Raw genomic sequence first — 115,343 nt, forward strand, 5'->3', positions numbered from 1 at the left:
CCGACGACACCCCCAACCCAACGCCCAATCCCCAGCGCCTGACCCTAGGTGGCACGCAGCGTCTGGTGCGAGGCGATGTGTTTCGCGGGCGCTTCCGCAATAGCTTTGAGAAGCCCGAGGCCTTCCAGCCCAACGTACCCACGGAGGTAAGATATGAGCTAAACGACGTGCTGCACACCTTTAAGAAAGGCCACCGCCTGCTGGTGCAGGTGCAAAGCACCTGGTTCCCGCTCGTCGACCGCAACCCCCAGCAGTTCGTCAACATCTCCACAGCCGGTGAGGGCGACTTCAAGCAGGCGACTATCCGGATTTACCACGAGCCGGGGCATGCTTCGTCGGTGCAGCTGCCAGTGCTGAAGTAAGCTAGTTTTAAAGTCAAAGTACCGCTCATTGTTGCGCGGACTTTGTAGTTCGCGTCTGGCTGCCCGCTTACGCACGCGGACTACAAAGTCCGCGCAACCGCGTATAAGGCACCCTATGAAACGGCGTGCTTTTCTTCCACTACTCGGGGTGGCGCCCTGGGGCCTAGCCGCCGCAGTCCGCTCTCCCTTCCGCCTCATGCAGCCCGAGCAGCTTCACTTTCAAGACGACGGTATCATTCCGAATAATGTCTACCCTCTGCTGGTATACCGGCAGGCTTTCACGACCCGCGATGCAGCTGGGGCCGCGTGGCTAGAGCAGCACTTCGCCGCCAATAACTGGACCAACTCCTGGCGCAATGGCGTCTACAATTTTCACCACTACCACAGCACTTCGCACGAAGTACTGGGCGTGTACGCTGGCACAGCACTACTGCACCTAGGCGGTGAAAAAGGCCAAAAAGTAACTGTACAAGCCGGTGATATCCTCGTAATTCCGGCCGGCGTTGGCCACAAGGACCTCGGCAGCACCGACCTAGGTATTGTGGGGGCCTACCCCGATGGCCGCTCCTGGGACGTGAACCGTGGCCTGCCCGGCGAGCGCCCCAAAACAGATAAGAACATTGCTGCCCTACCCCGCCCCACCACCGACCCCTACCTAGGGAAGGCCGGCGGCCTGCTCACTACTTGGCGGTAGATAGCTACTAATACTACACCCCACAAACGACTGTCATGCTGAGCTTACGAAGCATCTTATCAGGTCAGAACCTTGTGTGATAAGATGCTTCGCAAGCTCAGCATGACAGTCGTTTGTGGGGTGTGTTGGGTAATTATCCTTTCTCCTAGGTGGCCTGTTTCTGCGCGTGCCACAGCACTAGCTGCCAGCCGGTTGTATCGGTTTTGATATATACCACCACGTACTTGATGCGGGTGTGGGCAGGCTGGCCGTCGGCGCCGGGCCCTAGGTCAATTTGGATGAGGCCATTGACCACGGCCGTGCGGTCGTCGTTGTAGGCGCGCACGGTCAGGTCTTCGATGTCTACTCGGTCGTAGCGGCTCTGGCCGGTGCGAATAGACTCGAGGTAGCTCGTTTTGCTGTCCTGGTGGCCGTTGGAATGGGTGTAGATGAGGTCGTCGGCAAAAATCTTTTCCAGGGTCGGGAAGTCTTTGCTCACTTGCGCGTCGAAGCGCTGGCGTTCGAGCTGCTCAATGGTTTGGGCAGTGGTCATAAAGAGGCGTGCTAACTAGGATGAGAGAAAACAGCCCGGCAGTGGGCTGGCCACAAAGGTGGGCCTAGTGCGGGAAGTACACCGTGAAGGTCGAGCCCACCCCCAGCTCACTGCTTACTTCAATACGCCCGCCGATATTCTCCACCATGCGCTTCACCATGTAAAGCCCGATGCCCGAACCCTCCACGTGGTCGTGCAGCCGCTGAAACATGCCAAACAGCTTGCGTTGTCCAGCCTCGCTGATACCTAGGCCGTTATCCTGCACCTCTAGCAGCACGTAGTGTTCGGTGCAGTGGGCGCGCACTTTCACTAGCGGCGGCCGCTCGGGGGCGCGGTACTTCACGGCGTTGCTGAGCAGGTTATACACCACCGAGCGCAGGTTTTTTTCCGAAAAGGCAATGGGCGGGCAGTCCGCCACCTCTACTTCGAGCTGCGCCCCCACCGAGTTGGTCAGCGGCTCTAGGTCGAGTAGCACGTCTTGAACTACCGTGGCCAGGTGCACTTGCTCGGTGATGGGGCTATGCTCGCGCTGTAGCTTGCTCACGTCGGTGAGGTGGTCGATGGTGCGCTTAAAGCGTTCCACCGAGTCTTGCATCAGGTTCAGGATGAACGCAATTTGGCTCGCTGGCTCGGGCTCGCTGGGGGCAGCGGAGTCGGGCAATTCACTGCGCAAGGCCTGCACCAAGCCCTCAATGTTGGTGATGGGCGCCCGCAAATCGTGCGAAGCGGTATAAATAAAGTTGTCGAGGTCCACGTTGACCCGGGTCAGCGCCTCGTTGTTGTCGCGCAGCATCTGCTGCGCCTGGTCTACACGCTCGAGCGCCAGTCGGTGCTCGTTGATGTCGGTGAAGGTACCAATCCATTGGCTGATAGCACCTTCTTTTGTGTGCAGCGCACGGCCCCGGCCTAGCATCCAGCGGTATTCGCCGGCCTCGTTGCGCAGGCGGCATTCTATATCAAGTGGGAGGCCAGTAGTCAGGCTTTGCCGCCAGCGCTGCATACTCGCTTCGTAGTCGTCGGGGTGCACACGCGAGGTAATGGGCGTTTCCGGGTTGGGCTCCACATCACCCACATAGTCGAACCAACGCTGGTTGAGGTACGAATTTCTACCTTCTGGTGTAGCCGTCCAGGCTATTTGCGGAATGCCTTCCAGCAAGCGCTGAGCCTGCGCCGCTGCTTGCTCCACGGCTAGGCGCGCCGCCTGCTGGCGCACCAATTCCTCGTTTTTGAGGTCGATAAGGGTGTTTTGCTTGGCCACCACGGCCCGGATATTCTCAATCTGCTGTTGCGCCGATACATCCGTCACTAGCACAGCTAGGGCCGGCGCTCCGTTAAAGGGCAGCACATTCATCGAGACCGAGCAGGGCTTCAAAGCTCCTTCCCTCGTTTGCAGGGGCAGCTCGCCCCGCACCCGGCCCGCCCAGCCCTTGGCTACCACGTCCGCCCAATATTCTTGAAAGGCCGCGGGCACAAAGCTACTGACCGTAGTGCCCAGCATCTCCTCCAGTGGGCAGTGCAGCAGCTCGGCCAGCGCCTCGTTGCAGTACAGCACCATGCCATCGGAGCTGAGTAGCAGGGCGCCCTCGTTCATTTGCTCTACCAGCATGCGGTAGCTCTGGTCGGCGCCCTCTAGCGTGAAGATGCGCGGCCCGTCGGCGCCCTGAATAGCCAGGGCATCGACGGCCCCGGTGCGCACGGCCACAATGAGCTCTTCGGCCTCGTGCAGCTGCTGGCGCAGCTCTTCGTTTTCGCGCGCCAGCGCGGTAGCATCCAAAGAACCGGGCTCAGCCATGACAGATTAGGTTGCGCTTCCCGGCTGGGGCACGCCGAGCGAAATTAGTACCGCCGCCCGGTTAGACAAGTCGCCTACCAGCTGCCGCCTAGGTAGCGGGCGCTGCCGCACCAGGGTAGGTGCGGCCACTATCTGCTCTTGCCGGGCTAGCAGTGGCTGCTGGTAAATGTCGATGATGAGCAGTTCGTAGCGCCCAGCCAAGTATGTTTCGCAGATTTCTTTGATGTTGCGCACGGCGCGCAGCGAGTTGGGCGTGGCCCCCGTGATATACAAGTGCAATACGTAGTCGGCCTCGGGCGGAGACGAGGCGGGTAGCTCAGAAGTAGAGTCGGTCATTTACGGGCGGCTTAGCGGTCGCCGCGCGAGCGGATATCCAACCCCACCAGCACCTTTTCTTCATTCGACAGGTCGCCGATGATTTTGCGGATGGGCTCGGGCACTTTGCGCACCAGCGTCGGGATGGCCAAAATTTGGTCGCCCTCGGCTAACTGCGGATTTTGCAGCAAATCAATTACTTCTATCGTATAACAATCCACTAAATGCTGCTCGCAGTAGCGCTTCAGGTTGGCCAAGGCCATTACCGATTTGCTGGTCTGGCCGGCCACGTACAAGCGTAGCTCCCAAGACTTGGGGCTAGCGGGGGTGGCAGCAGAAGCTTCCCTCATATCCATCATAATTTCTCTTGTACGGGCTACCTAGGCCGGGCGTTGAGGTTCAGCGGCTGGGCGCCTGTTGTTGAGGTCGTGCGTGGCGGCACTACGCGCTTGACTTATAGCATTTTGAAGCGAAGATTCTTCGTCATTTACTTGTCGCAACTCTTCTTCGACCGACTCAAACTCGGTGCGCAAGTTGGCAATGGTAGCTTCGAGCACCCGGCGCTTGCGCTCGAGCTCGCGGTCTTTGCGAGCTATTTCTTGCTCTTGGGCCGTGAGCTGGGCCTGCTCCTGAATGCGCTGGGTGAGGCGGCTGGCCCCAGTAATGATGCCCAGCGGCCCGATAACGACATCGAGCAGCTGAATGCCCGTGTCGGTGACCAAAAACTCGCGCACTTGGTTGGAGTGCGACATTCCGCGCGCTTTCAGGATACTCAGCCCCCGGTTGCGCTCGCCAATGCCCTCTAGGTCGCGCACCGAAATCCAGGTATCGACCAAAGACGATACGCCTTCTTCGGTCATTTCCATGCGTCCGTCGCGGCCGCTTACCAAGGCAGTAAAAAGGGCGGTGATATTGCTAACCTTCAAGAAGTCAATGAGCCGCGTGAGCATACTCCGCACTTCGCTTAGGCTACCTACCGATATTAGATTGCTGATAGGGTCGATAACGACACACTGGGGCTGGTACTCTTTGATGAGCTTGTGCACCGTCACGAGGTGGCGCTCCAAGCCATTGAGCGTAGGGCGCGACGCTTCAATGTGAAGTAGCCCTTTATCGAGATGGGGCTGTAGGTCGAGACCAACTGCTCGCATGTTGCGAATGAGCTGGGCCGGCGATTCTTCGAAGGCAAAGTACAGGCAGCGCTCGCCGCGGCGGCAGGCTTCGAGGGCGAAGGACGCAGCCAGCGTGGTTTTGGCGGTGCCCGCCGTGCCCGTAATCAAGATGCTGCTGCCCTTGTACCAGCCCCGGCGCGTGAACATCTCATCGAGGCCCGGTACGCCCGACGAAATTATTTCGTTCGACACCGTGTGCTCGAGCTTGAGCGAGGTAATGGGCAGCACCGAAAAGCCGTCTTCGGTGATGAGGTAAGGATACTCGTTGGTGCCGTGGGTAGTGCCGCGGTACTTCACGATGCGCAGGCGGCGGGTCGTGATTTGGTCAATCACCCGGTTGTCGAGCAAAATCACGCAGTCCGACACGTACTCCTCTAGGCCCTGGCGCGTGAGCGAGCCTTCGCCGCGCTCGGCGGTGATAACGGTCGTCACGCCCTTGTCCTTGAGCCAACGGAACAAGCGGCGAATTTCGGAGCGCAGCACGGCCTCGTTGGGGAAGCCCGAGAACAGCGCCTCGATGGTATCGAGCATCACGCGCTTGGCCCCGATGGTGTCGATGGCGTACCCTAGGCGGATAAATAGACCTTCTAGGTCATACTCGCCGGTTTCTTCGATTTCGGAGCGGTCGATGTGCACATGGTCGACGCGCAGCTTCTTATCGTCCTGCATGGCCTTGAGGTCGAAGCCCAGCGAGGTTACGTTGGCGGCTAGCTCGTCGGCCGTTTCCTCAAAGGTCATGAGCACGCCCGGCTCGTCGTAGTCTAGGATGCCGCGCACCAGAAACTCGATGCCAAACAGGGTTTTGCCGCAGCCGGCGCTGCCGCACACCAGCGTGGGGCGGCCCAGCGGCAGGCCGCCTTCCGTAATCTCGTCCAGCCCTTCAATGCCGGTGGGGGCCTTGGGCAGCTGGGGTAGCGCGGTGGGCGCTAGCTTGTACTCGTGCATGCTATAGGTAGGAATAGCTAGTTTTTTCCGAAAGTTACGCCACTATCCACGCCCCAGGTGCTGCTCAGCTTAGCGCTGCTTGGCTCGCGCAGCCCGCCGCTGCCGAATACCGGCCAGGCGCTCGCGCTCGGCCTTGCGCACTTCGCGCAGCGCCAGCCGCTCGGGCAGCCGCGCCATCAGGCGCTCGCGCACGTACTGCGCCAGGCTCGACAGCGAGATGGTGTGCGTAGTGCGCAGGTAGTGGGCAATTTCGCGCTGGCGCAGGGTGCTGGCCCCAGCCAAGCCCCTCGCTAACAGGAACTGTTTGATTTCCTCGACCCACAGCAGCGCTGCCAGCGGGGCGCGCTGCACGGTGGCATTGTAGCCGGCTGGGCGGTGCTGGCGCAGCCCTAGGTCGTCGGCCGGGGCCACCAGCACGCCCACCCACTCGGGCAGGCGCGGCAGCAGCTTGGGCAGGTGCTTTTCGGTGACGACGAAGGTGACAAAATCATAGACCTCGGCGTAGCAGCGCAGCTGGTTTTCGACGCGCTGCAAGGTGTCACCGTCGCCCTTCACCTCGTAGCCGTGCATGAAAGCCTCGGTGATGTGCACCACATCGGCGCGGGTGGTGCCGGTGGGCAGCTCGTCGATAACCACGCCCCCTACTAATGAGGGGTAGAGCCGGGCGCGGATTTCGGGGTCATTCATGGGGCAATGGCGCAACTTGCAAAGAGCGTAGCCAACTTTATGGGCTGTGTTTGTTTGAATACACTCAGCTAAACGCGAACTACAAAGTTGGCCACGCCCTTTGCAAGTCGCGCTATCATGCTATAACCTATGCCCGATATCACCACCGAAGACGATATTAAAACGCTGGTCGACGGCTTCTACGCCCGCGCCTTGGCCGACCCGCTGCTCAAGCCGGTGTTTGTCGATTTTGCGCACATCGACCTCAGCCACCACCTGCCGCAGCTCTACGATTTCTGGAGCGGCATCTTGCTAGGCACCAGCCGCTACCGGGGCTTTCCGATGCGCAAGCATTTCCCACTGCCCCTCACCATCGACCACTTCGGGCGCTGGCTCGAGTTGTTTCACGAAACCGTGGACGCGCACTTCGAGGGGCCCACGGCCGACACCGCCAAGCGCCACTCGCTGCACGTGGGCCGCGTGTTTGCGGGCCGCCTAGGTCTGCTAGAATAAATGAGGCGTACCATAGACCCTGGGGGTCTACACGTGCGTAGAATGCACATAATCACCATCCACTCGCGGACCCGTAGGGCCCACGGTACCCCTGTCTGATATGGACCAGCCAACCCGCGTCGCGCTCGTTGCCGAGCTTACCGCCCTGCTTACCGCCGGCAATGCCCACGCCACCTTTGAGCAAGCCATTGCCGAGTTGCCGCCATCCCTGCGCAACCAAGCTGTGCCCGAGGTGCCTTACACCATCTGGCACTTGGTCGAGCACCTGCGCATTGCGCAAGCCGATATCCTAGCGTTTTGCCTCAACCCCAACTACGTGGCCCCCGAGTGGCCCGCCAGCTACTGGCCCGATAAAACGAAACCCGTTGACGAAGCCGGCTGGCAAGCTGCCCTAGCGGCCATTCGGCAAGACCAGCAGCAGTTTATAGAGCTGCTCGAAAACCCTGCTACTGACCTCTTCAAGCCCCTAGCGCACGGTGATGGGCAGAATATTTTCCGCGAAGCGCTGCTTATCGGCGACCACAATGCCTACCACACAGGGGAAATTATTTTGCTTAGAAGAATTTTGGGAGTTTGGCACTAGGTGCCTGTTTTAGCAGAAAACGCCTGTCATGCTTCGGCAAACCAAGCATGACAGGCGTTTTCTGCTAGCACTCAACTAAGCGCTGGGCTATTTCAAGAAGTCTAGCACAGCCGCTACTACCAGCTCGGGCTTTTCCTCAAACATATAGTGGCCACTATCGAGTAGGCCGATGACCTGCGCGCCGGGCGCCATTGCGGGCATACTCTGCCGCATGTTTTCGTAGGATACGTAGCTGCCAATGCCCAGCACGGGCATGGTGAGCGGTGTGTAGGCGTTGGCGTCGGCCATATCCTGCCCTAGGGCCTGGTACCAGCCATTGGCCGCCCGAATGCTCTCGGGCTCATTGTAAGCGGCGGCGTACACGGCCCGGTCGAAGGCCGACATTTTGCTCTCATCGAGCATCACGTAGGCAAAGAGGTAGTCGAGCAGATACTGGAAGCGGCCGGCCAATAGCTTTTCGGGCAGACCTTTTACTTGGTTGAAAGCCATCCACCACACGTAGGGCTGGTGGGCGTCCATTTTGGCCTCGAAGGCGCCGGGTGCGGGCAGCAGCGACATATAGCGCATGCCGTCGCTAGGGTGCGCACCATCGGCCAAGATGAGCTTTTCGGTCGCTTCGGGGTAGTTGAAGGCGAAGCTGGCCGCCACCATGCCGCCAATGTCGTGCCCTAGTAGCGACACCTTAGGCAGCCCTAGGTGCTGCATCAGGGCGTAAATGTCCTGCGCCATCGTCTTCTTGTCGTAGCCGGTGGCGGGCTTATCGGAGCTACCCATACCCCGGATATCGACAATGATAACGCGGTAACGCTCAGCCAGCGCCGGGGCTACGGGGTAGAAGGAATACCACGTTTGGGGCCAGCCGGGCAGGCACACCAGCGGCTGGCCGCTGCCGCCCTCCACGTAGTGCAGGCGCACGCCATTTACGGTGGCGTAGTGGTTGGTGAAGCCGGGCAGCTTCTTAATTAGCTCGGCATCGGTGTACGCTGCCTCAGAATTGGGCGTCGCGGCGGCTTCGCTGGGCGCGGCCAGCACTGCCTGGGCGTTGGTCCACGTCAGGCCAGTGTAGCGGCTGTTATCCAAGGGATTGTTCTGCACGCTGAACATACTGAGCAGGTATTGCATCTGCTGCCAGCTGGCGTAGAGTTCGTGCTCGCCGGCTGGGTTAGCAGTACGGGCCTGCTGGATGTGCGTGGCAAAGTCGGCCCGAGAGCCTAGGCGCACTACCTCGAAGTGCCCACGGCCCGCCGCTTCGGCCGCGGCAGCCAGCTCGCGGGGGCTCAGCTGAAAGCTAGCGATGCGCAGCCACCTAGGCGAGTCTGCATCTAGCGCCGCGGCAGCCGTGAAGGCGGCCGTATCGTCGATGGTGGTAAAGTCGATTTTCCAATCGGCATCTTCCCAGTAGCCCACCTGCTGCCGCTTGAAGTCGAGCAGCGGGATATTGTAAGTCAGCACCTCGGCAAAGGCTCCGTTGAGGATAGATGTAGCCGCGATGGCCGCCTGGTCGAGGTGTGCCTGAAACTCACGTCGCAAGTCAAAATTGCGGTTCAGGCCTGCGGCTTGCTGGGTATAGTCGCTGCAAAAGTCAGACGGGACGAAACGGGGTACCCCGGCTGCCACGGCCGCCGCGAGCAGCACCGATTGGGTATCTACAATGACCTCGCGCAGGCCGGCCAGGGCCGACACCACGCACCCAGCCCCGATGCAGGCCTGTGTGAGGGCTGCCACATCGGCTAGGTCTACAGGCCTGACATCTACGCCGAGCTGAGTTAGGTCGGCGATTTTAGTCGGGTCGGTTTGAGGCCGCACTAGAGCGCGCACGGTAGCTCCGCGCTGGAGCAGGGCTTCGATAATGAGGCGGCCTAGGTTGCCGGTGCCGCCTGCCACTACGATAGGGAGGTTCATAAGAAGTTGATTTAGGGAGGATGTAGCAGCTAACTGCTGCTGATTTGCGTGCTGCAAAATTCCTCCCCGACATCCCCCTAGGTCCGCCCAATTCTTGCTCGTTTCTTACGAATCCTTGCTCTTTTGCCCGGCCCCCTACCCGCGCTGAAACTCACGCGGGCTCTGGCCCACTACTCGCTTGAAAGCTGCCGCGAAGTGCGCCGGCGAGGCAAAGCCCAGCGCATCGCTGATGGCCGCCACTGGCAGCTCGCCGGCCCGTAGCAGCTGGCGGGCGCGGGTTATTTTCCAGTCGAGCACGTACTGGTAGGGCGTGCGGCCGGTAGTGTGCTTGAAGCGGCGGGCAAAGTGGAACACGCTCAGATTAGCCAAATCGGCTAGCGCCGCCAGCGTGATGGGCTGCTCGGCCGTGGCCTCTATATAAGCATCTATGCGCGCCAGCACCGCATTGGGCAGCCGGGCGCTGTCATTGGCAATGCGCCGCTCGAAAGTGGCGTAGTGCGTGATAAGGTGCAGGCTCAGGGCCGTGGTTAGCGACTCGGCGTAGAGCTGCCCTAGGGCGTGCCCAGCCCCGGTGGCAGTCAGCAGCTGCCGCCCTAGGTGGGTCAGCAGGCCATCTTCTAGCCGAAACTGGTCGCGCAGGGCGAAGTAGCTAAGGTCGAGCCCTTGGCGGGCGCGGTTTTCCAACAGTTGAGGGTTCAGGTGCAGGTGGATGACATCAGCGGGCCCGTCCCAAGCCAGCGGGCCGTACTCACCAGCTGGGTACAGGCCACCATCACCAAAATGAAAAAGGTCCTCTTCCACCCTACTCCCGCTGCGGCGGCGCGAGCGCAAGGGCTGCTGGCCCTGATGCAGCAGCAGCAGGTGCTCGGCGTGCGCGTGGGCGGGCACCTGCATAGCATCAAGCTGGTAGCGCTCTACCCGCAGTTCGGGCTGCGGCGGATTGATTTCCACGGCCGGGCGGCCGTAGAGCGCGGCGGTGTTGGGGTGCAGAGCAATCATAACTAGGTAGTGTAACGCCAACTACAGCGACTTGTTTATGGCGCCGTTGGGCCTATTGCGGCTGGCCTCCTATCTATTACAAAGGTTGTCCATCCCTCTAGCAAATGGCTGACTGCTCAATTTTTATTAATCTGATACTGCAACGCTTAATCGTCAAAATGGCACTTACTTGCAGTACGCTTTCTTTCCCATAGCTATGTTCCTCTTTCGCCTTACTTTAGGTACACTATTATTAGGCTCCTCCTTCGCGGGCTACGCCCAAACTACTGACCCGGCAGCCGCGCTACGTTTCTATGGTGGCCTAGGGGTATATAGTAGCTCTCATCAGGATTTAGGCAGTTGGGGCAATGGCGCCCGCATACCAGTACAGGCCTTAGTAGGTTACCAACTGCGGCCACGGCTGGCGGTGCAACTAGGAGTGGTCTACAGCGGCAATCGCTCTACTTACGATGGCCAAAATGGTTACTACAATAATGGAATCCCTGTCGCCTATTCAGTTGGCAGCTACTCAGAACGCAGCACTACTACTTCGCTGCTGGCCCGCTATACTCTCACGCGAAAGCTCGAGCATCGCTTTCAAGCAGACCTGCTTGGTGGGGCAAAGTTCGAATACAGCGCTTATAACGATAAAGGCACTTACTTCGATAATCGCCCAGCTACTCCCAGCGCTACACCTTTTGACTACACCTCTACTTATAAAAGTGCGCTCCTGAGCCTAGGCCCTAGCCTACGCTACCGCGTAGTTTCACGCCTAGATGTAGTGTACGACCTCACTTTTGACCTACCTATACTTGGCGGCAACTACAGCAATAGTATTTATAGTCCCAGACCTCGCCTACAAGCCACAATGGCCCTAGGTCTGCGCTACCGCTTCGGCCGAGGCTAAATCACCCCACCGGTTTTTCATTTCAGCAAAAACCGGCTTTCCATTTTGAAAAAATAACGTCCCGTTCGGCCCCGTGCCGGACGGGATTTTTTATTTAGCAATTTGATATAAAGCACATTACATAGAATATCTAAGCCATTCCTCCGAGTCGGCATCAGTCTTGGCATTAGGTACACATCAATCACCTACATGCTCCTACCGACAATGGCTATTCTGGATAATCTGGCTAAGGGCGTCAAGGACTTCTTCGTCGAAGAAGGCCACGCCGCTCCCGCCGCAACGGCTGCCGCCCGGCCGCTGCCTGCTGCCCCCGCTCCGGCGCTGGCCAACCTGGCACCCGGCCAGGCACAGCCCGAGCAGCGCCACCTCGACCACATTGCCCAGCTTTTGGCCGGCGACGGGCACGACTTCCACGCCTTTACCAAAATGGTAAAGAGCCTTGCGGCCAGCGGCCTCAGCGGCCCGCTGCTCTACCAAACGGCCTTCAACGCCTTTTCGGCCGTGACCGGGCTCGACCTCCCTACCCTGCTCACCTCGGCCGACGCACTCACCCAAAAGCTGGTCGACGACCGCGCCAAAGTGCAGGCGCACCACCGCGAAAAAACCGGCGAAACTGTGCCGCTCAAAGGCGCCCCTAGCGTCCTGGCCCAGCTCCGCAACCAAGAGGCCCAGCTGCAAGCCGATGTGGCCGCCCTCAGCAAGCAGCTCACCGACAAGAGCCAGCAGCTGCAAGACACCCAGCAGCAGCTTCAACAGGAAAGCACCAAAGCCCAGGCCGCCCTCGCCAGCTACGAGCTGGCCAATGCTGCGGCCATGGCCGAATTGCAAGTGCATCAACAAGCCACTAAGTCATTTCTCATCAAGTAACTAAACCGTCTTTCTGAATTATGAAAACTCTTCTTTCCACCGACCTCAACCCGAGCCTGCCCAAGTGGCAGCGGCCTGAGAAAGTAGCCGGCGCCTTCGTGATGGTCGGCGCGGCCGGCGCGGGCGTGTACTACTGGGGCCAAATTGTGCCCTACCTCGTTGACATCGTGTTTGATAGCGTGAAGCTCGGCATCGGCCTAGGGGCGCTGTTCCTGCTGTTTTTGCTGGGCACCAACAAGCGGATTCAAACCGGGCTCTGGTACGCCGGGCAGCGGGTGCTGCGGACGCTGGCGGGCATTTTCGTGAACACCGACCCCATCGGCATCATGGAGGACTACATCTCGAACACCGAGAAGGAGGCCCGCCAGATGGAAGGCGAAATCGGCCACATCGAGGGTGCCCACGAGCTGGTGAAGCGCAAGCTCGCCGCCAACGAGCAGCAAATGAAAGAGTACCTGGCCCTGGCCGACTCGGCCACCCGTCAAAACGAAAAGGACGCCGCCGAAGCCTACGCCAGTCGCGCCGCCCAAATTCTGGATTACAACCAGCGCCTCCAGCCGATGGCTACCACCACCGCCAACGTGACCGTGGTAATGCGCCAAATCCTGAAAGCCGCCCTGCGCCAGATTGACGGCAGCAAGTTCAAAGTCGGCCTCTTGAAAGACGAATACGAGCTCGTGAAACGCACCAGCTCGGGCATGCGCGCCGCCATGAACATCCTGCGCGGCGACCCCGATAAGAAGTACTTCTTCGACCTCGCCACCGACCGCGTGGCCCAAGACATGGCCCAGCAATTAGGCCAAATCAAGCAGGCCATGCGCTACTCGCAGGAGTTCGTGAAGGAGATGGACATCCAGAACGGCGTGATGAGCGAGAAAGGCCAGCGCCTGCTCGACCGCTACCAGAAAGGCGATTTCAACGCCCTCATGGACAGCACCAAAACCCCCGTTTCCACTTCTGTAGCCGCCACTAAACAACGCTCCGATGATGCCTATTCTAGCCTGCTTGATTAGTGGCCTGCTGGCCCTGCTACTCTGCGCCGTGCTACTGTAGCACCTGCTGTACCGTGGACCCTGCGGGTCCGCGAGTTAAATGGCCTAAAGGCTCAACATCTTTCTTTTTAAACTATTCACTCGCGGACCCGCAGGGTCCACGGTACACTACCCTCCCCCATGACAACGCGCGGTAAAATCGTATTGGGCGTCATCTTTTTCGCCCTCGCCTACTTTGGCATTAATAAGCTGGTCGCCAGCAACCGATTCTTCAAAAAAGCCGATACCCAATCGGTTCTTCTCAGCTCCATCGAGCTACCCGCCTCTGCCAGCGGCAACCGCGCTACCCTAGTGGTGCCGCTGGCCCCGCTGCCCGGTACGGCCCCCGCCGAAAACGGCACCGCCGTGGTGTGGGAAGTGATGGCCTGGAACAGCCAGATGGCCGGCATGCTCGCCAACGGTGGCCCCCGCACCACCCAGGGCTCGGCCCTGGCTGCCAATGGTGTGGACATGCAGATAGTGCGCCAGGACGACGTATCAAAAATGCAGGCCGACCTCGTGAAAAACGCCCTCGACCTGCAAAGCAACCCCAACACGCCGGGCCTGATTGTGAGCATCATGGGCGACGGGCTGCCCGCTTTCTCGGCCGTGCAGAGCCAGCTCGAAAAGGCTGGTACGCAGCTCCAAATCATCCCCTACTCGGTGGGCAAAAGCTTTGGCGAAGACAAGCTGATGGGCCCGAAAGAGTGGCTCGACAACCCCAAAGCGGCCCTAGGTAAGACCATTGCCTGCTACCTGCGCGATGGCGACCAGAACATCGCCCTGAAATGGTGCGCCGACAACGGCCTAAAGGTCAATCCCGACGAAACCACCTACGACCCCGAAGCCGTGAACTTCATGGCCGCCAGCGACTTTCTGGTGGCCGCCGAGAAGTACATCACCGGCAAGCCCGAAAGCCGCCAAAAAGTGGTAAGCGGCCACAGCACCGGCGTGAGCGTGGACGTAGCCGCCGACGCCGTAGCCACCTGGACGCCCGGCGACGTGAACATCGCCAAGCAAAAAGGCGGCCTCGTCAACATCGTGAGCACCAAGGACTATAGCAACCAGATGCCCAATATCATGGTGACCACCAAGCGCTGGTACGACGCCCACCAAAAAGCCGTTAAAGGCCTAATAACCGCCTTTGCCGTGGCCGGCGACCAGGTGAAAAGCCACCCCGAAGCCTTGCAGCGCGCCGCCGACGTATCGGCCCAGGTGTACGCCGACCAAGATAAGCCCGCCGCCTACTGGCTGAAGTACTACAAAGGCACCAGCGAGGCCGACCGCACCGGCAACGTAGTGGAGCTAGGTGGCAGCAAAGCCTTCAACTTCAGCGACAACCTGACGCTATTCGGCCTCGATAACGGCGGCACCAACATCTACGCCGCCGTGTACAAAACCTTCGGCGACGTGCAAAGCCGCCTCTACCCCAAAGAGCTACCCACCTACGTGCCCCTAGCCAACATGCTCGACCTGACGCTGCTGAAGCAGCTGCAAGCCCAGTATAAAGGCAAAACCCTGGCCCCGGCCGAAACCCAGCACTTCACCGCCGATGATGAAATCCGCCGCAGCGTGAGCAAGCGCGCCTGGAACATCGAGTTTAACACCGGCCAGAGCACCTTCACCCCTGCCGCCCAGCGCGAGCTCAGCCAGCTCTTCGACGACCTCGTAGTAGCCGGCCGCCTCAAAGTGGCCGTGCACGGCTACACCGACAACACCGGCCTGCCCGCCGCCAACCAACAACTTTCTGAGGCTCGCGCCGAAGCCGTAGCCCATTGGCTCGAAGCCAAAAGCGCCAGTGCCTTCCCCGCCGGCCGCGTGCAAGTGTACGCCCACGGTGCCGCCGAGCCAGTAGCCTCCAATGCTACCGAGGCCGGCAAAGCCCAAAACCGCCGCGTGGAAGTGGTGCTGGGCAACTAGTTGCGCGGACTTTGTAGTCCGCGAACGAGCGCCAGCGAGTATAGGCGGTCACTTTTTCCAGAACCCTTTTCCCCAACCTACGAGCGCAGCCGACATTCACTCGCTGCGCTCGTACGCGGACTACAAAGTCCGCGCAACAGGCTATGAACTCGCTTTTCATCCCCAATGCCCACCCGCATCGCGCCACGTTCGCGGCGCTGGTAGCGGCCCAGGTTTTCCTGCTGCTGGCTATCTGGCTGTTCTACCCGCTCCAGATTTTTCCGCGCCTTGGCGAGGTCCTAGGTGCGCTGGGCAGCCTCATCAGCAGCCAAGGGCTGCTGCAAGAGTTGTGGGCCAGCCTCACCACGGCGTGGCAGGCGCTGGGCATCGCCACGGTGCTGGCGCTGCTGATTTCGTACCTCACGGCGCTGCCGTTTTTCCGGCCGCTGGCGTTTGCGGCCTCCAAGCTGCGGTATCTCACTCTCACGGGGCTCACGTTTTTTATGGCGCTGATGCTCAGCTCAGGGCACCAGGTGAAGCTGACGGTGTTGGTGTTTGGGGCCACGGTGTACCTCGTCACGGGCATGACGCAGGTTATCCTGGGTACCACGCAGGAGGAACTGGACCACGCCCGCACCCTAGGGCTAGGCGAGTGGGGCAGCTTTTGGGAAGTAGTGGTGCGCGGCAAGCTCCCCGACATGCTCGAAGTCGTCCGCCAGAATTTCGCCATTATCTGGACCTTGATAACGCTGGTCGAAACGCTCTATCAATCGGAAGGCGGCATCGGGCTGCTGCTGTACAAACAGAACCGCTACCTGCATTTGGATGGAGTTTTGGCGATTCAACTCGTGATTTTGGCCCTAGGGGTGGCGCAGGACTATGCGTTTGAGGGGATTAGAAGAGTGTTTTTTCCTTACGCGGGCTTAGGTGCGGCGTAAGAATGTACCGTGGACCCTGCGGGTCCGCGCGTGGTAGCACCCGACTGTACACAGGTGGACTTTGATAAGCAGGGTAATTACCATCCGGGTGCTACCACGCGCGGACCCGCAGGGTCCACGGTACAGTTACTTCATGTAAGAATAGGGCCACTGCTCCCAGTTATCAACTAGCCCAGCCTTTACCGGATTTTCTAATACATAAGATATTATCCGCTCCAGCTCTCCATTGCGCACCACGTGGTCGTAGCTCTCGGCTTGCCAAAAAGCCCCTGTACGGCCTAATAGCTTATTGGCCTGAGTAGCCGTGTAGCTTTTTAGGCGCTGCAACGTTTTAATGAGCGGCGGTGCCTCGGGTAGCAGCAATACGACCATATGCAGATGATTCGGCATCAGGCAATAGCTCAGCAAGTCGTAGCCCCGGCCGCCATCGAAGTAGTGGAGCGACTGCACGACCAAAGCAGCAATGTCGGGCTGCCGGAGCCAAGTAGGGCCAAAGTCGGCGCTGTCCAGTGTGCGGTCGAAACGCCCAAAATACCTTTTCCGCTCGGCATACAATTGCTCCGGCGTGATATCAGCTCTATTGGTGAGTAGCGCAGCTTCTTCGTGTAGCTGCGCTACTACCTGCCGGGGCAAGGTATCGGCTAGCCGGAAGGTGAGAAAAATAGCCTCGCCGGGTGGCAAGCGGTGCGGCAGCCGCCGCTCATACTGAATCAAATTGCTCACTCCGCAAGATAAAGCCACACCGAGGTGTACCGTGGACCCTGCGGGTCCGCGCGTATCAATTTTCGTTAAAGCGCGTGGGTTTGGCATCATTGACTTCTCTTTTTCAATCTTTTCACGCGCGGACCCGCAGGGTCCACGGTACACCCCAGCACACCTCCCCATGACCGCCCTTCCTTATCAATACAAATCACCGCTGCTCACCCTCGACCACGTGTCGATGCGCTACGGCAATGACCTTATTCTGCGCGACCTCAATGCCCAGGTGCTCGACGTGATTCGGCCCGGCATGAGCCAGGGGCAGGTGGTGGGCATTTATGGGCGCTCGGGCATCGGCAAGTCGGTGCTGTGCCGACTGCTGGCGGGGCTCGCGGCCCCGAGCACCGGCACCGTGCTAGTGGGCGAGGCGCAGGAGCCCGTGCAGGCCGGCATGGTGGGCTACGTGCAGCAGCGCTACCCGCTGTTCAACCACTACTCCTTGCGCGACAACCTCTTGCTGGCCGCTCGCCGCCACCACGACGCGGCTGAGGCCAAGGTGCGGGTCGAGAATTACCTAGGGCGCTTTGGGCTGGGGGCGCACGCGGGCAAGTACCCGGCACACCTCTCGGGCGGGCAGCGGCAGCGGGCGGCCATTGCGCAACAGCTGCTGTGCTCCGAGCATTTGATATTGCTCGATGAGCCGTTTTCGGGCCTCGATGTGGCGATGATTGATGAGGTCAAGAAAATCATTGTGGAGGTCACCACGATGGACGAGCTGAATACCGTACTCATCGTGAGCCACGACATTGCCACCACCACTGCCCTCGCCGACCGCCTTTGGCTGCTGGCCCCCGAGCGCAGCCCCGACACCGGCCAGCTGTTGCCCGGCGCCACCCTCAGCCCCCGCCACCAATACAACCTGGCCCAACTCGGCTTGGCCTGGCACCCCGATGTGGAGAGCGAGCCCGAATTTGCCCAGTTCGTAGCCGAACTGAAGGACGAGATACGGGGGAGCTAAGAAGTGTACCGTGGACCCTGCGGGTCCGCGCGTGGGTAGTTACTCTGTGAGCTACTCACGCGCAGACAAATAGGGCGCGAATCGTTGTTGGGCCGTGTAGCTGACTACTCGATGAACTACTCACGCGCGGACCCGCAGGGTCCACGGTACAACAAAAAACGGCCTCATCGCACTGCGATGAAGCCGTTTTTTATACCTAGTAGCAACCCTTACAGGTCGTTGTCGAGCACGATGCGGTAGTGGGCTTTGCCGGCGCGCAGGTGGTCCATGGCGGCGTTGGCCTGGCTCATGGGGAAATGCTCGGTGAGGGGCTTGATGTCGTGCAGGGCGCAGAAGCGCAGCATCTTATCAATCTGGGCGCGGTTGCCGGTGGGCGAGGCGCCGAGCGACTGGTTGTTGAGCAGCAGCGGGAACACCGAGACCGGAATCGGCTCCAGCACGGCGCCCACGAGGTGCAGGCGGCCATTGGGCTTGAGCATGGCGATGATGTCGTTCCAGTCGAGCGACACGTTGGCCGTGATGAGCAGCAGGTCGAAGGTGCGGGCCAGCTTTTTCAGCTCGGCCTTGTCGGTGCTCGACGCCGTGCGGGTGGCCCCTAGCTGGTGGGCTTCCTCGATTTTGCGCGGGCTGGAGGTGAAGGCCGTGACATCGCACCCCATCTTGCTGAGGAACATGACGGCCATGTGGCCCAGGCCACCGATGCCGAACACACCCACGCGGTCGGTGGGCTGCACGTGGTCCATGATGGGGGCAAATACCGTGACGCCGCCGCACAGCAGCGGGCCGGCCTCGGCGGGGTCTACGCCCTCCGGAATGGGCACCGCCCACACCCAGTGGCTGCGCACCTGCTGCGCAAAGGCCCCGTGCCGCCCCACGATGGTGGGCTGCAAGGTGGTGCACATCTGCTGGTCGCCGTGGAGGCAGGGCTCGCAGTGCAGGCAGCTGCTGGCGCTCCAGCCCACGCCCACGCGCTGGCCGATTTCGAGGCCTTTTTGGGCCGCTACGTCGCCGAGGCCCACAATGCGGCCGATGGCTTCGTGGCCGGGCACGAACGGATAGGCCGAGATGCCCCACTCGTTGTCGAGCATCGAGAGGTCGGAGTGGCAGATGCCGCAGTACTCCACGGCAATGTCTACTTCTTCGGCACCTAGGGGGCCGGGGTCGTAGCTAAACGGTTCGAGCTGGCCGTGGGCGGCACTGGCAGCTAGGGCTTTTACTTCAGCCATTGGGCAGGTAGTGGTTTGGTTTGGAGAAGGGTAAAACAGCTGTTTCACTCAGAAACGAGCCGTTGCTTCCTCCAACCACTAGCGGCCGGCTAGGTTTGGCGGGATGGTGTAAGAGTAGCGATTAGCAATGCGCGCAATGGTTTCCAGGGCTGTGGTATTGGCTACGCGCCTGCCTTTTTTGGATGGCTTTTGTGAGCTTCACGGCTTCCTTTACCCACTACGGACTTGGAAATGGTATTAGCAGTGAATTTCACGGCAGTAAGGTATTGTCTGACTTACTAATGCAGCGGCAATCTATTGCTACCACAAAAGCAGCTTGTCTATCTGTTTTTCAGCGTTTTACAAAACCGAAAATTCAACCAGCATGTCTTGCTCATTCAAGCTTTTCAGCAACGCAAGGTTTTCCGAATTTATGATAGGCATTTTAGCTAATTCTTCCAATAGCACCGCCTGCCTTTTATTCTCTCGTATCATAAATGGGCTTGCTTGAATAAACGCTTCTAATTCCGCCCTAGCAGCAGGGGCTTCGTCCTCCCCTACTTCCTGTATGTACATATCAACAGTATCTAACGGAGCAGCGCTGCAATTAGCAGCATGAATTGTCTCGCCACTTAATACGAAATTCAGTGCCTCCACCATCGCCCCGAAAGCATCAAAAGCATATGAGGCGAAGCTGTTTGTGGTCTCATCCAAATCAGGCCACAATGATTCGACTTCTTCCTTTAAAGCTATGTACTCCTCCAGCGAATGAGACGGGCTTACTGAGAAAATATAAATGGCGGCAATAGACCTTTCAAACACGTCACGGGCTGGCCTTTTTTCTTCCTCGTCAAACCTTGCTATTGAAGGCAGCATCTTTTCGCAATTGAGCGCGCAAAAAGCTGCTTGGTGACTATTTGGCAACGATGCAATAAGCTGAGTAATTTCCATTCTGATTAAGCTAGCTGGACATTCTTGGTTCAGCTTTTTCATTTCGAAAAAGCAGGTATCGCAGACCAATCTAATTTTTGCGAAAGCCTCCGATTTGTCGTTCCATTCGCCAGCTTCTGTCAGCACTTCATCGCAAGCGTCGCACCATGCATTGAGTTCATCATTTGCATAAGTCACGCCGGGGTCTGATGTGAACGGCTCATTGAAGCCGACGGGCATCTGCAAGTTCAAGTGCTGGCAAACATAAGCAGGATACCTAGTCCCATGCGTACAGCACTCTACGACGTTTTTTTCTTCCATTAGTCAAAAATAGATAGCCCTACCCTACTCCCGCCCCAGCGCCTGGGTAAGGACCTGGAGCAGCTGGCCGCCGCTGTTGGTGCGCAGGTTGCGGGCGAACGTGGGGTTGCTATCGGCCCAGCGGGTGGCTTCGGCGGGAGTGAGCCAGCCGAGTAGCTCGCGGAGCTTGAGCAGGTTGGCTTCGGTGCCGCTGGTCAGGGTCTGGGCTTCGCTGGTGTAGGGGGTGGCGAGCAGGGCCGGGGTTTCGGCGTCGCGCCGGCTACTAGGGCCGCACCATGTGCACGTGCGGAATACCATCTTCTAGATACCCCTCGTCGTCTGCCACGAAGCCGAAGCTTTCGTAGAATGCCCGCAGGTACTGCTGCGCCCCAATCTTGATGGGCTGCACCCCAAACAGCGCCTCGCACTGCCCGATGGCTTGGCGCAGCAGCTCGCGACCCAGGCCGGCGCCCCGGTGGCGCGGCGACGTCACGACCCGCCCAATGCTGGCTTGGTCGTAGCTGCGGCCGGCCTCAAACAGGCGCGCATAGGCCGCCAGCTCGCCCGCGGCGGTGTAGCCCAGCAGGTGGTAGGCGGATTGGTCGTGCCCATCAATATCCTGAAACGCGCAGGTTTGCTCCACTACGAAGACTTCGCTGCGCAGCTGTAACAGGGCATAGAGTTCGGCCAGGGTAAGGGCCTCGAAGGGTTTGGTAGTCCAGTGCAGGGTCATAGGGCCGCGAAAGTAGCACCGGGCGCGGGGTGACACCCGCCACTTGTTACCCGCCGCCACCCTCCTCCTGCCCCAGCGCCTCCAGTATCCCTCAAGCCTGCTAGGAATACGCTTTACACTTGTTCCCGAATTAAGAAAAACGTAAAGACGGGTCATGCTGAACGCAGTGAAGCATCTCTATCGCTTCATCCGAACCGTTCAACGAAGCGGTAGAGATGCTTCACTGCGTTCAGCATGACAAACGTCTATAAGGATTTTGGCTAAGTGAGGGAACCTAGGGCCGCCCGCTACTGGTGCGTAAGTGGCGGACGAACGTAGAGGTGCTACCAGCCCAGCGGCTAGCCTCGGCAGCGATGCCCTAAGAACTTGCGGAGCTTGAGCAACTTGCACTTAAAGCTGTTGGTGAGGCATTTGCATTCATCTATTCTTCATTGAAATAAAGTGAAAAAAGCCCCCCCTTTTTTGCTTGAACTCCCGTAGTACGGCCCATCTTGCCTGGGTTGGGGCCGCCTGCGCCACTGGCCTGGCTGGTCGTTGCGTGTGCCGGGCGGCAGGCGGCGGCCATTCGTGCTGCGCCCCGCTAGTATGCCAGAAACCCGTGACAGTATTACCGACATTTGGGGGCCCCGCACCGGCTTTGAGGGCCAGGAGCAGTGGCCCGCCCGCATAGACGAGCACACCACCGAGGCGCCCGACCACTGGGTGCAGAGCGCCTGCGTGCTGTGCTCCAATGGCTGCGGCGTTGATATTGGGGTGAAAGACGGCCGCATTGTGGGCGTGCGCGGCCGGGCCGTGGACAGCGTCAACCACGGCCGCCTAGGGCCCAAGGGCCTGCACGGCTGGGTGGCCAACAACAGCCCCGACCGCCTCACCAAGCCGCTCATCCGGCGCAACGGGCAGCTCGAAGAAGCCACCTGGGAAGAGGCCATGAGCCTGATTGTGCAGAAGTCGAAAGACCTGATAGCCAAGCACACCAGCAGCTCCATTGGGTTTTATACCTCGGGCCAGCTCTTTCTGGAAGAATACTACGCCCTGGCCATTGTGGGCAAAGCCGGCCTAGGCACGCCGCACATGGACGGCAACACCCGCCTGTGCACGGCCACGGCCGCAGCGGCCCTCAAAGCGTCGTTTGGCTCCGATGGGCAGCCCGGCTCCTACGCCGACCTCGATAGCACGGAGGCCATTTTGCACGTGGGCCACAACATCGCCTCGCAGCAAACGGTGCTTTGGATGCGGATACTCGACCGGCTGGCCGGCCCCAACCCGCCCAAGCTGGTCGTGATAGACCCGCGCCGCACCTACACCGCCGAGAAAGCCACCGTGCACCTAGCGCCCCGCGTGGGCACCAACATCCCGGTGATGAACGGCCTGCTGCACCTTATCATCGAGGCCGGCCACCTCAACCACGCCTACATCGAGGCGCACACCCTAGGCTTTGAGGAGCTGAAGAAAACCGTGGCCAAGTGGACGCCCGACCGTGTGGAGCGCCTCACCGGCGTGCCGGCCGACAAGCTGCGCGCCGCCGCCGACATCCTAGGAACTTGCAAAACACTGGTCTCGACCGTATTGCAGGGCGTGTACCAGTCGATGCAAGCCACCGCGTCGGCCGTGCAGGTCAACAACTTGCACCTGCTGCGCGGCCTGCTGGGGCACGATGGCAGCGGCATCTACCAGATGAATGGCCAGCCTACGGCCCAAAATACCCGCGAATGCGGCGCCGACGGCGACCTGCCCGGCTTCCGCAACTGGGGCAACGAAACTCACATCCAGGAGCTAGCCGACCTCTGGAACGTGCACCCCGACCAGATTCCGCACTGGGCGCCGCCTACCCACGCCATGCAAATCTGGCGCTACTGCGAAACGGGCTCCATCAAAATGCTCTGGATTAGCGGCACCAACCCGCTGGTATCGATGCCCGACCTGGCACGGGCGCGCAAGATTCTGGCCAAGGAAGACCTGTTTGTCATCGTGCAAGACGCCTTCCTCACCGAAACCACGAAGTATGCCGACGTGGTGCTGCCCGCCGCCATTTGGGGCGAGAAAACTGGCTGCTTTACCAACGTGGGCCGCACGGTGCACATCTCGCACAGGGCCGTGAACCCGCCCGGCGAGGCCCGCTCCGACTTCGATATTTTTGTGGACTACTCGCGGCGCATGGACTTCCGCGACCAGCACGGCGCCCCGCTGCTCACCAGCACCTGGCAAACCACCGAAGACGCCTTCAACGCCTGGCGCGAGTGCACCCGCGGCCGCCCCTGCGACTACACCGGCATGAGCTACGCCAAGCTCAGCGAGGGCTCGGGCATTCAGTGGCCTTGCAACGAGGAGTTTCCCGATGGCAAGAAGCACCTCTACGAAGACGGCGTTTTTGCCACCGCCACCGAGTACTGCGAAACCTACGGCGAAGACCTCGAAACCGGCGCACCCCGCTCCAAAGAAGAGTACCAAGCCATCAACCCCAATGGCCGGGCCTTCTTGCACGGCGTAGACTACGAGCCGCCCCACGAGGAGCCCGACGAGCAGTACCCGCTGTGGCTCACCACGGGCCGCGTGGTGTTTCACTTCCACACCCGCACCAAAACCGGCCGCTCGAAGGCCCTGCAAGACGCCGCGCCCGACAGCTTTGTGCAGCTAGCCACCGAAGACGCCGCCCGCTACGGCATCAGCGAAGGCGATATGGTGGAGGTGACCTCGCGCCGCGGCCGCGTGCTAGAGCCCGCCCGCGTGGGCGGCATCGAGCCGGGCCTGGTGTTCATCCCGTTTCACTACGGATATTGGGATAAGGCCGACCGCCCCCGCGCCGCCAACGAGCTGACCCTGACTGAGTGGGACCCGGTCAGCAAGCAGCCGCATTTCAAGTACGCCGCCGTCAAGCTGCGCAAAGTTCACGCCTAAGCCCGCCCCGCCATGCACCTCGCCACCTACCTAGGCCTGCTCGAAGACAGCGAAAAGCAGCTCACCGACGCCTTCGAGCACGTAGCCGAAAAACACCGCGACGAGCCCGACATCGAGCAGATATGCCAGAAATTCTCGGCCTGGTCGCGCAACCACCACGGCCAAATCCTGGGCTTCGTCGAGAAATACTTGGAAGAGCAAGAAGACGAGCCCGATAAGTTAAAGCGCGACCTGTTTGCCCGAAACCGCAGCGGCGCGCTCGCCCTACTGCGCGACCTGCACGACCTCTGGCTGCTCACCCAGCAAGTGCAGCTCTGCTGGACGGTCATCCGCCAAGCCGCCCTAGGCCTCCGCGACGAAGAACTAAAAGCCTGCGCCACCGAGTGCGCCGCCCGCACCAAGCGCCAAACCGACTGGCTGCTGGGCCGCGTGAAGCAAGCCGCCCCCCAAACGCTGCTGGTAGCGGAGTAAGACATATATATAACTGTAATAGGTTGTCATTGCGAGCAACGCGAAGCAATCGCCCCAAGACGAACTCACCTAGGTTCTATTCTGGTGCGATTGCTTCGCGTTGCTCGCAATGACAACCGTGTGTTAGGTTGCAACAAGACAGCTTAGCTAGGCTTCACCCCTGCGCCGGCGCCTGAGCAGCCTTAGCCGATGTAAGCAAGTGGTAGAGCATACCTAGGAAGGTCAGCCCCCAAGCGAGCAGCGCGACATAAATAGAATACGCCGGAATGCTCTTCAGCAACGGCAGCGGCAGCACTTCGGCCAAGCGGCCGGTAGCCGCCGTGTACATGCCCAGCGGGAAAACCATGCTCCAGGTAGTAGGCTGATACGAAAATGCCGGCCGGGCCCGCAGGTGGTACCACGCGCGCAGCACCGTCACAAACGGTATCCACCAGGTGCTGACCACCCAGAACAAAATTATCCAGCCCTTCACAAACCCGGCGACCGGAGCCAACGCCGGCACCTGCGGCAGGAGCGGCAGCAGCCCGGTTCCCGCCAGCACCGTGATGGCGCTCCCACCTACGCTAATCCAATACGGCGCCCCAACCTCGTCTTCCTCGACCCGCACAAACGTGAGCCGGTAAAAGAGGAGCGTGCTGATGACTACATAAAACAGACTACCCAGCATAAACAAGCACAGCACCCCAAACACCGCCAGCTCGGCGGGCAGCGGCAGGTGCGGCACCAGGCCACCGCCCAATACAGCCAGCGCCTCCGTGGCCACCACTAGCAGCAGCCAGTTGCCGCCCAGCCCGGTTTCCAGCGGCGGCTTCTCGCGCCGCAGCGTCACGCTGAGCAGGAAGCAGTAGAGCAACACCACCCAGCAAACGGCCCCGAATACCCACAGCCCCTGCCCGAGCTGCTGGGCGCCGCGCAGCTGCACCGCTTGGTTGCCCACTAGGCAAGCCGCCGCTACCACCGCTAGGTACGTAGCGCCTTGCTCGTGCGAAGTCAGCTCGGCTTTCACGCCGGCAAAGAACCCCAGCACCCGCACCAGCAGCCCCACAAATAGTGGAAACAGCCCTAGGTTGAAATAGAACAACGCATGGGCCAGCCCCTCAAAGTGCTGCGCATGGGCCGCCAGCGACAGAATGCCCGTTGCCATCACCATCGTGAAATAAGCGGGCGGAAACTTTTCAATCACGGACTTCCACATAGCTACTAGCGGCTGTTAAAAGCTGGAACTACGCACAGGTGGCAGCTTCGTTTCCACTCAATCAGGCCTAGCAAGCAGCTAGCCAGTCTTAAACCAGAACTGGCAGTCGAAGGGGGAGGCTGAGTCTAAGTTTATCTAGCATATAATCGAAATCGGAGAGAGAATATGGGGAGCTAGCCTATTCGTTTTATTTATAGCTACCCCTCCCGCCCCAGCGCCTCGCGGATGCCGCCGATGCCGCCAGAGATATTTTCTAGCTGGGTGAGGACCTGGAGCAGCTGGCCGCCGCTGCTGGTGCGCAGATTGCGGGCGAAGGTGGCTTTGATGTCGGCCCAGCGGGCGGCTTCGGCGGGGGTGAGCCAGCCGAGCAGCTCGCGGAGCTTGAGCAGGTTGGCTTCGGTGCCGCTGGTCAGGGTCTGGGCTTCGCTGGTGTAGTGGGTGGCGAGCAGGGCCTGGATTTCGGCGTCGTTCTGGATTGGGCTGACTTTTTCGGCCAGCTTGCTCATGTTGCGGTACGAGCCCTGGAGCTCGAAGGGCGGCTCGGTGCGGTAGTCATTGGCCTGGGCCGCCGAGCGGATGTACTCCTCGTTGACGCGGGCTACCACGTCGCGCAACGTCAGTAGCTTTTGCAGCACGGCCACGTACTCCGCGATTTCGGCGGGCGAGTGGGTGGCCTCGAAGGCGAGGCCGGTGCTGTCGCCAGTTTCGGCCAGGCGCAGCAGCGGGTACACGTCGGCCTGGCTTTTGGCCACGAGGCGGGCCAGGGTGGGGTTGGCCACCAGCGCATTTTCGATATAGCTAAGCAGGAAGGCGGGCCGGGTGTCGCCGATGATGTCGCCTAGGTTGTAGATGTCGGCGCGGTTGGCGAGCATGTCGGGGATGCGGAACTGCTCGCCCGACTCGGTGTAGGGGTTGCCGGCCATCACCACGGCCACCTTGCGGCCCCGGAAATCGTAGGTTTTGGCGCGGCCCTGGTACACGCCCTCGATTTTGCGCTGGGCATCGCAGAGCGAGATAAATTTCTGCAAAAACTCGGGGTTGCAGTGCTGAATATCATCGAGATATATCATCACGTTGTCGCCCATCTCGAAGGCCAGGTTGAGCTTCAGCAGCTCTTCGCGGGCGCCGGAATTGGGGGCCTGGGCGGGGTCTACGCTCGTGACGGCGTGGCCGATAGCCGGGCCGTTGATTTTCATAAAAATCAGCCCTAGGCGGTTGGCCACGTATTCGAGCAGGGTGGTTTTGCCGTAGCCGGGCGGCGACACCAGCAGCAACAGGCCCATGAGGTCGGTGCGCTTGTCGGCCCCCGCCGTGCCGATTTGCTTGGCCAGGTTGGCCCCAATGAGCGGCAAATACACCTCGTCAATCAGCTTGTTGCGCACAAACGACGCCAGCACCCGCGGCCGAAACTCGCTGAGGCGCAGCTCGTCGGCGGCGCGGGCCAGCAGGTCTTTTTTCAGGTGCTGAAACGCCTCAAACTGCGGCACCACCGTGCGGGCGTAGTGCCCTAGGCGGTGGCGGAACTCGGGGAAATCGAGCTGATACTTACGGTCCTCAATGCGCGGGTGCGTGCCTTGGAGGCCCGTCAGGGTTTCGCGCAGGGGCGTGCGGATGACGCGGGCGGGGTCGCAGGAGGTGGTGAGGAGGGCGGCTTCTACTGAACCGGACGTGGGGACCCCACCCCCCGGCCCCCTCCCCTCCGGGAGAGGGGGAGCCTGACGACTATCATTGTTGATAATTGTGCTACTGCTACTTACGCCAGCAGACGTTAGGCTCCCCTCTCCCGGAGGGGAGGGGCTGGGGGTGGGGTACCCCGCGCCAGGATTCGCCCGCACAAACGCCCCTACCCACTGCCGCACCAGCTGAAACTGCGCGGCTGGCTGGTCGGCTAGCGCGGCTACCGAGGCCTCGTATTGCTCGGTAGCGCGGCGCTCCTTTAGCGACTGCTGAAATTGCTCGTACAGCGCGGCCGCCTCGGCCGACACCACGAAGGTTTCGCCCCGCGTCAATTCGTAGAATAAGTACTCGCCGGCCTCGGCTACTTCTGCTAAGGAGAAGAGGCCGGTGCTGGCGGCAAACTCGTCTACCGCGTGCTGCAAGTCCTGCATCAGGCCTTTGAACTCCCGCGCATCGGGAAAAACCTGGAGCAGCACCCCGATGCCGTGCAGCTGGCGCTGCCAGCTGGCCCGCTGGGTTTCGGGCGCAAAGCGCTGCCAGTAGAGCGCCGCCGCGGCCCGCACCGTGGCAGGGTAGCGCAGCAGGTCGGCGGTGCGGGTGAGGCGCACCAACGCTCCGAGCAGCAGAGCGGCATCGGCATCGTGCACACCTTTGAGGTAGCCCTCGGCATAGCGCGGGGCCATGAAGTGCTGCACGTAGGTAATTAGCTCTTCGGGGGTTAGCTTGGCTAGCTCCTCGATGCCTAGCACGGCGGGCGCGTCGGCCTGGGCGGCCCTAGGGTGCTCGGCGGCTTGCAGCACCAGCCAAGCCAGGTACTCGGCGCGATACACATCGGGGTTTTCGGAAGCCACCGCCTGGTCCCACACTGGGCGGGCGCCGAGCACGGCGGGGTCGGTAAGCTTCTGGAAGAAATTGGTGCCCGTGAGGTGGTAGTGCAGCTCGCCATCGCGCAGCACGATGGTGAGGTCGAGCGGCTGGGTGTTGACGGTGAAGGCGTAGGAGCCGAATTTCAGCGCCTGCCCGCCGTCCGTGAATAGCTCGGCGCGGTCCTTGAGCTGGCGCACAGCGTCTTCCTTCACCGTTTTGAGGCGGCTTTGCAGCTCATCGGCCTTCACGGTATCGCCTAGGTCGAGCAGGTCTTGCACGGTCTGGCGCACCTTCTCCACCAGCATGTCGGCGGCAAAATAGCCGTTGATATCGGCCAGCGTTTCGAGGCGACCTAGGCGGTTTTGCACCGCCTTGATGATGCGCTCGGCCGACTGCGCCAGGGCCGAAGCCCGCTGGTTGCGCGCCGCCACCAGGCTCACCTTGCGCGACTCAAACGCCTCGTACACCGTTTCGCGGCGCTCCGCTAGTTGAGTTAAAAACTGGTCAAAATCGGGGAATTTGCCTTCCAGCTCTTCTAGCTGCACGAGCAGCTTGGTGCTGTATTCGTCGCACTTGGCGGGCGTGTCGCTTAGGTCGAGGTAGTTTACCAAAGCTTGCTCCAGCAGCTTGAGCTGGGCCGTGAATTCGGCCTGCGCCTCGGTGCCCGCCAGCGCCTGCCGCCGCCGCTTCAGGGCCGCCCGTATCTGGTTGAAGCCCGCGTAAATGGTGGAAATACTGTCGATGATGCGCGTGGTTTGCGTGGGGTCGTCCATCGGCAAATTGCCCACCACTTCTATTAGCAATTCCAACTCGCTTGATACGGCGTTGACTTCCTTTTCGCGCTCGTTGGCCTCGCTTACTTTTTGCACTTTCTCCACGCTATCGGCAATGGCTTGCACGCGGGCGGCGTAGGGTTTCAGGGCGTCGGGCCGCAGCAAAAATTCCACGGTTTGGCCGGCCACTTGCTTGCTCACGTCGGTGAGGTCGGCGGCGGCTTTTTCCACGGCTGGCACGTCCACGTAGCGCAGCTCTTTCAGCGAAATCACCTCGCCCCGGGCGGCCCGCAGCTCGGCCAGCAAGCGCACGTAGTCGTTGACTTCGGTCACGTCGGGCATCCGGGCAACGCGGGCGCGCAGCTCGTCGGCCTGGCCCAGCACGCGCTGCACGGTTTCGGCCGTGCTCTTGCGGATAGCGCGCACTTTATCAAACTCATCCACGGCGGCCGTGGCGGTTTGCTGAATGGCGGCGAGCGGCTCGGCCAGCGCCTGGGTGGCGGGGTCGCGCAGCCAGTGGTAGGCATCGGCCAGGGTTGTCGTGCGCTTGATGAGGTCGAGGTAGAGGCCGGCGTAGCTGTCCTCCTTACCCACCAGCGTCAGCACCTCCTGCACCTCGGCCATCGCCCGCACTATCTCCTTGTTGCCGAGCTTGTAGAGGGCCGAATCTTGGGTGACGGGCAGCTCAAAATCGGGGGCCACGTAGGGCGTCTGCCAGATTTGCACCGCGTGGTGCTTTTTGGGCTCTTCATCGGCCCGGGAATAGCACAATTCCCCGTCCTCAAACAGTGCGTAGCCGTGGCAAATAATGGGGTTATCGACGCGCTGGGCAATGAGGTTGTACGAGAGCAGCAGGTAGGCGCCATTCTCGCGGTTGTAGAAGACGTACAGAAAATCCTCCCCATTGGGCGAAGCCAAGCGCTTCTCGAACTGCATGTTGCGCAGGCCGTTGTCGAAGAGCTTGCTGGCGCCGGTTTGCAGGTAAAAGCCATGCGGAAAAATCAGGCCCTGGCTGTCGGGCAGCAGCACGCAGGCTTCGGCTAGGGCGTCGAGGCGCTGGGCGGTGCGCAGCTTGGTATTGAAGAGGAAGTAGCGGTAGTCGGGCTCCTGGTAGGGCTTGATTTTCAGTAGTATCAGGTTATCCAGCACCGCGTAGTGGATTTCCGAGTCGTCGAGCGTCTGGTCTTTATCGGCCACCGGCTCGGCCAAAATGCCGCGGCCGGTTTCGGTGTTGTTCTCGACCTTGATGGTGAGGTCGCCGCCGATGGTTTCGACAAACACCTTGTCCTCGATGCTGATGTGCGGGTATTTGCCCGGCACCTGCATGTCGCGGGTGGCCCGCTTCCACGCAAACTCCTGCTGCGGCGGGTAGGTGTACTCGTGGTCGCTGCGGTTGTCGAGGTAGCTCAGCGAGTCGTTTTCCTCGTCCAGCAGCCACTTAAAGGTCTTGATGTCGCTGGCGCTTTTACCCACCCGAAACACCATAAACAAGTGTGGCCCCCGCACCGCAAACTTCACAAACTGCGTGTTCTTGTAGTACTTATACAGATTGCGAAACTCCTCCAGAAACTGCGGATTGGTCAGCATTTCTAGCCGTAGGGGCTGGAACTCGCGGTTTTCGTACTGGTACACCCCAAACACGTCGGCCAGCTCCGTCTCGGTCTTGAGGCCAATAACGACGTTGAAGCCAAAGATGAATCGGCGGCCCACTGCCACCATGTCCCACGGCACGCAGTTGTTGACGGTAGTAAGGCGGCCAGTGCCGAGCAAGTGCGTATCGATAGCCCCGAACACGGCTTTGCGCTCCGTATTCAGCTTATCGAGGCGGGCTTGGAGGTCGGTGGCGCTGGCTTGCAGGCGCGCGCGCAGGATTTCGTAGGTGCCGCCTTCGAGTTGGGGAGTTGGTTCCATGACGTAGTCGCCTCACCCCTAGCCCCTCTCCGAAAAGGAGAGGGGGACTAGCTGCTAGTACTAGAGAGCTAGTGGGTGTAAAATAGAATAGATAATGCGGACTAAAACTAGGGCTAGTTCCCCTCTCCTTCTCGGATAGGGGCTAGGGGTGAGGCGCCACGCATGGGGGCGTCCTCTAGCGTAAACCTCACCCGGCGAGCCTTACTTTAAATCAATCGTCTTCACCAGTTTATCCCCTATCCCGAGCGCCGCGGCCGTGCTCGACAGCTGCGAAATGGTGCTCCGCGTCTTCTCGTCGCCCGCCTTGTTCATCAGTTGCAGCAGCAGCGCCGATACGCTTAGGTTGCGCATTTCCTCGCTGCTCACGCCAAACTGATTGACGAACTTGCGCAGGTTGGCTTTGAAATCGCCGCCCCCGTCGTGGCCAAAGAAGGTGTCCTTCACTGTGCTCAGCACCTCGCTATTGTGCACGGTGCGGTCGAGGGCTTTGCCTTTTGTGATGGAACCGATAATCTGGTCGAAGAACATGGTTTCGCCGCCCACGATGTCGATTTTGGCCGCTTTCAGGGCCGAGCCGATAACGTCGGCCTGCGAGGCTGCGATGTCTTTCTGAATGCTGATTTGAGCCAGCTCCACCGACTTTTCTTTGTCCAAGCGCAGCTTGAATTCTTCGTGGTCTTTGCCCACGCCATCGAGCTTCTTCATGGCGTCGGCCTTGGCCTCAATGCCCTTGGCTTCAACCGCGAATTTCTGCTCGTTCACAGCGGCTTCGGCTAGACCGCGCTTCTGGTCGGCAGCGGCGCGAGCTTCTACGATGCCAGCTTCGGCCAGGCCTTTTTCGCGGTTGACCTTCGCGGCCACAATGCCAATTTTCTCGTCGGCTTCGGCCTGCGCGGCAGCTTTTACCTGGATGGCCTGGGCCTCGGCCGACGACGTGAGCTGCATAACAGCGGCGCGTGTTTCGCCTTCTTTCTGGTGCGCAGTGGCTTTGGCCTGCATTACCTGGGCTTCGGCGAGGCCCACGGCGGCTGCTTTGCTGGCCTCGGCTTCGGCCAAGACGCGCATGGCCTGGGCGCGGTGGTCGGCGGCAGCGCGCTCGCCCTCGGCATCAATGAGCACCTGTTTGGCGCGGAACTCGGCGGCCTGGCGTTCCATGTCGGCGGTACCGACGAGGGCGATGGTTGCGGTCTCGTTTTTCTGCTGGGCGGCGGTGAGGGCCACCAGTTTTTCGCGGTCGGCCTGCGCCTGAGCTCGGGTATCCTTGATACGCTCTTCCTCCTGCACGGTGGCTTTTTCCACTGTGATGCGCTCGCGGATAATCACCTGAATATTCTTGCGCTCTTCTTCCAGGGCTTTTTCTTTCTCAATCTGCGCCAGGGCCACAATGCGCTCGCGCTCGTTGGCTTCCAAAGCCTTGGCTTGGGCCACGCGCTCGGTTTCGATGGCGTCGGTGCGCTCTTTGCTGCGCTCGGCCACCAAGATTTGGCGGTCGCGGTTTTGCTCGGCCACCTTCACTTCTTCCTCCGTGATGATGCGGGCCTTCTCCCCTTTCAGGCGCTCTTCCTGGCGCACTTTCTCGGTTTCGGCGGCCTCACGCGCCCGGATGCTGGCGATTTCGCGCAACTGCTTTTCCTGGTTTTCGGTAAGCTGCTTTTCGAGCTGCAAGATAGTTTCCTGCGCCTCCACGTCCTGCTTTTTAATCGTCTTCTGCTGGTCGCGCTGAATCTGGTTGGCCTGGATTTTCTGCTGCGAGGTCAGGGCAATAATTTTCTTGATACCCTCGGCGTCCAGAATATTATCCTGGTTAAGGGCCGCTAGTGGCGTTTGCTCTAGGTAGTCGATGGCGCAGTCGTCGAGCACGTAGCCGTTGAGGTCGGTGCCGATAATGCGCAGAATCTCCTGCTTGAACTGTTCGCGCGAGTTGTATAATTCTATGAAATCAAAGTGCTTTCCCACGGTTTTCAACGCTTCCGAAAACTTGGCATCGAACAGCGCTTCGAGGGCGGCTGGGTCGGAGGCGCGGTGCGCACCGATACTTTGGGCCACGTTCACCACGTCATCGTGCGTTTTATTAACCCGCACGAAGAAGTTCACTTTCACATCGGCCCGCAGGTTGTCTTTGCACACCAGGCCTTCGGCGCCCGAACGAGCAATAATGATGGTTTTCAGCTTAATATCCATCACTTCCAGCTTGTGCAGCACCGGCACGATGAGGATGCCGGAGAAGGACACTTTGGTGTCGCCCATGCCGGTGCGCACCAGGGCCTCGCCCTGCACCGCCTTCTGGTACATGCGCGCCACGATGGCAATGAACCCAATAAGTAAGAAGCCGAGCACGATTAAAACGGCCCAGGAAAGTTGCGCAAGCATACTAAGAAAGTAAAAATTACGAATAGGATTATGTTTTACTGAGCAGTAAAGCTACGACGCAGCGTAGGCTTCGATGAGGTAGCAGCGGCGTTGGGCATCGTAATCGATTACCAAGGCCGTTTCGCCTTTGCCGATAGGGCCGCTCAGGGCGCGCACGTTTAGCATGAGTGGTGCGCCGTCGATGCGCACAGAGGCTTGCCCTAGGTGGTCGGGAGAGGTAGGCAGCAGCACAGTGCACACTTTGCCTAGGACCACTGCTCCGCCGTCGTGGTCTTTTTCGAGAGCCGTAAAGAGCTTGACGAAGGGCAAGGTGAGAAACTTCGCCAAAAAGATGCTGCCAACAAACAGTGGCAACAGGTACAGCAGCCCCGGCAGCAGGGTGGTATTGCCGGTGTAGTAGTTGGCCAGGATGCTGCCAACCCACAGCGGCAGCGCCACGAAGCTGAGAAACACCATCACCGGGATGCGGCCCAGGTTGAAAAACGCCAGTGCTCCGTTGAGCCACTCCGAGTCGGGGCTGTGCAGGTGGGCACCATCGTGGGCATCTACGTGCAGGTCAACGGTCTTAAAATCAAGCAGCCCAACAATAACCGTGAGCCAATACAGCAGCACGAACACCAGTAGCCCCGTGGCGGGCAGGTTGGGCGGCAGCACGGCGGCGCGGAGCAGGTCGGTCATATGCGGGTGTTTATCGGGGGAGGTGATAGAGCATTACAGATTTCTCTTGTCATGCAGCGCGCAGCGAAGCATTTCGCTCGCTTCGTTGTTGGCGTAAGGAGTTACTGCACCACATGAGATGCTTCGCTGCGCTCCGCATGACCGAATAGATAGTTTGTTCGGTCCTTAACCGAACCACTATTCCGCCAGCCCGAGCTTCGCCTTCAGCGCAGCTAGCTCCTCCCCCGCTTTGCCCACCCCGGCCCGGCCGATGGCTTTGTCAATCTCGGCGTCAATGCTTTTGCTTTCCTGCGCTATTTCGCCGTAAGCTTCCCCTAGGGCCTCCTGCGCGGCTACTTTTTCTTTCATGCGCTCTAGCAGCGCTACCGTACCCGACGAGTCGAGCTGCGCCAACTGCTTGTTGATGGTAGCGGTGGCAGTGCTCACCGTCACGCGGGCTTTCAGGGTTTTCAGCTCGTTTTCCCACTGGCTGATGGTGCTTTTGAGCGCCTGCACATTTTGGTCGAGCTGGGAGGCCGATTGCTCAAACTTGGTCTGGTCTTGGGCCGAGCGAGTAGCGTGAGCTTCGTTTTCGGCTTTTTTGAGTAGGGCCTCGGTGGCGAGGCGGTCGGCCTCGGCGGCGCCTAGGTCACCTTTGTGGGCGCGCTGCAGCAGAAGCACAGCCTTGGTTTCGTAGTCGGCGGCTTTGGTACGGAAGCCTTCGGCTTCATTGCGGGCGCGGATGGCCATGGCTTTTACTTCGGCCAGGCCATGCAGGGCTTTGTCGAGGTCCTGGCGCAGGTCGCGCAGGCCTTGCTCTGTGAGCTTGATGGGGTCTTCGAGCTGATTAACAGCGGCGTGGGCTTCCGACTGCCCAATTTTGAAAAGACGATTCAGAATGTTCATGACGCGGAAGGGGCTGAAGGTGAAGGTTTAGAAAACTGAATCAACTCGTCGGCAAACTCGCTGAGCAGTAGCCCCAGTGAATTCACGCAGGCTTCGAGCTCGGGCAGGTCGAGGGTGTCGATTTGGAGCGTATCGCGGAAGATGAGACGCCGGCCAGTGTCATCCAAGGCGAATGCGCCGTGGATGATGTCGCGATTCTTTTGTAGCAATTGCCGGTAGATGTCGAGCGAAGGCGCGGGCAGTTCCAGTAGATACTGCTCTAGTATTAGGAGCGGGTCGCCGCAGCCGATGACCAGATTGCGGATACCCAGTTCGGGCTTGTCGACTACCAGCAGGTTTTCCGCCTCCTCGGCGTGGCAGACGTCAAAGCCTAGCTCTAATAAGTAAGCTTTGATTTTATGGAAGTAGGATTGATTCATAGGCTCGGTGGTAAGGATATGGGGAGGCCGCAATGCCACCCTAGGTGCACCTGCTCAAAAAAATAGCCACTGCACAGCTAGCGTTCTGGTGCTGATAGTAAATTTACGCTACAATCTTACGCAAGGTTCTTCAGATGCTCGTTCTTTGAGCATAAAATATTTTCCTAACATGTCCAACGTCGGCAAGAATATTCGCAAGCTGCGCACTGTTAAAAAGCTGAGTCAGGCTGCTTTTGCTGAATTATTTGGTCTGGCTCGGCCTAGTGTGGGCGCTTATGAGGAAGGTCGCTCGGAGCCGAAAATGGAAACGCTCATTCAAATTGCTCAGCATTTTGGCTTATCTGTAGACTTGCTACTTACAAAAGAGCTGACAGTAAATGAGCTGTACCACTTTGATATTTTCAAGGAAAATGGCGCACCTGTGGCAGCGCCGAGCCCCGCTCCAGCAGCTAGTCTTCCAGCCGATGTAACGCCCCTGGTGCTGGGCAGCCGTGCCCCCGAATACATTGTGCGGCACCACGACCCCGGTTACCTCGCTACCCTACCCTGGCTCAAACTACCGCACCAGCTTAGTGGCCCCACGCGGGCCTTCGAAATACGCGGGGCCGAAATGCAGCTGCCCAAGCGCCAGGGCCTGCGCCACAAAGACACCGTGCTGTGCAGTCGCGTAGCCCCTACCCAGCCCAGCGTGCAAGTCGGCCGCATTTACGTGTTCGTGACGCCCGGCAAAATCTTGGTGCGCCGCGTGGCCGGCCTACTAAACGAAGGCCAGCGCCTCCAGCTCCGCGCTGACAACGCCGACTACAGCCCCCAGGAGCTAGAGCTAACCCAGGCGCTGGAGATATGGGAGGTGCAAGGTGTCTTCACCACACACCTACACACGCCCGCCCGCCTCGATGAGCGCGTGGCCACCCTAGAGCAGCAGGTAGCCGAACTGCTGGCGCGGGTGGGAAAAGCTTAATGGGAGCGCTTCGTACCCACGCCACCCCACACAGGTCTGAGAGAGCTTCTATCAAGTACGCTAGCTTCTGCCACGAAGCCGAAGTGCTGCTTCTGCCTGCGCCTATGGATGCTTGCACGCCAAACAGCGCCCGAGCTCGACCTAGGGGCTTAGTAGAGTAAACCAAAACGCTGGGCTCTACTTACGCCCAGCGTGATCAGGATGTCCTAGGTATGCTTTTTACTTAGGCTTTGAAATACATTGATGCCGTTTCTGCAAGAGCAAACAACTGCGACGAAGTGAATTTTTCGAATTGTTATTTCGAATATTCTACTACCTTTGACGTATGCTGCTGAGGTTTCCACAGCAAGTACAGAAAGCCATCATAACGGGACCCCTTGTCAACTGCCCGCGCGAGCAGGGAGGCCACTGCCCTCCGACAACCTCAACTGTCCTCGTTTCTCCTATATAATCAGGTCTCGGCCCGCAGCTTGCTGGCTAGCCGCTACTCGTAGCCCTGAGGCCAGGCAAGTACTAATACATCCACCTAGCGCTGTAACACATAGTGGAAGGCCACCTAACGGACTGTTTGCTCCCCCAAAACCGGCAGAAGCTGCCCTTGCTTCTCATGAGCTGTCTCTGGCTGGCGAAGCCGCTAGCCAGCGCGGCCCAACTCTACGCCCCCGGCAGCTACGCCGCCATCCCGGCCGGCAGCTCGCCAGCTACCGTCATCCAGAAAGCGGCCCACGTAGTGCCCTCGCCGCGGCAACTGCGCTGGCAGCAGTTGGAGCTAACCGGCTTCCTGCACTTCGGGATGAATACGTTTACTAATAAGGAGTGGGGCGATGGCACAGAGAGCCCTTCTTTGTTTAATCCTACTTCGCTCGATGCTGGGCAGTGGGTAAAAACGTGCAAAGACGGCGGCATCAAGCAAGTCATTATTACGGCCAAGCACCACGATGGCTTTTGCCTGTGGCCTAGCAAGTACACCGAGCACTCAGTAAAGAACAGCCCCTGGAAAGGTGGCAAGGGCGACGTAGTGCGCGAGGTAGCCGATGCCTGCCACGCCCAAGGCATGGGCTTCGGCGTGTACCTCTCGCCCTGGGACCGCAACTCGCCTTACTTCGGTGATTCGGCCAAGTACAACAACTATTTCGTTAACCAATTGACCGAGCTGCTGACCAACTACGGTCGGGTCGATGAAGTATGGTTTGATGGAGCCAATGGCGAAGGGCCCACTGGCAAAAAGCAGGTGTACGATTTCAACCGCTGGTATGCCCTCATTCGCAAGCTGCAGCCCACGGCCGTGATTGCCGTGATGGGCCCCGACGTGCGCTGGGTAGGCACCGAATCGGGCTATGGCCGCGAAACCGAATGGAGCGTGGTGCCCACCGAGGCCCAGCGCCAAGCCAACGTGGCGGCCAACTCGCAGAAGGAGGCGGCGTTTGCCCCTAAAAACATGATGGAGGACGACCTAGGCAGCCGCGCCAAAATAAAAGATGCGCCGGCACTGGTCTGGTACCCGGCCGAAATTGACGTATCTATCCGGCCGGGTTGGTTTTATCACCCCACCGAAGACGATAAAGTAAAGACGCCGGCCAAACTGCTGGATATCTATAATAGCTCGGTGGGCCGCAACGGCGTGCTGCTGCTTAATATTCCGCCAGATAAGCGTGGCCTACTAGCCCAGGCTGATATTAACAGCCTCAAGGGATTTAGCAAGCTATTGACCGATACTTATGCTAATAACCTGCTCAAAGGCAGCAAAGTGAGCGGCCTAGGTGCCAGCCAAGCGACTGCGCTACTCGATACCAACTACCGCACCTACTGGACCACCACTGGCCGCGACACCACGGCCATACTCAGCTTCGCGCTACCTAAGTCGCAGATATTTAACGTACTGCAATTGCAGGAGAATATTACCCTAGGGCAGCGCATTGAAAGCTTTGTGCTCGAATACAAGAGCGGCGCGGAGTGGAAAACGGCTACTACTGGCACCACCGTTGGCTACAAGCGCATCCTCACGTTTGCGCCCGTGCAGGCCCAGCAAGTGCGGCTCCGCATCACCTCCTCACGCCTCAACCCTATCCTCTCAGCCATCGGCCTCTACCAGCAGCCGGCCGAGGCGGCAGCCCCTAAGCAATAAGCCCCTTTTTGGGATAATTAGTTAGCAGACATGAAGAAAGCTACCCTTGCCCTCGCCTTGCTGGCAGCGGCCAGTGCCCTCCCCACCTACGCCCAGCAGCAGGGCGTGCACCAGCAATCGACCGAGTACGAAGCGCCCACCGACCCGCTGGTGGTACAGAAGCTAGACAAGTGGCGCGACCAAAAATTCGGCCTCATCCTGCACTGGGGCCTGTATGCCATCCCGGGCATCATCGAGTCGTGGACTATCTGCTCGGAGGACTGGATTGAGCGCGACAGCACCATCGCCTACGAGGACTACAAGAAGCGCTATTGGGACTACAGCAAGCAGTTCAACCCAACCAAGTTCAACCCCGAGCAGTGGGCCAGCGTGGCCAAGAAGGCGGGCATGCGCTACCTGGTGTTTACGACCAAGCACCACGACGGCTACAACATGTTCGACACCAAGCAGTCGGACTTTAAGATTAGCAGCGGGCCGTTCAAAAACGACCCTAGGGCCGACGTGGCCAAGTACGTGTTTGATGCGTTCCGCAAGCAGGACTTCATGATTGGGGCCTACTTCTCGAAGCCCGACTGGCACACGCAGGATTTCTGGTGGTCGAAGTACGCCACGCCCAACCGCAACGTCAACTACGACATCAAAAAGTACCCGTGGCGCTGGAAAAAGTATCAGGACTTCACTTACAACCAGATAAGTGAGCTGATGCACAACTACGGGCGCATGGATATTCTGTGGCTCGACGGCGGCTGGGTGCGGCCTAAGGAGACCGTGAACGCCGAGGTGCGCTCGTGGGGCGCGCCCATCCCCGAGTTTAGCCAGGATGTGAACATGCCGCGCATTGCTACCATGGCCCGCCAGGCACAGCCCGGCCTGCTAATGGTAGACCGCACCGTGCACGGCCCCTACGAAAACTACCAAACGCCCGAGCAAAAAGTACCTGACCACCAGCTGGCTAACCCCTGGGAAAGCTGCCTGACGCTGGCCAATAACTGGGGCTACGTGCCGAACGACGTATACAAGTCGCCCACCAAAATCATCCACTCGTTGGTAGAAGTGGTGGCCAAAGGCGGCAGCCTGCTCCTAGGGGTAGGCCCCCGGCCCGACGGCACCCTCGACCAAGAAGCCGTGACACGCCTCGAAGCCATTGGTAAGTGGCTGGATGTGAACGGCGCTGCCATCTATAGCACCCGCTCGACGCCCCTCTACCAGGACGGCAGCACCTACTTCACGCAGGGCAAAAAGGGCACCCGCTACGCCATCGCCTGCCTGCCTGAAAACCAGGCTGCGCCAACTACTTTAACCTGGACCGGCAACGTGCCCAAGAAAGGCTCTAAGCTCACGCTGCTGCAAACCGGCAAGTCCGTGAAGTGGAGCGCCAGCGGTGATAAAGTGACGCTTACTATGCCGGCTGGTATGTCTACGCAAGCGGGCGCCTACCCAGCGCTGGCGTTTGCCTTCGTACCAGAGAAATAGAACGTCACGCTGACGTGCGCGCCTCCCCCGACCCGCTCTCCTTTCTCGGGAAGGGGCCAGGGAGGCGCCTACGCTTTGCTACAACTTGACTTGCTTCATGCCTCCGTTTTCCTTCAAAAGCGCTGCCCTAGGCTTGCTGCTCACCACTAGCCTCACCGCCCAGGCGCAGCAGAAACACACGTTTGAAATTAAAGACGGGCAGTTTCGCTACGACGGCCAACCGACCCAGATTCACTCGGGTGAAATGCACTACGCCCGCGTGCCGAAGGAATACTGGCGGCACCGGCTAAAGATGCTGAAGGCGATGGGTCTTAATACGGTAGCCACCTACGTATTCTGGAATTACCACCACCCCACGCCGGGCACCTGGGACTTCAAAACAGGCAGCCACAACCTGCCTGAGTTTCTGAAAACGGCACAGGAGGAAGGGCTGTTCGTCATTTTGCGGCCGGGCCCCTACGCCTGCGCGGAGTGGGAGTTTGGGGGCTACCCGTGGTGGCTGCAGCAGAATAAGAACCTAGTAATCCGGGCTAACAACCAGCCGTTTCTGGATTCGTGCCGCGTGTACTTGCGCCACCTGGCCCAGCAGGTGAAGGGCTACCAGGTGAGCCACGGCGGGCCGGTTATCATGACCCAGGTTGAGAACGAGTTCGGGTCCTACGTATCGCAGCGCCCCGATGTGCCGCTGGCTGAGCACCGCCAATACAACGCCGCCATCCGGCAGCAGCTGGCCGAGGTGGGCTTCGAGGGGCCGTTTTTCACGTCCGATGCCTCCTCACTATTTGAGGGCGGCGCCACGCCGGGCGCCCTGCCCACCGCCAATGGCGAGGACAACGTGGAGCGATTGAAGAAGGCTGTAAATCAGTATCATAATAACCTAGGGCCCTATATGGTGGCCGAGTACTACCCTGGCTGGCTCGACCACTGGGGTGAGCCCTTCGTGCGCGTAGGCACCGAGCAGGTGGCCAAGCAGGTCGAAACCTACCTTAAAAACGACGTCAGCTTTAACTTCTACATGGTGCACGGAGGCACCAACTTTGGGTTTACAGCGGGCGCCAACTACGACGGGAAGCATGATATTCAGCCCGATATCACGAGCTACGACTACGACGCGCCCATCAGCGAGGCGGGCTGGGTGACGCCCAAGTACACTGCCATCCGCGAGCTGATGCAGCGCTACGTGAAGTACCCGGTGCCCGCCGTGCCGGCCCCCATTCTGGTTATTACCCTCCCCCCCATTGCGCTTAGCAAGGCGGTAAGCTTATTTGACTTCAAGCGCGACCTCAAGCCCGTAGTCAGCAGCACTCCGCTAACATTCGAGGACCTAGGGCAAGGCCACGGCTACGTGCTATATAGCAAGCGGTTTGTGCAGCCAGTGCAGGGTAAGCTACAAGTCAAGGGCCTGCGCGACTACGCCACGGTGTACGTGAACGGCAAGCTAGTAGGCGAGCTAAACCGCCAGCAGAACAAGTACGAGCTCGACGTGCAAATCCCCGCCAACGGCACCCTAGAGCTGCTGGTCGAGAACATGGGTCGCATCAACTACGGCGCTGACATTGTGCATAATACAAAGGGCATCATCTCGCCAGTCGTCCTCAGCGGCGCCGACGTTACGGGCGATTGGCAGATGGTGAAGCTGCCCTTTGACCGCGTGCCCGACCTAGGGAAATACCCAGCTAAAAGCCAGGCCGGCCAGCCCACGCTCTACACGGGCACGTTCGAGGTGAAGCAAATTGGCGACACGTTCCTGGATATGCGCGACTGGGGCAAGGGCATTGTGTTCGTGAACGGGCACCCCCTAGGGCGCTACTGGAAGGTGGGCCCGCAGCAGACGCTGTACCTGCCCGGCTGCTGGCTTACCAAAGGCAAAAACACCGTAGTGGTGCTAGAGCAGCAAAACGACGTATTGCATAAAGACTTAAAAACTACCGACAAGCCAATTTTAGACGCCCTGCGCTAGCGAATAATTACATCCCCTTATGCCGAAGTATTTAGCCCTAGGGCTGTGCCTGCTGGGTGCCACCGCCACCTACGCCCAGTCGAAAAAGCCGTTGTACCAGGACCGCACTGCGCCCACTGACGCCCGCGTGCAAGACCTACTGGCTCGCATGACGACCGAGGAAAAAGTGGGCCAGCTCTCGACCCTCCTAGGGTGGGAAATGTATCAGAAGGACGGCCAGAAGGTTAGCGCGAGCGCAGCGTACAAAAAGGCGGTAGATGAGCGCCACATCGGCGCGCTGTGGGCCACGCTGCGCGCTGACCCATGGACTAAGAAAACCCTGCTCACCGGCCTCAACCCCAAGCTAGCTGCTGAAGCCACCAACGCCCTGCAGAAATACGCTGTGGAGCACACGCGGCTGCATATTCCGCTGCTGTTGGCCGAGGAGTGCCCGCACGGCCACATGGCCATTGGCACCACGGTGTTTCCGACGTCCATCGGCCAAAGCAGCACTTGGGACCCGGCCCTGATTAAGCGCATGGCCACGGCCATTGCCCAGGAAGCGCGGGTGCAGGGCGCGCACATCGGCTACGGACCGGTGCTGGATTTAGCCCGTGAGCCGCGCTGGTCTAGGGTCGAGGAAACCTACGGCGAAGACCCTGTGCTCAACGGCCAGATGGGCGTGGCGATGGTGCAGGGCTTTCAGGGCAGCAGCCTGAAGAGCGGCGCTAATATCGTGTCTACGCTCAAGCACTTCACGGCCTACGGCGTGCCCGAAGGTGGCCACAACGGCGGCAGCATCAGCACCGGCCAGCGCGAACTGTTCCAGAGCTACTTACCCCCATTTCGGGCAGCGGTAAAGGCCGGGGCGCAGTCCATTATGACGGCATATAACTCCATCGATGGGGTGCCGTGCTCGGCCAATCCATACTTGCTCACCGATGTGCTACGCCAGCAGTGGGGTTTCCTGGGCTTCACGGTGTCGGACCTAGGGAGCATTTCGGGCCTGGTGGGCAACCACCACGTGGCTGCCACGGCGCCCGAAGCCGCCGCCCTAGCCATCAACGCCGGCCTTGACGACGACCTCAGCGGCTACGGCTACGACAAGGATTTGCTGGCCGCTGTGCAGCAGAAGCTAGTTGCGCCCGAGGTGCTCGACCGCGCCGTGGGCCGCGTGCTACGGGTGAAGTTTGAAATGGGTCTTTTCGAAAATCCCTACGTAGACCCCGCCAAGGCGGTCAAGCAGGTACACACGCCCGCCAACGTGCAGCTGGCTAGGCAAGTAGCTCGCGAGTCGGTAGTGCTGCTGAAGAACGACAACAACGCGCTGCCACTGGCCAAAACCTTGCAGCGCATCGCCGTTATCGGCCCTAACGCCGACAACATGTACAACCAGCTCGGCGACTACACCGCGCCCCAGCCCGAAAGCAACGTGGTAACGGTGCTCGAAGGCATCCGGGCCAAGCTGCCGGCCGCCCAGGTGACCTACGCCAAGGGCTGCGCCATACGCGACACTACCAGCGCCAACATCGCCGAGGCCGTGGCCGCCGCCAAGCAGGCTCAGGTGGCGGTGGTGGTCCTAGGTGGCTCCAGCGCCCGCGACTTCAAAACCGAGTACCAAAGCACTGGCGCGGCCACCGTTACGGCCGCCGCTAAAAATGAGGCTATCAGCGATATGGAGAGTGGCGAAGGCTACGACCGAGCTTCACTCGATTTACTAGGCAAGCAGCAGCAATTGCTACAAGCCGTGGTGGCCACGGGCACACCGGTAGTGGTGGTGCTCATCAAAGGCCGGCCACTGAACCTCAACTGGATGGCTTCCCACGTGCCCGCCCTACTCGATGCCTGGTACCCCGGTCAGGAGGGCGGCCATGCCGTAGCCGACGTGCTTTTTGGCGACTATAACCCGGCTGGCCGCCTGCCTATCTCGGTAGCCAAAAGCGTGGGCCAGTTGCCGGTGTACTACAACGCTAAGCGTCCTGTCACCCACGGCTACGTCGAGATGGATAACAAACCACTCTACAGCTTCGGTCATGGCTTGAGCTATAGTAAGTTCGAATACTCCGACCTGCAAGTAACTCCCACTGAAACCCAGGGCGCAGTGCAAGTAAAAGTGCAGTTTAAGGTCAAAAATACCAGCTCCCGAGCCGGCGACGAGGTAGCTCAGGTCTACCTAACCGACGATGTTAGCTCGGTGGTGACGCCGGTGAAGCAACTCAAGAAATTTCAGCGCCTCACGCTTAAAGCTGGTGAGCAACAGGAAGTCGTATTCGAGCTAACAGCTGAAGACCTGATGCTGCTCAACGGCAGCCTGAAATGGGTAGTGGAGCCGGGTACCTTCACGGCGCAAGTCGGCGCCTCTTCGGAGGACCTTCGGCTCAAGACGCAGTTCAACGTGGCGAAGGCGGTAGAGAAAGTGCAGTAGACCAGTAATCGGTAGGCCAGAATCGGCGAGATTATCTGTGCCGCCATACTGACTGAGTTTACTAGATGACACGATAGTGAATGAGAGAACGAGCAGCTGTTCGTTCTCTCATTTTTTTATGGTATAAGATAGACTTCTATAAAATTTTTATAAAAGTGTTTGCACTTCTCGAAAAAGATAACTTTATTTACCGAAAATATAACCCCGCCATATGAGTTCATTATTAGCTCTAGAGGAAACTCACCTTGCGCGGCTCAATAATATTGAACGGCGCAAGCACATACAGAAGCTCAAGATTGTGAAGCATTTGTATGTAAAAGGGGCTAAGACGAACGCCGATATTTGCAGCCGCTTTAACATCAGTTCGCCTACTTCCATCGCCATACTGAATGAGCTGGTAGCAGAAGGCTTGGTGGAGAAACAAGGTCGGGGTAAGTCGCTGGGAGGCCGCAAGCCAGAGCTTTACGGGCTGCGCGACGGGTCGCTGTTTGTGCTGAGTGTGCACATGGAGCAATTCAAGACCCGAATGGCCATCTTTGATAATAATAATCAGATTATCAATGGCGTGCACACCTTCAATATTGAGCTCACGCCCGACTTAGGGGCACTGCCGCAACTGCACGCCCACGCTCAGGCGCTAATTGAAGCGTCGGGCATTGAGCTGAAAAAACTGGTTGGCGTGGGCATCAGCATGCCAGGCCTAGTCGACTCGAAGGAGGGCAATAACCACACCTACCTGCTCACGACCGGCGAGCCGGAATCGCTGCAGCAACTGCTGGAGCAACAGTTTGGCAAGCCAGTTTTCTTGCAAAACGATGCCAAGAGCGCGGCCCTAGCCGAGTACCGCTTTGGCCTGGCGCACGGGCAGCGCGATGTGCTGGTACTGTCCATGGACTGGGGCATCGGCATGGGCGTGATACTGGATGGCAAGCTCCGTAGCGGCGCCTCGGGCTTTGCCGGCGAGTTTGGCCACATTCCGCTTGTGGATGGCGGCGCGCTGTGCCACTGCGGCAAGCGCGGCTGCCTCGAAACGGTGGCCTCGGGCAGCGCCATTGTGCGCATTGCCAAGGCTGGCATTCAGGCGGGGCAGCACACCATGCTAAGCCAGTTGCCAGCGCAGCAAGTAGCTAATCTACAGCCCGAACACGTGTACGAGGCTGCCCAGCAAGGCGACCAGTTTGCGATTAACACGCTGGCCGAAGTGGGCACTAACCTTGGCAAGGGCATCGCCATTCTCACGCAGCTTTTCAACCCCGAGCTTATCATCTTGGGGGGCGAGGTGGCGCCGGCCAAGCAATTTATTCTGCCCAATATCCAGCAAGCCATCAATACCTACTGCATGGCGCAGCTCCGCGAGAGAACCAGCCTCGTGGTGTCGGAGCTGGGCAATAACGCCGTGATTCTGGGCTCGGTAGCGACCGTGATGGAAAACATTTTTGAAAGCTACCTAGAGCTTGCCTGAGCTTACCCGCCCCATCGCTAGCCGCTTCATCTACTTCATCTTACCTCTTTCACTTTAGCATTTTCGCAGCCTTACAAGCTTTGCCGCCATGCAGAACGTTACCTTACCCATCACAACCCGCCTGAACCTCCTGGAGGAGACGCGCTTTGAAAAGCTGCCGGTGACCGTGTACCGCAACAAGCAGGTGGCTTCCGTGCAGGTAGCCGAGCGCATTGCCAACCTCATCAAAAGCAAGCAGCAGCAGGGCGAAAAAGCTGTCCTTGGGCTGGCTACCGGGGCCACGCCGGTAGGCGTGTACGAGGAGCTAGTGCGCATGCACCGCGAAGAAGGGTTGAGCTTTCGCAACGTGGTGACGTTCAACCTAGACGAGTACTACCCCATGCAGCCCACGTCGCCGCAGAGCTACGTGACGTTCATGAATGAAAACCTGTTCGACCACATTGATATCGAGCGGCAGAACGTGCACATCCCGGATGGTACGCTGGCCCCCGATGAAGTGGCGGCCTTCTGCGTCAACTACGAGCGCCAGATTGAGGAGCACGGCGGGCTGGACTTGCAAATTCTAGGTATCGGCCGCACCGGCCACGTGGGCTTCAACGAGCCGGGCTCGGCGCCCAACTCAGGCACGCGCCTCGTGACGCTAGATGACCTCACGCGCCGCGACGCCTCGCGCGATTTTGGCGGCAAGGAAAACGTGCCGACCAAGGCTATCACGATGGGCATCGGCACCATCTTCAAAGCACACGAAATTGTATTGATGGCTTGGAGCGGCAATAAGGCGCCCATCATCAAAAAGGCCGTGGAGGGCGAGGTATCGAGCGAGGTGCCAGCCACTTACTTGCAGCTGGCCGACAATGTGGATTTTGTGCTGGATGAGGCCGCGGCGGCCGAACTCACACGCTTCGACACCCCTTGGCTGGTGAAGGACTGCGAGTGGGACGAGCAGCTGATTAAGAAGGCCGTTATCTGGCTGTCGAACACCCTAGGCAAGCCCATTCTGAAGCTGACCGAGGACGACTACAACAGCAACGGCATGGCCCAGCTGGCCACCGAGCGCGGCCCGGTATACAACATCAACATTCACATCTTCAACAAGCTACAGCATACCATTACGGGTTGGCCGGGCGGCAAGCCCGGTGCCGATGACTCGCAGCGCCCCGAGCGCGCCCTACCCGAAAAGAAGAACGTAATCATCTTCTCGCCTCACCCCGACGACGATGTAATCTCGATGGGCGGCACGTTTATCCGCCTCATCGACCAGGGCCACAACGTGCACGTGGCTTATCAAACCTCGGGGAACACGGCCGTGTGGGACGACGACGTGCTGCGCTACGTGGAGTTTGCTATTGACTTCGACCGGAGCCTAGGTAAGGATACCAGCCAGCTGCAGGGCGTGTACGATGGCATGCGCCAGTTCATCCAGCACAAGCAGCCCAACCAGCCTGACAGCCAAGAAATTCGCAATGTAAAGAGCTTCATTCGCAAGAGCGAGGCCATTGCGGGGGCGCGCTACGCCGGGCTGAGCGATGACCACATTCACTTCCAGGCGCTGCCCTTCTACGAGTCGGGCCGGACGGCAAAGCTCTCGGTGACGGACAAGGACATCGAGCTGACGATGGACCTGCTCCAGCAGGTGAAGCCGCAGCAAGTGTTCGTGGCCGGCGACTTTGCCGACCCCAATGGCACGCACATCGTGTGCTTCAACATCGTGATTGAGGCGCTGCGCCGCTTGCGCCAGACCGAGGCCTGGGTAGAGGAATGCTGGGTGTGGATGTACCGCGGCGCATGGCACGAGTTCAAGCCCTACGAGATTGAGATGGCCGTGCCGCTGTCGCCGCAGGAAGTGCTGCGCAAGCGCAACGCCATCTTCAAGCACCAGAGCCAGAAGGATACGCCGGTGTTCCCCGGCGACGATGCCCGCGAGTTCTGGGTGCGCGCCGAGCACCGCAACCACGAAACGGCCCAGCAATACGACCGCCTGGGCATGGCCAATTACGAGGCCATGGAAGCCTTTGTGCGCTACAAGTTTTAAGCTACCCGAGTGCCCTACCCCACCCCGACTCCTGGGTGGGGTAATTCCCTTTAGCATATTCTAACTACATGACCAGCAACAAGTACCTAGGCGTCGATATTGGCGGAACGAAAATTCAGGTGGGCATCGTGCAAGAAGGCGAGCTTATCCAGGAGGTTCGTTTTGAAACCTCGGCCACCGCTTCCAAAGAGCAGATTCTGGCCGAGCTGGCGCACAATCTAGCGCCGCTAGTCACGGCCGATGTGGTGGGCATTGGCATCGGCGTGCCCGGGCTGGTAGATGAGGAAGAAGGCATTGTGCACAACGTGCAGAACATTCCGTCGTGGCGCGAGGTGCACTTGAAGCAGCACTTAGCCATTTACTTCGACAAGCCAGTGTACCTCACCAACGACGCCAACGCGTTTGCTATCGGCGAGAAAATGTACGGCCAGGGCCGGCCCTATGCCAACCTAGTGGGCCTAGCCCTAGGTACCGGTTTGGGAGCAGGCATTGTGATTAACCACCAGGTGTACTCGGGCACGCTATCGAGCGCTGGCGAGTTTGGCATGATTCCGTATCTCGACAAGACCATCGAGGACTACTGCAGCGGCAAGTTTTTCAGCCAGCGCACGGGCCGGGTGGGCGCCGAGTGGCACGCCCTCGCCCAGCAGGGCGATGCAGAAGCCCTAGCCCTCTATGATGAGCTAGGGCGGCACCTAGGGCGGGCGCTGCACATTATCCTGTATGCCATTGCCCCTGAGGCTATTTTCCTGGGTGGCTCAGTAAGCCAGGGCTACGAGTTTTTCCGCGATGGCTTGTACGAAACCTTGGGCGCTTTCCCATTCCGTCAAGTCACTGACCGCTTAGTGGTAGCCCCTTCGCTCTTAGGCAACGCGGCGGTACTTGGGGCAGCGGCCCTCTGCCACATGAAGCAAGCCACCCCTCACGCGCAACCTGCCCTGGCTCTATGAAAAGGAAACTATGGGCCGTTGCGGCCGCCATCTTAAGCTTAGGCTGGAGCGCACCGGCCGCTGCCCAGCAGGCTCCTACTAGCCCACGTGCTATCGCGGTTATTCCACAGCCCGTGCGGCTGGTGCCCGGCACCGGTAGCTTCGCTATCACGGCGTCCACTAAGATTTACGTCGGCCCCAAAAACGACGAACTGCGCCGCATTGGGCAGTCGCTGAGCCAGGAGATAGCGCGTGCCACCGGCGTGCAGCCCGCTGTGGTGCCCACTGCGCCGGGCAAGCAGCAGGCAGGCTCTATCTACCTGAAGCTAACGGCCTCTGCCGATACCCTAGGCGCCGAGGGCTACACGCTCAGCGTGCAGCCGACGCAGGTGGTACTGGCTGCCAACCAGCCACAGGGTCTGTTCCTAGGTACCCAAACCATCCGGCAATTGCTGCCTGCCCAGCGCACGGTGGGCGCCAGCCTACCAGTCATGGAGGTGGCTGATAAGCCGCGCTACCAGTGGCGCGGCATGCACCTCGACGTGAGCCGCCACTTCTTCCCGACCGAGTTCGTGAAGCAGTATATCGACTATCTGGCGCTGCACAAAATGAACACCTTCCACTGGCATCTGACCGATGACCAGGGCTGGCGCATCGAAATCAAGAAATACCCTAAGCTGACCACGCTGGGCGGCTTCCGCGAGGGCACCCTCATTGGGCACTACGGCGCCAAGGTGCCGGAGTACGACAACGTGCGCTACGGCGGCTTCTACACCCAGGAGCAGATAAAGGAGGTCGTGAAGTACGCGCAAGACCGCTACATCACGGTGGTGCCCGAAATCGAGATGCCCGGCCACGCGCTGGCGGCTCTCACGGCCTATCCCGAGCTTTCGTGCACCGGCGGGCCGTTTAAAGTAGGCCAGACCTGGGGCGTGTACGACGACATTTTTTGTGCCGGCAACGAGCAGACGTTCGCTTTTCTGCAGGACGTGCTGACGGAGGTAATGCCGCTGTTTCCGAGCAAGACCGTGCACATTGGGGGCGACGAAGCACCTAAGACCCGCTGGAAAGTCTGCCCCAAGTGCCAGGCCCGCATCAAGGCCGAGCACCTCAAAGACGAGCACGAGTTACAGAGCTACTTCGTGCAGCGCATGGAGAAATTCGTGAATAGCAGGGGCAAAACCATCATGGGCTGGGATGAAATCCTGGAGGGTGGCCTGGCTCCTAATGCCGCCGTGATGTCGTGGCGCGGCATGGAAGGCGGCATGGCCGCCGCCAAGCAAAAGCACCAGGTGGTCATGACGCCCGGCGAGTTTGTGTACTTCGACCACGCTCAGGGTGAAGCCAGCTTGGAGCCGCTCAACATTGGCGGCTACCTGCCCTTGGAAAAAGTCTATTCCTTCGAGCCTACTCCTTCGGAGCTAAGCGCTGACGAAAAGAAATACATCCTAGGTGCCCAGGCCAACCTCTGGACCGAATATATCCCCACCACGCAGCAAGTCGAGTACATGGTGCTGCCCCGCATGTCGGCTCTGGCCGAAGTGCTCTGGACGCCCGCCCGCCAGAAAGACTGGGAGAGCTTCAAAGTGCGCATGCAGCCGCAATACCAGCGCTTCGCGGCCCTAGATGCCAACTACGCCAAAAGCGCCTTCAACGTGCGCCAGCAGTTCGCACCCGACACCACCAAAGGCGGCGACATGGTAAGCCTGCTACTCGACGCCACCGGTCCGCAGATTACATACACGCTCGACGGCACAGCGCCTACGCCAGCCTCTACTGCCTACACAGGGCCATTTGCTCTTACCACCTCGGCTACTGTGAAAGCGGCCTCGTTTGAGAAGGGGCAGCCAGCAGGCAAAATGACTAGCACCGACGTGCTCGCGCACAAAGCGTTTGCCATCCCTACCAAGCTGGCCGCCGCGCCCCACAAAAACTATCGGGGCACCGGCGCACTTACGCTGGTCGATGGCCTGAAAGGCTCGCGCAGCCACACCGATGGGCACTGGCTCGGGTTCCTAGGCGATAACTTAGCGGCGACGCTCGACTTGAAGAAAGCCACCGAAATCAGCTCCGTACGCAGCACTTTTTTGCAAAAGCCTGAAGACAAAATCCTCTTGCCGACCACTTTGGAAGTAGCCGTGTCGACCGATGGGCGCACCTACAAAACGGTGTACTCGGCACCCGTAGCAGCGGCCCAGCCCGGCACAGGCATCAGCGAGGTGAAGGCTGAATGGAAAAAAACCAAAGCCCGCTTCGTGCGAGTTACCGCTAAAAATGCCCAGCCGGCAGCAGCCAATCAGCAGGCACCCGACACCTGGCTGTTTGCCGATGAGTTGGTGGTGCAGTAAGCTGTGCCGTGCAGTTCCTTAGTCTTATTCCCATCCTAGTTCTATTCCCCGTAGTATGCCGAAAGTAGCTCCTCCAACCAGCGCAAACACGCTGCCTCCCCCGGCCAGCAGTCAGCAAAACCGCTCGATTGTCATTATCGGGGCGCTGTTTTTCATCTTCGGGTTCGTTACCTGGCTCAACTCGGTACTGATTCCGTACCTGAAAATTTCCTGCGAGCTGACCAACTTCGAAGCGTACCTGGTTACGTTCGCTTTCTACATCTCGTACCTAGTGATGGCCATTCCATCGGCCTGGGTGCTCAAAGTCACGGGCTTTAAGAAAGGGATGTCGGCCGGGTTGCTGGTAATGGGCGTCGGGGCACTGTTGTTTGTGCCAGCAGCCCTCACGCGCACCTACGGGCTGTTCTTGCTGGGTTTGTTTGTGCAAGGCACTGGCTTGGCCGTGCTGCAAACGGCCGCTAATCCTTACATCACCATCCTAGGTCCCCGCGAAAGCGCCGCCAAGCGCATCAGCATCATGGGCATCTGCAATAAGGTAGCCGGAGCACTAGCGCCAGTAGCCCTAGGTGCCGTGGCCCTTAAAGACGCCGATGCCCTCGTGAAGCGCCTAGGCAGCATGGACCCTGCCGCTAAAGCCACCGAGCTCGACGCCCTAGCCGCCCGCGTGGTTACGCCCTACCTGCTCATGCTGGGCGTGCTGGTGCTACTAGCCGTGCTCATCTACTTCTCGTCGCTGCCCGAAATCGACACCGACCACGAAGACGAAGCCGTAGCCGCTGCCAACACCAACAAGTCGAGCGTCTTTCATTTTCCGCACCTGATACTAGGCGCGCTGGCCATGTTCTTTTACGTGGGTGTAGAAGTAATTGCGGGCGACACCATCATTAGCTACGGCGCCTCGCAGGGCATTGCGCTCAGCACTGCCAAGTTCTTCACCACGTGCACGCTAATAGCCATGATTGTGGGCTACGGCGTGGGTATTGTGGCCATTCCGCGGCTCATTTCGCAGGAGAAAGCATTGCAGGTTTCGGCCGTTACGGGGGTGCTGTTTGCCCTAGGTGCCCTTTTCACTCACGGCTACACGTCGGTGTTATTCATCTCGCTGCTGGGCTTGGCCAATTCGCTCATCTTCCCGGCCATCTGGCCGCTGGCCATTGAGGGGCTGGGGCGCTTTACCAAGCTGGGCTCGTCGCTGCTGATTATGGCCATTGCTGGGGGTGCGGTGCTGCCGCCCTTGTATGGGCTATTGGCCGACCATTCTTCGCCCCAACACGCTTACTGGCTGGTAGTTCCGTGTTACTTATTTCTGCTGTTCTACGGCGTGGCTGGGCATAAAGTCCGGCGCGCCTAAGTGCTTGCTCCAAAGATTAAATCTTTGGAGCAAGCTCGTTTACTCTCCTTCCGAATGACAAGATTTCGCTACCTGCTTTTTCTTCTTGCGCTAGCCAGCATCTCTCCGCTGGCTGCCCAGCAACGCTACGAGCTGAACTCCGGCTGGGTGGCCCAGCCCATCAGCAAAGTCACGGTTACGGGCGCGCAGCTTTCGCAGCCCGGCTATGCCCTAGGGGGCTGGCAGCCGGCCGTGGTGCCGGGCACCGTGCTCACTACCCAACTGACTAACAAGCAGGTGCCCGACCCATTCTTTGGGATGAACAACGAGCGCATCCCGGATATCTACAAAACTGGGCGCGACTATTATACCTACTGGTTTGTCAAGGACTTCCAGGAGGCACCAGCCACTGGCGACGGCCAGGTGTGGCTGCACCTGCGCGGTGTGAACTACAGCTGCGAGGTGTATTTGAACGGGCAGAAGCTCAACAAAAAGACGCACCACGGCATGTTCTTGCGGCAGGCCTACAACATCACGCCTTACCTAGCCAAGAGCGGCCGCAACCGCCTGGCCGTGGTGGTGTACCCGCCCGACCCCGTAGGCAACCCTAACGGCGGCCAAGGCGGCGACGGCACCATTGCCCGCAACGTGAGCACGCAGTACACGGCCGGCTGGGACTGGATTCGGCCCATCCGCGACCGCAACACGGGCATCTGGGACAAGGTAACGATTGAGAAAACGCGGGCTATCAATGTCAAAAACCCGCACGTAATAACCCGCGTGCCCGGCGTGCGTCTGCCTAAAGGCCCGCAGGCACCGGCCACCATCCAGGTAACGACCGAGCTAGAAAACCCGACCGCCAAGCCGGTGGCCGGCGTGGTGCAGTACACCCTAGGGGGCCAAGTGGTGAAGCAGGCCGTGACAGTGCCCGCCCGCAGCACCAAGCAGGTGAGCTTGCCTGCCCTTACGCTCCAGAATCCTAAGCTGTGGTGGCCCAGCGGCTACGGTCCGCAAAATCTGTACCCCTCCAAGGTACAATTCCTGACGGGCGGTAAAACCGTGTCGGATGAGGAAACTATGCAAGTGGGCGTACGAGAAATCCAGCACCACTGGAACAGCAAAACCGAGAGCATGCAGGTGCTGGTGAACGGTCAGAAGCTGTTTATCAAGGGCGGCAACTGGATTATCTCCGACGCCATGCTGCGCTTCACGAAGGCGCGCTACGATGCCGAAATCCGGTTTCACCGCGACATGAACCTCAACCTGATTCGGGTGTGGGGTGGGGCGCTGGTCGAGCGCCCCGAGTTTTACGAGGCCTGCGACAAGTACGGGATGCTCGTGATGCAGGACTTCTGGATGAGCGGCGATGCTAACGGCCGTTGGGTAGACCCCATGAAGCTGGAGGACCAGTACACTCGTCGCAAGTACCCCAACGACCACCGCCTGTTCGTGAACTCGGTGGCCGACCAACTCAAGCTGGTGCGTAACTACCCCTCACTGGCCATTTGGTGCGGTGGCAACGAGATTACGCCACCTAAGGACATTCTGGCGGCTATGCAGGACACGCTGCTGCCCCGCCTCGACGGTACGCGTTGGTTTATCCCGTTCTCCAACTCCGACAGCATGTCGTACAACAACCTAGGTGGCAACGGCGATGGCCCCTATGGTATTCAGCCGATTAGTACCTTCTGGGGGCACCGCACTTTTCCCTTTAACTCGGAAGTGGGCTCGGTAGGCGTGGGCGATGCAGAGTCGCTGGAGCGCTTCCTGCTGCCCGCCAATATGGTGCCGCCGCGCTACCTAGGGCCGCGCACCGCCAGCAGCAAGGGCGATACCCCCACCGAGCAGGTAGACTCGGTGTGGACCTACCACACCTACATCGGCTACGAGCAGTACCTGCTGCCCTACGGCGCGCCCAAAGACATTCGCGACTTCGGCCTGAAGGCTCAACTCGTGAACTACGACCAGTACCGCGCCCTCATGGAAGGCTTTAGCTCGCACATGTGGGACTGGTACACGGGCAGCATCATCTGGAAAACGCAGAACCCCTGGACCGCCCTACGCGGCCAGATGTACGACTACTACCTCGACCCCAACGCCTGCCTCTACGGCCTGCGCACCGGCAGCGAACCGCTGCACGTGATGTACAACCCCGTGGACAGCATGGTGACGCTCGTCAACAACGGCTTCGAGGTGAAGCGCGACATGATGCTGGTGGTAGACGCCTACGACATGGCCGGCAAGAAAACGCCCGTGACGCAGGTAATCGTCGAAATCAACCCCTCGTCCTCTAAACGCTACCTACCCATCAACGGGTTGGTACGGAAGCTAGGCCAGCAGCAAGGCATGTTCTTGTCGCTGCAATTGCAGGACTTCGATAAAAAGGTCATCAGCAATAATTTCTACTGGCTGCCCGATGCTAAAGGCGAGTACTCAGGGCTAAAAGGCATGGGTAAAGCGAGCCCTAGGGTAACTACCCGGCAAGTAGCCGCCGGCAAGCTGGAAGTCACGCTCAGCAACCCGGCCGGCGCGCCAGTGGCCTTCTTCAACCGCGTGGCCCTGGTAAACCCTACCACGCAGAAGCGCATCCTACCGGTGTTTTACAGCGACAACTACGTGTCGGTGCTGCCGGGTGGTAGCCAGACCGTGACGCTCGACTATACGCCCTCGCCTAACGTGCCCACCCCCGTGGTGTCGGTAGAGGGCTGGAATGTGACCAAGCAGCTTGTGCCCGTAGCCGGTAAGTAACCCCTCCCCTAGCCCCCAGCCGCCGTGTCAATCAAACCACTCCTTTGTTTAGTTGGATGCCTGCTGGTGGGGCGGGTGGCAGGCGCGCAGTCGGCGGGCGCAGCCTACCCCCTGATTCCGTACCCGACTTCGCTGGTGCCGGCCAGCGGTAGTTTCGCCGTCACGGGGGCTACCCGCTTGGCGCTACCAGTTGGGGACAAGTTCGCGCAGGAGGGCCAGCAGCTACAGCACCTGCTGGCCAACGGCCTGGGCAAGCCGCTGCCGACCGCTAAGCTGGCCACTGCCAACAGCATCGCGCTAGTGTACGACCCGGCCATTACGGCGCCCGAGGGCTACCGCCTCACCATCACGCCCCAACGCGTGACGCTGGCGGCCAAGGAACCAGCTGGCATGTTCCGGGCGGTGCAAACGGTGCGGCAGTTGCTGCCTCCCACCATCGAGAAGCTAGGTAAGGCCACTACTTTGCGCCTGCCCGCCGTGCAGATTCAAGACCAGCCGGCCTATAGCTGGCGCGGCATGCACCTCGACGTATCGCGCCATTTTTTCTCGGTCGAGTACCTCAAAAAGTACCTCGACCTACTGGCGCTCTACAAGTTCAACAAGCTGCACCTGCACCTGACCGACGACCAGGGCTGGCGCATCGAGATTAAGAAATACCCCGAGCTAACCACCCTAGGAGGCTGGCGCACGCTCAATAACCAGGATTCGGCCTGCATCAAGAAATCGAAGGATAACCCCGATTTCGCTCTCGACCTCAAGCACCTGCGCCAGCGCAACGGCCGCACCGAGTACGGCGGCTTTTACACCCAGCAGCAGCTCAAAGACATCATTGCCTTCGCGGCGGCGCGGCACATCGAAATCATCCCCGAAATCGACATGCCCGGCCACATGATGGCCGCCCTGCGCGCCTACCCCGCTCTGAGCTGCACCGGCACCGCTACCTGGGGCAAGGAGTTTTCGGTGCCGCTGTGCCCTTGCAACGAGGGCACCTACGAGTTTGCCCAAAACGTGCTGAGCGAGGTGGCCGCCCTCTTCCCGAGCCGCTACGTGCATATCGGCGCCGACGAGGTGGAAAAAACCACCTGGGCCCAGGCCGGCGCCTGTACTGAGTTGATGCAAAAAGAAGGCCTCAAGAACGTGAATGAGCTGCAGAGCTACTTCGTGCGCCGCATCGAGCGCTTTTTGCAGAGTAAGGGCAAAAAGATGATAGGCTGGGATGAGGTGCTCGACGGCGGCGTAGATGCCTCGGCTACCGTGATGTATTGGCGCACCTGGGTGCCCGACGCGCCGCTGCGCGCTGCCCGCAACGGCAACCAGGTCGTAATGACCCCCAACAATCCGCTGTACTTCGACTACCTACCCGATAAAAACTCGCTGGCCCAGGTTTACCAGCTCCAGCCTACCCCCCCAGCGCTGCTGGGCACCGACGCCGCGAAAGCCATCCTAGGTGCCCAGGCCAACCTCTGGACCGAGCAAGTGCCCACCGAAAACCGCGCCGATTATATGGTGCTGCCCCGCATGACGGCCCTAGCCGAAGTGGTGTGGACCAACAAGCCCGACTTCGCGGCCTACCAGCGGCGCCTGAAAGCGCACTACCCTCGCCTAGGCAAGTTGGGAGTGCACTATCGCGTGCCCGACCTAGGTGGTTTCGTCGAGGAAAGCGTCTTCACGACCAGCACCCAGCTAGCGGTGCAAAAGCCGCTCGACAACCTGACGCTGCGCTACACCACCGACGGCAGCGTGCCCACCGCCGCTTCTCCGGTGCTGGCCAAGCCCCTAGCCATTAGCCAGCCCACGACCATCAAGCTGGCCGCCTACACCCCCGAGGGTCTGAAAGGCGACACCTACACCATTAATTACAAACAGCAGAACTACGCTGAACCGGCGCGCACCCAAGCAGCTAATGCTGGCCTCATGGCCACCTATTTCGACGGCTATTTCCCAAAGTCGGCCGCGATGCAGCAGGCCACGGCCAAGGGCAGCACTGTAGTAAACGCCGTAGCCGTGCCCATGCAGGCCGAGACTGATAAATTCGGGGTGCAGTTCCGCGGCTACCTCGACGTACCGACTACTGGCATCTACACCTTCTACCTGACCTGTGACGACGGTGGCGTACTACGCATTGCTGACCGCATGGTGGTGGATAACGGCGGCCTGCACTCAGCCATTGAGAAGAGCGGCCAAGTGGCCTTGGCCCAAGGTTTGCAGCCCTTCGCGCTCGACTTCGTGGAGGGCGGCGGCGGGTATTCGCTCCTTCTGAAATACAGCCTTAACGGCAGCGCACCACAGCCCTTGCCAGCCGGCTGGCTCCGACATTAAGTTGCTTACTACTTGTTCATTATCCCCTAGGCCCTCCTAACTAGGCTTTGCTCTCCCCCTCTCCGCTTCAGTTGATTTTGTGCGTTTTATGAAGTTCTACCCCACCCAATTTCATTTTTCAGCAGCCGCGTTGGCTTGCAGCATTGCGGCCTTAACCGCCGCGGCTGGCACCCCGCCGCGCAAGGCACCGCGCCCAGCCCCGGCGGCCGGTCTCACGCAGTATGTGGACCCCTATATCGGCACTGGGTTTCACGGCCACGTGTTTCTAGGGGCCAATGTGCCATTTGGGGGGGTGCAGCTCGGTCCGGTTAACCGCTCGGAGGGCTGGGATTGGTGCTCGGGCTATCATTACTCGGATTCTACCATCGTGGGCTTTTCGCACACGCACCTTAGCGGCACCGGTATCGGCGACCTAGGCGATGTAGCCGTGATGCCCACCACCGGCGAAGTACGAGTAGTAAAAGGCACTCCTAAAAATCCGCAGAAGGGTTTCATTTCGCTGTTTTCGCATAAAGAGGAGCAGGTGCGCCCCGGCTACTACAGCGTGCGCCTCAAGCGCTACAACATTAAGGCCGAGCTGACGGCCACAGAGCGGGTGGGTTTCCACCAGTACACTTTCCCTAAGTCTGACGCGGCGCACTTCGTGTTCGACTTGCAGCAGGGCATCGGCTGGGACCTAGCTACCGATACCCACATCGAAAAGCTCAACGACAGCACCCTGGTAGGCTACCGCTTCTCCAAGGGCTGGGCCAAGGACCAACGCCTGTACTTCGCGGCCGTCTTGTCGAAGCCCATCCGCGAGTTCACCAGCTTGCAGGTAACGGATAGTCTAGGCAATACCACGCCTGCTGCTAGCGGCAACCGGCTAAAAGGCGTCGTCACGTTCACTACCAAAGAAGGCGAAGTAGTGAAGCTAAAAGTCGGCATCTCGCCCGTGAGCACTACGGGCGCGCTAGCCAACATCCGGGCCGAACTACCGGGCTGGAACTTCACCAAAACCGTAGCCCAGGCCGACGCAGCCTGGAACCAGGAGCTGCAAAAGGTGCGCATTCAGGCCGACCCAGCCCGCATGAAGACCTTCTACACGGCGCTCTACCACACGATGGTAGCTCCGTCTATCTTCAACGACCACAACGGTGATTACTGGGGCACTGATAAGAAGGTGCACACCAATCCCGGCTTCACCAACCTCACTACCTTCTCGCTCTGGGATACCTACCGGGCAGCACACCCGCTGTTAACCCTGCTCCAGCCCAAGCGCGTCAACGACATGGTGCAGAGTATGCTGGCTATCTACCAGCAGCAGGGCAAGCTGCCCGTGTGGCACCTTATGGCCAACGAAACCAACTGCATGGTCGGCTACAGCGCCGTGCCGGTAGTGGTCGATGCCTACATGAAAGGCTTTAAAGGCTTCGACGCTAACCTAGCCTACGAGGCCGTGAAAGCCACTGCCATGGGCGACGAGTTCGGCTTGAAGTCGGTAAAGGCCCTAGGGTTCATTCCGGCCGACAGCGAGGTCGAGAACGTGTCGAAAGGTCTCGAATATGCCATCGACGACTGGTGCATCGCACAGATGGCCAAGAAGATGGGCAAGGCCGACGACTACGCCTACTTCAGCAAGCGCGCCAAAAACTACCAGAACTACTTCGACAAGCGCGTGGGCTTCATGCGCGGCCGCGTGTCCCAGACCGAGTGGCGCACGCCGTTTAGCCCGTTCTCGTCGGTGCACATGAAAAGCGACTTCACCGAGGGCAACGCCTGGCAGTACACTTGGCTAGTGCCGCAAGACGTGGAAGGCCTCATCGGCCTCCTAGGGGGCGAAAAGCGCTTTACCCAAAAGCTTGATTCGCTGTTCACGGTGAAGGGCGACATGGGTGCCGAGGCTTCGCCCGATATCTCGGGTCTTATCGGTATGTATGCGCACGGCAACGAGCCGGGCCACCACATCACTTACCTCTACAGCTACGTAGGCCAGCCTTGGAAGACGGCCGAAAAGGTCCGCTTCATCACCGATAACTTCTATACTACCAAGCCCGACGGTATCATCGGCAACGAAGACGTAGGCCAAATGTCGGCTTGGCACGTGCTCTCGACCCTAGGCTTCTACCAGCCCAACCCGGCTAACGGCAACTTCGTCTTCGGCAGCCCCTCGGTCAATCAGGCTATCATTGCCCTGGGCGGTGGCAAAACGCTAACCATCAACGCAAAGAATAACAGTACCGCCAACAAGTACATTCAGCGCGTGACGCTCAATGGCAAGCCTTACAGCAAGTCCTACATCCGGCACCAAGACCTACTGCAAGGTGGCACACTAGTGATGGAGATGGGCCCCAAGCCTAGTCCTACCTGGGGCGTGGCTCCGGCCGACCGGCCCAAGTCGATGATGAATTAAGGTTGAGCTAGATAAGCAAGTTCAGCTAGCGCAGCTCTTACTCAAGGCAGGTTAAATTAGTACCAATTCTCGCTAGTTTCTCTCTCGGCTGGGCCGAGACGAGTACTCACCTTTTAAACACGGCACTGTTTGGTTGCTAAGGGTTATAGGCTAGTTGCTTAATTTGGACCTCAAAGCTGAGTATGAAATAATTAATTTGTTTTATAACAGACCCCTGATTACTTTTGAGTTAATTTTTTATCAATTTTTTAAATTGATATTAGAAGTTGACACAAAGAGTATTACCTTGACGCATTCAGCTTACCGCACACTTAAAGCACCCCTAGGTTTACGGGGTAATGGAGTAGTGCCAAGTGTCTTGGCCCAAGCTTGTTCCTCCCGTAAAATTTATATTTATGAAGTAGTGCGTCAGAGGCCTGCTTTACTAATATGATGCACTTGAAGGCACTACGTTGAGAACGATACTTCTCGCAGCGTTTTCTTATTTCCTGGTTAATTCTCCGCTTGCATCTGGCACCAATGAAGCTTAGTGTCAGCGTCGAGCAGTGCTTTTTCTTCGATAAGCTGCCATTTCCTTCCCACCACCGGTTCGCTACCGGTTGCCTCTCGTTCCACCAGTTCAATTTACCCCACATTTCCCTCACCTTACCCAACCTGCCATGAGAAGAACCATACATTTACTTGTCCTACTCTTGCTGCTTTGTCAAGGCTATGCCTATGCCCAAGCCAGCAAGGTTTCTGGTAAGATAACCAGTGCCACCAATGAGCCCCTGATTGGGGTGAGCATCTTGGTAAGTGGTACCACCCAGGGCACCACGTCGGATGTGGACGGCAACTACGCCGTGAACGTACCTGGCGATGCCACGCTGGTGTTTTCCTACGTGGGCTACGTAAGCCAGACCGTAGAAGTGAAAGGCCGCTCCTCCATCAACGTGATTATGGCCGTTGATAATAAGGAGCTCGGCGAGGTCGTAGTAACGGCCCTAGGTATCAAAAAGGACGAGCGTAAAATCGGTTACGCCGTTACGAAAGTAGATGGCGGCCTGCTCAACGTAGCGCGCGAAACCAACGTGGCCAACTCGCTGCAAGGCCGCGTAGCCGGCCTGAACGTGGCAGGCGCCAGCGGTGGCCCCGGCTCGTCGGCTCGTCTCAACATCCGGGGCGTAACGTCCTTCTCGGGCACGTCGTCGCCGCTGATTGTTATCAACGGGGTGCCGATGGATAATACCGTGCGAGGCAGTGCCGGCGAGTGGGGCGGCGCCGACCTAGGCGACGGTATCAGCAACATCAACCCTGATGATATCGAAACGGTGACGGTGCTAAAGGGCTCGACGGCTTCGGCTCTGTATGGCGCCCGGGCCGCCAACGGCGTGATTCAAATCACGACCAAGAGCGGCTCGCGTACCAAAACCACGATTGAGTACAACACCAACTTCCAGTTTGACCGCGCTGTTGACAACACCAACTTCCAAGACCAGTACGGCCAAGGCAGCCAGAACCTGCGCCCCACCGACAAGGCCTCGGCTATTGTATCGGGCAACACGGCTTGGGGTGCCCGCCTAGATGGCGCGCCCACCATCGGTATCGATGGCCAGCAGCACGCTTACTCTAAGGTAAAAGGCAACATCAACAACTTCTACCGCACCGCGCCTTCGTGGACTAATACGGTAGCAGTTTCGGGTGGCGGCGAGAAAGGCACCTACCGCCTATCGCTGTCGAATCTAGACAGCAAGTCTATCCTGCGCAACAGCGGCTTGACGCGTCGCACGATTAACTTCAACACAAACTACGACCTGACTACAAAGCTGAGCTTCAACCTGACCGCCAGCTACATCGACCAGCAGGACAAAAACCGCGCGCAACTAAGCGATTCGCCGCTGAACGCTAACAATATCCTGTTCTTGTCGCCCAACATCGACCAGGCAACCTTGTCGCCCGGCTACGACCCCAACAACAACGGCCTCGAAACCGCTTGGAACTCGGACAGCTACGCTACTAACCCCTGGTTTGTAGTGAACCAGTTTGTGAATGACGTGTCGCGCAAGCGCCTCATCAGCTCGCTCTCGGCTCGCTACCAGTTCACCGACTACCTCTCGCTGCTGGGCCGCATCGGCTACGACTACTCTAGCGACCGTCGCTTTGGCGTGACGCCCTATGGCACGCTGTACTCGAACGCTGGCGAAGGTGGCCTCGACAACCTGACCCTAGGCAGCCGCCTGGAGATGAACTCTGACGCTCTCTTGTCGTTCAGCAAGAGCCTGAACCAGGACTTCTCTATCAGCGCCAGCGTAGGTGCCAACTACCGCCGCAACAAGTTCGAGAGCAGCCGCTTGTACGGCGGGAACTTCATCGTACCTTACCTGTACACGCCCACCAACCTACGTACTCGCAACCTAGAGTACCAGTCGACGGAGCTCGTTACGCCTTCGCTGTACTACACTGCCGACTTCACGTACAAGTTCTTGACGCTGAGCACCACCGGCCGCTACGACCGTTTCTCGTCGCTGCCCAATGGCAACCGCAGCATCTTTACGCCATCGGTAGCTGGTAGCTTCATCTTCTCGGACCTGCTAGACTCTCCGGCCCTGAGCTACGGCAAGCTGCGTGCTTCCTACGCCAAGACCAGCGGCGAGGCCGCTAACCCTTACTTGACCGACCTGTACTACAACATCGGCAACCCCATCAATGGTGTACCGCGTGCTTCGTACAGCTCGACGCTGCCCAACGCCAACCTGCGCCCCTACAACCTGCGCGAGTTTGAAATTGGTACCGAGTTGAAGTTCCTCAACAACCGTATTGGCTTGGACGTGGCGTACTTCAACCGTAAGACCACCGGTGAAATTGTAAACGCGGCCTTGTCGGTATCTACGGGCTACGAGGGCACTACCGTGAACCTAGGCTCGACCCTGAACCGCGGTGTAGAACTGGCCCTGAACGTAGTGCCCATCAAGCGTGGCGCCTTCACCTGGTCGTCGACTTTCAACTTCACCAAGCTGCACAACGAGGTACTGGACATCGACGGCGGCGCCAACAACCCGCTGCAAACCGGTACCTACCGCCCCATGAACGGCAACATTGGCATCGTAAAGGGCCTGGCTATCTCGCAGGTGCGGGCCTACGACTACAAGCGCGATGCTAGCGGCAACGTGATTGTGGGTAGCGATGGCGTGCCGCTGCGCGGCGACTTGAAGCCTATGGGCTCGGGTATTGCTAACCTATTCGGCGGCTGGAACAACGATTTCAACTTCGGGAACTTCAGCTTGTCGGCGTTGATTGACTACAAGTTCAACAACAAGATTTTGTCGGCTACCGAGTACTACTCTTACAACCGTGGCCTCAACCAGGCTACCCTAGTAGGCCGCGAAAGCGGTGTAGTTGCCGAAGGTGTGAAGGAAAACGGTCAGCGCAACGACATCGTGGTACCCGCTTATGAGTACTACCCGAAACTGGCTACCAACGTGTCGGCTATCTCGGTGCTCGATGGTAGCTTCATCAAGTTCCGTCAGCTCACGTTTGGCTACACCTTCAACCAAGCGCTGCTAGCCCGCACGCCGTTCCAGGCCATCACCCTGTCGCTGGTAGGCCGCAACCTGTTCACCATCATGAAGCGCACCGACAACATCGACCCGGAAAACACCATCTCGCCCCTGGTTTCTTATGCTGGGGTAGAGGGCGGCTCGCTGCCTTTCACCCGCACGTATGGTGTTACCCTCAATGTTAAATTCAAATAAGCTAGCGCGATGAGAAAGACAGTTATCTACGCGGCTTTGACGGCCGCCACCTTGTTCAGCACCTCCTGTTCGGAGAAGTATCTGGACGATGTAAACACCAACCCTAACGCCGCCTCGGCCACTACCCTAAACCCGAACTACCTGCTTACCGATGGCCAACTGACGTTTGCCAACACGGGGTATGGCGAGCTGCTGTACCCGGCCCCAGCCATTCAGGCGCTGGCCAGCACGTTCAACTACTACGGCAACGGTGACAAGTACACCAACTCGGGCGGCTTCACGGGCTACCAAGCGTTGCTCTTCAGCCAAGGCTACACGGCGCTGAGCCGTCTGCAGCAGGCTATCACCGTAGCAAATGCCCAGGGAGCCTCGCGCTACACCAACGTGATTGCCATCAGCAATATCATGAGAATCATGATAGTTCAGCGCATCACTGATGCCTACGGCGACGTTCCGTTCTCGCAGGCATTGATGGCCTCGCAGGGCATTACCACGCCCCAGTACGACAAGCAGCAGGATATTTATCCGGCCATGCTGACGCAGCTTGAAACAGCCATCGCTAGCCTTAGCGCGACGGGCGACAAAGCCTCGGGCGACTTGCTCTACGGCGGCGACGTGACCCAGTGGAAAAAGCTAGGTTACTCGCTAATGGTGCGCGTGGCCATGCGCATGACTAAGGTGAATCCTACCCTGGCCAAAACCTATACGGAGAAGGCCGCGGCTGCTGGTACCATGACCAGCTATACCGATAATGCTGTTGTGCGCGGTGACATTGCCTTCGGCGACACGCAGAATGCGACCACTAACGCCCTGCTCACCACCGACGATTTCCGGGAAGTGAAGTGGAGCAAGACCCTTATTGACTACCTGCGCACTACCAATGACCCCCGCCTGGGGGCCATTGCCGAAATTCCGGCGGCGGGTGCTACCAACAACGCCAATCAGGCGCTGGTGGGTGACAACACCCCTGCGCTGCAGCGCGGCTTGCCCAATGGCTATGACCTGACGGGCGGCACGTTTGACATTCGCAAGCGCACCGATTACCCTGGTGCCACTGGCACTGGTGCCGATGCAGCTCCACTCGGCAACTACTCGCGGCCCCGTATCGCGGTGTACATTCAGCGCGCGGCTCCCAATTTCCTGCTGACCTACGCCGAAACCGAGCTTCTGCTGGCCGAAGCCGCCAACCGCGGCTGGAGCGTAGGCGCCAACGCCGCCACGCACTACGCCAACGGCGTGCGCGGGGCGATGCTGTCGCTGTCGCAGTTTGGCACGGCCGGGGCCATAAGCCAAGGCACTATCGATGCCTACGTACTGGCCAATCCCCTAGGTGCTACCAACCAGCTCAAGCAAATCAACGAGCAGTATTGGCTGGAAACGTCCACGACCTTCAACTTCATTGAGGGCTGGAACAACTGGCGCCGGTCGGGCTACCCCGAGCTGACGCCCGTGAACTACCCCGGCAACGTAACTGGTGGCACTATTCCACGCCGCCTGATTTACCCGGTTACAGAAGTATCGAACAACCCAGCCGGCTACGCGTCGGGGGTTGCCAGCCTCACCGGCGGCGACCTGCTGACTTCGCGCGTGTGGTGGGATAAGTAAGCCTAGTACACCTAGGTAATAAGAGAGGCTTTACGCTGGGCAAACCTGGGGTAAAGCCTCTCTTTTTTTGTAGTAATTTTTCGGTAGCATACCGGCTTAGATGACACTATCACGTTCCTTTTTCAGACGGCCCTTCACCGGCCTATTACCGCTATTCCTTGGCCTAGGGGCCGCTACTCCTGTGCTGGCGCAAGCGCCCTTTGCTGGGCTAGAGGAGCTCTTTACCCCGCCCAAAGGCTACGTGGTGCAGCACACTAGCCAGCCGCTCACGATGGACGGCAACCTGCAAGAGAGCGACTGGCAAAAAGCCGCCTGGACCACAGACTTCGTAGACATCGAAGGCGCCAAAAAGCCGCTTCCTACATACCAGACGCGCGTGAAAATGCTCTGGAACGACTCGACGCTATTTATCGCCGCCACTTTACAGGAGCCGCAGATTTGGGCGTACCAGACGCACCACGACGATATTATTTATAAAGATAACGACTTCGAAGTCTTTATTGACCCAGATAATAACGCTCACCAGTATTTTGAAGTTGAGGTCAACGCCATCAACAAGATTTTTGACCTGTACCTGCCCAAGCCCTACCGCGACAAGGGCGATGCACTCATTAGCTGGGATGTGGCCGGGCTGCGGTCAGGCGTGGCTATCAATGGCACCCTCAACCAACCCCAGGACCAAGACAAGAGCTGGACGGTCGAGATGGCCATCCCACTGAAGGCAGTGCGCATGGGCTTTCCGTGGCAGCCCCCCACCGAGGGTACGCTGTGGCGCATCAACTTCTCGAGGGTAGAGTGGGACACAAAGGCCGAGGGCGATAAAAACGTGAAATTGCAAGATGCCGCCGGCAAAGACCTACCCGAGCACAACTGGGTATGGTCGCCGCAGGGGGTCATCAACATGCACTACCCCGAGCGCTGGGGCTACTTGCAGTTTACGCGCCAGGCCAACACCACTTGGCAGATGCCGCAGGCTGAGTTGCGCAAGCAATACCTATGGCTGGTGTACTACCGCCAGCAAGAGTTTCGGAAAAAGACTGGCAAGTATGCCGCTACCTTGGCCGAACTGAAAATCAAGCCCCAGACCACCGTTGGCAAGCAGGCCAATCAGCTACAGCTGGCAGCCACACCTTACCAGTTCACTGCCACCATCACGGCAGCCGGCAGCGCTGCCATCCGCATCAACGACGAAGGACTAATCGAAACGCTGAAACCATGACGAGCCGCCGCAAATTCATTCAAACCAGTGCTGTGCTGGGCCTAGGTGCCCCGCTCCTACCCGGCGCCGCGCAAGCTGCCCTACCCGCCGCACCCAAAGCTGGCTGGAAGCACTGGGTCTGGACCAACCCTAACCAGAAAGACACGGAGGCCGAGCTGGCTACCCGCTACCGCAAGTACTACGAAGCTGGCGTGCGCGGCATCTTCTTCGAAGCTGATAGTGAGCGGCACTTCCGCGCTGCCAAGGCGCAGAAGCTCGAAGCCCACCGCTGGATTTGGACCATGAACCGCGGCGAGAAGTCGCTGCTGGCCGCCCACCCCGAGTGGTATGCCGTGAGCCGCAAGGGCGAGTCGTGCGCCACACACCCGCCTTACGTGGACTACTACCGCTGGCTGTGCCCCTCGCGCGAGGAGGTAAAGCAGTACCTAGAGCAGGACTATGCCGCCGCGCTTAAGAAAGACTACATCGACGGTATTCACTTGGACTACGTGCGGTTTTGCGACGTGATTTTGCCCGTGAACCTGTGGGCGAAGTATGGCATTGTGCAAACCAGCGAGCTGCCTGAATACGATTTTTGCTACTGCCCGGTGTGCAAAGCCGCCTACAAAGCTGAGTACGGCCAGGACATCGACACCGTGCAGTATCCTGAGGCTAGCCCTTCGTGGCGGGCCTTCCGCTACCAGCGCGTGAACGAGGTAGTGCGCCGGCTCACCAACGTAGCTAAGCAATACCGCAAGCCCATCACGGCTGCCGTGTTCCCGACTCCCGATATTGCCCACCGCAACGTGAAGCAAGACTGGGTGAATTGGAACATCAGCGGCGTGTGCCCCATGATTTACCACGGCTTCTACAAGGAGAACGTGACCTGGATTGGCCAAGCCGTGAAGGAAGGTGTGCAGGCCCTGAACGGTAAATTCCCGCTATACGCTGGCCTGTTCTTACCCGATTTTAAAAACGACACCGAAATACAGCAGGGCATCGAAAACGCGCTTCGCAACGGTGCCGCCGGTGTTTCGCTCTTCGGCGACGTCTCGGATGGCGCGCTAGCCGCGCTCAAAACTGCCTCGGCAAAAAGCAGCCAGGCGAAGTAAAAGCATAACTCAAAATCAATAGAAATCTTATGTCATGCTGAGCTTGCAAAGCATCCCTCGTGTCATTCAGCGATGCGTGCGAGATACTTAACCAAGCTCAGCATGACTTTCTTTTAAATCTCTAACTACGTGATAAGAAAGTCCTGTAGTATCTTTTAACCAGCAAAGCTTTGCTGCTGCCTCTTGATTTAGTTTTTACGCGCTTTCTGTCACCTTTTATTCATGCAAACTCGCTGCGCCGTAGTTAGTTGCCGTTTCTTGCTCACACTTGCTTTCCTAGGGCTAGCCTTAGGCAGTAAGGCACAGCAGCCGCTATTTAGTTTGCTTAGCGCACAGGAAACGGGTATCAGTTTTAATAATGCTGTTAGTGAAAACGAGGCACTCAATATTCTATCCTACGAGTACTTCTACAACGGCGGCGGAGTGGCAGTCGGCGACATCAACGGCGACGGCTTAGCTGACCTGTTCTTCACGGGCAATATGCGTCCTAATCGGCTGTACCTCAACCTAGGCGGCTGCAAGTTCAAGGACATTACCGACCAAGCCGCGCCGGGCCTAGGCGGGCGCAAAGATGGCTGGAAAACCGGCGTGACGATGGCCGACGTGAACGGCGACGGCCTGCTGGATATCTACGTGTGCTACTCCGGCAAAAAGGCGGAGGAAGTGCGCCGCAACCAGCTATTCATCAACCTAGGGAACAGCAAGTTTCAGGAAGAAGCCAAGAGCTACGGCCTCGATGACCCCGGCTACAGCACGCAGGCCGCCTTCTTCGACTATGACAATGACGGCGACCTCGACATGTTTTTGCTCAATCACAATATCAAAAAGATTGACAACATGGAGTTTGCCAGCCACAAAAACGAAGTGGACGCCCTAGCTGGCAACAAGCTGTTTAAGAACGATAACGGGCACTTCACTGACGTATCAAAAACGGCTGGCATTGTGCAAAGTCCGCTGACGTTTGGCCTAGGTATCGCCGTGGCCGACATCAATAAAGATGGCTGGCAGGACATCTACGTGACCAACGATTATAATGAGCCCGACTACCTATACCTAAATAATAAAAACGGCACGTTCAGCGACCACTCCAAGCAAATGCTGCGGCACCATTCGCACTTTTCGATGGGCGTGGATATTGCTGATTTTAACAACGATACGCAGCCCGACATTTTCACTCTCGATATGCTGCCGGCGGACAACCACCGCCAAAAATCGCTGCAATTGCAGGAAAACTACGAGACGTTTGAACTGCTGCGCCAGCAGGAGCTGTACCCGCAGTACATGCGCAACATGCTGCACCTCAACAACGGTGATGGCACGTTTAGCGAAATCGGGCAGCTGGCGGGCGTGTCGAAAACCGACTGGAGTTGGTGCCCGCTCATTGCTGATTTTGACAACGATGGCTACAAAGACATTTACATCAGCAACGGCTATTTGCGCGACTACACCAACAAGGATTTTTTGCGCTACTGGGGCGACTACAAAATCAAGAAAGCGATGGCCAAGGAGCCCTTTCTGCTGATGGATTTGGTAACGGCGATGCCCTCGACCTCGGTGCCCGATTACATTTTCAAAAACGAGCACAACCTGACGTTTTCGAATAAGCAGAAAGAGTGGGGCCTGAACCAAACCAACATGTCGAACGGCGCGATTTATGCCGACCTCGACAATGATGGCGATTTGGACTTGGTGGTGAATACCATCAACCAGCCGGCCAGCATCTACCGCAACCACAGCACCGATGCGAACCACACGGCCTACCTAGGGCTAAAGCTGCAAGGCACCGACAAAAACACCCAGGCTGTAGGCGCCAAGGTCTTTGTGTACACGCCCGGCCAAGTGCAGTATCAGGAGGTAAACCCCAACCGCGGCTACTTGTCGTGCGTGTCTACGGTGCTGAATTTTGGTCTAGGCACCAACCAGAAGGTCGATTCGGTACGCGTCATTTGGCCCAACCAAACCTCACAACTGCTCACGGGGGTAAAGGCCAACCAGCTGCTTCAGCTTACGGGCAAGCCAACTGGCAAGCTTGTAGCCAAAGCAGCGTCCGCTACCCCAAAGCAAGTATTTAAGCCCAGCGCGCCGCTGTTCGATTTCAAGCCCGAGGAAGTGGCCTTGAACGACTTCAAGCGCCAGCTGCTCATGCTGTTCATGTACTCTAAAACTGCGCCGGTGATGGTAAAAGCCGATGTAAACAAGGACGGCCTGGACGACTTGTTTGTGAGCGGTGCCAAAGACGAAGTAGGCAAGCTCTACCTCCAGCAGCCGGGCGCCAAGTTCGTAGAAGCTCCCCTAGGTCGCTCCACCAGCTTGCCAATGGGCACCGTGGCGGCCGCGGCGTTTTTCGACGCTACCGGCGACGGCTATCCCGACCTGTACGTGGCCAAGGGCGGCTACTCGCTCTACGAAGCCGGGCAAGACGACTTGCAGGACGAGTTTTATATCAACGATGGCAAGGGGCATTTTACCTTGTCTACTACGGCCTTACCCCAGCTCAATGCGAGCAGCAAAAGCTGCGTGCGGGCGGCCGATGCCGACAACGACGGCGATTTGGATATTTTCGTGGGCGGCCGCGTGATACCGGGCCGCTATCCTATGCCCCCTACCAGCTACCTGCTGCTGAATGACGGCAAAGGCAAGTTTACGGCCGCTACCGTGCCCTTTGCTCAGGCGGGTATGGTCACGGATGCGCAATGGGTTGACCTGAACAAAGACGGCCGCAAGGACCTCGTGCTGTGCGGCGAAATGATGCCCCTGACCGTGTGGGCTAACACGCCCCAAGGCTTTAAGGACCAAACCAGCACCTATTTCACCACCCCCCAAACCGGCTTCTGGTTTAGCCTGCACGTGGCCGATGTCAACGCTGATGGACAGCCCGACCTCATTGCCGGCAACCTAGGGCTGAACAGCCAACTGCGGGCCACCGCCCAGGAGCCGGCCGCCCTGTACTATGCTGACTTTGACAACAATGGCTCCATCGACCCCTTCCTGAACTTCTACGTGGATGGCAAAAGCTACCCGTTTGTGAGCCGCGACGAACTGAACGAAGTGATATACCCCATGCGCCGCCGCTTCACCTCTTATAAGGCCTACGCCGACGCGGTGATGACTGATATTTTTAGCAGCGAGGACCTAGGCAAGGCCGGCAAGCTAGAAGCTACCGAGCTGCGCACCACGCTGTTTCTGAATAACAAAGGCACCTTCACTTCCACCGAGCTGCCCGTGGAAGCCCAGTTTTCGATGGTCACTCAGATTACGAGCGGCGACTACAACCACGACGGCCACCGCGACTTATTGCTGCTCGGCAACCACACCGACAACCGCCTGAAACTAGGCAGCATGGACGCCAACTATGGCTGCCTGCTGCAGGGCGATGGCAAGGGACACTTCAGCTATGTCAAGCAGCCAGCGGCGGGCATTTGCGTGCTCGGCGACGTGAAGTCGGTAAGCGAAATCACTGTGAATAAGCAGCCTTACTTAGTGGTAGGCGTGAGCAATGGCCCCGTACAATTTTACAAAGAATAACGATGAAGCGCAGTAGTCTGATAGGCCTAGCCCTCGTAGCGCTGACTAGCGGTAAGCTGCAGGCGCATAACCCACGCCTGGCCGAGCAGCTCGACCCTGGCAAGGCTTTGAATGTCATTAATATGACTATGGTCCACGACGTGGTGAGCCCCCCAGTGGCGGCCCGCTACTACGCCTACAGCATGCTAGGGGCCTACAGCATCGTGGCAGCGCACACCACGCGCCTGCCCGCACCGCAGCAGCTAGTAAAAGCTTACACTACTGACCTGCGCCTCGACACCGTGAAGGCGGCCTACGACTATCAGATTGCCGCTTACTACAGCATCCTCGAAACGGCCCGCCTGCTGCTGCCCTCCGGCGAGACCCTAGTGGATGAGGAGCAGGATTTTTTGCAATTGCTGACCAAGCAGGGTATTAAGCCCGGTGTGCTGAGCCAATCGGTGCGGGTAGGCAAACTGGCTGCCGCCGCCGTGGTAAAATTCTCCAAATCTGACAATTACGGGAAGCTGAGCGCGCTCAAGCGCTATACCCCAGTAAAAACAGAGGGCAGTTGGTACCCCACGCCCCCCGCCTATCTCGAAGCGGTGGAGCCTAACTGGAAAACCATCCGCCCGCTGCTGATAGACTCGGCCAGCGCCTTCCGGCCGGTGGCGCCTTACCCTTTTAGCAAGGATACGACCTCGGCCTTTTACCGGGAGGTGTTGGCGGTGTACAAGATTTCGAAGAAGCTGACGCCCGACCAAGTCGAGATAACCCAGTTTTGGGATTGCAATCCATTTGCCGTCAATACGTCGGGGCACATGTCCATTGGCTTCAAAAAAATCAGCCCCGGCGGGCACTGGATGAATATTGCCGCCTTGGTAGCCAAACAGCAGAAAGTAGGATTTGACAAAACGGTGTACGTACTCTGCGCCGAAGGCATCACGCTCATGGATGCTTTCATTAGCACCTGGGAAGCCAAATATGCCACCAACCGCATTCGGCCCGAAACCTACATCAACCGGCACCTAGACGTGAAGTGGCAGCCCGCGCTACAAACGCCGCCTTTCCCTGAGTACACCAGCGGGCACGCCGTGGTGTCGAGCGCCTCAGCCGAGGTACTGAGTTATCTGCTAGGCGATAAGGTGGCGTATGTCGATGATACCGAAATTCCCTTTGGCAGCGGCAAGCGGTCATTTACTTCGTTCCGGCAGGCAGCGGCTGAAGCCTCCATTTCGCGCTTCTACGGCGGCATTCACTACCTCGAAAGCTGCACCAACGGCAATGCCCAGGGGCAGCGCCTAGGTCGCCACATCGTGTCCGTATTGCGAAAGGCGTCGAGCAAGTCGCTTAGCGTTGCCAAGTAGCTGAGGCAACCTGTAGCAACTCCTACCTTTGAGCACTTAGCTACCCCTTCGACCCAGTGCCCACCGGAACCCTGCTCCTCATCGACGACGAAGCGCGCCTGCGCCAATTGCTGGCGCAAGTATTGGAGCTGGAAGGCTACACCGTGCTGCAAGCCCCCGACGCCTACCGGGGCCTGGCACTGCTGGGGCAGCACGCCGCCGAAGTGCTAGTGGTGCTAAGCGACGTAAAGCTGCCCGACGCCCACGGCGTAGACCTACTACCCCGCTTCAAGGCACTGGCGCCTGAGGCTGAGGTGGTGCTGCTCACAGCCTTCGGCACCATCCCCGACGGGGTGCGGGCCATGAAGCAGGGCGCGTTTGACTATCTTACCAAGGGCGATTTTGAGCAGCAATTGGTGGTAGTAGTGGAGCGCGCCGCCGAGAAGGCCCGCCTGCGCCACCGCGTGGCCGAGCTTGAAAAGCGCATGAGCCAGGGCCATACCTTCGACTCCATGATAGGCGAAGCGCCCGCCCTGCGCCGCGCCCAAACCCTAGCCCGCCAGGTGGCACCCACCGACAGCACTGTGCTGCTCGAAGGCCCTACTGGCGCGGGCAAGGAGCTATTTGCCCAAGCCCTGCACCAAGCTAGTGGGCGCAAAACCAAGCCTTTTGTGGCCGTCAACTGCTCGGCCTTCCCTAAAGACTTGCTCGAAAGTGAGCTTTTCGGCTACAAGAAAGGCGCCTTCACGGGCGCGCTGTCCGATAAGAAAGGCTTGCTCGAAGAAGCCAACGGCGGCACGCTCTTCCTAGATGAAATCGGCGAACTAGAGCTAAACGTGCAAGCTAAGTTTCTGCGGGTGCTCGAGCTGCAGCAGTTCACCAAGCTCGGCGATACCAAGCCGACCAAAGTGGACGTGCGCCTAGTGGCGGCTACCAACCGCAACCTCAAGCAAGAGGCGGCACTAGGTCACTTCCGGCCCGACCTGTACTACCGGCTCTCGGTATTCACCATCGTAGTGCCGCCCCTCGCCGACCGCCGCACTGATGTGCCATTACTAGCCGCGTTTTTCTTAAAGCATTTCGCCGCTCGGCTGGCCAAGCGCCTGCCTGGCTTCGAGCCCGAAACCCTAGAACTGCTACAGCGCTACCCCTGGCCCGGCAATGTGCGCGAACTCAAAAATGTGCTCGAGCGTGCTGCCATCCTGGCCCCAGCCGGCGAGCTTTTAGCTCCAGCTTACTTGCCCGATGAGTTTCACGGTGTAGCTGCCCGCCCAGCCGCCGATGATGAAAGCTTGCGCGGGCTGGAAGCGCGGCACATTCAGCGGCTGATGGGCGAGCTATTGGGCAATAAACCTGAGGTAGCTAAGCGCCTAGGTATCGGCCTGACGACACTATATCGCAAGCTCCAGGAGTACGGCGTAGAGTAGATTCAGCTAGTAGCTCGAACTACAAAGTCCGAGCTACTTCTTTACCTCGTAGCGCATCCACACCACATCGTGCGGGCGCTGCTCCACGGATAGCAGCCGCAGGTGTGGGGCGGGGCCAGGCGCGTCGCCCTCCTCAAACACAGCCGCTGATGCCGCTGCGCCGTCAATAACGGGTATGTGTAGTAAGCTCAATTCATCTATCAGGCCGGCCTTGAGCAGCGAGCCATTGATATGTCCGCCACCTTCGAGCAAGATGGTTTGGATAGGAAAGAGGCGAGCCAGCTTGTCGAGCACCACGGCAAAATCGAGGCTTTCGGCGCCCCCGAACACGTAGGAGATACCTAGGCGCCGCAGATAAGCCAAATACTCGTCAGAAACTTGCTCGGTGAGCACTTCGATGAGGTGCTCACCGTCGATGTCGGCCGTTTCCCAGCCGAGCTTGCCGTGGGCATCGACAGCTACAACGAAGGAGTCAGCCTCGTGCTCGGCCACGAAATCGGTGCGGTCGAGGGGCGCAGTTACGGGCTGTAAATCGGGTTGGCGGCCTTTGGTGAAATCCTTTTCCATAGTCACGCGGCCGCAAAGCCAGGCCTGAGACTCGAAGGTGGCAGCGGTGGCTTCGTACTCGTCGCGGCCGGGCACGTCGTCGCCCCAGCGCTGCACAATGATGCGGCCATCGAGCGAGCTCATCATGTGGCAGATAACGCGGGGCTTTTGTAATGCGGACATAGGGAGGGTTGATTAATTGAAAAGAGCTACTTCAAAGCGCCGGCCGGGGTTGCGTACCGCCGGGGCAGTTACTTCGCGCCATGTCCTTAAAAACCCAAATCCGCCTCGGCGTTTTCATCATGCTGGGGCTGCTGCTGAGCCTGGGCGGCTACGTTATTTTCACGATTTACCGGCTCGAAACGGAGGCACCCGCCGTGCAGGCATCCAATGCCCGCATGGCGCAGCACGCGGTGTATTTATTCTTGGGCGTCAGCACTTTACTGGGCATTGTCCTGATGGTGCGACTGCCGCGCCTGGTAGTGCGCCCGCTGCACCGCCTCACCGCCGATGTGGAGCGCGTGGCCGGCCCCGGCCCCGCCACCCGCGTGGCCGTAGCCAAAAACAACGAAGTGGGCACCGTGGCCGCCGCCGTTAACCGCGTGCTGCGGCAGGCCGAAGACGAGCGCCGCGCCACGCTGGCCGAGCTCATTACCCAGCGCAACCGCACCGACAGCCTAGTCCGCAGCCTCGACGAGGGCTTGCTGCTCATTGACCAGCAGGGCATTATCGTGCTGGCCAACCCCGTGGCCTGCCTGCTGCTGGGTGGCGCTTCGGCCAAGGACCTACTGGGTCGGCCCGCCGAGCAAGTAGCCCAGCACAACGATATGCTGCGCGAGTGGCTCACGATGCTGCACACGCCTCACCCGGCCGAAAGCAGCAGCCTAGGGCCAACGTTTTTGATGCGGCCGCACGGCGAAAACTTGCACTACCAGCTCACTGTCACGCCGATTGAGGCATTCAACGAAGACCTGAAAAAGAGTGAGCCCGCCGGGCACGTACTCTGCCTGCGCAACGTGTCGGACTTCAAAAACCTCGACCAGCTGAAATCGACTTTCCTAGCCACAATTTCGCACGAGCTGAAAACGCCGTTGGCCAGCATCAACCTCAGCCTGATGCTGTTGCGCGACGAGCGGCTCGACGCGGCCAAACGCCAGGAAATTGCCGACGGGATTCGCTCCGAAACCCAGCGCCTACTGGGCCTGGTGGGCCAGCTTATCGAGGTGGCGCGCCTCGACGCGGGCGGCGCGCTCAAGCTGAACCTACAACAGGTGCCTCTGCCCGAAGTAGTGCGCTACGCCACCGAAACCATTAAGGCCCAGCTCAATGATAAAGACCTGAACCTGCGCGTGCAGCTAGCCGAGCCGCTGCCCGCCGCTCAGGCTGACCTTGAAAAAACCACCTGGGTGCTCATCAACTTGCTGTCCAACGCCATCCGCTATTCGCCGCACGGGGCCAACCTCACCATTAAAGCCAAGCCCTGGGGCGAAATGGTACAATTGAGTGTAGAGGACGAGGGGCCGGGTATTCCAAAAGAGTACCACATTCGCATCTTCCAGCGCTTTGCGGGCGGACCTAGGGCGGCCGGCATGCCGGGCGGTGGCTCGGGGCTGGGCCTCAGCATCAGCCGCGAGTTTATCACGGCGCAGGGCGGGCAGCTGTGGGTCGAGAGTCAGCCCGGCCAGGGCAGCTGCTTCACCTTCACGCTGCCGGCGGTGGCATAGCGCCGGCCTGCGCCAAAGTTTCGCTACTACGGTGCTGGCACTGGAGCAGCCAAGCCGTGAGTGGGCCTTCCTCCGAAAAGAAAGCTAAGTGCGCCGCACTGCCCGCAGGAGCTGCCATTTGCTGCAATAAACTGGGCGGCAGCAGGTAGGCCAAGCACACAGGTTCAGGCAGACGCAATGCCAGCTCGGGCAGAAAGCGCTGCAGCAGCCAGCGCCGCGTATCGTCGTCGGGCAGGGCCCCGCGCCCACGCAGGTCGAGCTGCCAGTAGGGGCAATTGACCTGGCGGGCGAGGCGCAGCATAGCGCGGTAGCCCTGCCGAAACTCGGCCGCCGACACTGGCCGTTGCCAGCGGCCCACTAGCAGGTGCAAGTCGGGGCGGTAGCGCAAGACGAGGTAATCGGTCTGGGGCAGGACAACGGTGAGCGCACGCATGGCAAACCAGAATTAAGCCAAAAAATGAGAAAAAGCTAGTAGGAATTCAGCATGCGAGAGCGGCGGTGAGCGGGCGTAGCAGAGCGAGATTATAAGGCCGGCAAGATGCGGCGCGGAGTATGACTTATCCGTGAAATCCTGAGTTTAATTTAAGCAGTATGGACAGCTAGCTTACTGGGTGATGAGTCCGCAAAGGTGGCCGAGCGTTGCCTGGCTAGGCGGCACTATCGGCCAGTGCAGGCGGTTTCCAGACTAATACCCCGATTGCATCGGGCAAACCAGCCGGGGCTCTGGCCCGAACTTTGAAAAATGACTCGCCTTTTGCTGCTGTTTTTTGTGCTGACCACTCTCCCCTTCGCTCACGCTCAGAAGAGCAAGGCCGACCCCTTCTCGCAAAACCAATACCCCGTTTACAATGGCCCCGGCCTAGGGCTGACGTTTGACCGCACCGGGCGCGGCACTTTGCGTGTGTGGGCGCCTACCGCCGAGGCGCTGCACCTGCGCCTGTACGCGGCCGGCCAGGGTGGTCCGGCCACTGCTACGCACGCCATGCAGCGCAGCACCGCTGGCACCTGGACACTAGCGCTGCCCGCTGGCACCACAGGCTTCTACACGGTGCAGGCCACTATAGCGGGCAAGGCGATGGCCGAGGTGTGCGAGCCCTACGCCCGCGCCGTGGGTGTGAACGGCCACCGGGCCGCCTGGCTCGACCCCGCCACCGCCGCGCCCACCAGCTGGGCCGACGACCTGCGCCCCAAGCCCGGCGCTCCCACCGACATTGTGGTGGGCGAAGGGAGCGTGCGCGACCTTTCGGCCGCACCTACTTCGGGCATTCAGCACAAAAGCAAGTACCTAGGGCTAACCGAGCTGGGCACCACTGGGCCAAGCGGCGTGCGCACCGGCCTAGGTCACCTGCTGGAGCTGGGCATCACGCACGTGCACCTGCTACCGACCTATGATTTTGCGGCCATTGATGAGAGCCTGCCACCCTCGTCCACGCGCTACAGCTGGGGCTACGACCCGGTGAATTATTTCGTACCTGAAGGCTCGTACGCTACTGATGCACTCGACCCCGCGGTGCGCATTCGGGAGTATAAGCAGCTGGTGCAGACGCTACACGACCACCAGTTGCGCGTGATTTCTGATGTGGTCTTCAACCACGTGGCCGATGCGGGCACCAGCGCCTTCGAGCAATTGGTACCGGGCTACTATTTCCGCCACAACGCCGATGGCTCGTACTCCAACGCCACCGCCTGCGGCAACGAGGTAGCCTCCGAGCGGCCGATGGTGCGCAAGCTCATCGTGGACTGCGTGAGCTACTGGGCGCGGGAGTACCACGTCGATGGCTTCCGCTTCGACCTGATGGGTGTGCTCGACCTAGAGACGATGCGCGCCGTGCGCGTGGCCCTCGACCAGCAAGACCACAGCATTTTTGTGTACGGCGAAGGCTGGGCCGCTGGCCCTAGCCCCCTACCCGAGGCCCAGCGTGCCGTGAAGGCCAATGTGAGCAAACTGCCCCGCATTGCTGCCTTCGGCGACGAGCTACGCGATGGCGTGAAGGGCCACTACGCCCACCAGGCCGAAGGCGGCTTTGCGGGCGGCCAGCCAGGGCTGGAGGAAAGCGTCAAATTTGGTATTGTGGCCGCCACGCAGCACCTGCAACTCGACTACGCCAAAGTCAATTACAGTAAAGCGCCCTGGGCCAGCCAGCCCAGCCAAGCCATTAGCTACGTGTCGTGCCACGACGATAGAATCTTGTGGGACAAGCTCGCCGTGGCCCACCCTACTCTCTCGGAAGCGGACTTAATCAAGCTCGACGTATTGAGCAACACCATCGTCTTTACCTCGCAGGGCGTGCCCTTTCTGCCCCTAGGCGACGAGTTTCTGCGCACCAAGAAAGGCGCCAGCAACTCTTACAACCTACCCGACAGCATCAACCAGCTCGACTGGGCCCGCAAGGCGAAGTACCGGCCCGTTTTTAATTTTTACCGCCAGCTGCTGGCCTTACGCAAGGCACACCCAGCCTTCCGTCTACCTAGCCAGGAGTTGATTGCGCAGCACCTAAAATTCTTGCCCGGCACGCCCGCCGGCACCATCGGCTACCAGCTAGTGGAGCACGCGGGCGGTGATACCTGGCAGACTATTACAGTGCTATTCAACGGCACCGGGCAAGCGGCGAGCCTGCCCGTACCAATTGGGAAGTACTCAGCAGTGTTGCGAGGAATGGAAATCAACCAGCACGGCCTAGGTCCAATAATGAGCAGCGGCACGGTGGAGGTGCCAGGGTACTCGGCGCTGGTACTGGTGCAGTAAAGGTTATTCAGTCATGAATTTCAGCATATAGGCCCCTGTCGTCAATCATAACGCCTTCTTCTTCCTGCGACTCGACCCACGTTATTATAGCTTTAATATCCTTTTCCGATAGCTGCGAAAAAGACGGCATCTGTTGCTTGCCATAATCATCGAAAAGCTTCACAGCGTAAGCATCTCCATTGGCAATAACCTTGGCTGGGTTGTGCACCCATGATACAATCCAGGAGGCAGGACGACGCTCAGTGATACCGGCTAATGCTGGCCCTACTACTTTTTCATGGACGGCGTGACATTGGGTGCAATTGGCTTTAAATAGTGCGTCGCCAGCCACAACGGCGGCCTCTTCACTCGGGGTAAGCAGCTTTTTAGCTTTCGCGGAAGCGAGTACAACAGTCGAATCCTTCGGGGCTATCGAGCTGCCTTTATCAGCTGGCTGCTCTGTTTGGGTGTCCTCATCGGCCGAGAAGCCGACTAAGCCGGTGGCACTTAGACCCAGGAACCCTAGCATCAGGACGATGAGAGCCATGCCCACGGTTAGGGCGAAGCTAGTTGAATTTGTACGCATACCACAAGTAGTTAAGTGAGCAATACGCTTCTGCTATATAGTAACCGGCAACGAGGCAATATGCTTAACGGTTTTTCATTTTTTATATCGATTTAGCGGGGCTAGGCGGAGCCTTTTCTATGGGCTGGCTTTGCGGCGGGGTAACACGCCATTGCTCACTGCCCTGATTTTATTCAATAGGAGCCTAATTTTTACAATTAGCATTTTGCCGCAAAAGGGACGAACTTCGCGCCGTTAACGTTTCTTTCTCATGGCAACATCCACACTCACCGGCCTGCGCGCCGGCGTTCTGCACGGCGACGAAGTGCAGGCCCTCTTCCAGCACGCCAAGGCTAATGGTTACGCCCTACCGGCCGTCAACGTAACTGGTACCGACACCGTGAATGCCGTACTCGAAGCGGCCCGCGACCTCAACTCGCCGGTTATCATCCAATTCTCGAATGGCGGCGCTCAGTTCTTCGCCGGCAAAGGCCTGCCCAACGACAAGCAGCAAGCCAGCATCGCGGGCGGCATTTCGGGCGCACACCACGTGCACCTGATGGCCGAAGCCTACGGTGTACCCGTGATTTTGCACACCGACCACGCTGCCAAAAAGCTGCTCCCTTGGATTGATGGCTTGCTCGAAGCCGGCGAGAAATTCTTTGCCGAGCGCGGCCAGCCGCTGTTCAGCTCGCACATGCTCGACTTGTCGGAGGAGCCAATTGAGGAGAACATCGAAACCTGCGTAAAATACCTGGAGCGCATGGCCAAAATCGGCATGACGCTCGAAATCGAGCTAGGCGTGACCGGCGGCGAAGAAGACGGCGTAGACAACTCGGACGTTGATTCGAGCAAGCTTTACACCCAGCCTGAGGAAGTGGCCTACGCCTACGAGCACCTCAGCGCCGTGAGCCCCCGCTTCACTATCGCCGCTGCTTTCGGCAACGTGCACGGCGTGTACAAGCCCGGCAACGTGAAGCTGGAGCCCAAGATTTTGCACAACTCGCAGGAGTTCCTGCGCCAGAAGCACAACATTGAGGAGGCGCTGCCTATCAATTTCGTATTCCACGGCGGCTCGGGTTCGAGCCAGGAGGAAATCCGCGAGGCCATCAGCTACGGTGCCATCAAGATGAACATCGACACTGACTTGCAGTGGGCGTTCTGGGAAGGCATTCAGAAATACTACGTGAAAAACGAAGGCTTCCTCCAAGGCCAAATCGGCAACCCCAACGGTCCCGACTCGCCTAATAAGAAATACTACGACCCCCGCGTGTGGCTGCGCAAAGGCGAAGAAACCTTCGTAGCGCGTTTGAAAATCGCATTCGAAGACCTCAACGCCGTAAACCGCCGGCCCTAGGTATTAACCTCACGCTAGAATATGGTTCCAGCTTAAAAGCCCTGCGCCCTACTCGGGCGCGGGGCTTTTTACTTTTGTACCCGGCTTTCCTTACTCAGCCTCCTCTATGAAAATCCTGCTAGTCGAAGACGAGCCCAAGCTAGCTTCTTTCATCAAGAAAGGGCTGACCAGCGAAGGCTACGACCTGCTCATTGCCTACGACGGGCAAATGGGCCTGTCGCTGGCCCAGCAGCAGCCCTTCGACCTGATTATTCTTGACGTCAACCTGCCGCTGCTCAATGGGTTTGAGCTGTGCCGCCGCATCCGGGCCGACTACCCGCACGTGCCCGTTATCTTTTTAACGGCTTTTGACAGCCTGGAAGACAAGGTGTTGGGGTTTGAGGCCGGGGCCGATGACTACTTAGTAAAGCCGTTCGCCTTTCAGGAATTATTGCTGCGGGTGCGGGCCCTAGGTCGCCGCCAGGCAGCCGTGGAGGCTACGCGCCACGTTATCCGCTTGGCTGACCTAGAGCTGAACCTCGACGCCAAGGTGGTGACCCGCGCTGGGCAACGCATTGACCTCACTACCAAAGAATACGCCTTGCTCGAATATTTGCTTCTTAATCAGGGCCGCATCATCTCGCGGGTGGCGATAGCCGAGCACGTGTGGGACGTAAATTTTGACACCAACACCAACTTGGTAGATGTGTACGTGAGCTACTTGCGCAAGAAGCTCGACCGTGGGTTTTCGCCCAAGCTTATCCATACCGTGGTGGGTATGGGCTACGTGATGCGGGCCGAGTAAACACCACTTTATATTAGTCACGCTGCGCTGCGCGCTGCATGACTGAACAGCTACAACCCTATGCTCATCCGCACCAAGCTCATCCTGCGCTTTACCATTCTTGTGGCGGGGCTGCTGGTGGCGTTTTCGGCATTTGTCTACTACTTCCAGGCGGCGGCGCGGCGGCAACGCTTTGTGCACCGCATGGAAGCCAGCGCACTGCTGGCGGCGCGGGTGCTTATCAGGAGCGGGCACCCGGCGGGGCCAGTGCACCCACGCGACCTGCTGATGATGACCGGTGAGCGCCTGCGCATCGTAAGTCCAACAGGGCAAACCTTGTTTGCCGAAGCCGCCTCGGTGCCGCCCGACCTAGCCGACCAACTTGAAAGCACCCGCGTGCGCTACAAGTCGCAAGGCATTACGTATCAAGTAGAAGTATCGGCTATCGACCGCCTAGGTCACTCGCAGCTCGACACACTGCGCCTTATACTAGTGGTGGGCAATGTGGGCACGCTGCTGCTCATCATCCTGGCCGGGTGGGTGCTGGCCAATCAGTTTTTGCAGCCCATCGCCCGCGTGGTCGAGCAGGTAGAGCAAATCACCGCCTCCAACCTCAGCCAGCGGGTAGACGAGGGCAACCGGCGCGACGAAATAGCGCGCCTTGCCCTCACCTTCAACCAGATGCTGGCGGGCGTGGAACAGGCCTTTGAGGCCCAGAAAAGCTTTTTGTCGCACGCCTCGCACGAGCTGCGCACGCCGCTGGCCACGCTGCTAGGCACGCTTGAAACCTCGCTGGCCTACGACGACACTCTAGACGAAAGTAAGGAAAGCATCACCTCGGGCCTCGAAGACGTGCGCCACCTTATCGCCCTCACCAACGGCCTGCTCACATTGGCCCGGGCCGATGCGCCCTCGCCGCGCCTGCTTCCCGTGCGCCTCGATGAGTGCCTCACCACGGCCCTAGGTTATGCCCAGGCCAAGTACCCCAGCCGCGACGTGCAGCTTAGCATCGGCCCGGTACCCGCGGCCGCATCGGCCGAGCCTTTCAGTCTGCCTGGCAATGCCGAGCTACTGACCACGGCTCTTTTCAACTTGCTAGATAATGCCTGCAAATACTCGCAAGCCGCTGTAAACGTGACCTTAAGCTATCCCGACTCTAATACCCTGCAAGTGAGCGTGCAGGACAGCGGCCCCGGCATTGCACCCGCCGACCAGGCGCGGCTGTTCGAGCCACTATTTCGGGCGCGCAGCGCGGCCGGGCGGCCGGGCTTTGGCCTAGGGCTGCCACTAACGCAAAAGGTAGTGCGCCTGCACGGCGGGCAACTGGCGATAGAGTCGGCGGCGGGCGAAGGCACTACGGCCACGGTGCGGCTGCCAGTGTAGCCCCTATTAATAAGTTTAATCTATTCTAATACCGTTCTCAGACGGTTTTAATGTCGGCGGGGGTGCTTTGCACTATGAATCGCCCCCTTCCTTTTGCCGATACCCGCTACCGCGTGCTGGCTGCGCTGCTGGCCGTGGCCCTGCTGCTGTCGGGGGCGCTCAATTGCTTTTTGCTGAGCCGCACCGATGGCCTGACGGCTTACTCCTCGCTACTCGACGATGACGACGATGCCGAGGACCTCATCGCCACCCGGGCCGAACTCACCCTTACTCAAACTATGCTGGCCCGCTGCCAGGCCGCCAGCCTGCGCCGCGACTCCACTAACCTAGCCGCCCATTCGCCGGAGCGCTAACGTGCGCCCGGCGTTTGCGTACTATCCTAAATTCACAAATTATACACCTTACCAAGTGTCTCTTTTTCAAGACAAAATAGCGGGCCACGGCACCCTTTTGGCTAGCCTGACCGCGGGCCTACTGCTACTGAGCAGCTGCGGCAAGGACGACGACGAAACCGCTAAAAAGGAAGAGTCGGCCCCGCCCCAGGTGCCCGTGGTAGCCCTGCGCACCACCGACCAGCGCCTCTACCACGAGCATGTGGCCGACATTCAGGCCGAGCGCAACGTGGAGGTGCGGGCCAAAGTGCGCGGCTTTCTCGAGCACATTTATGTGGACGAGGGAAAGTTTGTGAAGAAAGGTCAGCCGCTGTTCCGCATTCAGCCCAGCGAATACCAAAACCAGTTGGCCCGCGCCAAAGCTGCCGAAACCGCTGCCGAGGCGGAGGTGGCCTCGGCTAAGGTGCAGCTAGAGCGCGTGCAGCTGCTAGTAAATAAAAACATCATCGCTAAGACCGAGACCGACTTGGCGCGAGCCAACCTGCGCACGGCGCAGTCGCACGTGGCCGAGGCGCAAGCTCGCCAAAGCACGGCTCGCCTCAACCTAGACTACACGCTAGTACGGGCGCCCTTCGACGGCATCATCAACCGCATTCCGCTCAAGGTGGGTAGCCTGATTGAGGAAACCACGTTGCTCACTACGGTGTCGGACCTCAGCCAAGTATTCGCCTACTTCGAAATACCTGAAAACGAGTACCTAGAGCTGATGCGCCTGCGCCAAGAGCACCCCGAGCGCAGCAACTCTGATACGATAGCCTTGGTGCTGGCTGACAATAGCCGCTACCCCTACCCTGGCTACATCGAAACCTCGGAAGGCGAGATTGACGAAAACACCGGCTCCATCGCCTTCCGCGCCCGCTTCGACAACCCGCAGCACCTGCTCAAGCACGGTGCTACCGGCCGCGTGCGCCTCACCAATGTAGTGTCTGATGCCCTGCTAGTGCCACAAAAGGCCGTGTTCGAGATTCAGGACAAGAGCTACGTATATGTGCTTGACAGCAACAACGTTGCTCATACCCGCAGCTTTGTGCCTGGCACCCGCACTGGCAGCGACTACGTGGTAAAAAGTGGCCTCAAACGCGGTGAGCGCGTGGTATACGAAGGCACACAGGAGGTCAAAGACGGCCTAAAGGTGGTGCCGCGCAAAGCAGAAATTCCGCCGGCGACAGACGTGGCCAAAGTGCGGTAGCCGCTGTTGGGCGGACTTTATAAGCCGCAAATCCACAGTTGCTTCTAACTGGCCTACCCAAACACAGACTACAGATTCCGCGCAACCTATCCTATGTTCGATATCTTCATTCGCCGCCCGGTCCTCTCGCTGGTTATCTCCTTATTGATAACCTTGTTAGGTGGCCTAGCGCTGTTTCAGCTGCCCATCACGCAGTTTCCCGACATCGTACCGCCCTCGGTGACCGTGACGGCGCACTACACCGGAGCCAATGCCGAGGTGTGCGCCAAGGCCGTAGCCACGCCGCTGGAGCGCGCCATCAATGGTGTGCCGGGCATGACGTCGATGACGTCGGTAAACAGCAATGACGGCACTACGCTCATCGAGGTGTTCTTTCAGGTGGGCACCGACCCCGACCTAGCGGCCGTGGCCGTGCAGGGCCGCGTGCAAACCGTAATTGATGAGCTGCCCGAAGAGGTAATTAAGGCTGGTGTGACGGCCGAAAAGGAGGTAAACTCCATGCTGCTCTATCTCAACATCACGAGCACCGACAAGGCCGCGGGCGAGAAGTTCATCTACAACTTCGCCGATATCAACATCTTGCAGGAGCTCAAGCGCATCAACGGGGTGGGCCTGGCCGAGATTATGGGCGCCCGCGAATACTCGATGCGCGTGTGGCTGAAACCCGACCGTATGGCCGCCTACAACGTGGGCACCGAGGACGTGGTGGCCGCCATCCGGGCCGAAAACGTGGAGGCTGCCCCTGGCAAATCGGGCGAAAGCTCGGGCCGCCAAGCCCATGACCTGCAATACGTGCTGCGCTACACCGGCAAAATGTTCAAGCCTGAGCAGTACCGCAACATCGTACTGCGCGCCAACCCCGACGGCTCGGTGCTCAAGCTCAAGGAAGTAGCTGACATCGAGTTTGGCTCGCTCACCTACGGCATGGTGTCGAAGGAAGACGGGCGGCCTTCAGCGGCCATCATGCTCAAGCAGCGCCCTGGCTCTAATGCCAGCGAGGTTATCGCGGGCGTAAAGGAGCGCATGGCCGAGCTAAAAGCCACCAGCTTCCCGCCCGGCATGACCTACAGCATCGCCTACGACGTGTCGCGCTTCCTCGATGCCAGTATCCATGAGGTACTCAAGACGTTAGTGGAAGCCTTTATCCTAGTGTTTATCGTGGTGTTCCTGTTTTTGCAGGATTTCCGTTCCACACTTATTCCAGCCCTGGCAGTGCCGGTGGCGCTTATCGGCACGTTGTTTATTATGAGCCTCCTAGGGTTCAGTATCAACCTGCTGACGCTCTTTGCCTTGGTGCTCGCCATTGGTATCGTGGTCGATGATGCTATTGTGGTGGTCGAGGCGGTGCACGCCAAGATGCACAACGAGCACTTAGCGCCCCGTGCGGCCACCTTCGCGGCCATGCACGAAATCAGCGGGGCCATCGTGGCTATTACCTTGGTAATGACAGCGGTATTCGTGCCCACGTCGTTTTTGAGCGGGCCGGTGGGCGTGTTTTACCGGCAGTTTTCGCTCACGCTAGCCTCGGCCATTTTGATTTCGGCCGTGAATGCCTTGACCCTAACGCCGGCTTTGTGCTCGCTGCTGCTTAAGCCGGTAGAGCACAACGAGAAGCCGGGCCTGATGGGCCGCTTTTTCAACTGGTTTAATGCCCGCTACGACAGCTTGGCCGACGGCTATAAAAAGGTACTGGGTGTGGTGGCGCACCGCCGCGTCATTACCCTAGGTGCCTTACTGGTGTTCATCGGGCTGGCCTACGGCACGAGCCAGATTCTGCCCGCCGGCTTCATTCCGACCGAAGACCAGGGCATGATTTACGTGAACGTGACTACGCCCGCCGGGGCCACGGTAGAGCGTACCGAGGAAGTGCTTGACCAGATTCAGAAAGTAGCGGCTAAACTCAAGCCTGTGGAGTCGGTATCGACCCTGGCCGGTTATAGCCTACTCAACGACGTGGCGGGCTCGACCTACGGCATGGGCATGATAAACCTGTCCGCTTGGGAAGGCCGCGAGCAGTCGGTAGATGACCTCATTACTGAATTGCGCGAAAAAACCAAGGGCATTTCTGATGCTAGCATCGAGTTCTTCCCGCCGCCTGCGGTGCCGGGCTTTGGTAATGCCAGCGGCGTGGAGCTGCGCGTGCTCGATAAGTCGGGCACTGGTGACCTGCAGCGCACGGCTGATGTCACCAAAGACTTCATTTTGGCCCTCGATAAGTCGCCGGCTATCAGCTCGGCATTTACTAACTACGACGCCAATTTCCCGCAGTACCTCATCCACGTTGACCAGGAGCAGGCCGCTAAAAAAGGCGTGACTGTAGACGCGGCCATGAGCACCCTGCAAACATTGATTGGCAGCTACTACGCTTCCAACTTCATCCGTTTCGGCCAGCTCTACAAGGTGATGGTGCAGGCCGGTCCCGAGTACCGCACCAACCCCGAAGACCTACTGAAGCTGTACGTGAAAAACAACCGCGGCGAGCTAGTACCCTATTCGACCTTTGTGCGGCTGGAACGCGTGTACGGTCCCGACCAGCTTACGCGCTACAACATGTACACCTCGGCTATGGTGAGCAGCGACGCGGCGCCCGGCCACAGCACCGGCGATGTTATCAAGACCGTTGAGGAAACCGCTAAGAAGGTGCTGCCCAAGGGTTACAGCTTTGAGTGGAGCGGCATGACCCGCGAGCAGGTGCTGTCGGGCAACCAGGCTATCTACATTTTTGCGCTGGTTATCGTGTTCGTGTACCTCATTCTGGCCGCGCAGTATGAGAGCTTTTTGTTGCCGCTACCGGTGCTATTGAGCTTGCCTACGGGCATTTTCGGGGCCTTCCTGTTCCTGAAAGTCCTAGGTCTCGAAAACAACATCTATGCCCAGGTAGCGCTGGTAATGCTCATTGGCCTGTTGGGCAAAAATGCCATCCTGGTAATTGAAGTGGCTGAGCAGCGACGCCGCGCCGGGGCCTCGGTTTTCGACGCCGTTATCGAGGGTACGCTCTCGCGCCTGCGGCCGATTTTGATGACTTCGTTCGCCTTCATTCTGGGCTTGATGCCGCTGGTAGTAGCGCACGGTGCGGGCGCCCTAGGCAACCGCAGCATCGGCACGGCGGCAGCAGGCGGTATGCTGGTGGGCACGGCTTTCGGGCTGCTGCTGGTGCCGGGCCTCTACGTCATTTTCGCGGGCATGATACCCAAGGAGGATAAAGACGAGGAAGAGCCAGCTACCGAAGCGGTGGAAGAAGAAATGGAAGAGCCGGCACACGCCTAGGCTCAACGAGCGCCAACTCCGAGCAATCAGCTTGCCCCTGGTGCCCTAGCCCCTTCACTCGCGGAAGGGAGCTAGATGATTACTGAATTTGAACTACAATCTCTGATGTATTTAGCTAGGTTTTTTGCTTCTGTTTTCACTAAACCACGGGCCGTTCGGCTTCCCTCTGCTCAAGAACTCTGCGCGTCGAGTGCAGTAGGACCGGGGGCAGGGTCGCGCGCCCGGCGAGCCTGCACTGCCTTGCTAGCAACATCTTTAGTAGCCCTAGGTGCCTGCCAAATCACCGCGCCCCGCTCCTACCCTGCTGCCACCCCGCTACCCACCACCTACGGCTACCCAGCGCCCAACGACAGCACCAGCATTGGCGACCTGGCGTGGAATCAGTTCTTTGCCGATAAAACCCTCATTGGGCTCATTGACACGGCTTTGCAGCAAAACCTTGACCTGCGCCAAGCCAGTCAGCGCGTAGAGCAAGCCCGTGCTGCTGTGCTAGAACGCCGCGGAGCACTGCTGCCCAGCGTGAATGCCACCGGCACGGCGGGCTTCGACCGCTACGGGCGCTACACCCTTAATGGTGTGGGCAACTTCGACACCAACTTGTCGCAAAACATCGACGCGAACCAAGTGGTGCCGACTGGCTTCACACCCGACTATTTCTTAGGGCTGCGCAGCACCTGGGAGGTAGACCTGTGGGGCCGCCTGCGCAGCCTGCGCAACGCGGCGCAGGGGCGCTTGCTCGCCACTGAACAAGGGCGGCGCTTGGTAATCACAAGTGTGATTGCCGAAGTAGCCAACAATTACTACGAACTACTGACCCTTGACAACCAGCTAGCTACCTTGCAGCGCAACTTATTACTGCAAGAGCGGGCCCTCGAAATAACCAAGGTGCAGAAGCTAGCCGGCCGCGCCACCGAGCTGGCCGTGCAGCAGTTTCAGGCGCAGGTGCTGCGCACCCGCAGCCTGGCCTATGAGACCAAGCAGCGCATCGTAGAAAACGAAACCCAACTCAATCAGCTCATGGGCCGCTACCCGCGCCGCATTGCGCGGCCCGCCGAGCTGGCCGAGGTGCAAGTACCTAAGCGCCTGCTGGCCGGCGTGCCCTCCCGCTTGGTGCTGCGCCGCCCCGATGTGCGCCAGGCCGAGCTAAACCTAGCCGCCAATGGTGCCGACCTCGACGCCGCCCGGGCTGCCTTTTTGCCGGCACTCACACTCACGCCCTATGTGGGAGTTAATGCGTTCCGGTCGTCGCTGCTGTTTCAGCCGGGTTCGGTGGTGGCGGGCATCCTAGGAGGCCTGAGCGCGCCCATTCTGAACCGCCGTGCGCTGCGCGCCGAGCGCAACCGCGCCACCGCCGCTAGCCTTGAAACGTACTACGCGTACCAACAAACCCTGCAAACCAGCGTGCGCGAGGTCACAAACACCCTGCGCGGCGTGGCCAACTACGACAGCGCCCTCACCCTGCGCCGCCAGGAAGTAGTGACCCTGCGCCGGGCCGTGGACATTGCTACCGACCTGCAATACACTGGCTACGCTACGTATCTGGAAATCATTACGGCCCAGCGCAGCGTGCTCGATGCCGAACTGAGCCTGGCCGAGCTGCGCCGCACGCAGCTGCTGCAAGCCGTGGCTCTGTACCGCGCCCTAGGTGGCGGCTGGAACACGCCCGTGCGCCAGCAGTAGAACCACCGCCGAGCCTACTGCGTAATTACAGCCTGGCACCATGGCGGCGGGTGCCGGAACTATCCGCCCGCCGCGTGGGTATTTTTGTCCTATGGAAGTTGGTTGCTACACTTTAGCGGAGGCCACTACGGCTGCTCCTTTTCTTGACTACGCCGTGTGCCTCGATGACTCTGCCCGCCCCGCCAACCATAGCGGCGACTGGCCAGTGCAGGGCCAAGTTTACCCCGTGCGCGTGGTAGACAGCCGCCTCGAAGGCATTCCGCTGGTGCACGTGCTCACCTTTATGGGTGAGGCGCCTTACTATAATGCGTTCGCGCCGCACCGTTTTCAAATCACGCACCGCCTGTATCTCAATTAAGTAATACACCTAGGCGCGTTAAACACGAAAAAGCCGCTTGGTTGGCTACGTTGGAATCTGATTCCTAGCGTAGCCAGCCAAGCGGCTCTTTAATTACAACTTCTACCCGCATCTTGTCATGCTGAGCCTGCGAAGCATCTCTATCGCTTCAGCAGTGCAGTAGAGAGGCTTCGCAAGCTCAGCATGACAAATACGGGGCAGCTACTCTTAACTCGTTTCTAGCCTTTAGGCATGCCGCCAGTTACTTCGAGTAGGCTGCCGGTCGAGTAGCTGCCATCTTGCGAGGCGAAGTACACGTAGGATGGCGCTAATTCCTCGGGCTGACCGGGGCGACCGAGCATAGTTTCGTCACCAAATTTGTCTAGGTCCTCTTGAAGCATGGTACCGGGGATGAGCGGCGTCCAGATGGGGCCAGGCAGCACGGCATTCACCCGAATTTTCTTTTCGCCTAGGTAGGCGGCTAGGCTCTTGGTGAAGGTGTGGATGGCGCCCTTGGTAGAGGCATAGTCTACCTGATGCTGATTGCCGACAATGCCCGCGATGCTACCGGTATTGATGATGGCGTCGCCTTCTTTCAGAAAGGGAATGGCGGCCTGGGCCATAAAGATGTAGCCCTTGATATTGGTATCGAAGGTGCGGTGGATGTTCTCCTCCGGGATGGTTTCGAAGTGCTCGTAGCCCTTTTGGTAAGCGGCGTTGTTCACCAAGATGTTGAAGCCGCCCAGCTCGGCGTGGGTGCGGCGCACGGCCTCGCGGCACTCAGTAGCCGAACGCACGTCGGCCTGAATGGCGAGGAACTTACGTCCCTGAGCCTCCACGGCCTTGCCGACCACGGCGGCGTCTTCAGCATTAGATTGGTACACGATGGCTATGTCGGCGCCTTCCATGGCGTAGGCCAGGGCCACGGCTCTCCCGATACCCGAGTCGCCGCCCGTAATGAGGGCTACCTTGCCGGTGAGCTTGCCCGCCGGCTTGTAGTTCGACATATCCCAATCGGGCTGCTCCTTCATGTTCTCCTCGCTCGTAGGATAGCCCATGGGCTTGGGGCTGATTTCGCTGTTGGTTGGGCGCGGTTCGTTTTGTTCAGTGCTCATTAGTGCTAGGTTAGGTGCAAAAACAATACGGCCGCCAGCAAGCCAGGGCTGGCAAATACCCGAATTATGTAAGTACCAACCTAGGTACCGGCCGAGCTTACCTGAGGGGCCACACAGCAGATAAGCCCGCCGCTACCAGCGCTCCAATAAGCGTGTTCAAGAAGTTGACACCATCGTTAGGCAAGTAGTGGCGCCGCTCTAGCGTGGCACCCAGCAGCGAGTCGCCTAGGTTGCCCGCCGTGCCAGCCAGCAGCAAGATGCCGAAGGCCGGGTACCAGCCCTCGGCTACGCAGTACACACTGGCTAGCACTGCACTGCCCGCCAGCCCCAGCAGCGTCCCTTCGGCACTAATAACGCCATCCAAGCCGCGCTGGTCAGGCTTGAAGGTCAAAATATTGACATAGCGCCGGCCGTAGATATTGCCTAACTCAGAAGCCAGCGTATCGGCCGTGGCGGCGGCAAAGCCGCCCGCCAGCATGAGGCGGCCCAGCGGCGCAAACGATGGCAGCAGCCACGCAGCTAAACCTAGCAGGCCAGCCAGGCCGGCATTAGCGAGCACCTGCCCAGCCGTGCGACGGCCTTTGTTGGCTTCGGCCAGCCCTAGGCGGCGCTTATCGGAAACGCGCCACGCCGAGGCCGCCGTGCCCAGGCCAAAAAACGTGGCCAGCAGACCCAGGCCCATAAAGCCGGCCCCTAGGTAGATGCACACGCCCAGTACCCCACCCGTCCACACGGCCGGAATGGTAAGCTTACCTGCCCGTGCGCTGTAAGCCATGCCCAGGGCCAGCAGAAGAATAACAAGACCTAGGCGAAGCAGCATAATGACAGAGGCGGGCGAGCCACCAAAGTTCGGGCTGAGTTCTTAGCGAGCGTACTTAAAGCCCATTTTATATTTTATCAGAAAGCCCCTTCCCACCTGTCCTGCTAAGCTTGCGAAGCATCTCTACCATACCGTTGAAGGAAGTAGTAGAGAGCTTCGCAAGCTCAGCAGGACAGGCGGCAAGGGGCTTGTAATTTATCGCTGCTAAACGTTTAGTATTTAGTCGCCAGCTCGGGCAGCAAGCGGTTGATAACGCTGTAATTCAACCCCGTCCAGTACTCGGAGCGGGCCACGTCTACAAAAGTGGCTTCGTCGGCCGCGATGGTGCGGTACTCGTCGCTCACTAGGTAATCTTCCACGTCGTTCATGCTGGCAAAGGCAAGCACCGAAATCGCATCAATCAGCTCCCCTTCCGGGTCGGGCTGCTGCGACGAGCCAATGTTGTGCAATTGGGCGTAGCGACGCACGTAGGTGTGCGTGGCGGGCTGGGCCAGCACCAACGGCGCGTGCTGCCGCAGCAGACGCTCCTGAAACGCTTCGCGGCTCAACTCGGGCCGGCGGTGGTGGATTTTGACTAGGCTAATCGGGTCGCGGTGCTGCGCGCTAGGCAGCAAAATGTACTCGCGGGTAATCTCACGCGTCACCAAGCGGAAGACCGTTTGCTCGTCGGCAATAATGCGCTTGGCATACTGCTCCTGCTTCAGCACTCGGTTGATATCGGCCTCTGCCGCGTAGGCGATGTAGGCAAAGCCATCAAAGCGCGGGCGCTGGTAGGCGGGCACCCGAGCATAGGGGTCATCCACAAGCTTGCCGTTTTCTTGGGTCATGGCCCGGTAGGGCGGCTGAAAAAACGACGACGGCCCAGCCGCCACACGGTGCACCTGGTCGTAGCGCAGCACCAGCTCGTTGTCGGTGCCCGGCTCCTCATACGCGAACTTGGGGCCGTGCACCTTGCGCCAGTACTCATCCCAATGCTCAAAATCGAGGTTAGGGTTGAGCTCTAGCGCAATTTCGGCGGGCTCGGCATCGGGGTTCTCGATACCCTCGCCGCGGCGGTCGCGGGTCGAGTTTTCGTCTTGCAGCCGCTCGGTGCGGGGCGTGGCATCGGCCCGCGTCAGGAAGGTGGGCGTGACGATGAGCGGCGCCGTAGTAGTGTGGTAGCTGGTGAGCGCGGGCGGCCGGTGGCCATTGTCAGCGCGGTCGTCGGCGGCAGCTAGGCTGTTGGGTTGGGTTGACATAGCAGGAAGAAAGTAGGTTACGGAATCAGCCGGTCGGAGCGCAGCTGGGCAAATAGGTCAAAAAATGACTCTTCGCTGCGCTGGTACACGTGGAAGCCCGCTTGGCGGCTCTTCGACATGTCGGTCATCACTTCGATGGGGCGCCCTAGGTCGAGGTCAGTGTGCCAGGGCGAGGCCAGCCGGTCGAGGTCGGCTTCGGCCAAGTTGTAGCGCGCGGCCATGTCGCGCCACAGCGGCGCGTCGCCAGCCATAGCCTCTTCCAGCGAGTGCACAGTTCCATCGAAGCCCGCGGCCTCGATGCCAAACCAAGCGGCCAGCCGTGGCCACAGCCAGCTCCAGCGGAAGTAGTCGCCATTGGTGATATTAAAGGCCTCATTGCGGGCTGCCTCGGCCGTAGCAGCCCAAGCCAACTGCTTGGCAATCACGCGGGCATCGGTCACGTCCGACAAGCCTTCCCACTGTGCCTGCGAGCCGGGCCACTGGAAGGGCCGGCCAGTTTCTTTGCAAATGCTGGCGTACACGGCCAGCGTGCTGCCCATGTTCATGAGGTTGCCCACGGCCTTGCCAATAATGGTGTGGGGGCGGTGGATGCTCCAGGTAAAGCCATCGCGCTCGGCGGCAGCGTACACTTCATCTTCCTGGGCGTAGTAAAAATTGGCGACGTCGAGCCGGGGCATTTCTTCGCGCACTGGCGTGGGCGGCAGCGCACCGGCCCGGGCATACGAGTCAAACGGCCCTAGGTAGTGTTTGAGGCCTGTGACGAGGGCCACGTGCTGCACCGACTTTTTGGGGCTGAGCGCGGCCAGCAGGTTGCGCACCATACCGCCGTTCACACGAATGTTCTCAGCCTCGGTGTCATTGCGCAGCCAGCTGGTCAAGAACACGTGCGTGGGGTTAATATCGGCCAGGGCCGCGTCGAGGCTGGCGGGGTCGAGTAGGTCGGCCGCCACGGGGTGCAGGCCGGCTACATCGGTTTGGGGGCGGCGGGCCAGGCCGTAGGTCGTCCAGCCTGTGGCAATGAGCTCGTGGGCCAGGTTGCTGCCAATAATGCCGCTGGCTCCTACTATAAGCGCGATTTTTTCCATTGAAGTACGTACAAAAAAGAGTGGCTGCGGGGCGCCCTAGGGCGCCCCTGCCAGGTGAGCGATGCCCTAGGGCACCTATCGGCAAAGCTACCGGGCTCACCCAGCGTCCTCTTTGTACGAAATGCCGAATTACTTGTACGTCGTGAATTGTGCCCGATACGCCGATGGCGCCTGCCCCACCGCCTGCCGAAACCAGCGCGAGAAGTGCGCCGCGTCGTAAAACGTGAGCCGGTAGGCAATGTCGCTGATGGGTAGCTGCGTACCCGTCAGCAGCACCCTAGCCTCCGTGGCTACCTTCTCTTTGAGCAAGTTAGCCGCGCTTTGGCCAGTAGCTTGGCGGCATAATGCGCTCAGCTGTTTCGGCGTTAGGCAGAGGTCAGCGGCGTAGGCGTCCAGGGTCAATACCGGCTCGGTAGCTGCCGCCAAGCGCACCGCTATCAATTGCAAAAACTGCTGCACCACTGGCGTCTGGGCGGTAGCTGAGGCGATGGGTCGCTCCCACTCGCGCACATCGGCCAGTAGCAGGCGCAGGTGGTGGCGGGCCTTTTCGAGGTGGGCCTGCTGGGCGTAAAGCTGCTCGCCGCTCTGGGCCAGCGTGGCGTACTCGGCTGGCGAGGCGGCATGGTACACGTAGGGCGCGCCGCCCGCCAGCATGGCCCCAAGCTGGTAGCCGGGTAGCAAGCCAGCGTTGTAAAAATCGGGCGAGAAAAAGCAGTACAGCCCCGTTTGTGGGCCCTCGTGTAGGCGCCAGCTCAGGGCGGTGCCGGGCGGCACCAGCAAGATGGACCTAGGCGCCACGGCTACTACCTCACTATCTAGCGTGAAGTCTCCTCCACCTTCCGCTATCAGCGAGAGCTTATAAAAAGCGCGTCGATGCAGCTCGATGTGCTGGCGGCACGTGGCAAACCGCTCTTCGCGCCGATATACCACTAGCTGCTCCAGGGCCTCAGTGGGAGGCTTAGGGTGCAGTAGCTCGGCCGTTTGGGGGTAGGCGTCGAAGCCAAAAGTGGGCAGCGCGGGCGTTTCCATCGCTTGTTAACCCTTGGGCCACGCAATGGTTGCGGCCGCCCCTAGGCAGCATTGCCCAGCGGGGCGGCTGGGTTTGCCGGCTTGCTTAGGGCAGCCTGCTCCTCCTGGGTGCGCTTGCGGGCCTGAGCCGCAATAAACTCCAGAAATTCCTCGTCTGAGTAGAGCGGTGTGGGCGGTATCACCACGGGTTTCGGCGTAAACATGGCCCGCATTTTATCAAATAATTTCATGGTCAAATAGGATTAAAATAATTTCCTATTTAAAACGTATTGACCACCTTATTTAGTGCGCAGCAACCTGGCGACCGGCTTATTGCCCTTTTACCAACACTAGGGTGCTCTGGCCGCCCTCACTGCCACTAAAGGAGCTTTTGATGGCATAGCCCTGCTGGTAGAGCCCCGTTAACACCTCCTGTATTTTTTCAGCCGAATCCCGCATGAGCTTGGCTTCGTCGCTAGCCATGTTAGGCTTCACTTCTGTTTCGTCGGCAAAGCCTCGGCTGCGCGCTACCACGATGCGGGTGCCAAGCCGAGACTCCAGCACCTTCATCACTACAATATCGGCTTGACTAGTTTGAGCCTTGGCTGGCTGAGCGGCGAAGGCCCACAGGTACCCACCCAAAAGAAGAAGTTTTTTCATAGTAGCTAGCCTACTACAAGTGCCGTGCCGCGCACGTAGCTAAGACTGACTAAAATCAATCGCCAACAGGAATAATATCAGTAATTATATTATTAAATTTAAGTAGCCGTAGTCAAAACAGTCCCCGCGGCTTTTAACTTCAAGCTGTGATTGACTCAGTTTTGCTTTCCTATAACTAGTCCCTCCCGTATGACTCGCAGCCCTACTCTCAACGCTAGAAAACGCCGACGCTCGCGCAAAAACGAGTATACCAAACCTTTCAATTACAATATACTAGCTTGGGTATTATTAGCTATGCTAGCTCTTTTTGTGCTAGCGGTAAAAGCCTTTTGGTAGGCAGCGCTACGATAGCTGTAGGCGCCGGCTCGCCTACCTAGGGCTAGGCAACTGCAACGTGTCACCAGCTAGCTCCACTGGCTTTTCTGCCAATTAGCTGCTCTAAATATTTGTGCAGCTGCCCAGCCAGCACCACCACCCCTGGCAGCATCCTCGCTAGCAACACGCGCTTTTATACGCGCCCACCTAAGTGCTGCAGTACAAGGCAACCCATGTTGTGGTGCAATAGGTACATAGAGACATAAGCCACCCCGCCGCTATTAAGTATGTCGTCCCATCTGGCCGGAACCCGCGGGCAGTAAGGAGTAGCATGTCTAATTGGAGCAGCAGTCTTGCAGTGACACGCCGAAGAGCAGCGGCTAACCTGCGGCCACGTAGGCTGGCCGGCGCTGGTGCATCACCGCAGAGCGAGCACGCCGCCTAGTAGGGTCTGGACGGGTATGGGCACCGCCCCCTGGACACAAAGAATTGACCTGGCGTTTTGCCTTGTGCGCTATGCAAAATGACGTAGCCGCTAATCAGGAAAAAACAGCTTGCTGCCTAGGGTACACACACGTCTTATGGCAGGGCAGCTTAGGGGCCCAGGTTGCCCTTATACCAGTGGAGGTAGGCCTAGTGGTAGAGCACTACAGCCACCGCTACTATAAAGCGAAGCAAGTCGATTCATAGTAGCAAGTGAGGTGATGAAGGGCGGTTGCTGTATGCAGCAATAGTAGTTTTTACAAAGCACCAATCTTTTTTGAATTTTATCCGAAAGCTCGGCCGCCGACGCCAGATTGCCTAGCGCACAAAATATTGAATCACAGCTATATAACAAGGCCACTCCCAAGCTACGGCCTTAGATGAAGAACACCTAAATTATTGGGACTCATTCCTTCATATTGTCTTAATGGCAAGGTGATGAGCTTTGTATCACCCAGCACGACGAAGGCACTTGCTCGTCGACCTATTCCCTCGGTTTTGCTCTCCCAGAATTGATTTAAGACCGGCCGCCGTGCTGGTATTAACTGGCTTCTGCTTTATACAGAGCCACTTGTGAAGCATGTAAAAATATTTATTTGGTACTGAAAGTCGTCGGTTTTGCCACGGCTCCACCAACAAAAACATGGGCTGATAGCATATCGCCGGCTCCCTGCACCGCACGGGGCCGGTCCTAAGTATTTCGCTCATCGTCAAAACACCACACATTTCCCGAGATTACCAAGCACCTATCTGATGGTACTTAATGCATTTATAAAGAACACGTTGCTGCTCGCGCTTCTAGGTTCGGGCGGCGTATTTTTCACCAGCTGCGCGGATAAGAAAGAAGAGAAGGAAGAGCAGATTAAGCTACTGGTCACCAGCCCCTTGGCAAAGGACACAACTATTACCAAGGAATACGTAGCTCAAATTCACGCCTATCAGCACATCGACCTACGCGCGCTGGAAAAAGGCTACCTGCAAAAAATATTTGTAGATGAGGGCCAGACGGTGCGTGAGGGGCAGCCGATGTTCCAGATTACGCCCCTGATATATAACGCCGACCTGCAAAAGTCGCAGGCCGAGGCCAGCTACGTAGGCATCGAGTATAAGAACACGAAGAGCCTAGCCGACAGCAACATCGTATCGAAGAATGAGCTGGCGCTGGCCAAGGCCAAATACGACAAGGCCAAAGCCGACGTGTCGCTGGCCAAAACGCACTTGCAGTTTACGTCCATCAAGGCGCCATTTACGGGCATTATGGACCACTTCCAGGCTCGCCTAGGTAGCCTCGTAGATGAGGGCGACCTGCTAACGAGCCTCTCCGATAACAGCAAGATGTGGGTGTATTACAACGTGCCCGAGGCCGAGTACCTAGCTTATAAGGAGCACGCTAAGGCTGGCGACAAGGCCGTGACCGTGCACCTGAAGATGGCCAACAACGAGGTATTCTCCTACCCCGGCAAGGTACAAACTATTGAGGCTGACTTCAATAATGAAACCGGCAACATCGCCTTCCGGGCCACCTTCCCCAACCCCGACGGGCTGCTGCGCAACGGCGAAACCGGCAGTGTGCTGATGACGGTACCACTGCAACACGCGCTCATTATTCCGCAGAAAGCCACCTTCGAAGTACTCGAAAAGAAGTTCGTGTACGTGGTGGACAAGAACAATGTAGTGCACCAGAAAGAGGTGAATATCGCCTCGGAAATGCCTGACCTCTACATCGTGAAGGACGGCATCACCCCCAGCGACAAGATTTTGCTCGAAGGCATTCGCAAGGTGAAGGATGGCGATAAAATCAGCTACACCTACGAATCGCCGCAGCAAGTACTGCCTAAGCTGAAAGTGTACTCTGAGTAGGGTTTGGTTGTCAATTTATTAGCGTGAAATATGTTCAGTAAATTCATTCGTAGGCCAGTGTTTGCCATCGTGATTTCGGTGGTAATCGTGTTCATGGGCGTGCTGGCCATCAAGACCCTACCGACCTCGCAGTTTCCGGAGATTTCGCCGCCCATGGTCATGGTGAGCTGCGCTTACCCCGGGGCTAGCGCCAAGGTGCTCACCGAGTCGGTACTCATCCCGCTGGAGCAGGCCGTGAACGGCGTGCCGGGCATGAAGTACATGACCTCCGACGCCGTGAGCGCCGGCGAGGCCAACATCCAGATTGTTTTCAACCTAGGCACCGACCCCGAGCAGGCGGTGGTGAACGTGAACACCCGTATTGCGCAGGTGGTGAACCGTTTGCCGGTGCTGGTGCAGCGCGAGGGCCTCATCGTAAACCGCGTGGTGCCCAACATGCTGATGTACGTGAACTTGTACAGCAAGGACAAGAACACGGACATGAAGTACCTGTTCAACTACGCTGGGGTCAACATGATACCCGAGATTCAGCGTATCGACGGTATCGGCCGCGCGAGCATCCTAGGTAGCCGGCAGTACGCCATGCGCATCTGGCTGAAGCCCGACCGCATGCGTGCCTATAACATCTCGGCCGACGACGTGATGAAGGCCCTAGACGAGCAGAGCGTAATTGGCTCGCCGGGCCGCATTGGCCGCTCCGACGGGGGCCGCGCCGAAGCGCTGGAATACGTGCTGACTTATCAGGGTCGCTTCAACGACGAGAATCAATACAAGAACGTGATTCTAAAGGCTAACTCTAATGGCGAGATGCTGCGCCTGAAAGACGTGGCCGACGTGTCCCTAGGTAGCGAATTCTACGATATCTACTCTAACCTCGATGGCTACCCTTCGGCGGCTATCATGCTGAAGCAGACCTACGGCTCGAACGCTAGCGACGTAATCACGAGCGTAAAAGCCAAGCTAGAGGAGCTGAAGAAAACCATGCCCCCCGGCATGGACTACAAAATCAGCTACGACGTGTCGAACTTCCTCGACGCCTCGACCGAGAACGTAATCCACACCCTGCGCGACGCCTTCATTCTGGTGGCCATCGTGGTGTTCCTGTTCTTGGGCGACTGGCGCTCGACGCTCATCCCGATTATCGCCGTGCCGGTGTCGCTGATTGGCGCGTTCACGGCCATGCAGGCGTTCGGGTTGACTATCAACATGATTACGCTCTTCGCGCTGGTACTTGCCATCGGTATCGTGGTCGACGACGCCATTGTGGTGGTGGAAGCCGTGCACGCCAAGATGGAGGAGAAACACCTCTCGCCATTTGGGGCGGTGAAGGAAGTAATCGGTGAAATCAGCGGCGCCATTATCGCCATCACCATCCTGATGACGGCGGTGTTCGTGCCAGTAGCTTTCATGAGCGGCCCGGTGGGCATTTTCTACCGCCAGTTCTCGATTACGATGGCAACGTCTATCGTGATTTCGGGCGTGGTGGCCTTGACCCTGACGCCGGTACTCTGCGCCATGATTCTGAAAAACAATCATGGCCAGCCCCGCAAAAAGACGCCCATCAACCGCTTCATCGACTGGTTCAACCGTGGCTTTGAGCGCCTGACCGGCCGCTACACCAACCTGCTCGAAAAGCTGGTCGACCGCCGCGTGTTCACCTTCGGCATCCTGATTGTGTTCGCCCTCGGCATTTTCGGCATCTCGTCTAAGCTGCCCAGCGGCTTTATTCCGGCCGAAGACCAAGGCATGCTCTATGCCATCATTCAGACGCCTCCCGGCTCGACGCTTGAGCGCACCAACGACATTTCGCAGCGCTTGCAGCAGTTGGCCAAGGATGTGCCTGGCATCGAAAGCATTTCGACCCTAGCGGGTTATGAGGTACTGACCGAGGGTCGCGGCTCGAACGCTGGTACCTGCTTGATTAGCTTGAAGCCGTGGAGCGAGCGCAAAGAGTCCATCCACGACATCGTGGAGAACCTGGAGAAAAAAGCGCACGAGATTCCGGGCGCGACCATCGAATTCTTCGAGCCGCCGGCAGTACCGGGCTACGGCGCAGCGGGCGGTTTCCAGCTCCAATTGCTGGATAAGACGAACTCGGGCGACTACAAGGCGTTGGAAAAGGTAAACGAAGAATTCATCGGCGAGCTGAAAAAGCGCAAGGAGCTGGCTGGTCTGTTCACCTTCTTCTCGGCCAACTACCCACAGTACGAGCTGAAGATTGACAACGACCTCGCCATGCAGAAAGGCGTGAGCATTGGCAACGCCATGAACACGCTGAGCATCATGATTGGCTCGACCTACGAGCTGGGCTTCATCAAGTACCAGCGCTTCTTTAAGGTGTACGTGCAGGCTTCGCCTGAGTACCGCCGCCTGCCCAAGGACATTCTGGACATGTGGGTGAAGAACGACAAGGGCGAAATGGTACCGTTCTCGGCTTTCATGAAAATCGAGAAAACCCAGGGCGCCAACGAAATCAACCGCTATAACATGTACACCACGGCCTCTATCCGCGGTGATGCGGCCCAGGGCTACAGCTCGGGCGAGGCCATTAAGGCCGTGCAGGAAGTAGCAGCCAAAACCCTACCTAGGGGCTACGACATCGACTGGGGCGGCTTGTCGAAAGACGAAGTATCGCGCGGCAACGAGGCTATCTACATCTTCTTGATTGTGATTGCCTTCGTGTACCTGGTGCTTGCTGCCCAGTACGAAAGCTTCCTGTTGCCACTGGCGGTTATTCTGTCGCTGCCGGCCGGTATTTTCGGCGCTTTCCTGCTCATTAAGGTAATGGGCCTGGCCAACAACATCTACGCCCAGGTGGGTCTCGTGATGCTGGTAGGCCTGCTGGGTAAGAACGCGGTACTGATTGTAGAGTTTGCGGTGCAGGAACACGAGCACGGCATGTCGATTCGCAATGCGGCCATTGCAGGCGCCAAGGCCCGTTTCCGCCCCATCTTGATGACCTCGTTTGCCTTCATCGCTGGTTTGATTCCGCTGGTGATTGCCACCGGCGCGGGCGCCATCGGCAACCGCACCATCGGCACGGCAGCCCTAGGGGGTATGCTCTTCGGTACCGTGTTCGGGGTAGTTATTGTGCCGGGCCTGTACTACGTGTTTGGCACGATGGCCTCGAAGAGCAAGCTGATTGACGACGAGAACGAATATCCAGTGAGCGAAGGGTTTGAGCCTCGTGTTTTAGTGGACGAAGAAGGTATAACCCATGCTTAGAAGACGCATTTATCAGGGCCTAACCGCCGTCGGCCTCGCGCTGGCGGTGGGGGCTTGCAAACTCCCGGAGCTGACGCAGCGCAACGAAAACCGCAGTACCCCGGCCTCCTACGTGGGCGCTACCACGGACAGCACCAACACCGCCCGCATGCGGTGGAAGCAATTCTTCACCGACCCCAACCTGGTAGTTCTCATCGACAGCGCGCTGCAACGCAACCAAGAACTGAACATCACCACGCAGGAACTGGAGCTGGCTCGCAACGAGATACGGGCTCGCACCGGCGACTACATGCCCTCCGTTTCTATCGGGGCGGGGGCTGATGTAGCCAAACCCGGTCGCTACACCTTGCAAGGTGCCACGGAGGAGAGGGTTCCTATTCGGGACGACCGCGCCAACCCTACCCCACTGGCCAACTACCAGGTAGGCGTGTCGGCGAGCTGGGAAGTGGACATCTGGCGCAAGCTGCGCAACGCCCGCAAGTCGGCCGCTACGCGCTACCTGGCCTCGATAGAAGGCCGGAATTTCATGATAACCAACCTCATTGCCGAGATTGCCAACTCGTACTACGAGCTACTGGCCCTTGACAATCAGCTGGCTATCATCCGGCAGAACATTGAGATTCAGGAAAATGCCCTGCGTATCGTGAAGCAGGAAAAGGAATCGGCTCGCGTGACGGAGCTAGCGGTGAAGCGTTTTGAGGCGCAGGTGCAAAACACCATCAGCCTGCAATACAAGACGCAGCAGCGCATCACCGAAACCGAAAACCACCTAAACTTCCTGGCCGGCCGCTACCCGCAGCCCATCGTGCGCGATTACCAAGCGTTTAATGCGTTGGTGCCGACTACTATTCAGGCGGGCATTCCAGCGCAACTGCTCAACAACCGCCCCGACATTCGGCAGGCTGAGCAGCAGCTAGTAGCTGCCAAGCTCGATGTGAAGGTGGCGCGCGCTAACTTCTACCCCTCGCTGGGCATCTCGGCGGGCGCGGGTTTTGAGGCGTTCAAGCCCGGTTTGCTGTTCAACTCGCCCGAGTCGATGCTATACAACATAGCCGGCGATTTGGCTGCCCCGCTCATCAACCGCAATGGCATCAAGGCCATTTACTACAGCGCCAATGCGGTGCAGCTACAGGCGGTGTACAACTACGACCGCACCGTGCTGAACGCCTACGTGGAGGTAGCCAACCAGCTCTCCAATATCGACAATCTCCAGAAGAGCTACGACGCCAAGCTCAAGGAAGTGCAGGCTCTGAACCAGTCTATCCGCATCTCTAACAGCTTGTTCAAAGCCGTTCGGGCTGAATACACCGAAGTGCTCTTCACTCAGCGCGACGCCTTGGAATCGAAGTTTGACCTGACCGAAACCAAGATGCAGCAGCTCAATGCTACGGTGAATGTGTATCGGGCACTGGGCGGCGGCTGGTACTAGCCATAGCCGCTCCTAGGTCACAAAAAAGCCGCTTCCAATACGGGAGCGGCTTTTTTGTGACCTAGGGCTACGGTTTGCGACTGTCACTTTCGTAGCCCGCTGGGGGCTAATTGGTGGGGCCTTTATCAATGCTGGCTTCTAGCGCATCTTGCACGCCTAGCGGCAAGGCGGAAAGCAAATCGAGGCCAGTGGCTTTTTCGATGGCATCGACGCTGGTGCGATAGCCGCCCCAGGCGGCGTTGACGTTGATGTTATTGGGCGTGTTAACGGCAATGACGCGGGTGCTGCTCGTGATGCGCCCTAGGTCATTGCTGCCAGTTGGTAGCACTACCACTACTTTCCAGCACCGGGCGGGAACCGTGACCCGGCCGCTGGCGATGGTGGTGTAGTAGCCATCGCTGCCCGTGCCGCCCCGGCCATACGAGCCGCAAATGATGTAGAGCTCATTGCCGGCCCGCACCAGCGTGCGGCAGTAGTCTTCTAAATCAGCCCAGGTCCGCTGGTTGTTTTGCGGGGCCTGGGGCATCATGTTCGTCATCAAAAAGGTAGCCGAATTGTCGTCTTCCGAAGCGGTGCGGTCGGCGCTAGGGCAATTGTGGCCTCGGTCGAAGCCGTAGCCCGAGTAGTCACTGGTTTTCACCCGGTACCAGTCGGCGGGCAGGCTTTCATCGGCCCGAAAGTCGTCTTGCCGCGCGGCACTCCCTAAGTCGTCTCCGTCTAGGTGCCACGACACCCAGTTGGGCTTGCCCTGGTCGCGGTTGTAGGAGAGCACGTATTGCGGCTTGGTGAGCAAGTAGTTGGTGGGCGATGTGGTGCTGGCCACCGCGCCGCTGGGGTTGCCGAGGGCCAGGTGGTCGGCGGCCGGGGCCACATCGTCTTTAGCACAAGCGGCAACCAGCAGCCCTAGGGCAACCCAAGCGCTAAAGCGAGATAATAGATGATTCATGCAGGAGCAAATGAGCCCGCAAAGATGGGCTCGCCACGGGTAGCAGCCTATCGGTAAATGAGCAGCCGCCCATCGGCGCCGACCCACATCGAGGCTTTGAGGCGGGCGGCCTGCGCCCGGCGACGCGCGCGCTTGTCGAAAAACACTAGGTACAAGATGCCCAGCAGCGGCCCCACTGAAACGGAGCTAAGCAGGTGCAAGTGCCAGTACTGCGCCTGGCTCAGTCCCCAATGGTGAGCGAGAGTTTTGAGGAGGAGTTCCATGTATGAATATACGCAAGAACAGCGGCTCTAGCAAGCCTAAATAGGTGGATAACTACTACGTAAGGCGGCAGCCCAGTAGGCAGCCAACAGCTAGACCGTTATCTTGGCGGTCTGGTTTAGTAGTTGGCTTTTTCCGTTGCGCCATGGTTTTTTTCCGTGCTCTTTTGGTCGGTTGGGTAAGTTTGCTTGGCCGGGTTGGCCTGCTTGGCATGGGCTTGCTGCTTGCACCCTGGGCTGCGTGGGCCCAAACGCCCGGCACTCCCGTCGACCTGCAATGCGAGTACTTAACAAACCCGCTAGGCCTGGATGCGCCCCGCCCCCGCCTGACCTGGCGCCTGCACGACGACCGGCGTGGGGCCGTACAAGCAGCCTATCAACTCACCGTATCCTCCGATTCAGTGGCCGTAGCGCGGGGTGCGACCGCGGCCTGGACATCGGGCCGCGTACCCTCGGCCCGGCAGCTGGTGGCCTACGGGGGGCCGGCCCTGCGGCCGTTCACGAAGTACTACTGGCGGGTGCAGACCTGGTCTAGTGCCAGCGCCAAGGGCGCCACGAGCCAAGTTTCCAGCTTCGAAACCGGCCTGATGAGCCAGGCCAACTGGCAGGGCACCTGGATTAGCGACTCGCGCGACGTGGCCTCGAAGCCCGCCCCCTACTTCCGCACCACGTTTGAAGCACCTAGGAGCCTCAAGTCGGCGCGAGCCTACATTACCGTGGGCGGCCTGTACGAGCTGTATATCAATGGCCGAAAGGTGGGCAACCACCGCCTCGACCCCATGTACACGCGCTTCGACCGGCGCACCCTGTACGTGACCCACGACGTGACGCCTTACCTGCGCCCCGGCAAAAACGCAGTGGGCGTGCTGCTTGGCAATGGCTGGTACAACCACCAGTCGACGGCCGTGTGGTATTTCCACGAGGCGCCCTGGCGCAACCGGCCCACCTTCTGCCTCGACCTGCGCCTAACGGACGCTAACAATAAAATAACCACTATAACGTCGGGCCTGAACTGGAAAACGGCCCTGAGCCCACTGGTATTTAACAGCATCTACACCGCCGAGCATTATGATGCCCGCCGCGAGCAACCGGGCTGGAACACGGCCGACTTCGACGACAGCAAGTGGCAGGCTGTCATCCCGCGCGCTGCACCCTCGGCCCGCATCGTGGCCCAGGCCATGCAGCCCATCCGCAACGTGGAGGCGATACCAGCCAAGGCCGTGGCCAAGCTCAATGATACTACTTATGTCTTTGACCTAGGGCGCAACATCTCGGGTGTTAGCCAGCTGCGGGCGCAGGGCGCTGCTGGCACGGTGCTGCACCTCAAACATGGCGAGCGGCGCTACCCCGATGGCCACGTCGACCAGTCGAACATCGACGTGCACTACCGGCCTACTGATAAGAGCGACCCGTTTCAGACCGACATTTTTACCCTAGGCGGTAAGGGTGATGAGACCTTCATGCCGTCCTTCAACTACAAGGGCTTTCAGTATGTAGAGGTGACGAGCAGCCGGCCCCTGGCCCTGAGCACCGGCAGCCTCACCGGCTACTTTATGCACAGCGACGTGGCGCCGGTTGGGCAGGTCACCTCCGCCAATCCGACGCTCAACAAAATCTGGTGGGCGACCAATAACTCGTACTTGTCCAACCTGTTTGGCTACCCCACCGACTGCCCCCAGCGCGAGAAAAATGGCTGGACCGGCGACGCCCACATTGCCAGCGAAACCGGCCTCTACAACTTCGATGGCATCACGGTTTATGAGAAATGGCTGGCCGACCACCGCGATGAGCAGCAGCCCAACGGCGTACTGCCCTCCATTATCCCGAGCGATGGCTGGGGCTACGAGTGGGGCAACGGCCCCGACTGGACCAGCACCATCGCTATCATTCCCTGGAACCTCTACCTGTTTTATGGCGACACCAAGCCGCTGGCCGATTGCTACGGCAACCTCAAGCGCTACGTAGACCACATCGAGGCGCGCAGCCCCACCGGGCTCACCGATTGGGGCCTAGGCGACTGGGTGCCAGTCAAGTCGAAGTCGCCGGTCGAGTTGACGTCTTCGGTGTACTACTTCACCGATGCCTCCATCCTGGCCCGGGCGGCCAAACTGCTGGGGCACCCCGCCGATGCTGCCCGCTACGCCGCGCTAGCTCAGAAAATCCGCAACGCCATCAATGTCAAGTACCTCAACCGGCAAACCAACCTCTACGGCAGCGGCGTGCAAACCGAGCTGAGCGTGCCGCTCTACTGGGGTGTGGTGCCCGATGAGCTCCGCGAGAAAGTAGCGGCCAACCTGGCCCGCCGAGTGGCCGCTGACAACTACCACCTCGACGTGGGCCTGCTCGGCACTAAGGCCATCCTAGGGGCCCTCAGCGAGAATGGCCAAGCCGATGTGGCCTACCGCCTGGCCGCCCAAGAAACCTATCCTTCCTGGGGCTGGTGGATAGCCAACGGCGCCACCACGCTCTATGAAAACTGGCCCATCGACGCCAAAAGCGACATCTCGATGAACCACATCATGTTCGGCGAAGTCGGTGCCTGGCTCTACAAGGGCCTAGGGGGCATCAAGCCCGACCCGCAGCAGCCGGGGTTCAAAAACGTGCTGCTCACGCCGCACGCCGTGGCTGGGCTCGACCACTTCGAGGCGCGCCACCTAGGGCCCTACGGCCTCATCAAGTCGGCCTGGAAAAAGAATGGCGCGGGTACCTCCTACTCTATTACAGTGCCGCCCAATGCTACCGCGACGCTCACGGTGCCTGTGGCAGCTGGGCAACTGGTGTACGAAGCCGGCCGGCCGCTCGCAGCTACTTCATCGGCCATACGGCCGCGGCCTATTACGGGACCGCTACGGCAATATGACCTGGTGGCTGGCACATATCAGTTGGAGGTCAGGTAGCGCATCCTTAAGTTAACCTATTGCTTATCTTACTTATACAAAAGTAAACTATCTGCTTTTATCGGCGCCGTGTACAGCCTGCCGACAGCTTAGTTCATGTTAAATTCATTTTGTAATGTAGCCGTCACATTAGGGTAATAGGGGCCCGGGAATTTTGTAGCCGTTATGCAAAACACTGCTACAAAAGCATTTTTCGTGCTGCTCCTTTGCGTGACTCCCGCTGGCATTGTGCTGGCGCAGAGCACGGGCCGCATCGAGGGCACCTACAAAGATGCCAAAAACCAAGAAGGCGTCATCGGCGGCACAGTGCGACTGGAAAACACCACTTTCGCGGCGCCGACCGACGAAAAAGGCCACTACCTGCTGACCAACGTACCGGCCGGCACCTACACGGTCATCATCTCGTCGGTATCGTACAAGCCGCTGACCGTGCCGAAAGTAGTGGTGACCGCTGGCAAAACGACGGTGCTCGACGGCAAGCTCGACCCCGACAATACCCAGCTCGGCGAAGTAAGCGTGAGCGGTGTACGCCGCACCAACACGGAGGTGTCGGTAATCAATGAAATTCGGCAGGCCAATGTGGTGGTCAGCGGCATTTCGTCGGAGCAGATTGTGAAAACCCAGGACCGCGACGCGGCCGAGGTGGTGCGCCGCATTCCGGGCGTTACGGTGGTTGATAACCGCTTCATCCAGGTGCGGGGCCTGAGCGACCGCTACAACACGGTGTGGCTCAATGACGTGACGGCGCCTAGCTCAGAGACCGACCGCAAGTCGTTCTCGTTCGACATCGTGCCTAGCTCGCTCATCGACCGGGTACTGGTGTTTAAAGACCCCTCGCCCGAGCTGCCCGGCGACTTTGCCGGCGGCCTGGTAAAAGTGTACCTGCGCAAGCCGATTTTCAACGAAAAGCAGTTCACGGTCAACTACTCGTCGGGCTACCGCCAGGGCACCACGGGCCGCGACTTCTTTACCGACCGGCCCCAGACGGGCGATGCTTTCGGCTTTGGGGCCACCAAACGCGACCTGCCCAATGGCATGCCGCCCCTGAGCACCGCCTACCAGCAGTACGAGCGCGATTTCTACGCCAAGCAACTCGACAACAACTTCGGCATTTTCAAAACCAAGGCCATGCCGGATATGCGCTTCAACGCGGCGTATCTGACGCAGATAAAGCTGGGTGAACTCGAAATCGGCAGCGTATCGTCGGTGAACTACACTAATTCCTACACGCGCTTCGGCATCAACCGCAACCAGTCTGACGCCTCGGGCCAGCGCACCGACCAGTTCCGCGACGACCAATCGACGCAGAACATTCGCCTAGGTGCCATTCAGAACTTTAGCTTGGTGCTGCCCCACGGCGGCCGCCTCGAGTGGCGCAACCTGTATAGCCAGCAAGCGCGCAACCAGCAGGTTACCCGCGACGGCGCCGACGATAACAACGTCCTCAACCGCCGCAGCTACCTGCAAGGCTACCAAGGCCGCACCACCTACACCAGCCAAGTAGCCGGCACACACAAGGCGGCCGACGAGAAAACCAGCTTCGACTGGGTGGGCGGCTACGGCTACTCGGCGCGCAACGAGCCCGATTTGCGCCGCCTGTCGTACCAGATTACGCCCGGCACCGATAACTCCCCCGAAATCCAGACCGCGCTGACGCCCGCCGCCGGCCAGGTCGATGTCAACAACGCCGGCCGCCTGTACCAGAAGCTGAGCGAGCACACCTTCACGCTGAACGCCAACCTAAAGCGCACCGTGGACGTGGCCGACCGCAAGGTTGAAATCGGGGCTGGCACCTACCTAGAGTACCGCCGTCGCGCCTTCCGGGCCCGCGCCTTTGGCTACTCGCTCAACTCGGGCGGTATGCAAGGGCTGAAAAACGAGAACGTGGGCAACATCTTCTCGCCGCAAAACATCGGCTCCGATGGCTTCCGGGTCGATGAGGATTTGAACTCAACCTATCGCTACGGGGCGCACAATGAGCTGGAAGCTTTCTACTTGTCGCTCAACATTCCGTTTACCGACAAGCTGAAGCTGGTGACTGGCGCCCGCTACGAGCGCAACGTGCAGTTTATCGAAACCGGCCTCAATGGCCAGCCGGTGACCCAGCGCACGCCCACCAACTTCGTGCTGCCCTCGGCCAACCTGAGCTATAATCTCAACGCCACCAACCTAGTGCGCGCCTCCTACGGCCGCAGCCTCAACCGGCCCGAGTTCCGCGAAGCGGCACCGTTCTTCTATTACGACTTTGACTTCAACGCGCTGAACTACGGCTCGCTGTACCTCAACCCCACTACCCCGCTCAAGGTGGCCAGCATCGACAACTTCGACCTGCGCTACGAGTGGTATCCCACGCCCGGCGAGCTGGTGCACATCGGGGCGTTTTACAAAAACTTCTCGAATCCCATCGAGAACACGGTGGTACTCACCACGAACCTGGCCTACACTTTCGCCAACGCGTCGAGCGCCTACGCCTACGGTGTAGAGCTGGACGTGAAAAAGAACCTGGCCTTCGTAAACGACGCCTTGAAAAACCTCTCGGTAGTGGGCAACGTCTCGCTCATCAAGAGCCAGGTGACCCTAGGCGATGGCTTTGTGTCCTGGAACAGCAAGCGCGCCCTGCAAGGCCAGTCGCCCTACGTGTACAACGGCGGCCTCTACTTCAACACCCCCGACAACTCGTGGCAGGTGACGGCGCTCTACAACGTGTTTGGGCCGCGCATCCTGTTTGCGGGCTCCGACCAGTACCCCGACGTAGTGGAGCTACCGCGCCACACCATCGACTTGTCGCTGACCAAGACCATTACGCCGAGCCTCTCCTTCAATGCTGGCGTGCAAGACCTGCTGAACCAGCGCGTGAACCTGGTGCAGGACTACGCCCGCGATGGCAAGTACACCGCCGCCGACCCCTCGCTGGCGAGCTACCGCCGCGGCACTTACTACACCCTAGGTCTGCGCTTTAGCCTGCAGCCGCGCCCAGCCACGCCAGTGCCCTAGGTGCCTCTGCCGGAGATGAGCCGCCTCGCCCTCAGCCTTCTGCCCTATTAGTCTAGCAGTTAAAACTCAAATTCATTTCAGCTTTTTCTCATGAAAAAGAACACCCTTTCCGTTGCCCTGCTTGCCACGCTGCTCGGCTTGGCCGCTTGCGAAACGAAGGACATCACGCCGGCGCCCAACCTTCAGGGCAACGGCACCAGCACGAACCCTACTAACCCCACTGGCTCTACCTTGCCGACCGTGACGGTACAGGGCACCAGCGACCCTACTGCGGGCATCACAACCAACACGACTTGGACGGCCAACAATAAGTACCTGCTTAAAGGCTTTGTTTATGTGACCTCCGGTGCCACGCTTACCATTGAGCCTGGCACTATCATCTTAGGTGACAAGGATACTAAAGGTGCACTCATTATAGAGCCCGGCGCCAAGATTATGGCTATGGGTACAGCGGCCAAGCCCATCGTTTTCACCTCCAGCCAGCCTAAGGGCTCGCGCAACTACGGCGACTGGGGCGGTGTCATAATCACCGGCAATGCGCCGGTTAATACAACTACTGGCCGGCAGCTAGCGGAAGGCGGCGTTAAGACTACCTACGGTGGCACCAACGCGACCGATAACTCAGGGGTTTTTCAGTATGTACGCATCGAGTTTGCCGGCGTGGCCTTCACACCTAATAATGAGGTAAATGGCCTGACCCTAGGCGGTGTGGGCAGCGGCACTACCATCGACCACGTGCAGGTGTCATACTCGGGCGATGACTCATTTGAGTGGTTCGGGGGTACCGTGAACGCCAAATATTTAGTGTCATTGCGCTGCTTCGACGATGATTTTGATACTGACCTCGGCTTCGTAGGCAAAGTACAATATGGCGTATCGTTGCGCGACCCTTTGCAGGCTGACCAGTCAGGCTCGAAGGCCTTTGAGTCGGATAACGACGACAAGGCGTCCACCAATCAGCCCCAAACCGCACCCGTATTCTCGAATATGACGCTGGTGGGCCCCGTGCTAAACCCGAGCGCCCCCAACTACAGTCCGCAGTACACGGCTGGTGTGCACATTCGCCGCAATTCGGCTCTGAGCCTGTTTAACTCAGTAATCATGGGCTACCCCACCAATCTGCTAATTGATGGCAACCCCACGGCGACCAACATAGCCGCCGGCACGGCTAAGGTGAAGAACAATATTTTTGCCGGTTCGCTCACCGGCTCTAACTCAGTGGCCGGCCAGCGCAGCATCATCTCTATTGCCGGGCAGTCTGGCGGCGGCGGTAGCCTCACGACCAATAACGTAATGGCCAGCGACTCTTCATCCTGGGGCGCAGCTATCGGCCCGCTCACCTGGCTGAAGGCCAGCGGCAACCGCCGCTACACTACCTCTGATAACGTGCAGCTACTTAACCCCTTTAACCTCACGGCTCCGAGCTTCCAGCCTCGCACCGGCTCGCCTATCATAGTAGTGCCGCCGGCCACTGCGCCCGTTATCGCCCCCGACTTCACCGACGCCAAGGTCTCGGATAGCTTCTTCACGAAAGCAGCCTACATTGGCGCCTTCGATGGCAGCACCAACTGGCTGGCCGGCTGGACCAACTTCGACCCGCAGAACACCGATTACTAGCTTCTTTCTTTCGCCTAGGGTGCTGGCATAGCACCACGCTGTACCAAAGCCAGGGCTGCCGTGCGGCCCTGGCTTTTCTGTTTCTAAAGAGAATTTGGCAGCCTCGCCAGCTTCGGCTTCGGGCGCGGACACTGCCTCCGTTAATCAGTTGGCTACGTTAGCTTTTTCCTCTACCAGCGGCTTGCTGGAACGCGTGCGCCAGTGCTTGCAGCGCCGCTTGGCGCTGCCCGTGCGGGCGTGGGCCGCCAGCCAGCCCGAAGCCCAGGTGTGGCAGATAGGCTCGATGATGCGCCTGCTGGCCACGCCCTCGGTGGCGGGGGCGCCCCCACCCCACCCGGCGGCTACCGACTACCCCCCGCTGCTGGTGTACGACCACGTGCCGCGCGCCCTAGGTGCCCAGCTGCGGGCGCAGGGCACCCGCTACGCCGACGCGACGGGCAATGCCTGGTTTCAGCACCCCGAGCTATTGGCCCGCACGCACCGCCGCACGCCCCCGGCACCCGCCGAGTTGGTGGTGTCGAGCCCGGCGTGGCACGTGCAGCTGCTGCGGCTGCTGTTTCAGTTGGTGCTCGCGCCCGACCTAGCGGCTTATTCGGTGCCGCGGCTGGCGGCGCACACGCAGCTGCCGGTAGAGGTGGTGCGGCAGGTGCTGCGCAGCCTGGCCGCGCAGGGCTTTTGGCACGATGAGGCGCCCCTAGGCGTGAGCCCGCTGCTGCTGCCCGCGCCGGCCAGTTATTGGCTCACGCACTACGCTGGCACCCTGCGCCGCCGCCTCAATGCGCAGCGCTACCGCCCACGCTGCCCCACCGCACTGGCCGACTGGGCGCAGCGGACCCTACCTGCCGAGTGCCTCTGGGGTGGCGAGGCCGCGGCACACCTGCTGCTAGGCTGCCCTACGCCGCCTACTAGCCTCACGCTCTATAGCCAGCTGCCCCGCCCGCAGCTAGTGCGGCAGCTCGACTTAGTGCCCAGCCCCAAGGGTGCCATCGAACTCCTTAATGCCTTTGCGCCAGCTACCTGCTTCGCGCCCACCGACCCGCGCTGCGTGCCGCCGCTGCTCGTATATGCCGACTTGCTGGCCACCCCAACCCCGGCTGCTGAAGCACTTGCGCCCGAGCTGCACGCCCGATACCTAGTCGAGCTACTGGCTTGAAACACACCACAAACCAGAACGCGGCCTTGCTTGAGTAAGCAAGGCCGCGTTCTGGTTTCTAAGAATACCCCCTCAACGAACGGGCAGTTGGGTAAGTGGCCTCTACCCTAACCCTAGCTGAGCCACGCTGTGCTGAGCAAAGCCGCAGGCACTCGTCATGCCCTTACCGCCGATACCCGTGATGATGTGAATGCGCGAGTCGGGCGAGTGTTGGAATACCTCGGCCGACTTGCTTTGGGTGTAGTAGCCGTTCCAGGCGCGCTGCATGCGCCAGTCGGGCAGGTGCACAATGCGGCGGGCCTCCGTGAGCATGAGCTGGTTGAGGTAGTCGGCGTTGTTAAAATCTAGGTCGTCGGCCTGCGCTAGGTCGGCGTACTCGTGGGTGTCACCGATGATGATGGAGCCATTCACAGCCTGCTTAAACAAGATGTGAATGCCCCACGCGCGCAGGTCGGCGTTCATGTCCTCGGCCAGCAGCTCTCCAAACGACGGGCACGCCTTAAACGCCGCGTAGCGCCGCAGGCTGAGCCCCGTGAGCACTGAGCCGGGCAGCGCCACTTGCAGCAGCGGGTAGGTAGCCAGCATCTGGAGCTTCACTAGCTGCAAGTCGCTCTGGGCGAATACATCGGGGAATAGCGCCTTGCAGTCGCGGCCGTTGCACACCAGTACCTGGGCTGCGGTGTAGCGCTGGCCACGCACGTCAATGACAGTGGCACTCGCGTCGCTGGCCGTGACTTCGCGCACCGGCGTGGCGGGGCGGTAGTCGAGCCCGTAGCGCGCTACCAAGTAGGCCAGCAGGCGGTGAATCATCTGGTCGGGCTCGGCAGTCACTTCCTGCTCAAATAGCAGGCCGCCCACGCAGTAGCTCGCTTGCACAGCGGGCAGCCTCTCGCGGCACTGCGCTGCCGTAAGCACCCGCGAGGGGTACCCTAGGGCCTGGTAGCGGGCATGCTTTTCCTCCAGCACCTGCATTTCGAGCGGCGTTGAAGCGAGGTAGAGCGAACCGTTCTGGCGAATGGAAATATCGTATTCGGCCTGGATTTTCTGGTAAGTGTCGAGGCTCACGCGGGCGTAGTCAAACCACTCGCCCTCGGCCATCCCTGAAGTGATAATCTGGCCAAAGTTGCGCACGGTGGCCTCCATCGGGCGGGCGTCTTTTTCGAGCAGCAGCACCTTTAGGCCGCGCTGCAAGGCAAAGTAGGCGTGGAAGGCACCTAGGGCGCCCGCGCCCACTACTAGTACATCATACGAGTTGTGCATGGTAGTTCGGCTGGTAAGGTGCCGCAGTACAAACCTACTACTCGTTGCCTCCGATGAAACACAGGCAGGCGTTATGCCTGCGTTATTTCTGCCGAGCCCTAGGTTAGCTTTTAAGCGCTGCCTTACTCAGTAGGCCGCAGCAAGTACACTTTAAATAGGCGAGCGGGCTGCTCGGTGTCGTTGCGCACCGAGTGGGCCGCCAAGCCATCGAAGTACAGCGTGTCGCCCGGCCCTAGGTTCACTTCCGCGTCTTTGAAGCCGTACTGCACTGTGCCTTCCAGCACGTGGATGAGTTCGAGCGCATTGGTCGAAAGCGGCTTGCGGTAGGTTTGCGGACTGATGTGCACCTCGTTGACGCGCAATGTATAGCCAGCAACATCCTGCGAAAGCAAGTAATTATAGAGCAATCCCTTAGAGTCTTCGCGCTGTTCAGGCCGCCCTTCGCCGGCGCGCACGAGCAAGTAAGGTGCGGCTGGGTCACCGTTGATGTTCTTGACCAGCACCGCTACATCGACCTCCAGCGAGTTGGCAATTTCGACCAGCACACCCAGTGAGGGCACGGTGCGAAAGTTCTCGATTTTAGAGAGTAGCCCCGCCGATAGGCCACTGCGCTTGGCCAGTTCGCGCAAGCTCATCTTTTTGGCCTTGCGCAGTTCCAGGATGCGGAGGCCGATTAAACTCAGCTTGTCGTACTTCATGCGGGCAAGTTCGGCACAAAAACGTAACCTAAAGGTGAGCCCTTGGCAATAAAGACAGGCAGCGGCAGCCTATACATTTGTTGCATATTAGTAAACATTAGCTCTGAATAAATGGACTCGCTACAACTCCTAGTTTTTGACATGGCCGGCACCACCGTGCGCGATGCGCATGAAGTAGAAGCCTGCTTTGCCCAGGCCGCCGCCGCTACGGGCCTGCGCGCCTCGGCCGCCCGCATTCTAGCCGTGCAAGGGCAGGCCAAGCGAGCTGTGTTTGAGCAGCTCTGGCGCGAGCAGCTAGGTGCAGCGGTAGCCTCAGCCGAGCTTACGAGCCACGTTGACCACTCGTACCAGGTGTTTCGGGAAGTGCTGGAGGCGCACTATCGCACTCAGCCGGTGCTGCCTACCGAGGGCTGCCTAGAGCTGTTCGCTTACCTCAAAAGTCAAGGCATCCGCATTGCCCTCACCACCGGCTTCTACCGCGAGGTGACGGACATCATTCTGCACCGCCTAGGGTGGGATGTAAACCTAGACGCCCAGCGCCGCGGCAACCGCCACGCCGTTATCGACTTGTCTATCAGCAGCGATGAAGTAGCCGAGGGCCGACCCGCGCCCCTTATGATTCAGAAAGCCATGCAGGTGTTTGGCATCACTAACCCGCGCCAGGTCTGGAACGTGGGCGACACGCCCTCAGACATAGAATCGGGCCGCCGCGCCGGCTGCGCTCGCAGCCTGGGCCTGGTCAACGGCACCCACACCCGCGAGCAGTTGGCTCCCTACCCTAACGATGGGCTACTGGCCTCGCTGACTGAGTTACAAAAGGTGCT

Annotated in this window: 83 protein-coding genes (2 of these 83 only partly in view); 50 read left to right on the forward strand and 33 right to left on the reverse strand. The window is 59.2% G+C overall.

Annotated features, from left to right (window positions below):
- Both FNT36_RS17780 and FNT36_RS17785 read left to right on the forward strand, forming a co-directional pair.
- A protein-coding gene (locus FNT36_RS17780; protein ID WP_233636023.1) for a CocE/NonD family hydrolase crosses the window boundary here: on the forward strand, window positions 1-362 show its 3' portion. Its footprint begins 1,621 nt before the window's first position; 362 of the gene's 1,983 nt are visible here — the last part of the coding sequence; its start codon lies beyond the left edge, outside the window; the stop codon is at window positions 360-362.
- A gap of 115 nt (window positions 363-477) precedes the next feature.
- On the forward strand, window positions 478-1,056 hold the full coding sequence (locus FNT36_RS17785) for a cupin domain-containing protein (protein ID WP_144850419.1): 579 nt from the start codon (window positions 478-480) through the stop codon (window positions 1,054-1,056).
- Between the two features lie 145 nt (window positions 1,057-1,201).
- On the opposite strand, the gene FNT36_RS17790 is transcribed toward FNT36_RS17785, so the two are convergent.
- The 6 genes from FNT36_RS17790 to FNT36_RS17815 form a co-directional block, all read right to left on the reverse strand.
- Window positions 1,202-1,588, reverse strand: coding sequence for a nuclear transport factor 2 family protein (locus FNT36_RS17790; protein WP_144850421.1), 387 nt, complete (start codon window positions 1,586-1,588; stop codon window positions 1,202-1,204).
- 64 nt (window positions 1,589-1,652) lie between these two features.
- Complete coding sequence (locus tag FNT36_RS17795; protein ID WP_144850423.1) at window positions 1,653-3,380, reverse strand: ATP-binding protein; 1,728 nt, start codon at window positions 3,378-3,380, stop codon at window positions 1,653-1,655.
- A gap of 6 nt (window positions 3,381-3,386) precedes the next feature.
- The gene (locus FNT36_RS17800; RefSeq protein WP_144850425.1) at window positions 3,387-3,716 is read right to left on the reverse strand and encodes a circadian clock KaiB family protein; all 330 of its coding nucleotides are present in this window, start codon (window positions 3,714-3,716) and stop codon (window positions 3,387-3,389) included.
- Between the two features lie 11 nt (window positions 3,717-3,727).
- The gene (locus FNT36_RS17805; RefSeq protein WP_233636024.1) at window positions 3,728-4,045 is read right to left on the reverse strand and encodes a circadian clock KaiB family protein; all 318 of its coding nucleotides are present in this window, start codon (window positions 4,043-4,045) and stop codon (window positions 3,728-3,730) included.
- Window positions 4,046-4,075: 30 nt separating this feature from the next.
- The gene (kaiC, locus tag FNT36_RS17810; protein ID WP_144850430.1) at window positions 4,076-5,812 is read right to left on the reverse strand and encodes a circadian clock protein KaiC; all 1,737 of its coding nucleotides are present in this window, start codon (window positions 5,810-5,812) and stop codon (window positions 4,076-4,078) included.
- 69 nt (window positions 5,813-5,881) lie between these two features.
- The gene (locus FNT36_RS17815; protein WP_144850432.1) at window positions 5,882-6,499 is read right to left on the reverse strand and encodes a sce7726 family protein; all 618 of its coding nucleotides are present in this window, start codon (window positions 6,497-6,499) and stop codon (window positions 5,882-5,884) included.
- Window positions 6,500-6,628: 129 nt separating this feature from the next.
- On the opposite strand from FNT36_RS17815, the gene FNT36_RS17820 reads away from it, so the two are divergent.
- Both FNT36_RS17820 and FNT36_RS17825 read left to right on the forward strand, forming a co-directional pair.
- Window positions 6,629-6,991 (forward strand): group III truncated hemoglobin, encoded by a 363-nt coding sequence (locus FNT36_RS17820; protein WP_144850434.1) that lies wholly within the window; start codon window positions 6,629-6,631, stop codon window positions 6,989-6,991.
- Window positions 6,992-7,091: 100 nt separating this feature from the next.
- A complete protein-coding gene (locus tag FNT36_RS17825) occupies window positions 7,092-7,574 on the forward strand; it encodes a DinB family protein (RefSeq protein WP_144850436.1) in 483 nt (160 codons plus the stop codon).
- Between the two features lie 87 nt (window positions 7,575-7,661).
- Here FNT36_RS17825 and FNT36_RS17830 read toward each other — a convergent pair whose 3' ends face one another.
- Both FNT36_RS17830 and FNT36_RS17835 read right to left on the reverse strand, forming a co-directional pair.
- On the reverse strand, window positions 7,662-9,476 hold the full coding sequence (locus tag FNT36_RS17830) for an alpha/beta fold hydrolase (protein ID WP_144850438.1): 1,815 nt from the start codon (window positions 9,474-9,476) through the stop codon (window positions 7,662-7,664).
- Window positions 9,477-9,611: 135 nt separating this feature from the next.
- Window positions 9,612-10,475: a helix-turn-helix transcriptional regulator gene (locus FNT36_RS17835; protein WP_144850440.1), complete on the reverse strand. Its 864-nt coding sequence runs from the start codon at window positions 10,473-10,475 to the stop codon at window positions 9,612-9,614.
- A gap of 196 nt (window positions 10,476-10,671) precedes the next feature.
- On the opposite strand from FNT36_RS17835, the gene FNT36_RS17840 reads away from it, so the two are divergent.
- The 5 genes from FNT36_RS17840 (at window position 10,672) to FNT36_RS17860 (ending at window position 16,096) form a co-directional block, all read left to right on the forward strand.
- Window positions 10,672-11,361, forward strand: a complete 690-nt coding sequence (locus FNT36_RS17840; RefSeq protein WP_144850442.1) for a hypothetical protein — start codon at window positions 10,672-10,674, stop codon at window positions 11,359-11,361.
- A 189-nt stretch (window positions 11,362-11,550) separates the two neighbouring features.
- Window positions 11,551-12,228, forward strand: coding sequence for a hypothetical protein (locus tag FNT36_RS17845; protein WP_144850444.1), 678 nt, complete (start codon window positions 11,551-11,553; stop codon window positions 12,226-12,228).
- Window positions 12,229-12,248: 20 nt separating this feature from the next.
- The gene (locus FNT36_RS17850; protein ID WP_144850446.1) at window positions 12,249-13,241 is read left to right on the forward strand and encodes a hypothetical protein; all 993 of its coding nucleotides are present in this window, start codon (window positions 12,249-12,251) and stop codon (window positions 13,239-13,241) included.
- A gap of 159 nt (window positions 13,242-13,400) precedes the next feature.
- Window positions 13,401-15,179, forward strand: coding sequence for an OmpA family protein (locus FNT36_RS17855; protein ID WP_144850448.1), 1,779 nt, complete (start codon window positions 13,401-13,403; stop codon window positions 15,177-15,179).
- Between the two features lie 143 nt (window positions 15,180-15,322).
- On the forward strand, window positions 15,323-16,096 hold the full coding sequence (locus FNT36_RS17860) for an ABC transporter permease (protein ID WP_144850450.1): 774 nt from the start codon (window positions 15,323-15,325) through the stop codon (window positions 16,094-16,096).
- A gap of 126 nt (window positions 16,097-16,222) precedes the next feature.
- On the opposite strand, the gene FNT36_RS17865 is transcribed toward FNT36_RS17860, so the two are convergent.
- A complete protein-coding gene (locus FNT36_RS17865; RefSeq protein ID WP_233636025.1) occupies window positions 16,223-16,819 on the reverse strand; it encodes a transposase in 597 nt (198 codons plus the stop codon).
- A gap of 160 nt (window positions 16,820-16,979) precedes the next feature.
- Between FNT36_RS17865 and FNT36_RS17870 the strand changes: the two genes are divergently transcribed.
- Window positions 16,980-17,813 carry an ATP-binding cassette domain-containing protein gene (locus FNT36_RS17870; RefSeq protein WP_144850452.1) on the forward strand — a complete coding sequence of 278 codons (834 nt, stop codon included), beginning with the start codon at window positions 16,980-16,982 and terminating at the stop codon, window positions 17,811-17,813.
- A gap of 209 nt (window positions 17,814-18,022) precedes the next feature.
- Here the strand turns inward: FNT36_RS17870 and ahr are convergent, their stop codons facing one another.
- The 4 genes from ahr to FNT36_RS17890 all read right to left on the reverse strand — a co-directional run bounded on the left by ahr (window position 18,023) and on the right by FNT36_RS17890 (window position 20,981).
- Window positions 18,023-19,039, reverse strand: a complete 1,017-nt coding sequence (gene ahr, locus FNT36_RS17875) for an NADPH-dependent aldehyde reductase Ahr (protein WP_144850454.1) — start codon at window positions 19,037-19,039, stop codon at window positions 18,023-18,025.
- Window positions 19,040-19,378: 339 nt separating this feature from the next.
- A complete protein-coding gene (locus FNT36_RS17880) occupies window positions 19,379-20,269 on the reverse strand; it encodes a DUF416 family protein (RefSeq protein WP_144850456.1) in 891 nt (296 codons plus the stop codon).
- 24 nt (window positions 20,270-20,293) lie between these two features.
- Window positions 20,294-20,566 (reverse strand): hypothetical protein, encoded by a 273-nt coding sequence (locus FNT36_RS17885; RefSeq protein WP_144850458.1) that lies wholly within the window; start codon window positions 20,564-20,566, stop codon window positions 20,294-20,296.
- Window positions 20,532-20,981 (reverse strand): GNAT family N-acetyltransferase, encoded by a 450-nt coding sequence (locus FNT36_RS17890; RefSeq protein ID WP_144850460.1) that lies wholly within the window; start codon window positions 20,979-20,981, stop codon window positions 20,532-20,534. The genes FNT36_RS17885 and FNT36_RS17890 overlap by 35 nt, the downstream gene beginning before the upstream one ends.
- Before the next feature lie 585 nt (window positions 20,982-21,566).
- Here FNT36_RS17890 and FNT36_RS17895 point away from each other — a divergent pair.
- Both FNT36_RS17895 and FNT36_RS17900 read left to right on the forward strand, forming a co-directional pair.
- A complete protein-coding gene (locus tag FNT36_RS17895; RefSeq protein WP_144850462.1) occupies window positions 21,567-23,876 on the forward strand; it encodes a molybdopterin oxidoreductase family protein in 2,310 nt (769 codons plus the stop codon).
- Between the two features lie 12 nt (window positions 23,877-23,888).
- On the forward strand, window positions 23,889-24,347 hold the full coding sequence (locus FNT36_RS17900) for a molybdopterin oxidoreductase (RefSeq protein WP_144850464.1): 459 nt from the start codon (window positions 23,889-23,891) through the stop codon (window positions 24,345-24,347).
- A gap of 154 nt (window positions 24,348-24,501) precedes the next feature.
- Here FNT36_RS17900 and FNT36_RS17905 read toward each other — a convergent pair whose 3' ends face one another.
- The 6 genes from FNT36_RS17905 to FNT36_RS17930 form a co-directional block, all read right to left on the reverse strand.
- Window positions 24,502-25,542 (reverse strand): tellurite resistance/C4-dicarboxylate transporter family protein, encoded by a 1,041-nt coding sequence (locus tag FNT36_RS17905; protein ID WP_144850467.1) that lies wholly within the window; start codon window positions 25,540-25,542, stop codon window positions 24,502-24,504.
- A gap of 197 nt (window positions 25,543-25,739) precedes the next feature.
- Window positions 25,740-30,770, reverse strand: a complete 5,031-nt coding sequence (locus tag FNT36_RS17910) for a DNA repair ATPase (RefSeq protein ID WP_144850469.1) — start codon at window positions 30,768-30,770, stop codon at window positions 25,740-25,742.
- 201 nt (window positions 30,771-30,971) lie between these two features.
- Window positions 30,972-33,140, reverse strand: coding sequence for a flotillin family protein (locus FNT36_RS17915; RefSeq protein WP_144850470.1), 2,169 nt, complete (start codon window positions 33,138-33,140; stop codon window positions 30,972-30,974).
- 51 nt (window positions 33,141-33,191) lie between these two features.
- On the reverse strand, window positions 33,192-33,818 hold the full coding sequence (locus FNT36_RS17920; protein WP_144850472.1) for a hypothetical protein: 627 nt from the start codon (window positions 33,816-33,818) through the stop codon (window positions 33,192-33,194).
- 177 nt (window positions 33,819-33,995) lie between these two features.
- Window positions 33,996-34,703: a PspA/IM30 family protein gene (locus tag FNT36_RS17925; RefSeq protein ID WP_144850474.1), complete on the reverse strand. Its 708-nt coding sequence runs from the start codon at window positions 34,701-34,703 to the stop codon at window positions 33,996-33,998.
- Window positions 34,700-35,122, reverse strand: coding sequence for a YbjN domain-containing protein (locus FNT36_RS17930; protein WP_144850476.1), 423 nt, complete (start codon window positions 35,120-35,122; stop codon window positions 34,700-34,702). The genes FNT36_RS17925 and FNT36_RS17930 overlap by 4 nt, the downstream gene beginning before the upstream one ends.
- Window positions 35,123-35,291: 169 nt before the next feature.
- Between FNT36_RS17930 and FNT36_RS25605 the strand changes: the two genes are divergently transcribed.
- The 20 genes from FNT36_RS25605 (at window position 35,292) to FNT36_RS18030 (ending at window position 73,528) form a co-directional block, all read left to right on the forward strand.
- Window positions 35,292-36,083, forward strand: a complete 792-nt coding sequence (locus FNT36_RS25605; protein WP_233636026.1) for an XRE family transcriptional regulator — start codon at window positions 35,292-35,294, stop codon at window positions 36,081-36,083.
- 607 nt (window positions 36,084-36,690) lie between these two features.
- Complete coding sequence (locus FNT36_RS17940) at window positions 36,691-38,208, forward strand: alpha-L-fucosidase (protein ID WP_144850478.1); 1,518 nt, start codon at window positions 36,691-36,693, stop codon at window positions 38,206-38,208.
- Window positions 38,209-38,238: 30 nt separating this feature from the next.
- Window positions 38,239-39,681, forward strand: coding sequence for an alpha-L-fucosidase (locus FNT36_RS17945; RefSeq protein ID WP_144850480.1), 1,443 nt, complete (start codon window positions 38,239-38,241; stop codon window positions 39,679-39,681).
- 97 nt (window positions 39,682-39,778) lie between these two features.
- Entirely contained in the window at window positions 39,779-41,641 is a 1,863-nt protein-coding gene (locus tag FNT36_RS17950) for a glycoside hydrolase family 35 protein (protein ID WP_144850482.1), read from the forward strand.
- 19 nt (window positions 41,642-41,660) lie between these two features.
- Window positions 41,661-44,045 carry a glycoside hydrolase family 3 N-terminal domain-containing protein gene (locus FNT36_RS17955; protein WP_144850484.1) on the forward strand — a complete coding sequence of 795 codons (2,385 nt, stop codon included), beginning with the start codon at window positions 41,661-41,663 and terminating at the stop codon, window positions 44,043-44,045.
- Window positions 44,046-44,256: 211 nt separating this feature from the next.
- Complete coding sequence (locus FNT36_RS17960; protein ID WP_144850486.1) at window positions 44,257-45,507, forward strand: ROK family transcriptional regulator; 1,251 nt, start codon at window positions 44,257-44,259, stop codon at window positions 45,505-45,507.
- 88 nt (window positions 45,508-45,595) lie between these two features.
- The gene (gene nagB / locus FNT36_RS17965; protein WP_144850488.1) at window positions 45,596-47,539 is read left to right on the forward strand and encodes a glucosamine-6-phosphate deaminase; all 1,944 of its coding nucleotides are present in this window, start codon (window positions 45,596-45,598) and stop codon (window positions 47,537-47,539) included.
- 68 nt (window positions 47,540-47,607) lie between these two features.
- Window positions 47,608-48,489 (forward strand): ROK family protein, encoded by an 882-nt coding sequence (locus tag FNT36_RS17970; RefSeq protein ID WP_144850490.1) that lies wholly within the window; start codon window positions 47,608-47,610, stop codon window positions 48,487-48,489.
- Window positions 48,486-50,816 carry a glycoside hydrolase family 20 protein gene (locus tag FNT36_RS17975; RefSeq protein WP_144850492.1) on the forward strand — a complete coding sequence of 777 codons (2,331 nt, stop codon included), beginning with the start codon at window positions 48,486-48,488 and terminating at the stop codon, window positions 50,814-50,816. Before FNT36_RS17970 ends, FNT36_RS17975 begins: the two co-directional genes overlap by 4 nt.
- Window positions 50,817-50,871: 55 nt before the next feature.
- Window positions 50,872-52,167 carry a sugar MFS transporter gene (locus FNT36_RS17980; protein ID WP_144850495.1) on the forward strand — a complete coding sequence of 432 codons (1,296 nt, stop codon included), beginning with the start codon at window positions 50,872-50,874 and terminating at the stop codon, window positions 52,165-52,167.
- A gap of 54 nt (window positions 52,168-52,221) precedes the next feature.
- The gene (locus FNT36_RS17985; protein WP_144850497.1) at window positions 52,222-54,894 is read left to right on the forward strand and encodes a glycoside hydrolase family 2 protein; all 2,673 of its coding nucleotides are present in this window, start codon (window positions 52,222-52,224) and stop codon (window positions 54,892-54,894) included.
- 24 nt (window positions 54,895-54,918) lie between these two features.
- Window positions 54,919-57,213, forward strand: a complete 2,295-nt coding sequence (locus FNT36_RS17990) for a family 20 glycosylhydrolase (RefSeq protein WP_144850498.1) — start codon at window positions 54,919-54,921, stop codon at window positions 57,211-57,213.
- An 88-nt stretch (window positions 57,214-57,301) separates the two neighbouring features.
- A complete protein-coding gene (locus FNT36_RS17995) occupies window positions 57,302-59,605 on the forward strand; it encodes a GH92 family glycosyl hydrolase (RefSeq protein WP_144850500.1) in 2,304 nt (767 codons plus the stop codon).
- A 692-nt stretch (window positions 59,606-60,297) separates the two neighbouring features.
- Complete coding sequence (locus FNT36_RS18000) at window positions 60,298-63,336, forward strand: SusC/RagA family TonB-linked outer membrane protein (protein WP_233636027.1); 3,039 nt, start codon at window positions 60,298-60,300, stop codon at window positions 63,334-63,336.
- A 9-nt stretch (window positions 63,337-63,345) separates the two neighbouring features.
- A complete protein-coding gene (locus FNT36_RS18005; RefSeq protein WP_144850504.1) occupies window positions 63,346-64,941 on the forward strand; it encodes a SusD/RagB family nutrient-binding outer membrane lipoprotein in 1,596 nt (531 codons plus the stop codon).
- A 100-nt stretch (window positions 64,942-65,041) separates the two neighbouring features.
- Window positions 65,042-66,160, forward strand: coding sequence for a carbohydrate-binding family 9-like protein (locus FNT36_RS18010; protein ID WP_144850506.1), 1,119 nt, complete (start codon window positions 65,042-65,044; stop codon window positions 66,158-66,160).
- Complete coding sequence (locus tag FNT36_RS18015) at window positions 66,157-67,251, forward strand: family 10 glycosylhydrolase (RefSeq protein WP_144850508.1); 1,095 nt, start codon at window positions 66,157-66,159, stop codon at window positions 67,249-67,251. Before FNT36_RS18010 ends, FNT36_RS18015 begins: the two co-directional genes overlap by 4 nt.
- 222 nt (window positions 67,252-67,473) lie before the next feature.
- Complete coding sequence (locus FNT36_RS18020) at window positions 67,474-70,776, forward strand: VCBS repeat-containing protein (RefSeq protein WP_144850510.1); 3,303 nt, start codon at window positions 67,474-67,476, stop codon at window positions 70,774-70,776.
- Window positions 70,777-70,778: 2 nt separating this feature from the next.
- On the forward strand, window positions 70,779-72,122 hold the full coding sequence (locus tag FNT36_RS18025; RefSeq protein WP_144850512.1) for a vanadium-dependent haloperoxidase: 1,344 nt from the start codon (window positions 70,779-70,781) through the stop codon (window positions 72,120-72,122).
- 56 nt (window positions 72,123-72,178) lie between these two features.
- Window positions 72,179-73,528: a sigma-54-dependent transcriptional regulator gene (locus tag FNT36_RS18030; RefSeq protein ID WP_233636029.1), complete on the forward strand. Its 1,350-nt coding sequence runs from the start codon at window positions 72,179-72,181 to the stop codon at window positions 73,526-73,528.
- A 33-nt stretch (window positions 73,529-73,561) separates the two neighbouring features.
- Here the strand turns inward: FNT36_RS18030 and FNT36_RS18035 are convergent, their stop codons facing one another.
- A complete protein-coding gene (locus tag FNT36_RS18035) occupies window positions 73,562-74,257 on the reverse strand; it encodes a RibD family protein (protein WP_144850514.1) in 696 nt (231 codons plus the stop codon).
- A gap of 80 nt (window positions 74,258-74,337) precedes the next feature.
- Between FNT36_RS18035 and FNT36_RS18040 the strand changes: the two genes are divergently transcribed.
- A complete protein-coding gene (locus FNT36_RS18040) occupies window positions 74,338-75,798 on the forward strand; it encodes a sensor histidine kinase (RefSeq protein WP_144850516.1) in 1,461 nt (486 codons plus the stop codon).
- On the opposite strand, the gene FNT36_RS18045 is transcribed toward FNT36_RS18040, so the two are convergent.
- Window positions 75,776-76,231: a hypothetical protein gene (locus FNT36_RS18045; protein ID WP_144850518.1), complete on the reverse strand. Its 456-nt coding sequence runs from the start codon at window positions 76,229-76,231 to the stop codon at window positions 75,776-75,778. The two genes, FNT36_RS18040 and FNT36_RS18045, sit on opposite strands and share 23 nt — an antisense overlap.
- A 309-nt stretch (window positions 76,232-76,540) precedes the next feature.
- On the opposite strand from FNT36_RS18045, the gene pulA reads away from it, so the two are divergent.
- Window positions 76,541-78,544, forward strand: coding sequence for a type I pullulanase (pulA, locus tag FNT36_RS18050; protein ID WP_144850520.1), 2,004 nt, complete (start codon window positions 76,541-76,543; stop codon window positions 78,542-78,544).
- Between the two features lie 7 nt (window positions 78,545-78,551).
- Here pulA and FNT36_RS18055 read toward each other — a convergent pair whose 3' ends face one another.
- The gene (locus tag FNT36_RS18055) at window positions 78,552-79,070 is read right to left on the reverse strand and encodes a c-type cytochrome (protein ID WP_233636030.1); all 519 of its coding nucleotides are present in this window, start codon (window positions 79,068-79,070) and stop codon (window positions 78,552-78,554) included.
- 289 nt (window positions 79,071-79,359) lie between these two features.
- On the opposite strand from FNT36_RS18055, the gene fbaA reads away from it, so the two are divergent.
- From fbaA to FNT36_RS18095, 8 genes are all read left to right on the forward strand, one after another.
- Window positions 79,360-80,445: a class II fructose-bisphosphate aldolase gene (gene fbaA, locus FNT36_RS18060; protein WP_144850524.1), complete on the forward strand. Its 1,086-nt coding sequence runs from the start codon at window positions 79,360-79,362 to the stop codon at window positions 80,443-80,445.
- Window positions 80,446-80,551: 106 nt separating this feature from the next.
- Complete coding sequence (locus tag FNT36_RS18065) at window positions 80,552-81,229, forward strand: response regulator transcription factor (RefSeq protein WP_144850526.1); 678 nt, start codon at window positions 80,552-80,554, stop codon at window positions 81,227-81,229.
- A gap of 60 nt (window positions 81,230-81,289) precedes the next feature.
- Window positions 81,290-82,591 carry a sensor histidine kinase gene (locus FNT36_RS18070; protein ID WP_144850528.1) on the forward strand — a complete coding sequence of 434 codons (1,302 nt, stop codon included), beginning with the start codon at window positions 81,290-81,292 and terminating at the stop codon, window positions 82,589-82,591.
- A 74-nt stretch (window positions 82,592-82,665) separates the two neighbouring features.
- Window positions 82,666-82,944 carry a hypothetical protein gene (locus FNT36_RS18075; protein ID WP_144850530.1) on the forward strand — a complete coding sequence of 93 codons (279 nt, stop codon included), beginning with the start codon at window positions 82,666-82,668 and terminating at the stop codon, window positions 82,942-82,944.
- 55 nt (window positions 82,945-82,999) lie between these two features.
- Entirely contained in the window at window positions 83,000-84,172 is a 1,173-nt protein-coding gene (locus tag FNT36_RS18080; protein ID WP_233636031.1) for an efflux RND transporter periplasmic adaptor subunit, read from the forward strand.
- Between the two features lie 93 nt (window positions 84,173-84,265).
- A complete protein-coding gene (locus FNT36_RS18085; RefSeq protein WP_144850532.1) occupies window positions 84,266-87,439 on the forward strand; it encodes an efflux RND transporter permease subunit in 3,174 nt (1,057 codons plus the stop codon).
- A 240-nt stretch (window positions 87,440-87,679) separates the two neighbouring features.
- Window positions 87,680-89,119 carry an efflux transporter outer membrane subunit gene (locus tag FNT36_RS18090; protein ID WP_233636032.1) on the forward strand — a complete coding sequence of 480 codons (1,440 nt, stop codon included), beginning with the start codon at window positions 87,680-87,682 and terminating at the stop codon, window positions 89,117-89,119.
- Between the two features lie 91 nt (window positions 89,120-89,210).
- A complete protein-coding gene (locus tag FNT36_RS18095) occupies window positions 89,211-89,477 on the forward strand; it encodes a hypothetical protein (protein WP_144850536.1) in 267 nt (88 codons plus the stop codon).
- Window positions 89,478-89,695: 218 nt separating this feature from the next.
- Here FNT36_RS18095 and FNT36_RS18100 read toward each other — a convergent pair whose 3' ends face one another.
- The 7 genes from FNT36_RS18100 to FNT36_RS18130 form a co-directional block, all read right to left on the reverse strand.
- Window positions 89,696-90,571, reverse strand: coding sequence for an SDR family oxidoreductase (locus FNT36_RS18100; RefSeq protein WP_144850538.1), 876 nt, complete (start codon window positions 90,569-90,571; stop codon window positions 89,696-89,698).
- Between the two features lie 97 nt (window positions 90,572-90,668).
- Entirely contained in the window at window positions 90,669-91,391 is a 723-nt protein-coding gene (locus FNT36_RS18105) for a DUF92 domain-containing protein (RefSeq protein ID WP_144850540.1), read from the reverse strand.
- 212 nt (window positions 91,392-91,603) lie between these two features.
- Complete coding sequence (locus tag FNT36_RS18110; RefSeq protein ID WP_144850542.1) at window positions 91,604-92,629, reverse strand: EthD domain-containing protein; 1,026 nt, start codon at window positions 92,627-92,629, stop codon at window positions 91,604-91,606.
- A gap of 17 nt (window positions 92,630-92,646) precedes the next feature.
- The gene (locus FNT36_RS18115) at window positions 92,647-93,714 is read right to left on the reverse strand and encodes an SDR family oxidoreductase (protein ID WP_144850544.1); all 1,068 of its coding nucleotides are present in this window, start codon (window positions 93,712-93,714) and stop codon (window positions 92,647-92,649) included.
- A 129-nt stretch (window positions 93,715-93,843) separates the two neighbouring features.
- Window positions 93,844-94,743: a helix-turn-helix domain-containing protein gene (locus tag FNT36_RS18120; RefSeq protein WP_144850546.1), complete on the reverse strand. Its 900-nt coding sequence runs from the start codon at window positions 94,741-94,743 to the stop codon at window positions 93,844-93,846.
- A 41-nt stretch (window positions 94,744-94,784) separates the two neighbouring features.
- Window positions 94,785-94,973, reverse strand: coding sequence for a hypothetical protein (locus FNT36_RS18125; protein ID WP_144850548.1), 189 nt, complete (start codon window positions 94,971-94,973; stop codon window positions 94,785-94,787).
- A gap of 79 nt (window positions 94,974-95,052) precedes the next feature.
- Window positions 95,053-95,382, reverse strand: coding sequence for a hypothetical protein (locus FNT36_RS18130; protein ID WP_144850550.1), 330 nt, complete (start codon window positions 95,380-95,382; stop codon window positions 95,053-95,055).
- Window positions 95,383-96,933: 1,551 nt separating this feature from the next.
- On the opposite strand from FNT36_RS18130, the gene FNT36_RS18135 reads away from it, so the two are divergent.
- The 3 genes from FNT36_RS18135 to FNT36_RS18145 are packed head-to-tail and all read left to right on the forward strand — an operon-like array spanning window position 96,934 to window position 102,694.
- The gene (locus tag FNT36_RS18135) at window positions 96,934-98,040 is read left to right on the forward strand and encodes an efflux RND transporter periplasmic adaptor subunit (RefSeq protein WP_144850552.1); all 1,107 of its coding nucleotides are present in this window, start codon (window positions 96,934-96,936) and stop codon (window positions 98,038-98,040) included.
- Window positions 98,041-98,070: 30 nt separating this feature from the next.
- Window positions 98,071-101,265, forward strand: a complete 3,195-nt coding sequence (locus FNT36_RS18140; protein ID WP_144850553.1) for an efflux RND transporter permease subunit — start codon at window positions 98,071-98,073, stop codon at window positions 101,263-101,265.
- A complete protein-coding gene (locus FNT36_RS18145; RefSeq protein WP_144850555.1) occupies window positions 101,258-102,694 on the forward strand; it encodes a TolC family protein in 1,437 nt (478 codons plus the stop codon). The genes FNT36_RS18140 and FNT36_RS18145 overlap by 8 nt, the downstream gene beginning before the upstream one ends.
- Before the next feature lie 106 nt (window positions 102,695-102,800).
- Here the strand turns inward: FNT36_RS18145 and FNT36_RS18150 are convergent, their stop codons facing one another.
- The gene (locus FNT36_RS18150) at window positions 102,801-103,640 is read right to left on the reverse strand and encodes a DNA/RNA non-specific endonuclease (protein WP_144850557.1); all 840 of its coding nucleotides are present in this window, start codon (window positions 103,638-103,640) and stop codon (window positions 102,801-102,803) included.
- 47 nt (window positions 103,641-103,687) lie between these two features.
- Entirely contained in the window at window positions 103,688-103,903 is a 216-nt protein-coding gene (locus FNT36_RS18155; RefSeq protein WP_144850559.1) for a hypothetical protein, read from the reverse strand.
- Between the two features lie 209 nt (window positions 103,904-104,112).
- On the opposite strand from FNT36_RS18155, the gene FNT36_RS18160 reads away from it, so the two are divergent.
- The 4 genes from FNT36_RS18160 to FNT36_RS18175 all read left to right on the forward strand — a co-directional run bounded on the left by FNT36_RS18160 (window position 104,113) and on the right by FNT36_RS18175 (window position 112,561).
- Complete coding sequence (locus tag FNT36_RS18160) at window positions 104,113-106,797, forward strand: alpha-L-rhamnosidase (RefSeq protein WP_144850561.1); 2,685 nt, start codon at window positions 104,113-104,115, stop codon at window positions 106,795-106,797.
- 165 nt (window positions 106,798-106,962) lie between these two features.
- Window positions 106,963-109,791: a TonB-dependent receptor gene (locus tag FNT36_RS18165; RefSeq protein WP_144850563.1), complete on the forward strand. Its 2,829-nt coding sequence runs from the start codon at window positions 106,963-106,965 to the stop codon at window positions 109,789-109,791.
- A gap of 90 nt (window positions 109,792-109,881) precedes the next feature.
- Window positions 109,882-111,408, forward strand: coding sequence for a T9SS C-terminal target domain-containing protein (locus FNT36_RS18170; protein WP_144850565.1), 1,527 nt, complete (start codon window positions 109,882-109,884; stop codon window positions 111,406-111,408).
- A gap of 94 nt (window positions 111,409-111,502) precedes the next feature.
- On the forward strand, window positions 111,503-112,561 hold the full coding sequence (locus FNT36_RS18175; RefSeq protein WP_144850567.1) for a type IV toxin-antitoxin system AbiEi family antitoxin: 1,059 nt from the start codon (window positions 111,503-111,505) through the stop codon (window positions 112,559-112,561).
- Window positions 112,562-112,663: 102 nt separating this feature from the next.
- On the opposite strand, the gene FNT36_RS18180 is transcribed toward FNT36_RS18175, so the two are convergent.
- Both FNT36_RS18180 and FNT36_RS18185 read right to left on the reverse strand, forming a co-directional pair.
- On the reverse strand, window positions 112,664-113,821 hold the full coding sequence (locus FNT36_RS18180) for a TIGR03364 family FAD-dependent oxidoreductase (RefSeq protein WP_144850569.1): 1,158 nt from the start codon (window positions 113,819-113,821) through the stop codon (window positions 112,664-112,666).
- A gap of 122 nt (window positions 113,822-113,943) precedes the next feature.
- Window positions 113,944-114,519 (reverse strand): helix-turn-helix domain-containing protein, encoded by a 576-nt coding sequence (locus FNT36_RS18185; protein ID WP_144850570.1) that lies wholly within the window; start codon window positions 114,517-114,519, stop codon window positions 113,944-113,946.
- 111 nt (window positions 114,520-114,630) lie between these two features.
- On the opposite strand from FNT36_RS18185, the gene FNT36_RS18190 reads away from it, so the two are divergent.
- A protein-coding gene (locus tag FNT36_RS18190; RefSeq protein ID WP_144850572.1) for an HAD family hydrolase crosses the window boundary here: on the forward strand, window positions 114,631-115,343 show its 5' portion. The gene runs 37 nt beyond the window's last position; the window shows 713 of its 750 coding nt (coding positions 1-713); the start codon lies at window positions 114,631-114,633; its stop codon lies off the right edge, out of view.

Origin of the sequence: Hymenobacter setariae (assembly GCF_007713685.1) — a bacterium.
Classification (GTDB): Bacteria; Bacteroidota; Bacteroidia; order Cytophagales; family Hymenobacteraceae; genus Hymenobacter; species Hymenobacter setariae.

Coding starts and splice junctions, on each gene's coding strand:
- FNT36_RS17785 (WP_144850419.1), top strand. CDS start 478: ATGAAACGGCGTGCTTTTCTTCCACTACTCGGGGTGGCGCCCTGGGGC.
- FNT36_RS17790 (WP_144850421.1), bottom strand. CDS start 1,588: ATGACCACTGCCCAAACCATTGAGCAGCTCGAACGCCAGCGCTTCGAC.
- FNT36_RS17795 (WP_144850423.1), bottom strand. CDS start 3,380: ATGGCTGAGCCCGGTTCTTTGGATGCTACCGCGCTGGCGCGCGAAAAC.
- FNT36_RS17800 (WP_144850425.1), bottom strand. CDS start 3,716: ATGACCGACTCTACTTCTGAGCTACCCGCCTCGTCTCCGCCCGAGGCC.
- FNT36_RS17805 (WP_233636024.1), bottom strand. CDS start 4,045: ATGAGGGAAGCTTCTGCTGCCACCCCCGCTAGCCCCAAGTCTTGGGAG.
- kaiC (WP_144850430.1), bottom strand. CDS start 5,812: ATGCACGAGTACAAGCTAGCGCCCACCGCGCTACCCCAGCTGCCCAAG.
- FNT36_RS17815 (WP_144850432.1), bottom strand. CDS start 6,499: ATGAATGACCCCGAAATCCGCGCCCGGCTCTACCCCTCATTAGTAGGG.
- FNT36_RS17820 (WP_144850434.1), top strand. CDS start 6,629: ATGCCCGATATCACCACCGAAGACGATATTAAAACGCTGGTCGACGGC.
- FNT36_RS17825 (WP_144850436.1), top strand. CDS start 7,092: ATGGACCAGCCAACCCGCGTCGCGCTCGTTGCCGAGCTTACCGCCCTG.
- FNT36_RS17830 (WP_144850438.1), bottom strand. CDS start 9,476: ATGAACCTCCCTATCGTAGTGGCAGGCGGCACCGGCAACCTAGGCCGC.
- FNT36_RS17835 (WP_144850440.1), bottom strand. CDS start 10,475: ATGATTGCTCTGCACCCCAACACCGCCGCGCTCTACGGCCGCCCGGCC.
- FNT36_RS17840 (WP_144850442.1), top strand. CDS start 10,672: ATGTTCCTCTTTCGCCTTACTTTAGGTACACTATTATTAGGCTCCTCC.
- FNT36_RS17845 (WP_144850444.1), top strand. CDS start 11,551: ATGCTCCTACCGACAATGGCTATTCTGGATAATCTGGCTAAGGGCGTC.
- FNT36_RS17850 (WP_144850446.1), top strand. CDS start 12,249: ATGAAAACTCTTCTTTCCACCGACCTCAACCCGAGCCTGCCCAAGTGG.
- FNT36_RS17855 (WP_144850448.1), top strand. CDS start 13,401: ATGACAACGCGCGGTAAAATCGTATTGGGCGTCATCTTTTTCGCCCTC.
- FNT36_RS17860 (WP_144850450.1), top strand. CDS start 15,323: ATGAACTCGCTTTTCATCCCCAATGCCCACCCGCATCGCGCCACGTTC.
- FNT36_RS17870 (WP_144850452.1), top strand. CDS start 16,980: ATGACCGCCCTTCCTTATCAATACAAATCACCGCTGCTCACCCTCGAC.
- ahr (WP_144850454.1), bottom strand. CDS start 19,039: ATGGCTGAAGTAAAAGCCCTAGCTGCCAGTGCCGCCCACGGCCAGCTC.
- FNT36_RS17880 (WP_144850456.1), bottom strand. CDS start 20,269: ATGGAAGAAAAAAACGTCGTAGAGTGCTGTACGCATGGGACTAGGTAT.
- FNT36_RS17885 (WP_144850458.1), bottom strand. CDS start 20,566: ATGGTATTCCGCACGTGCACATGGTGCGGCCCTAGTAGCCGGCGCGAC.
- FNT36_RS17890 (WP_144850460.1), bottom strand. CDS start 20,981: ATGACCCTGCACTGGACTACCAAACCCTTCGAGGCCCTTACCCTGGCC.
- FNT36_RS17895 (WP_144850462.1), top strand. CDS start 21,567: ATGCCAGAAACCCGTGACAGTATTACCGACATTTGGGGGCCCCGCACC.
- FNT36_RS17900 (WP_144850464.1), top strand. CDS start 23,889: ATGCACCTCGCCACCTACCTAGGCCTGCTCGAAGACAGCGAAAAGCAG.
- FNT36_RS17905 (WP_144850467.1), bottom strand. CDS start 25,542: ATGTGGAAGTCCGTGATTGAAAAGTTTCCGCCCGCTTATTTCACGATG.
- FNT36_RS17910 (WP_144850469.1), bottom strand. CDS start 30,770: ATGGAACCAACTCCCCAACTCGAAGGCGGCACCTACGAAATCCTGCGC.
- FNT36_RS17915 (WP_144850470.1), bottom strand. CDS start 33,140: ATGCTTGCGCAACTTTCCTGGGCCGTTTTAATCGTGCTCGGCTTCTTA.
- FNT36_RS17920 (WP_144850472.1), bottom strand. CDS start 33,818: ATGACCGACCTGCTCCGCGCCGCCGTGCTGCCGCCCAACCTGCCCGCC.
- FNT36_RS17925 (WP_144850474.1), bottom strand. CDS start 34,703: ATGAACATTCTGAATCGTCTTTTCAAAATTGGGCAGTCGGAAGCCCAC.
- FNT36_RS17930 (WP_144850476.1), bottom strand. CDS start 35,122: ATGAATCAATCCTACTTCCATAAAATCAAAGCTTACTTATTAGAGCTA.
- FNT36_RS25605 (WP_233636026.1), top strand. CDS start 35,292: ATGTCCAACGTCGGCAAGAATATTCGCAAGCTGCGCACTGTTAAAAAG.
- FNT36_RS17940 (WP_144850478.1), top strand. CDS start 36,691: ATGAGCTGTCTCTGGCTGGCGAAGCCGCTAGCCAGCGCGGCCCAACTC.
- FNT36_RS17945 (WP_144850480.1), top strand. CDS start 38,239: ATGAAGAAAGCTACCCTTGCCCTCGCCTTGCTGGCAGCGGCCAGTGCC.
- FNT36_RS17950 (WP_144850482.1), top strand. CDS start 39,779: ATGCCTCCGTTTTCCTTCAAAAGCGCTGCCCTAGGCTTGCTGCTCACC.
- FNT36_RS17955 (WP_144850484.1), top strand. CDS start 41,661: ATGCCGAAGTATTTAGCCCTAGGGCTGTGCCTGCTGGGTGCCACCGCC.
- FNT36_RS17960 (WP_144850486.1), top strand. CDS start 44,257: ATGAGTTCATTATTAGCTCTAGAGGAAACTCACCTTGCGCGGCTCAAT.
- nagB (WP_144850488.1), top strand. CDS start 45,596: ATGCAGAACGTTACCTTACCCATCACAACCCGCCTGAACCTCCTGGAG.
- FNT36_RS17970 (WP_144850490.1), top strand. CDS start 47,608: ATGACCAGCAACAAGTACCTAGGCGTCGATATTGGCGGAACGAAAATT.
- FNT36_RS17975 (WP_144850492.1), top strand. CDS start 48,486: ATGAAAAGGAAACTATGGGCCGTTGCGGCCGCCATCTTAAGCTTAGGC.
- FNT36_RS17980 (WP_144850495.1), top strand. CDS start 50,872: ATGCCGAAAGTAGCTCCTCCAACCAGCGCAAACACGCTGCCTCCCCCG.
- FNT36_RS17985 (WP_144850497.1), top strand. CDS start 52,222: ATGACAAGATTTCGCTACCTGCTTTTTCTTCTTGCGCTAGCCAGCATC.
- FNT36_RS17995 (WP_144850500.1), top strand. CDS start 57,302: ATGAAGTTCTACCCCACCCAATTTCATTTTTCAGCAGCCGCGTTGGCT.
- FNT36_RS18005 (WP_144850504.1), top strand. CDS start 63,346: ATGAGAAAGACAGTTATCTACGCGGCTTTGACGGCCGCCACCTTGTTC.
- FNT36_RS18010 (WP_144850506.1), top strand. CDS start 65,042: ATGACACTATCACGTTCCTTTTTCAGACGGCCCTTCACCGGCCTATTA.
- FNT36_RS18015 (WP_144850508.1), top strand. CDS start 66,157: ATGACGAGCCGCCGCAAATTCATTCAAACCAGTGCTGTGCTGGGCCTA.
- FNT36_RS18020 (WP_144850510.1), top strand. CDS start 67,474: ATGCAAACTCGCTGCGCCGTAGTTAGTTGCCGTTTCTTGCTCACACTT.
- FNT36_RS18025 (WP_144850512.1), top strand. CDS start 70,779: ATGAAGCGCAGTAGTCTGATAGGCCTAGCCCTCGTAGCGCTGACTAGC.
- FNT36_RS18035 (WP_144850514.1), bottom strand. CDS start 74,257: ATGTCCGCATTACAAAAGCCCCGCGTTATCTGCCACATGATGAGCTCG.
- FNT36_RS18040 (WP_144850516.1), top strand. CDS start 74,338: ATGTCCTTAAAAACCCAAATCCGCCTCGGCGTTTTCATCATGCTGGGG.
- FNT36_RS18045 (WP_144850518.1), bottom strand. CDS start 76,231: ATGCGTGCGCTCACCGTTGTCCTGCCCCAGACCGATTACCTCGTCTTG.
- pulA (WP_144850520.1), top strand. CDS start 76,541: ATGACTCGCCTTTTGCTGCTGTTTTTTGTGCTGACCACTCTCCCCTTC.
- FNT36_RS18055 (WP_233636030.1), bottom strand. CDS start 79,070: ATGGCTCTCATCGTCCTGATGCTAGGGTTCCTGGGTCTAAGTGCCACC.
- fbaA (WP_144850524.1), top strand. CDS start 79,360: ATGGCAACATCCACACTCACCGGCCTGCGCGCCGGCGTTCTGCACGGC.
- FNT36_RS18065 (WP_144850526.1), top strand. CDS start 80,552: ATGAAAATCCTGCTAGTCGAAGACGAGCCCAAGCTAGCTTCTTTCATC.
- FNT36_RS18070 (WP_144850528.1), top strand. CDS start 81,290: ATGCTCATCCGCACCAAGCTCATCCTGCGCTTTACCATTCTTGTGGCG.
- FNT36_RS18075 (WP_144850530.1), top strand. CDS start 82,666: ATGAATCGCCCCCTTCCTTTTGCCGATACCCGCTACCGCGTGCTGGCT.
- FNT36_RS18085 (WP_144850532.1), top strand. CDS start 84,266: ATGTTCGATATCTTCATTCGCCGCCCGGTCCTCTCGCTGGTTATCTCC.
- FNT36_RS18095 (WP_144850536.1), top strand. CDS start 89,211: ATGGAAGTTGGTTGCTACACTTTAGCGGAGGCCACTACGGCTGCTCCT.
- FNT36_RS18100 (WP_144850538.1), bottom strand. CDS start 90,571: ATGAGCACTGAACAAAACGAACCGCGCCCAACCAACAGCGAAATCAGC.
- FNT36_RS18105 (WP_144850540.1), bottom strand. CDS start 91,391: ATGCTGCTTCGCCTAGGTCTTGTTATTCTTCTGCTGGCCCTGGGCATG.
- FNT36_RS18110 (WP_144850542.1), bottom strand. CDS start 92,629: ATGTCAACCCAACCCAACAGCCTAGCTGCCGCCGACGACCGCGCTGAC.
- FNT36_RS18115 (WP_144850544.1), bottom strand. CDS start 93,714: ATGGAAAAAATCGCGCTTATAGTAGGAGCCAGCGGCATTATTGGCAGC.
- FNT36_RS18120 (WP_144850546.1), bottom strand. CDS start 94,743: ATGGAAACGCCCGCGCTGCCCACTTTTGGCTTCGACGCCTACCCCCAA.
- FNT36_RS18125 (WP_144850548.1), bottom strand. CDS start 94,973: ATGAAATTATTTGATAAAATGCGGGCCATGTTTACGCCGAAACCCGTG.
- FNT36_RS18130 (WP_144850550.1), bottom strand. CDS start 95,382: ATGAAAAAACTTCTTCTTTTGGGTGGGTACCTGTGGGCCTTCGCCGCT.
- FNT36_RS18135 (WP_144850552.1), top strand. CDS start 96,934: ATGGTACTTAATGCATTTATAAAGAACACGTTGCTGCTCGCGCTTCTA.
- FNT36_RS18140 (WP_144850553.1), top strand. CDS start 98,071: ATGTTCAGTAAATTCATTCGTAGGCCAGTGTTTGCCATCGTGATTTCG.
- FNT36_RS18145 (WP_144850555.1), top strand. CDS start 101,258: ATGCTTAGAAGACGCATTTATCAGGGCCTAACCGCCGTCGGCCTCGCG.
- FNT36_RS18150 (WP_144850557.1), bottom strand. CDS start 103,640: ATGAATCATCTATTATCTCGCTTTAGCGCTTGGGTTGCCCTAGGGCTG.
- FNT36_RS18155 (WP_144850559.1), bottom strand. CDS start 103,903: ATGGAACTCCTCCTCAAAACTCTCGCTCACCATTGGGGACTGAGCCAG.
- FNT36_RS18160 (WP_144850561.1), top strand. CDS start 104,113: ATGGGCTTGCTGCTTGCACCCTGGGCTGCGTGGGCCCAAACGCCCGGC.
- FNT36_RS18165 (WP_144850563.1), top strand. CDS start 106,963: ATGCAAAACACTGCTACAAAAGCATTTTTCGTGCTGCTCCTTTGCGTG.
- FNT36_RS18170 (WP_144850565.1), top strand. CDS start 109,882: ATGAAAAAGAACACCCTTTCCGTTGCCCTGCTTGCCACGCTGCTCGGC.
- FNT36_RS18180 (WP_144850569.1), bottom strand. CDS start 113,821: ATGCACAACTCGTATGATGTACTAGTAGTGGGCGCGGGCGCCCTAGGT.
- FNT36_RS18185 (WP_144850570.1), bottom strand. CDS start 114,519: ATGAAGTACGACAAGCTGAGTTTAATCGGCCTCCGCATCCTGGAACTG.